Origin of the sequence: Nocardioides sp. S-1144, assembly GCF_005954645.2 — a bacterium.
Lineage (GTDB): Bacteria > Actinomycetota > Actinomycetes > Propionibacteriales > Nocardioidaceae > Nocardioides > Nocardioides dongxiaopingii.
Genome location: NZ_CP040695.2, coordinates 2,790,459 through 2,904,040 on the forward strand (window position 1 = coordinate 2,790,459; position 113,582 = coordinate 2,904,040).

115 protein-coding genes and 1 other RNA gene (2 of these 116 cut by a window edge) are annotated in these 113,582 nt (G+C 74.3%); 54 read left to right on the plus strand and 62 right to left on the minus strand.

The genetic code is table 11. From position 1 onward, the window contains the following. Positions 1-81, plus strand: partial view of an alpha/beta fold hydrolase gene (locus FE634_RS12975; RefSeq protein WP_138876128.1) — the 3' portion only. 876 nt of this gene lie to the left of the window's left edge; the window shows 81 of its 957 coding nt (coding positions 877-957); the start codon falls outside the window, past its left edge; its stop codon occupies positions 79-81. On the opposite strand, the gene FE634_RS12980 is transcribed toward FE634_RS12975, so the two are convergent. Beyond that, complete coding sequence (locus FE634_RS12980; RefSeq protein WP_138876129.1) at positions 78-2,120, minus strand: NAD(+) synthase; 2,043 nt, start codon at positions 2,118-2,120, stop codon at positions 78-80. The two genes, FE634_RS12975 and FE634_RS12980, sit on opposite strands and share 4 nt — an antisense overlap. A 55-nt stretch (positions 2,121-2,175) precedes the next feature. Here FE634_RS12980 and FE634_RS12985 point away from each other — a divergent pair, with 55 nt between their 5' ends. From FE634_RS12985 to panB, 3 genes are all read left to right on the plus strand, one after another. After that, positions 2,176-2,721 carry a VOC family protein gene (locus tag FE634_RS12985; RefSeq protein WP_137292681.1) on the plus strand — a complete coding sequence of 182 codons (546 nt, stop codon included), beginning with the start codon at positions 2,176-2,178 and terminating at the stop codon, positions 2,719-2,721. Further along, positions 2,718-3,131, plus strand: coding sequence for a VOC family protein (locus FE634_RS12990; RefSeq protein WP_138876130.1), 414 nt, complete (start codon positions 2,718-2,720; stop codon positions 3,129-3,131). Before FE634_RS12985 ends, FE634_RS12990 begins: the two co-directional genes overlap by 4 nt. Positions 3,132-3,291: 160 nt before the next feature. Beyond that, complete coding sequence (gene panB, locus FE634_RS12995; protein ID WP_137292683.1) at positions 3,292-4,161, plus strand: 3-methyl-2-oxobutanoate hydroxymethyltransferase; 870 nt, start codon at positions 3,292-3,294, stop codon at positions 4,159-4,161. 50 nt (positions 4,162-4,211) lie between these two features. Here the strand turns inward: panB and FE634_RS13000 are convergent, their stop codons facing one another. Further along, positions 4,212-4,679 carry a GreA/GreB family elongation factor gene (locus tag FE634_RS13000; protein WP_170981469.1) on the minus strand — a complete coding sequence of 156 codons (468 nt, stop codon included), beginning with the start codon at positions 4,677-4,679 and terminating at the stop codon, positions 4,212-4,214. Between the two features lie 180 nt (positions 4,680-4,859). On the opposite strand from FE634_RS13000, the gene FE634_RS13005 reads away from it, so the two are divergent. Continuing rightward, positions 4,860-6,071, plus strand: coding sequence for a PQQ-dependent sugar dehydrogenase (locus FE634_RS13005; RefSeq protein WP_138876132.1), 1,212 nt, complete (start codon positions 4,860-4,862; stop codon positions 6,069-6,071). 13 nt (positions 6,072-6,084) lie between these two features. On the opposite strand, the gene FE634_RS13010 is transcribed toward FE634_RS13005, so the two are convergent. Then, positions 6,085-6,369, minus strand: coding sequence for a hypothetical protein (locus FE634_RS13010; protein ID WP_137292686.1), 285 nt, complete (start codon positions 6,367-6,369; stop codon positions 6,085-6,087). A 5-nt stretch (positions 6,370-6,374) separates the two neighbouring features. Continuing rightward, entirely contained in the window at positions 6,375-6,572 is a 198-nt protein-coding gene (locus tag FE634_RS13015) for a hypothetical protein (protein ID WP_137292687.1), read from the minus strand. 51 nt (positions 6,573-6,623) lie between these two features. Between FE634_RS13015 and FE634_RS13020 the strand changes: the two genes are divergently transcribed. The 11 genes from FE634_RS13020 to FE634_RS13070 all read left to right on the plus strand — a co-directional run bounded on the left by FE634_RS13020 (position 6,624) and on the right by FE634_RS13070 (position 17,646). Further along, entirely contained in the window at positions 6,624-7,976 is a 1,353-nt protein-coding gene (locus tag FE634_RS13020; protein ID WP_148240665.1) for a metallophosphoesterase family protein, read from the plus strand. A 46-nt stretch (positions 7,977-8,022) separates the two neighbouring features. Continuing rightward, positions 8,023-9,663 carry a circularly permuted type 2 ATP-grasp protein gene (locus FE634_RS13025; protein ID WP_148240666.1) on the plus strand — a complete coding sequence of 547 codons (1,641 nt, stop codon included), beginning with the start codon at positions 8,023-8,025 and terminating at the stop codon, positions 9,661-9,663. Beyond that, entirely contained in the window at positions 9,657-10,598 is a 942-nt protein-coding gene (locus tag FE634_RS13030) for an alpha-E domain-containing protein (RefSeq protein WP_137292690.1), read from the plus strand. The genes FE634_RS13025 and FE634_RS13030 overlap by 7 nt, the downstream gene beginning before the upstream one ends. Before the next feature lie 3 nt (positions 10,599-10,601). Further along, positions 10,602-11,447 carry a transglutaminase family protein gene (locus FE634_RS13035; protein ID WP_222847579.1) on the plus strand — a complete coding sequence of 282 codons (846 nt, stop codon included), beginning with the start codon at positions 10,602-10,604 and terminating at the stop codon, positions 11,445-11,447. Between the two features lies 1 nt (position 11,448). Then, on the plus strand, positions 11,449-12,657 hold the full coding sequence (locus FE634_RS13040; RefSeq protein WP_148240667.1) for a YibE/F family protein: 1,209 nt from the start codon (positions 11,449-11,451) through the stop codon (positions 12,655-12,657). A gap of 93 nt (positions 12,658-12,750) precedes the next feature. Beyond that, a complete protein-coding gene (locus tag FE634_RS13045) occupies positions 12,751-13,095 on the plus strand; it encodes a cupin domain-containing protein (protein ID WP_138876137.1) in 345 nt (114 codons plus the stop codon). Between the two features lie 57 nt (positions 13,096-13,152). Further along, an RNA gene (gene rnpB / locus FE634_RS13050) (RNase P RNA component class A) lies at positions 13,153-13,517 on the plus strand. Positions 13,518-13,692: 175 nt separating this feature from the next. Beyond that, positions 13,693-14,919 (plus strand): HNH endonuclease signature motif containing protein, encoded by a 1,227-nt coding sequence (locus tag FE634_RS13055; protein WP_148240668.1) that lies wholly within the window; start codon positions 13,693-13,695, stop codon positions 14,917-14,919. A 144-nt stretch (positions 14,920-15,063) separates the two neighbouring features. Further along, a complete protein-coding gene (locus FE634_RS13060; RefSeq protein WP_138876138.1) occupies positions 15,064-16,179 on the plus strand; it encodes an ice-binding family protein in 1,116 nt (371 codons plus the stop codon). 74 nt (positions 16,180-16,253) lie between these two features. Next, the gene (locus FE634_RS13065; protein ID WP_148240669.1) at positions 16,254-16,904 is read left to right on the plus strand and encodes a class F sortase; all 651 of its coding nucleotides are present in this window, start codon (positions 16,254-16,256) and stop codon (positions 16,902-16,904) included. Positions 16,905-17,004: 100 nt separating this feature from the next. Further along, entirely contained in the window at positions 17,005-17,646 is a 642-nt protein-coding gene (locus FE634_RS13070) for a dihydrofolate reductase family protein (protein ID WP_138876140.1), read from the plus strand. A 25-nt stretch (positions 17,647-17,671) separates the two neighbouring features. On the opposite strand, the gene FE634_RS13075 is transcribed toward FE634_RS13070, so the two are convergent. Then, positions 17,672-18,115 carry an SRPBCC family protein gene (locus FE634_RS13075; RefSeq protein ID WP_137292700.1) on the minus strand — a complete coding sequence of 148 codons (444 nt, stop codon included), beginning with the start codon at positions 18,113-18,115 and terminating at the stop codon, positions 17,672-17,674. 142 nt (positions 18,116-18,257) lie between these two features. Between FE634_RS13075 and FE634_RS13080 the strand changes: the two genes are divergently transcribed. Continuing rightward, entirely contained in the window at positions 18,258-18,557 is a 300-nt protein-coding gene (locus FE634_RS13080) for a helix-turn-helix domain-containing protein (protein ID WP_137292701.1), read from the plus strand. A gap of 91 nt (positions 18,558-18,648) precedes the next feature. Further along, entirely contained in the window at positions 18,649-19,290 is a 642-nt protein-coding gene (locus FE634_RS13085; protein ID WP_138876141.1) for a class I SAM-dependent methyltransferase, read from the plus strand. Between the two features lie 48 nt (positions 19,291-19,338). Here the strand turns inward: FE634_RS13085 and FE634_RS13090 are convergent, their stop codons facing one another. The 5 genes from FE634_RS13090 to FE634_RS13110 form a co-directional block, all read right to left on the minus strand. Next, complete coding sequence (locus tag FE634_RS13090) at positions 19,339-19,548, minus strand: CDGSH iron-sulfur domain-containing protein (RefSeq protein ID WP_246060560.1); 210 nt, start codon at positions 19,546-19,548, stop codon at positions 19,339-19,341. Continuing rightward, positions 19,545-20,522 carry an iron-containing redox enzyme family protein gene (locus tag FE634_RS13095; RefSeq protein ID WP_148240670.1) on the minus strand — a complete coding sequence of 326 codons (978 nt, stop codon included), beginning with the start codon at positions 20,520-20,522 and terminating at the stop codon, positions 19,545-19,547. Before FE634_RS13095 ends, FE634_RS13090 begins: the two co-directional genes overlap by 4 nt. A gap of 100 nt (positions 20,523-20,622) precedes the next feature. Continuing rightward, positions 20,623-21,657 (minus strand): hemolysin family protein, encoded by a 1,035-nt coding sequence (locus FE634_RS13100; protein WP_138876143.1) that lies wholly within the window; start codon positions 21,655-21,657, stop codon positions 20,623-20,625. Then, entirely contained in the window at positions 21,654-23,018 is a 1,365-nt protein-coding gene (locus FE634_RS13105) for a hemolysin family protein (RefSeq protein WP_138876144.1), read from the minus strand. The genes FE634_RS13100 and FE634_RS13105 overlap by 4 nt, the downstream gene beginning before the upstream one ends. Before the next feature lie 126 nt (positions 23,019-23,144). Then, entirely contained in the window at positions 23,145-23,561 is a 417-nt protein-coding gene (locus FE634_RS13110; protein ID WP_138876145.1) for an NUDIX hydrolase, read from the minus strand. A gap of 36 nt (positions 23,562-23,597) precedes the next feature. On the opposite strand from FE634_RS13110, the gene FE634_RS13115 reads away from it, so the two are divergent. After that, on the plus strand, positions 23,598-24,176 hold the full coding sequence (locus FE634_RS13115) for a sugar O-acetyltransferase (protein ID WP_262347414.1): 579 nt from the start codon (positions 23,598-23,600) through the stop codon (positions 24,174-24,176). A gap of 11 nt (positions 24,177-24,187) precedes the next feature. Here FE634_RS13115 and FE634_RS13120 read toward each other — a convergent pair whose 3' ends face one another. After that, on the minus strand, positions 24,188-25,645 hold the full coding sequence (locus FE634_RS13120; RefSeq protein WP_138876146.1) for an RNB domain-containing ribonuclease: 1,458 nt from the start codon (positions 25,643-25,645) through the stop codon (positions 24,188-24,190). Between the two features lie 51 nt (positions 25,646-25,696). Between FE634_RS13120 and yaaA the strand changes: the two genes are divergently transcribed. Further along, on the plus strand, positions 25,697-26,476 hold the full coding sequence (gene yaaA / locus FE634_RS13125; RefSeq protein ID WP_138876147.1) for a peroxide stress protein YaaA: 780 nt from the start codon (positions 25,697-25,699) through the stop codon (positions 26,474-26,476). Between the two features lie 36 nt (positions 26,477-26,512). Here yaaA and FE634_RS13130 read toward each other — a convergent pair whose 3' ends face one another. From FE634_RS13130 to mraZ, 22 genes are all read right to left on the minus strand, one after another. Then, positions 26,513-26,977 (minus strand): GNAT family N-acetyltransferase, encoded by a 465-nt coding sequence (locus tag FE634_RS13130; protein WP_212721482.1) that lies wholly within the window; start codon positions 26,975-26,977, stop codon positions 26,513-26,515. Further along, positions 26,964-27,830, minus strand: a complete 867-nt coding sequence (locus FE634_RS13135; RefSeq protein WP_137292856.1) for an RluA family pseudouridine synthase — start codon at positions 27,828-27,830, stop codon at positions 26,964-26,966. The genes FE634_RS13130 and FE634_RS13135 overlap by 14 nt, the downstream gene beginning before the upstream one ends. Positions 27,831-27,895: 65 nt before the next feature. Further along, positions 27,896-28,492 carry a signal peptidase II gene (gene lspA / locus FE634_RS13140; RefSeq protein ID WP_262347415.1) on the minus strand — a complete coding sequence of 199 codons (597 nt, stop codon included), beginning with the start codon at positions 28,490-28,492 and terminating at the stop codon, positions 27,896-27,898. A gap of 148 nt (positions 28,493-28,640) precedes the next feature. Then, positions 28,641-29,411, minus strand: a complete 771-nt coding sequence (locus FE634_RS13145) for a DivIVA domain-containing protein (protein WP_137292710.1) — start codon at positions 29,409-29,411, stop codon at positions 28,641-28,643. 170 nt (positions 29,412-29,581) lie between these two features. Beyond that, a complete protein-coding gene (locus FE634_RS13150) occupies positions 29,582-29,872 on the minus strand; it encodes a YggT family protein (protein ID WP_137292711.1) in 291 nt (96 codons plus the stop codon). Positions 29,873-29,879: 7 nt separating this feature from the next. After that, positions 29,880-30,413 (minus strand): cell division protein SepF, encoded by a 534-nt coding sequence (locus FE634_RS21930; protein ID WP_137292712.1) that lies wholly within the window; start codon positions 30,411-30,413, stop codon positions 29,880-29,882. A gap of 85 nt (positions 30,414-30,498) precedes the next feature. Further along, positions 30,499-31,224 (minus strand): YggS family pyridoxal phosphate-dependent enzyme, encoded by a 726-nt coding sequence (locus FE634_RS13160; RefSeq protein WP_148240672.1) that lies wholly within the window; start codon positions 31,222-31,224, stop codon positions 30,499-30,501. 10 nt (positions 31,225-31,234) lie between these two features. Further along, positions 31,235-31,993, minus strand: coding sequence for a peptidoglycan editing factor PgeF (pgeF, locus tag FE634_RS13165; RefSeq protein WP_396954644.1), 759 nt, complete (start codon positions 31,991-31,993; stop codon positions 31,235-31,237). 14 nt (positions 31,994-32,007) lie between these two features. Next, complete coding sequence (ftsZ, locus tag FE634_RS13170; RefSeq protein ID WP_137292715.1) at positions 32,008-33,198, minus strand: cell division protein FtsZ; 1,191 nt, start codon at positions 33,196-33,198, stop codon at positions 32,008-32,010. 180 nt (positions 33,199-33,378) lie between these two features. Further along, positions 33,379-34,140 (minus strand): cell division protein FtsQ/DivIB, encoded by a 762-nt coding sequence (locus FE634_RS13175; protein ID WP_262347416.1) that lies wholly within the window; start codon positions 34,138-34,140, stop codon positions 33,379-33,381. Continuing rightward, complete coding sequence (gene murC, locus FE634_RS13180) at positions 34,133-35,518, minus strand: UDP-N-acetylmuramate--L-alanine ligase (protein ID WP_138876151.1); 1,386 nt, start codon at positions 35,516-35,518, stop codon at positions 34,133-34,135. The genes FE634_RS13175 and murC overlap by 8 nt, the downstream gene beginning before the upstream one ends. Before the next feature lie 7 nt (positions 35,519-35,525). Then, the gene (murG, locus tag FE634_RS13185; RefSeq protein WP_138876152.1) at positions 35,526-36,599 is read right to left on the minus strand and encodes an undecaprenyldiphospho-muramoylpentapeptide beta-N-acetylglucosaminyltransferase; all 1,074 of its coding nucleotides are present in this window, start codon (positions 36,597-36,599) and stop codon (positions 35,526-35,528) included. A gap of 23 nt (positions 36,600-36,622) precedes the next feature. Further along, a complete protein-coding gene (gene ftsW, locus FE634_RS13190) occupies positions 36,623-37,861 on the minus strand; it encodes a putative lipid II flippase FtsW (RefSeq protein ID WP_138876153.1) in 1,239 nt (412 codons plus the stop codon). A 19-nt stretch (positions 37,862-37,880) separates the two neighbouring features. Beyond that, positions 37,881-39,404 carry a UDP-N-acetylmuramoyl-L-alanine--D-glutamate ligase gene (gene murD, locus FE634_RS13195; RefSeq protein WP_138876154.1) on the minus strand — a complete coding sequence of 508 codons (1,524 nt, stop codon included), beginning with the start codon at positions 39,402-39,404 and terminating at the stop codon, positions 37,881-37,883. Further along, positions 39,401-40,510 carry a phospho-N-acetylmuramoyl-pentapeptide-transferase gene (mraY, locus tag FE634_RS13200; RefSeq protein WP_137292721.1) on the minus strand — a complete coding sequence of 370 codons (1,110 nt, stop codon included), beginning with the start codon at positions 40,508-40,510 and terminating at the stop codon, positions 39,401-39,403. The genes murD and mraY overlap by 4 nt, the downstream gene beginning before the upstream one ends. Next, positions 40,507-41,883 (minus strand): UDP-N-acetylmuramoyl-tripeptide--D-alanyl-D-alanine ligase, encoded by a 1,377-nt coding sequence (locus FE634_RS13205; protein WP_137292722.1) that lies wholly within the window; start codon positions 41,881-41,883, stop codon positions 40,507-40,509. The genes mraY and FE634_RS13205 overlap by 4 nt, the downstream gene beginning before the upstream one ends. Continuing rightward, positions 41,880-43,430: a UDP-N-acetylmuramoyl-L-alanyl-D-glutamate--2,6-diaminopimelate ligase gene (locus FE634_RS13210; RefSeq protein ID WP_138876156.1), complete on the minus strand. Its 1,551-nt coding sequence runs from the start codon at positions 43,428-43,430 to the stop codon at positions 41,880-41,882. Before FE634_RS13210 ends, FE634_RS13205 begins: the two co-directional genes overlap by 4 nt. A gap of 20 nt (positions 43,431-43,450) precedes the next feature. Next, positions 43,451-45,232 carry a peptidoglycan D,D-transpeptidase FtsI family protein gene (locus FE634_RS13215; RefSeq protein WP_246060563.1) on the minus strand — a complete coding sequence of 594 codons (1,782 nt, stop codon included), beginning with the start codon at positions 45,230-45,232 and terminating at the stop codon, positions 43,451-43,453. 62 nt (positions 45,233-45,294) lie between these two features. Further along, positions 45,295-45,762 carry a cell division protein FtsL gene (locus FE634_RS13220; RefSeq protein WP_137292724.1) on the minus strand — a complete coding sequence of 156 codons (468 nt, stop codon included), beginning with the start codon at positions 45,760-45,762 and terminating at the stop codon, positions 45,295-45,297. A gap of 8 nt (positions 45,763-45,770) precedes the next feature. Next, positions 45,771-46,817 carry a 16S rRNA (cytosine(1402)-N(4))-methyltransferase RsmH gene (rsmH, locus tag FE634_RS13225; RefSeq protein WP_138876157.1) on the minus strand — a complete coding sequence of 349 codons (1,047 nt, stop codon included), beginning with the start codon at positions 46,815-46,817 and terminating at the stop codon, positions 45,771-45,773. 1 nt (position 46,818) lies between these two features. Further along, complete coding sequence (locus FE634_RS21095; protein ID WP_170981470.1) at positions 46,819-46,956, minus strand: hypothetical protein; 138 nt, start codon at positions 46,954-46,956, stop codon at positions 46,819-46,821. Positions 46,957-47,244: 288 nt separating this feature from the next. Continuing rightward, complete coding sequence (gene mraZ, locus FE634_RS13230; RefSeq protein ID WP_137292726.1) at positions 47,245-47,667, minus strand: division/cell wall cluster transcriptional repressor MraZ; 423 nt, start codon at positions 47,665-47,667, stop codon at positions 47,245-47,247. A 398-nt stretch (positions 47,668-48,065) separates the two neighbouring features. Between mraZ and FE634_RS13235 the strand changes: the two genes are divergently transcribed. Genes FE634_RS13235 through FE634_RS13245 form a run of 3 tightly spaced genes read left to right on the plus strand, consistent with a single transcriptional unit; the run spans position 48,066 to position 52,784 of the window. Then, positions 48,066-49,016 carry an AAA family ATPase gene (locus FE634_RS13235; protein WP_396954645.1) on the plus strand — a complete coding sequence of 317 codons (951 nt, stop codon included), beginning with the start codon at positions 48,066-48,068 and terminating at the stop codon, positions 49,014-49,016. Next, the gene (locus FE634_RS13240; protein ID WP_137292728.1) at positions 49,009-50,292 is read left to right on the plus strand and encodes a DUF58 domain-containing protein; all 1,284 of its coding nucleotides are present in this window, start codon (positions 49,009-49,011) and stop codon (positions 50,290-50,292) included. Before FE634_RS13235 ends, FE634_RS13240 begins: the two co-directional genes overlap by 8 nt. Beyond that, positions 50,289-52,784, plus strand: coding sequence for a transglutaminase family protein (locus FE634_RS13245; protein WP_148240673.1), 2,496 nt, complete (start codon positions 50,289-50,291; stop codon positions 52,782-52,784). The genes FE634_RS13240 and FE634_RS13245 overlap by 4 nt, the downstream gene beginning before the upstream one ends. 657 nt (positions 52,785-53,441) lie before the next feature. Here the strand turns inward: FE634_RS13245 and FE634_RS13250 are convergent. The 6 genes from FE634_RS13250 to FE634_RS13275 all read right to left on the minus strand — a co-directional run bounded on the left by FE634_RS13250 (position 53,442) and on the right by FE634_RS13275 (position 57,967). Then, the gene (locus FE634_RS13250; protein WP_137292730.1) at positions 53,442-53,873 is read right to left on the minus strand and encodes a DUF3040 domain-containing protein; all 432 of its coding nucleotides are present in this window, start codon (positions 53,871-53,873) and stop codon (positions 53,442-53,444) included. 113 nt (positions 53,874-53,986) lie between these two features. Beyond that, on the minus strand, positions 53,987-55,189 hold the full coding sequence (gene dinB / locus FE634_RS13255; RefSeq protein ID WP_262347417.1) for a DNA polymerase IV: 1,203 nt from the start codon (positions 55,187-55,189) through the stop codon (positions 53,987-53,989). 18 nt (positions 55,190-55,207) lie between these two features. Then, complete coding sequence (locus FE634_RS13260; protein WP_148240674.1) at positions 55,208-55,948, minus strand: methyltransferase domain-containing protein; 741 nt, start codon at positions 55,946-55,948, stop codon at positions 55,208-55,210. An 84-nt stretch (positions 55,949-56,032) separates the two neighbouring features. Beyond that, a complete protein-coding gene (locus FE634_RS13265) occupies positions 56,033-56,893 on the minus strand; it encodes an endonuclease I family protein (RefSeq protein ID WP_148240675.1) in 861 nt (286 codons plus the stop codon). A 58-nt stretch (positions 56,894-56,951) separates the two neighbouring features. After that, positions 56,952-57,374 (minus strand): SAV_6107 family HEPN domain-containing protein, encoded by a 423-nt coding sequence (locus FE634_RS13270; RefSeq protein WP_137292733.1) that lies wholly within the window; start codon positions 57,372-57,374, stop codon positions 56,952-56,954. 119 nt (positions 57,375-57,493) lie between these two features. Next, on the minus strand, positions 57,494-57,967 hold the full coding sequence (locus tag FE634_RS13275; RefSeq protein WP_148240676.1) for a hypothetical protein: 474 nt from the start codon (positions 57,965-57,967) through the stop codon (positions 57,494-57,496). Between the two features lie 107 nt (positions 57,968-58,074). On the opposite strand from FE634_RS13275, the gene FE634_RS13280 reads away from it, so the two are divergent. The 3 genes from FE634_RS13280 to FE634_RS13290 are packed head-to-tail and all read left to right on the plus strand — an operon-like array spanning position 58,075 to position 60,621. Beyond that, positions 58,075-58,578, plus strand: coding sequence for a YbaK/EbsC family protein (locus FE634_RS13280; protein WP_137292735.1), 504 nt, complete (start codon positions 58,075-58,077; stop codon positions 58,576-58,578). Between the two features lie 16 nt (positions 58,579-58,594). Continuing rightward, positions 58,595-59,221 (plus strand): DUF4126 domain-containing protein, encoded by a 627-nt coding sequence (locus tag FE634_RS13285; RefSeq protein ID WP_148240677.1) that lies wholly within the window; start codon positions 58,595-58,597, stop codon positions 59,219-59,221. After that, positions 59,212-60,621, plus strand: a complete 1,410-nt coding sequence (locus tag FE634_RS13290; protein ID WP_148240678.1) for a hypothetical protein — start codon at positions 59,212-59,214, stop codon at positions 60,619-60,621. The genes FE634_RS13285 and FE634_RS13290 overlap by 10 nt, the downstream gene beginning before the upstream one ends. On the opposite strand, the gene FE634_RS13295 is transcribed toward FE634_RS13290, so the two are convergent. Continuing rightward, complete coding sequence (locus FE634_RS13295) at positions 60,561-61,061, minus strand: AAA family ATPase (RefSeq protein ID WP_137292738.1); 501 nt, start codon at positions 61,059-61,061, stop codon at positions 60,561-60,563. The genes FE634_RS13290 and FE634_RS13295 overlap by 61 nt on opposite strands. Positions 61,062-61,084: 23 nt before the next feature. Here FE634_RS13295 and FE634_RS13300 point away from each other — a divergent pair, with 23 nt between their 5' ends. Then, positions 61,085-62,407 carry a phytoene desaturase family protein gene (locus tag FE634_RS13300; protein WP_137292739.1) on the plus strand — a complete coding sequence of 441 codons (1,323 nt, stop codon included), beginning with the start codon at positions 61,085-61,087 and terminating at the stop codon, positions 62,405-62,407. A 15-nt stretch (positions 62,408-62,422) separates the two neighbouring features. Here the strand turns inward: FE634_RS13300 and FE634_RS13305 are convergent, their stop codons facing one another. Continuing rightward, a complete protein-coding gene (locus tag FE634_RS13305) occupies positions 62,423-63,052 on the minus strand; it encodes an SIMPL domain-containing protein (RefSeq protein ID WP_138876163.1) in 630 nt (209 codons plus the stop codon). Between the two features lie 16 nt (positions 63,053-63,068). Beyond that, positions 63,069-63,956, minus strand: a complete 888-nt coding sequence (gene metF / locus FE634_RS13310; protein ID WP_137292741.1) for a methylenetetrahydrofolate reductase [NAD(P)H] — start codon at positions 63,954-63,956, stop codon at positions 63,069-63,071. Positions 63,957-63,987: 31 nt separating this feature from the next. On the opposite strand from metF, the gene FE634_RS13315 reads away from it, so the two are divergent. Beyond that, the gene (locus FE634_RS13315; protein WP_137292742.1) at positions 63,988-65,064 is read left to right on the plus strand and encodes a polyprenyl synthetase family protein; all 1,077 of its coding nucleotides are present in this window, start codon (positions 63,988-63,990) and stop codon (positions 65,062-65,064) included. Positions 65,065-65,110: 46 nt separating this feature from the next. Here the strand turns inward: FE634_RS13315 and FE634_RS13320 are convergent, their stop codons facing one another. The 3 genes from FE634_RS13320 to FE634_RS13330 are packed head-to-tail and all read right to left on the minus strand — an operon-like array spanning position 65,111 to position 66,343. Further along, a complete protein-coding gene (locus tag FE634_RS13320; RefSeq protein WP_170981471.1) occupies positions 65,111-65,506 on the minus strand; it encodes a barstar family protein in 396 nt (131 codons plus the stop codon). Further along, a complete protein-coding gene (locus FE634_RS13325) occupies positions 65,503-65,958 on the minus strand; it encodes a guanyl-specific ribonuclease (RefSeq protein ID WP_137292744.1) in 456 nt (151 codons plus the stop codon). The genes FE634_RS13320 and FE634_RS13325 overlap by 4 nt, the downstream gene beginning before the upstream one ends. A gap of 13 nt (positions 65,959-65,971) precedes the next feature. Next, entirely contained in the window at positions 65,972-66,343 is a 372-nt protein-coding gene (locus FE634_RS13330; RefSeq protein ID WP_137292745.1) for an Rv2175c family DNA-binding protein, read from the minus strand. Positions 66,344-66,481: 138 nt separating this feature from the next. Here FE634_RS13330 and FE634_RS13335 point away from each other — a divergent pair, with 138 nt between their 5' ends. The 10 genes from FE634_RS13335 to FE634_RS13380 all read left to right on the plus strand — a co-directional run bounded on the left by FE634_RS13335 (position 66,482) and on the right by FE634_RS13380 (position 81,188). Beyond that, entirely contained in the window at positions 66,482-68,569 is a 2,088-nt protein-coding gene (locus tag FE634_RS13335; protein ID WP_246060565.1) for a PASTA domain-containing protein, read from the plus strand. A 109-nt stretch (positions 68,570-68,678) separates the two neighbouring features. After that, complete coding sequence (locus FE634_RS13340) at positions 68,679-69,620, plus strand: ABC transporter ATP-binding protein (protein WP_137292746.1); 942 nt, start codon at positions 68,679-68,681, stop codon at positions 69,618-69,620. Further along, positions 69,617-70,270 carry an ABC transporter ATP-binding protein gene (locus tag FE634_RS13345; protein ID WP_138876165.1) on the plus strand — a complete coding sequence of 218 codons (654 nt, stop codon included), beginning with the start codon at positions 69,617-69,619 and terminating at the stop codon, positions 70,268-70,270. The genes FE634_RS13340 and FE634_RS13345 overlap by 4 nt, the downstream gene beginning before the upstream one ends. A 5-nt stretch (positions 70,271-70,275) precedes the next feature. Next, positions 70,276-72,492 carry a hypothetical protein gene (locus FE634_RS13350; protein ID WP_138876166.1) on the plus strand — a complete coding sequence of 739 codons (2,217 nt, stop codon included), beginning with the start codon at positions 70,276-70,278 and terminating at the stop codon, positions 72,490-72,492. Further along, complete coding sequence (locus tag FE634_RS13355; protein ID WP_138876167.1) at positions 72,489-75,437, plus strand: FtsX-like permease family protein; 2,949 nt, start codon at positions 72,489-72,491, stop codon at positions 75,435-75,437. Before FE634_RS13350 ends, FE634_RS13355 begins: the two co-directional genes overlap by 4 nt. Before the next feature lie 57 nt (positions 75,438-75,494). After that, a complete protein-coding gene (locus tag FE634_RS13360) occupies positions 75,495-76,784 on the plus strand; it encodes an MFS transporter (protein WP_137292750.1) in 1,290 nt (429 codons plus the stop codon). A gap of 4 nt (positions 76,785-76,788) precedes the next feature. Continuing rightward, complete coding sequence (locus FE634_RS13365; protein ID WP_138876168.1) at positions 76,789-77,667, plus strand: deoxyribonuclease IV; 879 nt, start codon at positions 76,789-76,791, stop codon at positions 77,665-77,667. A 22-nt stretch (positions 77,668-77,689) separates the two neighbouring features. Continuing rightward, positions 77,690-78,580, plus strand: coding sequence for a DMT family transporter (locus FE634_RS13370; protein ID WP_262347418.1), 891 nt, complete (start codon positions 77,690-77,692; stop codon positions 78,578-78,580). Positions 78,581-78,874: 294 nt separating this feature from the next. After that, positions 78,875-79,924, plus strand: coding sequence for a 3-deoxy-7-phosphoheptulonate synthase (gene aroF / locus FE634_RS13375; protein WP_137292752.1), 1,050 nt, complete (start codon positions 78,875-78,877; stop codon positions 79,922-79,924). Positions 79,925-80,249: 325 nt separating this feature from the next. After that, complete coding sequence (locus tag FE634_RS13380; protein WP_138876169.1) at positions 80,250-81,188, plus strand: NADase-type glycan-binding domain-containing protein; 939 nt, start codon at positions 80,250-80,252, stop codon at positions 81,186-81,188. A 7-nt stretch (positions 81,189-81,195) separates the two neighbouring features. Here the strand turns inward: FE634_RS13380 and FE634_RS13385 are convergent, their stop codons facing one another. From FE634_RS13385 to FE634_RS13395, 3 genes are all read right to left on the minus strand, one after another. Then, complete coding sequence (locus FE634_RS13385; protein WP_138876170.1) at positions 81,196-82,191, minus strand: threonine aldolase family protein; 996 nt, start codon at positions 82,189-82,191, stop codon at positions 81,196-81,198. 137 nt (positions 82,192-82,328) lie between these two features. Further along, positions 82,329-83,681, minus strand: coding sequence for a class II 3-deoxy-7-phosphoheptulonate synthase (locus FE634_RS13390; protein WP_138876171.1), 1,353 nt, complete (start codon positions 83,679-83,681; stop codon positions 82,329-82,331). A gap of 64 nt (positions 83,682-83,745) precedes the next feature. Next, positions 83,746-85,251 (minus strand): APC family permease, encoded by a 1,506-nt coding sequence (locus FE634_RS13395; RefSeq protein ID WP_138876172.1) that lies wholly within the window; start codon positions 85,249-85,251, stop codon positions 83,746-83,748. Between the two features lie 167 nt (positions 85,252-85,418). Between FE634_RS13395 and FE634_RS13400 the strand changes: the two genes are divergently transcribed. Then, entirely contained in the window at positions 85,419-85,976 is a 558-nt protein-coding gene (locus tag FE634_RS13400) for a TetR/AcrR family transcriptional regulator (protein ID WP_137292757.1), read from the plus strand. Further along, positions 85,973-87,466 carry an MFS transporter gene (locus tag FE634_RS13405; protein ID WP_138876173.1) on the plus strand — a complete coding sequence of 498 codons (1,494 nt, stop codon included), beginning with the start codon at positions 85,973-85,975 and terminating at the stop codon, positions 87,464-87,466. Before FE634_RS13400 ends, FE634_RS13405 begins: the two co-directional genes overlap by 4 nt. A gap of 142 nt (positions 87,467-87,608) precedes the next feature. On the opposite strand, the gene FE634_RS13410 is transcribed toward FE634_RS13405, so the two are convergent. Continuing rightward, the gene (locus FE634_RS13410; protein WP_138876174.1) at positions 87,609-88,637 is read right to left on the minus strand and encodes a 6-phosphofructokinase; all 1,029 of its coding nucleotides are present in this window, start codon (positions 88,635-88,637) and stop codon (positions 87,609-87,611) included. Between the two features lie 73 nt (positions 88,638-88,710). Then, positions 88,711-89,376: a hypothetical protein gene (locus FE634_RS13415; protein WP_138876175.1), complete on the minus strand. Its 666-nt coding sequence runs from the start codon at positions 89,374-89,376 to the stop codon at positions 88,711-88,713. Positions 89,377-89,419: 43 nt separating this feature from the next. Here FE634_RS13415 and FE634_RS13420 point away from each other — a divergent pair, with 43 nt between their 5' ends. Beyond that, positions 89,420-90,244, plus strand: coding sequence for a DUF1028 domain-containing protein (locus FE634_RS13420; RefSeq protein ID WP_138876176.1), 825 nt, complete (start codon positions 89,420-89,422; stop codon positions 90,242-90,244). An 11-nt stretch (positions 90,245-90,255) separates the two neighbouring features. Continuing rightward, positions 90,256-90,864, plus strand: coding sequence for an acetate and sugar kinases/Hsc70/actin family protein (locus FE634_RS13425; RefSeq protein WP_138876177.1), 609 nt, complete (start codon positions 90,256-90,258; stop codon positions 90,862-90,864). 7 nt (positions 90,865-90,871) lie between these two features. Here the strand turns inward: FE634_RS13425 and FE634_RS13430 are convergent, their stop codons facing one another. The 5 genes from FE634_RS13430 to FE634_RS13450 all read right to left on the minus strand — a co-directional run bounded on the left by FE634_RS13430 (position 90,872) and on the right by FE634_RS13450 (position 94,923). Beyond that, positions 90,872-91,792: a hypothetical protein gene (locus FE634_RS13430; RefSeq protein WP_262347419.1), complete on the minus strand. Its 921-nt coding sequence runs from the start codon at positions 91,790-91,792 to the stop codon at positions 90,872-90,874. Between the two features lie 5 nt (positions 91,793-91,797). Then, positions 91,798-92,436: a response regulator gene (locus tag FE634_RS13435; protein ID WP_137292861.1), complete on the minus strand. Its 639-nt coding sequence runs from the start codon at positions 92,434-92,436 to the stop codon at positions 91,798-91,800. 98 nt (positions 92,437-92,534) lie between these two features. After that, entirely contained in the window at positions 92,535-93,053 is a 519-nt protein-coding gene (locus tag FE634_RS13440) for a flavin reductase family protein (protein WP_137292763.1), read from the minus strand. Further along, the gene (gene macS / locus FE634_RS13445; protein WP_262347420.1) at positions 93,050-94,144 is read right to left on the minus strand and encodes a MacS family sensor histidine kinase; all 1,095 of its coding nucleotides are present in this window, start codon (positions 94,142-94,144) and stop codon (positions 93,050-93,052) included. Before macS ends, FE634_RS13440 begins: the two co-directional genes overlap by 4 nt. 47 nt (positions 94,145-94,191) lie before the next feature. Further along, positions 94,192-94,923 (minus strand): lysophospholipid acyltransferase family protein, encoded by a 732-nt coding sequence (locus FE634_RS13450; RefSeq protein WP_137292765.1) that lies wholly within the window; start codon positions 94,921-94,923, stop codon positions 94,192-94,194. A gap of 118 nt (positions 94,924-95,041) precedes the next feature. Between FE634_RS13450 and FE634_RS13455 the strand changes: the two genes are divergently transcribed. Together FE634_RS13455 and FE634_RS13460 are read left to right on the plus strand one after the other, a co-directional pair. Beyond that, the gene (locus tag FE634_RS13455; protein ID WP_137292766.1) at positions 95,042-95,824 is read left to right on the plus strand and encodes an alpha/beta hydrolase; all 783 of its coding nucleotides are present in this window, start codon (positions 95,042-95,044) and stop codon (positions 95,822-95,824) included. Positions 95,825-95,833: 9 nt separating this feature from the next. After that, the gene (locus FE634_RS13460; protein WP_137292767.1) at positions 95,834-96,259 is read left to right on the plus strand and encodes a hypothetical protein; all 426 of its coding nucleotides are present in this window, start codon (positions 95,834-95,836) and stop codon (positions 96,257-96,259) included. Here the strand turns inward: FE634_RS13460 and FE634_RS13465 are convergent. The 5 genes from FE634_RS13465 to FE634_RS13485 all read right to left on the minus strand — a co-directional run bounded on the left by FE634_RS13465 (position 96,207) and on the right by FE634_RS13485 (position 100,468). After that, positions 96,207-97,286, minus strand: a complete 1,080-nt coding sequence (locus tag FE634_RS13465) for an ROK family protein (protein ID WP_137292768.1) — start codon at positions 97,284-97,286, stop codon at positions 96,207-96,209. The two genes, FE634_RS13460 and FE634_RS13465, sit on opposite strands and share 53 nt — an antisense overlap. Before the next feature lie 20 nt (positions 97,287-97,306). Continuing rightward, on the minus strand, positions 97,307-98,218 hold the full coding sequence (locus FE634_RS13470) for an ROK family glucokinase (protein WP_246060568.1): 912 nt from the start codon (positions 98,216-98,218) through the stop codon (positions 97,307-97,309). Between the two features lie 76 nt (positions 98,219-98,294). Continuing rightward, the gene (locus FE634_RS13475) at positions 98,295-98,783 is read right to left on the minus strand and encodes a hypothetical protein (protein WP_138876178.1); all 489 of its coding nucleotides are present in this window, start codon (positions 98,781-98,783) and stop codon (positions 98,295-98,297) included. Beyond that, entirely contained in the window at positions 98,780-99,994 is a 1,215-nt protein-coding gene (locus FE634_RS13480; protein ID WP_138876179.1) for an ArsA family ATPase, read from the minus strand. The genes FE634_RS13475 and FE634_RS13480 overlap by 4 nt, the downstream gene beginning before the upstream one ends. A 24-nt stretch (positions 99,995-100,018) precedes the next feature. Then, the gene (locus FE634_RS13485) at positions 100,019-100,468 is read right to left on the minus strand and encodes an SRPBCC family protein (RefSeq protein ID WP_137292772.1); all 450 of its coding nucleotides are present in this window, start codon (positions 100,466-100,468) and stop codon (positions 100,019-100,021) included. Positions 100,469-100,571: 103 nt separating this feature from the next. Here FE634_RS13485 and FE634_RS13490 point away from each other — a divergent pair, with 103 nt between their 5' ends. The 10 genes from FE634_RS13490 to FE634_RS13535 all read left to right on the plus strand — a co-directional run bounded on the left by FE634_RS13490 (position 100,572) and on the right by FE634_RS13535 (position 111,710). Continuing rightward, positions 100,572-102,401 (plus strand): AMP-dependent synthetase/ligase, encoded by a 1,830-nt coding sequence (locus FE634_RS13490; RefSeq protein ID WP_138876180.1) that lies wholly within the window; start codon positions 100,572-100,574, stop codon positions 102,399-102,401. Between the two features lie 140 nt (positions 102,402-102,541). Then, positions 102,542-103,282 carry a Flp pilus assembly protein CpaB gene (cpaB, locus tag FE634_RS13495; RefSeq protein ID WP_138876181.1) on the plus strand — a complete coding sequence of 247 codons (741 nt, stop codon included), beginning with the start codon at positions 102,542-102,544 and terminating at the stop codon, positions 103,280-103,282. Positions 103,283-103,284: 2 nt separating this feature from the next. Next, positions 103,285-104,484: an AAA family ATPase gene (locus FE634_RS13500; protein WP_138876182.1), complete on the plus strand. Its 1,200-nt coding sequence runs from the start codon at positions 103,285-103,287 to the stop codon at positions 104,482-104,484. Then, positions 104,481-105,977: a CpaF family protein gene (locus tag FE634_RS13505; protein ID WP_148240680.1), complete on the plus strand. Its 1,497-nt coding sequence runs from the start codon at positions 104,481-104,483 to the stop codon at positions 105,975-105,977. The genes FE634_RS13500 and FE634_RS13505 overlap by 4 nt, the downstream gene beginning before the upstream one ends. Beyond that, on the plus strand, positions 105,974-107,905 hold the full coding sequence (locus FE634_RS13510) for a type II secretion system F family protein (protein ID WP_138876184.1): 1,932 nt from the start codon (positions 105,974-105,976) through the stop codon (positions 107,903-107,905). Before FE634_RS13505 ends, FE634_RS13510 begins: the two co-directional genes overlap by 4 nt. Before the next feature lies 1 nt (position 107,906). Further along, entirely contained in the window at positions 107,907-108,824 is a 918-nt protein-coding gene (locus FE634_RS13515; protein WP_138876185.1) for a type II secretion system F family protein, read from the plus strand. 14 nt (positions 108,825-108,838) lie between these two features. After that, a complete protein-coding gene (locus tag FE634_RS13520) occupies positions 108,839-110,371 on the plus strand; it encodes a sensor histidine kinase (protein ID WP_138876186.1) in 1,533 nt (510 codons plus the stop codon). 90 nt (positions 110,372-110,461) lie between these two features. After that, positions 110,462-111,115, plus strand: a complete 654-nt coding sequence (locus FE634_RS13525) for a response regulator transcription factor (protein WP_137292780.1) — start codon at positions 110,462-110,464, stop codon at positions 111,113-111,115. A gap of 167 nt (positions 111,116-111,282) precedes the next feature. Continuing rightward, positions 111,283-111,501, plus strand: coding sequence for a Flp family type IVb pilin (locus FE634_RS13530; RefSeq protein WP_138876187.1), 219 nt, complete (start codon positions 111,283-111,285; stop codon positions 111,499-111,501). A 2-nt stretch (positions 111,502-111,503) separates the two neighbouring features. Next, complete coding sequence (locus tag FE634_RS13535) at positions 111,504-111,710, plus strand: Flp family type IVb pilin (RefSeq protein ID WP_138876188.1); 207 nt, start codon at positions 111,504-111,506, stop codon at positions 111,708-111,710. A gap of 3 nt (positions 111,711-111,713) precedes the next feature. Here the strand turns inward: FE634_RS13535 and FE634_RS13540 are convergent, their stop codons facing one another. Next, the gene (locus FE634_RS13540) at positions 111,714-112,943 is read right to left on the minus strand and encodes a M48 family metallopeptidase (protein WP_138876189.1); all 1,230 of its coding nucleotides are present in this window, start codon (positions 112,941-112,943) and stop codon (positions 111,714-111,716) included. A 4-nt stretch (positions 112,944-112,947) separates the two neighbouring features. Then, positions 112,948-113,582 carry the 3' end of a hypothetical protein gene (locus FE634_RS13545; protein WP_138876190.1) on the minus strand. 652 nt of this gene lie beyond the right edge of the window, so only the last 635 of its 1,287 coding nucleotides appear in the window; the start codon falls outside the window, past its right edge; it ends in the stop codon at positions 112,948-112,950.

Here is a 113,582-nt window from a genome sequence, read left to right on the forward strand (position 1 = left end):
GCCCTCTCGGCCCACCTCGACGCCGTCGACGGGGCCGACGCCGGGTCGGTGCCCGGCCGCACGGGTGGAGCCGGGCGCTAGGCCTGCGGGACGTTCTCCAGCTCGGCGAGCCAGGCGGTCGGGGCGGCGTCGGAGGGCATCCGCCAGTCGCCGCGCGGTGACATGGTGCCGCCCGGGGTGACCTTGGGGCCGTTGGGCAGGGCCGAGCGCTTGAACTGGCTGGCGAAGAAGCGCCGGCAGAAGACCTCCAGCCACCGCCGGATCGTGGCGAGGTCGTACTCGCCGCGCCGGTCGGCGGGGAACCCGGCCGGCCACTCCCCCGCCTCGACGTCGTGCCAGGTGTGCCAGGCGAGGAAGGCGATCTTGCTGGGCCGGTAGCCGCGGCGCAGCACGTGGTACAGCGTGAAGTCCTGCAGCGCGTAGGGGCCCACGGAGTCCTCGGTGCGCTGCTCGGGCTGGTCGACCGTGGCCGGGATCAGCTCGGGGGTGATCTCCTGCTCGAGGATCTCGCGGAGCACCTCGTCGGTGTCGGCCTCGAACTGGCTGGACTCGATGACGTAGCGGATCAGGTGCTGGATCAGGGTCTTCGGGACGCCGGCGTTGACGTTGTAGTGCGACATCTGGTCACCGACGCCGTAGGTGCACCAGCCCAGCGCGAGCTCGGAGAGGTCCCCGGTGCCGAGCACGATCCCGCCGCGGTGGTTGGCCAGGCGGAACAGGTAGTCGGTGCGCAAGCCGGCCTGCACGTTCTCGAAGGTGATGTCGTAGACCTCGCGCCCCTCGGAGAAGGGGTGGTCGAGGTCGTCGAGCATCTGCCGGGCCGCGGCGGTGATGTCCAGGGTCGCGAAGCTGACCCCGAGGCTCTCCGAGAGCCGGGTCGCGTAGCCCCGCGTCGCCTCGCCGGTCGCGAACCCCGGCATCGTGAAGGCGAGGATGTCGGTGCGCGGCCGGCCGAGGCGGTCCATCGCCTTGGCGGCCACGATCAGCGCGTGGGTCGAGTCGAGGCCGCCGCTGACGCCGATGACGACCTTGGGCTGCCAGGTGTCGGTCGACATCGCACGCAGCCGCTGCTCGAGGCCGGAGACCTGGATGTTGTAGGCCTCGTAGCAGTCCTGCGCGAGCCGGGCCGGGTCGTCGGGCACGAACGGGAAGCGGCGCTGCGGACGGCGCAGCCCGACGTCGCCGACCGGCGGGTCGAGCCGGAACCGGACCGGGGTGGCGTGCACGTCGTGGTTGCGGCGGTTGTCGTCGAAGGTGCCCTGGCGCTGGCGCTCCTGCCGGATCCGGTCGAGGTCGACGTCGGCGACGGTGCGGCGGGCCCCCTCGGGGAACCGCTCGCCCTCGGCGAGCAGGTCGCCGCACTCGTAGACCATCGTCTGGCCGTCCCAGCTCAGGTCGGTCGTCGACTCGCCCTGGCCGGCGGCGGCGTAGACGTAGGCGGCCTGGCAGCGCGCGCTGGCGCTCTTGACCAGCAGCCGGCGCTCCTCGGCGCGGGCGATGGTGATCGGGCTGCCGGAGAGGTTGAGCAGCACGTGCGCCCCGGCCAGCGCGGCCGTCGCGCTCGGCGGCACCGGCACCCACATGTCCTCGCAGACCTCGACGTGGAAGGTGAGGTCGGGCAGGTCGGTGGCCGTGTAGACCAGGTCGGTCCCGAACGGCGCCTCGTGGGAGCCCACCGTGACCTGGTCGGTCACCTGCTCGTCGCCGGCGGCGAACCAGCGGCGCTCGTAGAACTCGCGGTAGTTCGGCAGGTGCGCCTTCGGGGCCACGCCGAGGAGCTCGCCGTCCTTGATGACCAGGGCGCAGTTGTAGACGCGGTCGTCGTGGCGCAACGGCGCGCCGACCACGATCACCGGCAGCAGCCCCACGGACGCCGCCACGATCTCCTCGACCGCGACGACGACGGCGTCCAGCAGGGTGTCCTGGAGGAAGAGGTCGTCGACGGCGTACCCGGTCAGACCGAGCTCGGGGAACAGCGCGATCGCCACGCCCTCGGCGTCGCACTCGCGCGCCTGCTCGATGGTGCGGGCCGCGTTGGCGGCCGGGTCGGCGATGGCGACCGGCAGCGTGCAGGCCGCGACGCGGGCGAACCCGTGGGCGTAGGCCGAGTAGAAGTCCACGCGTGGAGTCTAGGGAGGGCGATGAGTTCCCGACCGGACGGCGGTCAGTCCGGCCATGACCAGCATCAGTCCGTGCCTCTGGTTCGACGACCGGCTCGAGGAGGCGGCGCGGTTCTACACCGCGATCTTCCCCCGCTCGTCGATCGGCAGGCTCTCGCGCTACCCCGCGACGACGCCCGGCGAGCCCGGACGGGTGATGGCCGGAGAGTTCACGATCGACGGCACCCGGTTCCAGGGCATCAACGGCGGTCCGGAGCACGCCCACTTCACCGAGGCGGTCTCCTTCACCATCACCTGCCGGGACCAGTCGGAGGTCGACTACTACTGGCACTCCCTCGCCGACGGCGGGCGGGAGTCGGTCTGCGGCTGGCTCAAGGACCGCTTCGGGCTGTCGTGGCAGGTCGTGCCGGCGCGGCTGTACGAGCTGGTCTCCGACCCCGACCCGGCCCGCGCGGGCGCCGCGACGCAGGCGATGCTCGCGATGACCCGGATCGTCGTGGCCGACCTCGAGGCGGCGGCCGACGCCGCCGGACCCCCGACGCCCCACCCCACGCAGCACCCGCCCCAGCACCCCAGCACCAGCGACCAGGAGAACCGATGAGCACCCGACTGAACCCGTACCTCATGTTCCGCGGCCAGGCCGAGGAGGCGATGACGTTCTACCAGTCCGTCCTCGGCGGCGTCCTCGACGTCAACACCTACGCCCAGTTCGGGGGCGGGGGCGTGCCCGAGGCCGAGCAGGGCCAGGTCATGCACTCCCAGCTCACCACGAACGACACCGTCGTGCTGATGGGCTCCGACGCCCCCAGCACCATGCCGGGCCAGGTCACCAACGGCACGGTGTCGATCAGCGGCGACGACCTCGAGACCATCCGCGGCTGGTTCGAGGCGCTCGCCGAGGGCGGCTCGGTCGACCTGCCGTTCGAGGAGGCGCCCTGGGGCGACCACTTCGGCCAGGTCACCGACCGGTTCGGCGTGCAGTGGATGTTCAACTCCCCCCCCGGCCGCTGACCCACCGCCGACCCACCGCTGACCCGTCGCTGATCAGCGACGGGTCGGCGGTGACGACCGCCACAGGGCGCGACGGTGGGCTCGAGCAGGCGTGCGGCCTAGCCTGGGACCGGTCCGTGGACTCCACCCGAGGAGCCGCGAGACGACGATCGGAGACACGATGAGCACGCCCTCCCAGCCCGAGGAGACCGCGCCGTACGGCACCGGCCCCGCGACGGCGTCCGCGGCCGCCCCCACGAAGCGGGTCCGCACCCACCACCTGCGCGAGATGAAGGAGCGCGGCGAGCGCTTCTCCATGCTCACCGCCTACGAGCAGTACGCCGCCGCCACGTTCGACGAGGCCGGCATCGAGGTGCTGCTGGTCGGCGACAGCGCGAGCAACAACGTCTACGGCAACGAGACCTCCCTCCCGGTGACCGTCGAGGAGCTGCTGCCGCTCACCCGCGCCGTGTCGCGCTCGGTGCGCCGGGCCCTCGTGGTCGGCGACCTGCCGTTCGGCAGCTACCAGGCCTCCGCCGAGCAGGCCTACCTGACCGCCGTCCGGTTCATGAAGGAGGCCGGCGCCCACGCCGTCAAGCTCGAGGGCGGCGTGGAGATGGCCCCACAGATCGAGAGGCTGACGCAGGGCGGCATCCCCGTGATGGCCCACATCGGCTTCACCCCGCAGTCCGAGCACACGCTCGGCGGCTACCGCGTCCAGGGCCGCGGCGAGACCGGTGCGCGGGTCCTCGCCGACGCGCTCGCGGTCCAGGAGGCCGGCGCCTTCGCCGTCGTGATGGAGATGGTGCCCGGCGACATCGCCGGCGAGATCACCCGCCGGCTCCGCATCCCCACCATCGGGATCGGCGCCGGCGCCGGGTGCGACGGGCAGGTCCTCGTCTGGCAGGACGCCTTCGGCCTGCGCCAGGGCCGGATGGCCCGGTTCGTGAAGCAGTACGCCGACGTCCACGCCGTGCTGCTGCAGGCCGCGCGCGACTACGACGCCGACGTCAAGGCCGGCACCTTCCCCGGGCCCGAGCACACCTTCTGACCCGCTGACCCGTCGCTGATCAGCGACGGGTCAGCGCGGGTTCGGTGCCGTCAGCTGGTGGAGACGATGGTCGCGGACAACGACAGGCCCTTGCGCGGGGCGTAGGAGACGGTGCTGCCGACGGCGGTGCCGAGGATGGCCTGGCCGAGCGGGCTGCTGGGCGTGACCGTCTCGATGCCCGCGACCGCCTGCTCGACGGAGCCGACGACGAACGACTCGGGGCCGTCGCCGAGGTCGAGCACGACGGTGTCGCCGAGCGAGACGACGCCGTCGACGTGCTCGGCGGCCTCGACCTCGGCGATGTCGAGCTCGAGGGCGGCGATCCGCTCGTCGAGCAGCGACAGCCGGATGCTGGCCTCGACGTTGGTGGCACGGTCGACGATGTCGCCGACGGCCTCGGCACGGGTCTCGGCCTGGGCCTGGTCGCGCTCGGCCTGGAGGGCGGTGAGCCGCTCGTGCAGGACGGCGAGCGCGGCGCTCGACGAGGCGGTGGGGGCGGTGGAAGCGCTCGGCGTCATGGGGATCGATCCTTCACGGGAGGTGGTCTGCGATGGTATGGCCTGCGGTCTGCTGTTCAACCCACCCGCAGGGCTTCTCATGCCCGTCTTCAGCACTTTCTTACCCACCATCTTTGCGGGGACCCACCGGCGGCCCGGAATCGACCCGGACGGCGGGATCCGGACGGTTACGGTGACCTCATGCGTCCCGTCGTCGCGACCGCCCTCCTCGCCCTCGCCGCCCCCCTCCTCGCGGCCCTCCCGGCCGGCGCCGGCGGGGCCACGGCACCCTCCGCACCGGCAGCGGTCGAGGCGCCGGCCGTCACCGCGCCGGCCGTCACCGCGCCGGCCGCGGCCCGCGCGCCGTCGCTGCGCGTGACCACCCGCGTCGGCGGCCTCGACCACCCGTGGGACGTCCGCCGGCTGCCGAGCGGCTCGCTGCTGGTGACCGAGCGCGAGCGGGCACGGCTGACGCTGAGCACCGCGGCCGGTCGCAAGCGCACGGTGCGCTTCCCCTCGGCACGGATCTGGACGTCGGGCGAGACCGGGCTGATGGGCCTCGAGGTCGACCCGCGGTTCGCGAAGAACCGCCGCTTCTACACGTGCAGCGGCTGGCGCACCGGCGGCGGGCACGACATCCGCGTCAACGCCTGGAAGCTCAACCGCCGCGAGACCCGGGCCCGGCTCGTCCGCCCCCTCGTCACCGGCCTGCCCACCACCTCCGGGCGGCACGGCGGCTGCCGGCTGCTCGCCACGTCCGACGGCGCCCTGCTCGTGGGCACCGGCGACGCGGCCGTCGGCACCAACCCGCGCGACCTCGACTCCCTGGGCGGCAAGACGCTGCGCCTCAACCGGTTCACCGGCCGGCCGTGGCCGCAGAACCCGTACGCCGGCGCCGAGAGCCGCAACCGCCGCTACGTGTTCACCTACGGCCACCGCAACGTGCAGGGTCTCGCGGAGCGCCGCGACGGCACCCTCTGGTCCGCCGAGCAGGGCTCCTCCCGCGACGACGAGGTGAACCTGCTGGTCCCCGGCGGCGACTACGGCTGGAACCCGGTGCCCGGCTACGACGAGTCGGTGCCGATGACCGACCAGGGCCTCCCCGGCACCCAGCAGGAGGCGCGCTGGAGCTCGGGTCCGACGACGGTCGCGACCTCCGGGGCCACCTTCGTCCGGGGCAAGCGGTGGGGCAGCCTCAACGGGGCGCTCGCGGTCGGCGTCCTCAAGGACCAGGAGCTGCTGTTCATCCGCTTCGACGCCGACGGGTCGAACCCCCGGGTCAGCACGCCGGCCGCGCTCGACGGGCGCTGGGGCCGGCTGCGCTCCCCCGTCCTGCTCGCCAACGGCAACCTGCTCGTCACCACCGACAACGGCGACGGCCGCGACCGGGTGCTCCTGGTCCGCCCCCGCTGACGCCGGGCGCGGCTCAGGCCGACCAGCCGAGCAGGCTCGCCCCGGCGACCAGGCTCGCGAACCAGAGGGCCAGCGCGCCCAGCGCCAGGACCGTGATCCGGCGCGGGTGGCTCGACCACCACGAGCAGGCCAGCACGAACAGCGCGAGCCAGAGCACGAGCAGCACCACGACGGCCCACCACGGCGCGACCAGCCCGCTGGCGCCGTACAGGAACAGCGTCGCGGCCATCAGGATCATCCCGCCGAACGGCCAGAAGTCGGTGGCCCGGGGCGGCGCCGCGACCCGGCGCCGGCGCACCGGCGTCAGTCCTCGAGCTCGTCGTCGTTCCAGGCCGGGTCGCGGTCCCAGGCCTCGCTCTTCTCGTGGGCCGTCTCGATCGCGCGCGACGCCTCGGCCGCGCTGGCGTAGGGCCCGAGCCGGTCCTTGTTGGGGCAGCCGTCGCGGCCCTCGACCGTGCTGTGCTTGAGGCAGTACCAGAACTCCGGAGCGTCATCGGCCATGCGCCGAAAGTACACGTCACGGGCCCGGGCCGGGGCTAGGATCGGTCGACCATGGGACTTCTCGAGCGCCGGCGCCGCGGCCCACTCCTCGCCGCGGTCGCGGCCCTCGCGCTCGCCGCCACCGTGGTGGCGGGGCTGACGCTGACCGGCTCCGACGACCGCGCAGCGCCCGACCGCGGTGTCCGGCCGCAGCGCCCCGCGGTCGCGGACCCGCCGACCTCCGGCCCGCCCTCGAGCCCGGTCGAGCCGCTGCCGGTCGACCCCGCCGACCCGATGTTCACGTTCGTGTCGTCGCCGGACATGTTCAACGCCGACATCGGCGACCTCCGCACCGCCGGGATCCGGGTCCGGGACGGCCGGAACTCGTGGAACCCCTCCTACGCCCGCGCCGTCGACCGGGTCTTCGGCACCCTCGCCTCCTACGACGCCGACGCCTACCTCGTCGCCGGCGACCTCGTCGAGGGGCACTGGGGCCAGGACGCCGACCGCACCGGCTACTTCGGCCCGACCCGCACCGAGTCGCAGAAGCTCCGGGCGGTCACCCGCGCCGGCGACTTCTACTACGGCCGCTACCGGCAGTACTTCCGCGACGTCGGCATCGCGCCGTCCAGCCTCTACGCGGCCGTCGGCGACCACGAGATCGGCGACAACCCGTGGCGGCGCGGGGGCTTCAAGGCGCGCGCCGTGGACACCTACAAGGACGTGTGGGCGCGCAACTTCACCACGACCGCGAGCGGCGGCCACCGCTTCCCCGACCGGCCGGTCGGCACGCCGTACGAGGACACCTCCTACGCCACCTGGCTCACCCCTCCCGGCCCCGACGGCGTCCTGCTCGTCACCGTCGACGTCTTCCGGCACGGCTCCGACGACAACGGCGTCTCGGCCCGGGTCGACGGCCGCCACCTCGCCTGGTTCCGCGGCGTGCTCGACGCCGCGCCGGCCGAGGCGACCGTGATCGTCCAGGGCCACACGCCCGCGCTGGGCCCGGTGCGGTTCTCCGGCTCGTCGCGGCTGATGGTCGAGGACGGCGCCAGGAGCCCGTTCTGGCGGGCGATGGACGGCTCCGGCAAGGTCGACCTCTACCTCGCCGGCGAGGTGCACGCGCAGACCGCGCGCCAGGTCCGCGGCACGGTCCAGGTCTCCCACGGCGGGCTGTTCGCCTTCCGCGGCACCGCCTACGTCGTGGGCCGGGTCTACCCCGACCGGGTCGAGCTCGAGAGCCACTGGTTCGACAACACCTACAGCACCCGGAACCGGCTGTGGGCCACCTCGAGCAAGCGGCCGCCGGGCGCCGTCTCCTACGCGCCGGAGGTGCTCACCGGCACGCTCGTGCTGCACGACGACGGCACCGTCACCTCCTCCGGCGAGCTCGGACTGAACCCGGACCTGCCCGCCCAGCCGTGACCTGCGCGTCACCTGGGGGCGATCCACGCCCACTAGGGTCGTCGCCATGAACGCGATGTTCGAGGGCTACGGGGGCAACGGCCAGGCCTACGACGAGATGTTCGACGGCGACGAGCTGCGCTCGCCGTACCTGCGGCTGCGCGAGTCGCTGGCGACCCTGACCACGCCCGAGCTGGTCAGCCGGGTCGAGGCGCTGCAGGCCGGCTACCTGGCCCAGGGCGTCACCTTCGACATCGGTGGCGAGGAGCGGGCGTTCCCGCTCGACATCCTGCCGCGCGTCATCGAGCAGGACACCTGGTCGCAGATCGACGCCGGCGTCCAGCAGCGGGTGCGCGCGCTCGAGATGTTCCTCGCCGACGTCTACGACGCCGGCACCGTCTTCGACGACGGGGTGATCCCCCGCCGCGTGATCACCACCTCCAGCCACTACCACCGCGCCTCGGCCGGGGTGCGGCCCCCGAACGGCGTCCGCGTGCACGTCTCGGGCATCGACCTGATCCGCGACAACGCCGGCGAGTTCCGCGTGCTCGAGGACAACGTGCGGGTCCCCTCGGGGGTGTCCTACGTGATGACCAACCGGCGCGCGATCAGCTCGGCGCTGCCCGAGACCATCGCCCAGCACCGGATCCGGCCGGTCGCGGCCTACCCGCAACGGCTGCTCGCGGCCCTCCGCGCCGCCGCACCCGCCGGCGTCACCGACCCGAACGTCGTCGTGCTCACCCCCGGCGTCTACAACGGCGCCTACTTCGAGCACGCGCTGCTGGCTCGCACGATGGGCGTCGAGCTCGTCGAGGGCCGCGACCTGGAGTGCCGCCGCGGGCGCGTGATGATGCGCACCACGCAGGGCCTGGCGCCGGTGCACGTCATCTACCGGCGCATCGACGACGAGTTCCTCGACCCGATGCACTTCCGCGCCGACTCCACCCTGGGCTGCCCGGGCATGGTCGACGCCGCGCGCGCCGGCAACGTGACCCTCGCCAACGCCGTCGGCAACGGCGTCGCCGACGACAAGCTCGTCTACACCTACCTGCCCGACATCATCCGCTACTACCTGTCGGAGGAGCCGGTGCTCAAGAACGTCGACACGTGGCGGGTCGGCGACGCCGAGGCCCGCGAGGAGGTGCTCGACCGGCTCGACGAGCTCGTCCTCAAGCCGGTCGACGGCTCGGGTGGCAAGGGCATCGTCATCGGCCCGCGCGCCAGCCGCGCCGAGCTCGACGAGCTGCGCACCAAGATCCTCGCCGCCCCGCGCGACTGGATCGCCCAGCCCGTCGTGCAGCTGTCGACGGTGCCGACGTTCGTCGACGGCGAGCTCGGGCCCCGGCACGTCGACCTGCGCCCGTTCGCCGTCAACGACGGCAACCGGGTGTGGGTGCTGCCGGGCGGGCTGACCCGCGTCGCGCTCGCGCGGGGCGAGCTCATCGTGAACTCCTCGCGCGGCGGCGGCTCCAAGGACACGTGGGTGCTGGCCGGCCCCCGGGTCGCGGTCGCCGACCTGGCCGACGAGGTCGGGGAGGGCGACGCCGTCGCCGAGGTGCCCGAGGTGCGGGAGGCCACCGAGCCGCCGTCGCCTCCCCCGCCCCCGGCGACGCAGCCGGAGACACCGGGACCCGCCCTCACCGCCCTGCAGGAGCAGACCGAGCAGCAGCAGCAGGCCGGCCCGACCACGAGGAGCCCGCGGTGCTGAGCCGGATCGCGGAGTCGATGTTCTGGATCGGTCGCTACGTCGAGCGCGCCGAGGACACCGCGCGGATCCTCGACGTGCAGACCTCCCTGCTCATCGAGGACGCCACCCTCGACGTCGACGAGACCTGCCACGGGCTGCTGTCGATCATGGGCGTCGAGGACGCCCCCGACCACGTCGACCTCTCCCACGTGCTCAGCACGCTCGCCTACGACCTCGCCTCGCCGGTCTCGATCGCGGCGGCCATCGCGGCCGCCCGGGAGAGCGCCCGGCGGGCCCGCGAGACGCTGTCGGTGCCGCTGTGGGAGGCGATCAACACCACCTACCGCGACATCCTCTCCGGGCAGTTCGGCGCCCGGCGCACCCCGCACGTCTTCCAGTGGGTGCGCGAGCGCGCGGCGCTGATCAACGGCACCGCCGACGCGACGATGACGCGCGACGAGGGCTGGCAGTTCCTCATGCTCGGCCGGTGCATCGAGCGCGCCGACATGACCTCGCGCCTGGTCGCGACGGCGTCGGTCACCAGCGGCACCAGCGACCAGTGGACGAGCACGCTGCGCGCGTGCGGCGCCTACGAGGCCTTCCTGCGCACCTACCGCGGGCTCTCGACCGAGCGGGCGGCGGCGGAGTTCCTGCTGCTCGACCGGCTGTTCCCGCGGTCGGTGGTGTTCTCGCTCAACCGCGCCGAGCAGTGCCTCGACAACCTGGAGGCCTCCGGCTCCTCGGGCCAGCGGGCCGGGTTCCAGAACGAGGCGCAGCGGCTGCTCGGGCGCACCCGGGCCGAGCTCGAGTACCGTTCGCTCTCCGACGTCGTCGCCGACCTCCCGACCGAGATGGAGCGGCTGCAGCGCACCTGCGCCCTGGCCACCGAGGCGGTCACCCGCCGGTTCTTCGCGGGCGCCGAGGCGCTCGCCTGGCACGGGATGGGAGGGGCCTGACCCATGTCGATGCAGCTGCGGATCACGCACACCACGACGTTCGAGTACGACGGCCGCTCGGTCGCGTCCTACAACCAGGCGCGGCTGACGCCGGTCACCACGCCCGAGCAGATCGTCGTCCACCACCGCCTCGAGGTCTCGCCGAAGCCGTGGACCTACGAGTACCGCGACTACTTCGGCGCGGCGGTGACGGCGTTCGAGGTCGTCGACCCGCACGAGGCGATGACGGTGCGGGCGACCTCGACGGTGCAGACCAACCGACCCGCCGCACCACCGCCCTCGAGCACCTGGGAGGCGCTCGGCGCCCGCGAGGTCGCCGACCGCTGGACCGAGTTCCTGACGCTGCCCGACCTCGTCGCCCCGCCGGCCGACTTCGCCCAGCGCGCCCGGCAGGTCGCCGCCGACCACGAGCTCCCCGGCGAGGCCGCGCGCGACCTGTGCGCCCTGGTGCACGACGAGGTCGAGTTCGCGGCCGGCTCGACCGACGTCCGGGCGCCCGCGGCGGCCGCCTGGCAGCAGCGCGCCGGCGTCTGCCAGGACATGGTGCACCTCGTCGTCGGCGGGCTGCGGTCGGTGGGCATCCCCGCGCGCTACGTCTCGGGCTACGTGCACCCCGACGCCGCCCCCGTCGTCGGGGCGACCGTGTCGGGCTCCTCCCACGCCTGGGTCGAGTGGTGGGACGACGGCTGGCGCGCCTTCGACCCCTGCCACGACACGGAGCCCGACGACCGCTACGTCTCGCTGGCCCACGGGCGCGACTACGCCGACGTCCGGCCGATCAGCGGGATCTACTCGGGCGCCGCGACCCCCCGGATGACGGTGGCCGTCGACGTCACCCGTCTCGCCTGACGTGGGTGGCTCACACGCCCACCGGGCGGGGCACGACGACGCGGTCGAGGTCCAGCGCGGCCCGAAGACGGTGCTGCTCGCCTCGCTGGCCCTCGCCTTCCTGGTGACCGTGGTCGGCGTGGTGTGGCTCTGGCCCGACGGCGAGAAGGTCGACGACCTCTCGCAGGACGTGCAGTTCGCCGCGCCCGGCGTCACCTTCCCCGCGGCGGAGGTGCTGGAGGTCGAGGAGCCGTGCCCCGACAACCAGCAGGCCGAGGGGTGCGGCACGATCCGCGTCCGCGTCAGCGAGGGCGAGGACGCCGGCACCGAGACCACCGCGCGCGGCGTGCCGCCCGACGTCCTCGAGAGCGACCTGCAGGTGGGCGACTCGGTCAAGCTGATCCGGACGCCGCCGCGCGCCGACGCCCCCGACGGCGGGGCGACCCTCAACTACTTCGGCACCGTCCGGACGCAGCCGGTGGCGCTGCTGCTGCTCGTCTTCGTGGTCGTCGTGCTCGCGGTGGCCCGGCTGCGCGGGCTGATGGCGCTCCTCGGTCTGGTGTTCAGCGCGGGGGTGATCGGGGTGTTCCTGCTGCCCGCGCTGCTGTCGGGCGAGTCGCCGGTGCTGGTCGGCATGATCGGGTCGGCGGCCATCATGTTCGTCGTCCTCTACACCACCCACGGGTGGTCGCTGCGTACCAGCGCCGCGCTCGGCGGCACCCTGGCCGGCATCGGACTGACGGCGCTGCTCGGCTCGTTCGCGGTCAGCAGCACCCGGCTGACCGGCGTCTCCGACGACGGGTCGCGGGTGCTGAGCACCTTCGCCGGCGACCTGACCTTCCCGGGCCTGTTCGCCTGCGCCATCATCATCGCGGGGCTCGGCGTGCTCAACGACGTCACGATCACCCAGGCCTCCGCGGTGTGGGAGATCCGGGCCGCGGCGCCGGCGATGTCGCGCGCGCGGGTCTTCGCCAGCGGCATGCGGATCGGCCGCGACCACATCGCCTCGACGATCTACACGATCGTCTTCGCCTATGCGGGCACCGCCCTGACGGTGCTGCTCGTGCTGCGGCTCTACCAGAGCCCGTTCCTCGACCTGCTCGCCACCGAGGAGATCGGCCAGGAGGTCGTCCGCACCCTCGCCACCAGCATCGCGCTCGTGCTCGCCGTGCCGCTCACCACGGCCATCGCGGTGGCCACGCTGCCACCGGGCCGCGACCCGGACCACTGAGCCCGACGCCGCCGGCCCGGTCCGGGCTCCCCCGTCCTGGGGATCCTGGGCCACGGGCGGTCGGCCGGCGACCGGTCGGCGTAGCGTCCGACCATGTCGCCGGACCCGGTCGAGTCGCTCCCGCAGCACTACCGCGTCGTCCTCGAGAACGAGCGGGTGCGGGTCCTCGAGTACACCGACCACCCGGGCCAGCAGACGACGACCCACCGGCACCCCGACAGCGTGATGATCACGCTGTCGTCCTTCCGCCGGACGTTGCGGGCCGACGACTCCGAGCTCGACGTCGAGCTCCCGGCCGGCACGGCGCGGTGGCTCGACGCCCAGGAGCACAGCGGCCACAACACCGGCGACACCGACACCCACGTCATGTTCGTGGAGCTCAAGGAGCCCGCCGGTCACGGTCCCCGACGTCCGGCGCGGGTCGGGCCGACCGACTGACGCAGCGGCCGACGACCACGTCCGGGCGGCGGCGTACCGCTATCCTGCTCGAGCGAACGGGCCGGCCGGGCGACCGCGTTGGGGAGACCCACCGAGGAAGGTCCGGGCTCCGCAGAGCAGGGCGGTGGGTAACACCCACCCGGGGCAACCCGCGGGACAGTGCCACAGAGAACAGACCGCCTCCCGAGGGCAACCGAGGGAGGTAAGGGTGAAACGGTGGAGCAAGAGACCACCAGCACGCCGGGTGACCGGCGTGGCTCGGCAAACCCCGTCCGGAGCAAGATCAGACAGCGCACGTCCGAGGGCTGCTCGCCCGAGTGCGCGGGTAGATCGCTGGAGGCCGTCGGCAACGGCGGTCGTAGATGGATGGTCGCCCCTCGGCTCGCCGAGGACAGAACCCGGCCTACAGGCCGGCCCGTTCGCACACGTGCTGTGACCTGCGACGCGCAGGCCAGCGACCGCTCGGTGACCGCAAACGACGGTTGAGGCGCGTTTTCCGTGCAGGAGTGACCACCCAGGAGTCGGGCGGATGCTTCGTTCTCCACAGGTGAATCGAACACACTGTCGATTGTCGGTGGTGGCGCCTAGAATCAGGCCATGAGCAAGCACCCCGGCGACCGCCGCGACGGGCACCCCGTCGCCCGGTTCGTCGCGCTGCTCGAGACCGAGCTCGCGGCCCTGGTGGACGCCCCGACCTGGTCGCTGGACCCTGCGACGACGGCCGACCTGGTGCCGCGGCTGGCCGGGCTCGTGGCCGGGGTGCAGGAGCTCGAGGCCCGGGTGGTCGGGCACGCCGGGGTGCTGGACCTGCCGGCTTCGATCGGGGCGCGGTCGCTCGCGGTGTGGCTCGCGCGGACCACCCGCGTCACGGGCGCGGAGGCGTCGCGGAAGGCTCGCCTGGCCGGGGATCTGGCCGCTCACGAATCCTTGCGGGTGGCGATGGCCGAGGGACGGGTGCACGGCGAGCAGGCCAAGGTCATTGCCGCTGCGGTCGGGGACCTCGACGGCGAACACTTCTCGTGGCGCGAGAAGGCCGAGGCGCACCTGCTCGACGAGGCGGCGCACCACGACGCGCACGACCTCAAGACCCTCGGCCGGCGGATCCTGGAGACCCTGGACCCCGACAAGGCCGACGAGCACGAGGCGCGCCTGCTGGAGGCCGAGGAGGCGAGGGCGCGGAAGAAGGCTCGCTTCGCGATGTGGGACGACGGCGAGGGTCTCGCCCACGGCCGGTTCACCCTGCCGTCGGCGCAGGCCTCGATGCTGCGCAAGGCACTCACCGCGATCGCGGCTCCCAAGCACGTGCGCGCCGAGCACGGCGCCGGGACCTACGACCACGAGCGACCGACGCCGGAGAAGCTGGGGCTCGCGTTTGGCGAGTACGTCGAGCGCTACCCCGCCGACCAGCTGCCCGCCATGGGCGGGGTCAACGCCACCGTGGTCGTGACGATGACCCTCGACACGCTCAACGGTGGGCTCGCAGCGGCCCACCTCGACACCGGTCTCGCGCTCGCACCCGACCAGGCCCGCCGGATGGCCTGCGAAGCAGGGATCATCCCCGCCGTCCTCGACGGCGCCGGCCACGTCCTCGACCTGGGCCGGAGGCGGCGGTTCCACACCCCGGCCCAACGCCTCGCGATCACCCTCGAGCAGCAGCACTGCCAACACCCGACCTGCACCACACCCGCCGCCTACTGCCACACCCACCACACGACGCCCTGGTCCCAGGGCGGCACCACCAACACCCACGACGCCGTCCTCCTCTGCCCCTTCCACCACCACCAGACCCACGCCACCGGAGACACCCACCCGTTGCGGACGTAACCGCTCCCAGGGATCGGTCGGTCCGCGACCCGAAAATCCCGTTCGGGTCCTCGGCCGCGGGGGCGGAGGTACAATGTGTCAACACTCTGCTTTGTCACGTGTCCGGAACGTCGGCCGCCGGCTCGGCGGTCCACGTTCGACCTCGTGACCGGAGCACCCATGCCCCTCGCCCTCCCCCCGTTCCGCCGTCGTCTCGGCGCCTCGCTGGCTCTCGGAGTCGCAGGCTGGCTCGTCCTGGCGCCGGCTGCCGGTGTCGCCCACGCCGAGCCCACCGTCGTCCCGCTGGGCGTGGCCAAGGAGTTCTCGGTCCTCGCCGGCTCCACGATCACCAACACCGGCCCCTCGACGGTCAACCGCAGCATCGGCCTCTTCCCGGGTACCGACATCACCGGGGCCGGCTCGCTCGTCGTCGGCGGCACGACCCACGCCGGCGACCAGCGCGCCCGGACCGCCAAGTCCGACCTGACGACGGCCTACAACAACGCCGCCGGACAGACGCCGAGGATCGCCGCCGACAGCGAGCTGGCCGGCGAGACCCTCGTCGGTGGCATCTACCGACGTCCGGCCGCCATGGCCCTGAACGGCGCCCTCACCCTCGACGGCCAGAACGACCCCGACTCGGTGTGGGTCTTCCAGGCCGGCTCCACGCTCACCGCCGGCTCCGGCAGCTCGATCGTGCTCGTGCGGGGCGCCGACGCGTGCAACGTCTTCTGGCAGGTGGGCAGCTCGGCCACCATCGGCACCACGACCCGCTTCGTCGGCACGATCATGGCCGACCAGAGCATCACCATGCAGACCGGTGCCCGGCTCCGAGGACGCGCGCTGGCACGCATCGGGGCCGTCACGCTCGACACGAACGTGATCACCTCGCCGCAGTGCGACGACGACGACACCGACGGTGGTGGCGACGGCGGCACCGACGGCGGTGGCGACGGCGGCTCCGACGGCGGTGGCGACGGTGGTAGCGACGGCGGCGACAACGGTGGCGACGGTGGTAGCGACGGCGGCGACAACGGTGGCGACGGCGGCGGAGACAACGGCGGAAACGGCGGCGGAGACAACGGCGGAAACGGCGGCGGAGACAGCAGTGGCGGAGACGGTGGCGGCCAGATCGCCAACCCGCCGTCCGGTGGCGTCCCCACGGGCGAGGCCGCGGACGCTGCCGGCGGACAGCCGGCGACCCTCGTGCTCACGACCGCACTCGCGGGCGCGCTCGCACTGGCCGGGACGGCCGTCCTCCGGCGTCGCCGGTCCTGGTGACCCAGCACCGACGGGCACGCCGTCGGTCGGGCTTCGTCGCGGCAGCACTGGCGGCGGGAGCCACGGCCGCGGTCGTGACGGCGACGACGTTCCTCATCGCGACGGGTCCGACGTCCGGGGCGGGACCGGACGCGCGCACGTCGGCGCTGACGTCGTCGGACGCGACGTCGACGACGGCCGCGGCCCAGTCGCGTCCCGCACCGACGCGACCCGCCGGCGCGAAGGCTGACGGGAAGGCAGCCGACCGCCCGGTCGTGCCCGCCCTGCTGCCGCAGTCCCACCCCGAGCGCCTGCTCATCCCGACCATCGACGTCGACGTCGAGGTCATGGACCTCGGCCTCCTGCCGGACGGGACGCTCGAGGTGCCTCCTGGGGCGTTCCCGGCCGGCTGGTACGACGGCTCCCCCACTCCCGGCGAGCTCGGACCGGCCATCCTCGCCGGCCACGTGCACTACGACGAGACGCCCGGGGTCTTCGAGCGCCTCGGCGAGCTCGACGCGGGCGACGAGGTGGAGGTGCTCCGCGCGGACGGGAGCACGGCGTCCTTCACCGTCACGCGCACCGAGGACTACGCCAAGAGCGCCTTCCCGACCGACACCGTCTACGGCGACATCGACCACGCCGGGCTGCGCCTGATCACCTGCGGCGGCCTCGACGCGGAGACCGGCGCCTACGAGGACAACGTCGTCGTCTTCGCCGAGCTCACGGGCACCGCCTCGCCGTGACGGCGGGCGCGTCCCCGGCCGGGCCGATGAGTCCGGCACCGGCGGACGGTCCATGCTGGTGCGGCCAACGACGGCCGCCGCACCGCCACGAGGAGCACCGATGACCCAGCAGGTCCGCGTCCACAACTTCGCCGTGTCCAGCGACGGGTACGCCGCCGGCGAGGGGCAGAGCCTCGAGCGCCCCTTCGGCCACGCCGACCCGATGCGGATGATGAGCTGGGCGGGCGCGACGGCGAGCTGGCCGAACCGGACCGACCCCGGCGGCAGCCGCGGCCTGGAGGACTACCTGGTTCGCGAGTTCCACCGCAACATCGGCGCCGAGATCATGGGGCGCAACAAGTTCGGTCCCCACCGCGGCCCCTGGACCGACCACGAGTGGCAGGGCTGGTGGGGCGCCGAGCCGCCCTTCCACACCCCGGTCCTCGTGATGACCCACCACGAGCGGCCGTCGTTCACGCTGTCGGACACGACCTTCCACTTCGTCGGCGGCAGCCCGGCCGAGGTCCTGGAGCGGGCCCTCGCGGCCGCCGACGGCAAGGACGTCCGGCTCGGCGGTGGGGCCGACACCGTGCGGCAGTTCCTGGACGCCGGCCTGGTCGACACCCTGCACGTCGCCGTCGCACCGGTCGAGCTCGGCGTCGGCTCCCGGCTGTGGGAGTCCCCCGACGAGCTCGACGACCGCTACCACCACGACGTCGTCCCGCGCCCGGACGGCACGGTGCACCACCTGTACTGGCGCTGACCGCGCACCGGCCACCCGGCCGGGATCAGCCGAGCCGGTTGAGCGCCTCGCTCATCTGGTCCTCGGTGTCGTTGCCCACCTTCTCGAAGACGAGCTTGACGACGGGGCTCGCCAGCTTGGCGGCGCCGTGCATCTCGATGGTGGCCTCGTAGGTGATCTCGCTGCCGGCGCCGTCCGGTCCCGGCACGACGGTGATCGTGTCGGTGGAGGTGGCGGTCTCGTTCTTGCCGACCAGGACGACGGTGTCGTGGGTCAGGGTCCGCAGCTCGTAGTCGAGCTCGGTGGACATCCCGGCGATCTTGGAGACGTTGTGGAACCGGGCGCCGACGCCGACCGGCCCGGAGCCGTCGGTGCGGACGCACGACTCGGTGCCGGGGTCCCACTCGGTGGCGTTCGTGAAGTCCTTGAGGTAGTCGATGACCACCGCCGGGGCGGGGTCCACGGTGAAGGTGCGGGTCACGGTCGTCATGCCGCCACGCTAGGGAGCACCGTCGTCCGCCCGGCTCACCCGCCGGGCAGAGGGCACCGGCGATCACCCGCACGGGTGGTTAGGGGTGCACGGGCCGCGGGGAGGCACTGGTCAACCCCCGCACGACACAGGAGAGATCCCCATGACGTCCCAGCTCGAAACCTTCGACCCCGCCCCCGACGCCCACGTCACCCGCCTGGCCGCCGCCGTCAGCGCCGACGACCTCTCCCCCCGCGAGCGCGACATGGTGCGCCTCATCGTGGCCGGGATGAGCAACCAGGAGATCGCCGACACCCTGTACCTCAGCATCAACTCGGTGAAGACCTACATCCGCTCGGCCTACCGCCGGATGGGCGTCGAGACGCGCACCCAGGCCGTCGTCTGGGGCGTCCGCCGTGGCTTCCTCGACGAGCTCGACGACCCGGCCCCGCTCAGCGCCTGACACGTCGCTCGCACTCCTCCGCAGGGGTGTCTGTGACCAGGCACCCCTGCGGAGGAGTGCGCGACGGCTCCGCGACGAGCAGAGTTCTCGGATGGACATGATCGAGCGTCACTCCCTGCGCTTCGCCGGCCTCACGATCGAGCACGACCGCCGCGTCCTGGAGCCGCGCCCGTGGACCGAGCTGCAGTCGCGCTGGGCCGCCGAGCTGCTCGAGGCCGCGCCCGACGGGCCCCTCGTCGAGCTGTGCAGCGGTGCCGGCCACATCGGTCTGGCCGCCGCCTCGCTGTCGGGCCGTTCGATCGTCTGTGTCGACCTCGACCCCGTCGCCTGCTACTTCACCCGCCTGAACGCCGACGGCGCCGACCTCGGCCACCGGGTCGAGGTCCGCGAGGGCTCCCTGGAGACCAGCCTGGCCGACGACGAGGTGTTCGCCCTGGCGATCGCCGACCCGCCGTGGGTGGTCACCACCGAGGTGACCCGCTTCCCCGACGACCCGATCCTCGCCATCGACGGCGGCCCGGGCGGCCTGGACGTGGCCCACGCCTGCGTCCGCGCGTGCCAGGGCCACCTCGAGCCCGGCGGGAGCCTGCTGCTCCAACTCGGGGACGACGACCAGGTCGACCAGGTCGCCGCGACCGCGGCCGAGGCCGGGTGGCAGGAGCAGGGACGACGCCACGCCGGTGCCGGGATCGGCACGAGTGGCGGCGTCGTGGTGCGCCTCCTGCACCCCTGACCCGACGACGTCAGCCCGGGCTCCGGTCAGACCGGGGCCGGGGCCACGTCAGGGCCGCGACTTCTCCGGCAGCAGCCGGTGCGTGCCGTCGCACCACGGCGCCCGGCTCGTGGCGCCGCAACGGCACACGGCGCTGACCGGGCGGGTGCTCTCGTGGACGACGCCGTCCTCGCTCTCGATGCTGATCGGGCCGTGCACCAGCATCGGTCCCCCGGCGCACATCCGGACCCGCGGTGCGGGGCGCTCGCGGCCGCTCACGCGACCTCCCAGTCGTCGAGCAGCGCCTCGGCCGTGCGGGCCTCCAGGTCGAGGCAGGACCACGCGCCGAACAGCACCTCGTCGTGCTGGTCGGGCTCGGCGGCGACCAGGGCCGCGCAGACGTCGTGCAGCACCAGCTGCTCGTGGACGGCGTCGGCCTCGACGTGCTCGTCGTAGTACTCGACCATCGCGTCGGGGAACTCCAGCCGGGCCAGGCCCTGGGCCAGCTGGCGCGAGGGCACCGAGCTGGTCGCCTCGAACACGGCGAGGTGCCCGAGCGCGGCGCCGCGCAGGCGGCGGTGGAGGCCGAAGAGGCTCAGCGCGTTGTTCTGCTCCAGGACCGGCAGCAGGGTCTCGTCGATGTAGGCGCCGTAGTCGCGGTCGAGACCCGAGGCGGCCAGCCCCCGGGCGAACAGCTCGTGGTGCAGGCGGGCGGGGTCGCCGACGCCGTACTCGTCGTACTGCACCTGCACGAGCGCGGCCTTGGTCGTGGCCTCGAGCCGCGGCACCACCCAGGTCGTGGGGTCCGCCTCCTTGAGGTGGTAGATCGAGCGCTGCCGGAGCAGGTGCAGGGTCTCCTCGCGCGAGGCGTGCCGCTGCACGTGCCGGGCCAGGGACCGGCCCTCGGACGCCGTGATCACGGCCTCGATGTCGGCCACGACGTCGGACGCGCCGTCGGCGGCGGGGCCGCGGCGCAGGGGACGGCCGGCGGCGAAGCGCCGGCGCAGGGACAGCTCGAGGTTCCGCTCGAGGCGGTGTCGCAACGGCATCAGCACGGGCGCCCACTCCCACGCCTCGTCGACGTCGTCGAAGCCCCGGTAGTGCAGCTCGTGCAGCATCCACAGGGTGATCGCCTCGTCGTCGGGGCGGGTCTCGTCCGGGACGGGGAAGTCCACCGTCTGGGTCGTGACCGGGCGCTTCAGGAGGCCGGCCACGACGTCGCTGAGCGGGCCGCGGGAGGTCGGAAGTCGCATGACTCCATTCTCCCCGGCCCGGCGTCGCGCGACCGCCCCCCGGCGGGTGACGGCCGCACGACCCGCCGGCCCGAGGGCCCCGACGACCGGGTCGGCGCCGTCAGGCCGCCGTGGCGTCGTGGATCTCCCCGACCAGCACCTCGACGGCGTCCTCGAGGAAGAGGAGCCCGCGGGTGACCCCGTCGGCGTCGACCGAGCGGGCCACGTGCGAGCCGTGCTGCCGCATCCGCGCCAGCGCGTCCTCCAGCTCGGCGTCGCGGGAGATCGAGATCAGCCGGCGCAGCCGCTTGGGCGGTACCGGCAGGTCGAACTCGGCCGCGCCGATCTCCATGACGTCCTTCATGTGCACGTAGCCGACCGGCTCGCCGGCCTCGTCGGCGACGACGTAGCGGGAGTAGCCGTGCTCGACGACGGCCCGCTGGACGTCGGCCGGGGTCGCCGACGGGGGCAGCAGGACGAGGTCGGCCAGCGGCACCTCGATGTCGCCGGCCGACTTGTCGGTGAACTCGAACGCGCCCGCGAGCGGCCCCTCCGCCGCGAGGGTGCCCTCCCGGTGCGACTGCTCGACGATGCCGGCGACCTCCTCGAGCGTGAAGCTGCTGGTGGCCTCGTCCTTCGGCTGGACGCCGAAGGAGCGCAGCACCAGGTTGGCGATGCCGTTGAGCACCGAGATCACGGGCCGCACGACCCGCGAGACCAGCACGAGCGCGGGCGCCAGCAGCAGCGCGGCGCGGTCGGGCACCGAGAACGCGAGGTTCTTCGGCACCATCTCGCCGAGCACGACGTGCAGGTAGGTCACCAGCAGCAGCGCCACGACGAAGGCGATGACGCTCACGGCGTCCGCGGACAGCGACGAGAGGCCGAGGGGGTACTCGAGCAGGTGGTGGATGGCCGGCTCGGAGACGTTGAGGATCAGCAGCGAGCAGACGGTGATGCCGAGCTGGCTGGTGGCCAGCATCAGCGTGGCGTGCTCCATCGCCCACAAGGTGGTCCGGGCGGCCTTGCTGCCCTCGGCGGCGCGCGGCTCGATCTGGGAGCGGCGCGCGGAGATCACGGCGAACTCGGCGCCGACGAAGAACGCGTTGCCGGCCAGCAGGACGACGAGCCAGACCAGGCCGGGCAGGTACTCGCTCATCGGGCCTCCTCCGTGGTGGGGACGGCCGCCGGGGCGGGACCGCCGGGGTGGCCGGCGAGGTCGCCGTCGGGGTCGGCCGGGACGAACAGGATGCGGGTGACGCGTTGCTCGTCGGCGCGCTCGACGCGGAGCAGCCCGCCGTCGACCTCGACCTCGTCGCCGGGCTCGGGGATCCGCTCCAGGCGCGCGGCCAGGAAGCCGCCGACGGTGTCCCAGTCGTCGTCCTCGGGCACGTGGACGCCGGCACGGGCGGCCAGCTCGTCGGGTCGCCAGGTGGCGTCGAAGGTCACCGACCGACCGCGACGCGTCAGCATCGAGTGGTACCGGTCGTGCTCGTCCTCGAGCTCGCCGATCAGCTCCTCGACGAGGTCCTCGACGGTGACGACGCCGGCCGTGCCGCCGTACTCGTCGGTGACGACGGCCAGCTGCAGGCCCTCGCCGCGGAGCCGCTCGAGGAGCGCGAGCGCGCCGAGGCTCTCGGGCACACGGACGGGCTCGACCATCAGGTCGGCGGCCGGGGTGGTGTCACGGGCCTTCAGCGCGACGGCGAAGGCCTGCTTGACGTGCACGACGCCGACGATGTCGTCGGGGCCGCCGTGCGTCACCGGCAGGCGCGAGTGCCCGCTCGCGGCCGCGGCGGCGATCACCTGCGCGGCGGTCGCGCCGAGGCCGACCGAGGTCATCTGGGTGCGCGGCGTCATCACGTCGGAGGCGTCGCGCTCGGCGATCCGCAGGCTCCGGTCGAGCAGGGTGGCGTCGTCCTTCTCGAGCAGCCCCTGCGACGCGGAGTGCCGGATCAGGTAGGTGAGCTCGTCGGCGGTGCGGGCGCCGGTCAGCTCCTCCTTGGGCTCGATGCCCATCGCGCGGATGAGCCCGTTGGCGGTGTTGTTGAGCAGCACGATCACCGGCTTGAGGACCGTGGTGAAAGCCACCTGCAGCGGCACGACCAGCTTGGCCGTGGCCAGCGGCACGGCGAGCGCGAAGTTCTTGGGGACCAGCTCGCCGACGACCATCGAGAACAGGGTCGCGAGCAGCACGCCGACCACGGCGCCCACACCCGGCACGGCGCCCTCGGGGACGCCGGCGCCGGTCAGCGGCTCGCGCAACAGCGAGGACACGGCCGGCTCGAAGGTGTAGCCGGTGAGCAGCGTCGTCAGCGTGATGCCCAGCTGCGCGCTCGAGAGGTGCGTCGAGGTGATCCGCAGCGCGCCGATCGTCGGACCGAGCCGCTTCTCACCGGCGTCGCGGCGCTTCTCGAGGTCGTGCCGGTCGAGGTTGACCAGCGCGAACTCCGAGGCGACGAAGATCCCCGTCCCGACGGTGAGCAGCAGACCGATGCCCAGCATGACCCACTCGTTCATGCCCACCACCTCCTGACGTCCTCGGTGCCGCCCCACGGGCTCGGGGCGCGGTCGTCAGGAGGGCTCGGACTTCGAGGGGTGTCATCCATGGTCGGGACAGGCTATCGAGGCCCTCAAGGCGGCCGGTCAGCCGCGTGCCGACCCCACACCCAGCGCCGGGAGCACGTGGTCGCGCAGCAGCGGCGCGAGCCGGACGTCGCCGACGTCGCCGGGGTCGGCGGGGTCGACCCACCGCAGCTCGGCGATCTCGCCGGCCGCGGCCGGGACGCCGGGGAGGTCGGCGGTGAAGACGGTCGAGTCGACCAGGTGGCCGGGCTCGTTGGCGGCGTCGGCGAGGAAGTGCCCGAGCAGGACGACGCCCGCGAGGTCGACGCCGACCTCCTCGCGGACCTCCCGGAGCCCGGCCTCGGCCGGCGTCTCGCCGGGCTCGATCTTGCCGCCGGGCAGCATGAACGACCGGGTCCCGCGCTTGCGGACGGTGAGCAGCCGGCCGGCGTCGTCGCGCAGGCATACGGCGGCGACGACGAAGGTGGGCCGGCTCATGGCCGAACCCTAGATCCGGTCCCTAGGCTGAGGATCGTGACCTCCCCCTACGAGCCCGACGGCCGGACCATGCGCGAGCGGATGCTGGCCGGCGACCAGTACCTCGCCGACGACCCCGAGCTGGCCGAGCTGAGCCTGGTCGCGCGCGACCTCGCCGACGCCTACAACGCGACGACGTCGCGCCAGGCCCCGCTGCGCCGCGAGCTGCTCGAGCGGCTGCTCGGCTCGGTCGGTGACGGTACCGAGGTCCGGCCCCCGTTCCTCGTCGACTACGGGACCAACATCACCCTCGGCGCGCGCTGCTTCGCCAACTACGGCCTCGTCGCGCTCGACGTCGCCCCGATCACCATCGGCGACGACGTCCAGATCGGGCCGCACGTGCAGCTGCTGACGCCGACGCACCCGGTCGAGCCGGAGCCCCGCCGCGACAAGTGGGAGGCCGCGAAGCCGATCACGATCGGCGACAACGTGTGGCTCGGCGGTGGTGTCGTCGTCTGCCCGGGCGTCACGATCGGCGCCGACACCGTCGTGGGCGCCGGCTCGGTCGTCACCCGCGACCTGCCGGCCCGCGTGGTCGCCGTGGGCAACCCCGCGCGCGTGGTCCGTGAGGTCTGAGCAGCAGCCGGCTACACGAGCGAGAAGCGGACCGTCCGGGTCTCGACGTCGGCCTGCTCGAGGCGAACCCGGACGTCCTTGCCGAGCGGGACCGGGCCGTCACCGTCGACCGGCGCCTCGACGCCGATCGCGCTGACGACGACCTTGCCGCGGCGCTCGTCCTTCTCCTCGACGGCGACCACGACGCCGTCGAACTCCTCGCCGACCCGGGCCACGAGCAGCCCGGCCTCCACGAGGTCGACGACGGCGCGCTCGTAGCTGCTGGCCCGGCGTCCCGACGCCTGCATCTCCTGCGGCAGGGCCGGCAGCGCGGCCAGCACCCAGGCGGGCACCGGTTCGCCGGCGCACAGGGCGACGCACACCTCGGCGGCGTAGCGGTCGGCCAGGCGGCGCAGCGGCGCGGTCACGTGGGCGTACTCCGAGACCAGGGCGGCGTGCTGCGGCTCGGCCGGCACCTCGCCGTCGAAGGCGACGTAGCCGCTGCCGCGCAACAGCCGGGCGCTGGCCAGGACGACGGCGGCGTGGTCGGGTCGGCCCGGGTCGAGGGAGCGGATGAAGTCGGGGTAGAGCATCTCGGCCGGCCAGTCGACGCCGAGGGCGCGGGCGGTGCGGTGCAGCCGCTGGACGTCGCGGGGATCGGGCAGCGGGAGCGTGCGGAGCAGGCCGACGCGGGCGTAGACCATCAGCGAGGCCGCGCCGAACCCGGTGAGCAGGGAGATCTGGGCGTTCCAGTCCTCGATCGGCAGCAGCGTGCGGAACTCCAGGCGCCAGGCGCCGCCCTCGCCGTCGGCGGTGTCGATCTCCTGCTCCGGGAGCGGGAGTGAGACGCCGCCACGCGCGGCGTCGCGGGCCAGCCGCTTCTCGCCGATCTCCTTGACCAGCTGGAGCGTCTCCACCGCGGTGCCGTCGTCGATCGCGGCCTGGGCCTCGGTGTAGGAGAGCTTCGCGGTCGAGCGAACCCGGGCCCGGACGACGTCGATGTCGGTGCCCTCGCCGGTGTCGTCGACCCGGATGGTCCACAGCAGGGCCGGGCGGACCTGCTCGGGGAGCAGCGAGGCGGCGTCCTCGCTGAGGACGGTGGGGTGCAGCGGCACCTTGGAGTCGGCGCCGTAGAGCGTCTGGCCGCGGCGGTGCGCCTCGAGGTCGACCGGGTCCCCGGGCGTGATGAACGCCGCGAGGTCGGCGATCGCGTAGTGGACGACGTAGCCCCCCTCGCCGTCGCGCTCGACGTGGACCGCCTGGTCGAGGTCCTGCGAGGACGCGGGGTCGATCGTGACGAACGGCAGCTCGGTGCGGTCGAGGTCGGGCAGCCGCGGCGCGGCGGCCGCCCGGGCGGCGGCCTCCTCGACCTCGGGTGGGAACTCCGCCGTCACCTCGAGCTCCGTGCGGATCCTCTCGATCCCCTGGCGGAGCGTGGCGACGACGGCGCTGTCGTCGGTCCGGACGTGGACCACGCGGCTGCTGGGCATGGTCCGAACCCTAGTCACTACTCCCGGGTTCGTGGGCCCTAGCCTGGGCGCGTGCTGATCCTGCTGCCGCCCAGCGAGGGCAAGGCCGCTCCGCGCCGGGGCAAGCCGCTGGACCTGGCGGCGCTGTCGGCGCCGTCGCTGACGCCGGCCCGGGAGCGGGTGCTCGCCGCGCTCGTCGAGCTGTGCTCGGGCGACGCCGAGGTGGCGGCCAGGACCCTCGACGTGCCTCGCTCGCGGCTCGACCTCGTGGAGCTCAACGCGGCCCTGGCCTCGGCCCCGACCGCGCGGGCCGACGCCATCTACACCGGCGTCCTCTACGACGCCCTTGGCTTCGCGACCCTGTCGCCCGCGGCCCGGCGCCGCGCGACAGCGCGGGTGGCGGTGACGTCCTCGCTGTTCGGGGTGGTGCGCCCGAGCGACCGGATCCCGTCGTACCGGCTCTCCGGCGACGCCTCGCTCCCCCACCTCGGCGGCGTCGCGGCCCACTGGCGCGACGCGCTCGGCCCGGCGGTGCTCGAGGGCCTCGGGACCGGGCTGCTCGTCGACCTGCGCTCCGGCACCTACGCCGCGTTCTGGCGGCCACCGGCCGAGCTCGCCGCCCGGGTGGCCACCGTCCGCGTCCTGCACGAGGTCGACGGGGCCCGCTCGGTCGTCAGCCACTTCAACAAGGCCACCAAGGGCCGCATCGTCCGGGCCCTCCTCGAGGACGGTCGCGCCCCCCGCACGCCGGCCCGGCTGGCCGGCGTCCTCACCGACCTGGGTTGGACCGTCGAGGTCGGCGAGCCGACCCCGAGGGGCACCCAGCTCGACGTGGTCGTCCGGCAGGTCTGAGCCACGGAAGCCGGCACACCGGGAGCCGTCCCCGGCTCAGGCTGCCGGTTCCCAGGCCATGCGGAGGTCGGGGGCGCGCTCCTCGTTCTCGCTGCCGTCGGTGTGCTCGCGCTCGACGAGGCCGTGGCGCCGGTAGAAGGCCCGCGCCGGGGTGTTCGACTCGAAGACCCACAGCGAGAATCCGTCGGGGCGGCGCGCCTTGGCGAGGTCGAGGAGCACCGAGCCGACGCCCTGCCCGGCGTGGGAGGGCGCGACGTACAGGTCGTCGAGCCAGGTGGCGGTCATCCGCAGGTAGGCGACGACGTCGCCGGCGTCCTCGGCGACCCAGACCTCGTCGTCGCTGTCGAGCCGGGCGGCGAGCCAGGCACGGACGCCGTCGGGCGGGTGGGCGGCGGGCGGCATCGGGGCCGCGGCGCGCGAGGCCAGGTGGACCTCGGCGAGCGCGGCGGCGTCGTCCGGGCCGGCCGGGCGGATCAGCAGGTCGGTCTCAGTCGGCGGCACGGATCGTCTCGAGGGACGCCGCGAGGTCGGCGGGGTACGGCGACTCGAACTCGACGTAGGACCCGGTCTCGGGGTGCTCGAACCCGAGCTTGACCGCGTGCAGCCACTGCCGCGTGACCTTGAACCGCTTCGCGAGGGTCGGGTCGGCGCCGTAGGTCAGGTCGCCGACGCACGGGTGCTTCAGGGCCGACATGTGCACCCGGATCTGGTGGGTGCGGCCGGTCTCGAGGTGCACCTCCAGCAGGCTCGCGAACCGGTGCGCCTCGAGGGTCGAGTAGTGCGTGACGCTCGGCCGGCCGCCGTCGAGGACGGCGAACTTGTAGTCGGCGCCGGGGTGCCGCGCGATCGGGGCGTCGATGGTGCCCTCGAGCGGGTCGGGGTGCCCCTGGACGACGGCGTGGTAAGTCTTGTCGACGGTGCGGTGCCGGAAGGCGTTCTTCAGCACCGAGTAGGCGTACTCCGACTTGCAGATCACCATCACGCCGGAGGTGCCGACGTCGAGGCGCTGCACGATGCCCTGGCGCTCGGAGGCGCCCGACGTGGCGATCCGGAACCCGGCACCGGCGAGGTGGCCCACCACGGTGGGACCCGACCAGCCGGGCGAGGGGTGCACGGCCACGCCCACCGGCTTGTCGATCACCACGATCGCGTCGTCGTCGTAGATGATCCCGATGCCCTCGACGACCTCGGCGCGCACCGCCAGCGGGTCGACCTCGACCGGGATGGTCACCTCGAGCAGGGCGCCCGGCATGACCCGGTCGCTCTTGGCCGTCCCGGTGCCGTCGAGCTGCACCAGGTCGCGCGCGATCAGGTCGGCGGCGCGGGTGCGCGAGAGCCCGAACATCTGGGCCATGGCGGAGTCGACGCGCTCCCCCGCGAGGCTGTCGGGGACCGGGAGGCTCCGGTAGTCGGACTGGCTCACTCGGATCTCTCCTCGGCGCCGACCGTGTCGTCGTCGATGTCTGTGTCGGGTTCGGGGTCGGCGGCCGCGTCGGGCTCGTCGCCGTCGCGGCTCCCGTCGAGGTGCACGCCTCGGAAGGCCAGGATGATGATGAGGCCGGCGGCGACGTTGATGCAGATGTCGGCGACGTTGAAGACCGGCCAGTTCGGCAGCCGCAGGAAGTCGATGACGTGACCGTGCAGCGGGCCGGGCTCGCGGAGCAGGCGGTCGGTCAGGTTGCCGGTGATGCCGGCAAGCAGGAAGCCGAGGGCGACGGCCCACGTCGTGGTGCCCACCCGCCGGGAGTAGAACAGGACGGCGACGGTCGCGATGATCGCCACCACGCTGATGACCGGCGTGAGGCCGGTGCCGGTGCTGAACGCGGCTCCCGGGTTGCGCACCAGGTGCAGCTGGAGGACCTCGCCGACGACCTGGACGTCACGGCCGCCGTCGAGCTTCTCGACCGCGAGGACCTTGGTGGCGACGTCGACGGCGTACGCCGTCAGCGCGACCCCGGCGAAGACCCACCGCAGCCGCCGCGGAGCCCGGGGGGCCGACGTCTCGTCGTCGCCCACCGGCGTTCCTCGCACTGCTCGCATGTCGTGCCCAGTCTCTCACGGGGCGGGGCCATCGCCGATTCCCGCCGCGCTGCGGCCCGGCCGGGAACGCCGACGGCGGCCACCCCGGGAGGGTGGCCGCCGTCGTGACGTGGTGGGGCTGGGGTCAGCCCTCCTCCTCGCCGAGGATCGAGCGCAGACGCTTCGGCGCGGGCGCCTCGTCCTGCGGGACCTGCGACTCGTTGCCGGCGAGGGCCTCGAGCTGCTGGGTGAAGTAGCTCTTGAGACGCGAGCGGTACTCGCGCTCGAACGACCGGAGGTTCTCGACCTCGACGCTGAGCTTGTCGCGCTCCTTCTCGAGGTCGCCGAAGAGCTGCGTGCGGCGCTCGGCGGTCTCGGAGTCGAGCATCTGCGAGCGGGTGCGGGCGTCGGACTCGAGCCGGTCGGCCTTGCTCTTCGACTCGTGCTCGAGGCGCTCGGCCTTGGTGCGGGCCTCGCCGATGATCTTGTCGGCGTCGTTCTTGGCCTCCTCGACCAGCTCGTCGGCGTTGCGCGTGGCGATCTCGAGCAGGCGGGCCGCGGCGTTGGACGCCTGGGGCACGGTCTCGACACGGATCGTCTCGGCCGGGACCGGAGCGGCGACGGGGGCCGGGGCGGGAGGCTGCACGGGGGCGGGCTCGGGCTCGGGGGCCTTCTCGAACACGACGGGCGCGGGCTCGGCGGCCTGCGGCACGGCGATCGGGGCCGTCTGCGGGGCCGGGGAACCGGACTGGGCCGCGGACAGCTTGGCCCGCAGGTCGTCGTTCTCCTTGGTGAGTCGGGCGAGCTCCGCCTCCACCTCGTCGAGGAACTGGTCGACCTCACCCATGTCGTAGCCCTCACGGAGCCGGACGGGAGTGAACCGCTTGTTACTCACGTCCTCAGGCGTCAGAGGCATGACTTCACTCAATTCTTCGTCGGTTGAACTTGCGATGGAGGCACCCGGAGTTGCCTTGGGAGCAGTGCTGCGCGTGGTGCTGGAGGTGCGGGAGCATCTCCTCGGAGCACCTTAGCGCCTGCGGTGGGACAGACGTGATCCGACGCGTGCCCGACCGGGCCAGACCGGGCTCAGAGCAGGGCGCGAGTGGCCACGTTCAGCAGCACGTAGGCCGCGATGAAGACGATCAGGAAGCTGAGGTCGAGCGCGAAGTTGCCGATCCGCAGCGGCGGCACGAGCCGGCGCAGCGCCTTGATCGGGGGGTCGGTCACGGAGTACACCGCCTCGAGCACGACGAGGAGGATCCCCCGCGGGCTCCAGGAGCGGGCGAAGACCTGCACCCAGTCGGTGATGAACCGGATCCACATGCACCCGACGAAGACCCACAGGAGGCCGACGACGATCTGGCCGAAGACGTTCAACGATGCCCTAGCTCTGGTTGAAGAAGCCGCCCTCGGCGATCCGCTGCTTGTCCTCGGCGGCTACCGATACGTTGGGCGGGGAGAGCAGGAACACCTTGTTGGTGATGCGCTCGATCGTGCCACGGGTGGCAAAGACCAGGCCGGCGGCGAAGTCGACGAGGCGCTTGGCGTCGTTGTCGTCCATCTCGGTGAGGTTCATGATCACCGGGGTGCCGTCGCGGAAGTTCTCGCCGACGACGCGTGCCTCGTTGTAGGTGCTGGGGTGCAGCGTGATGATCTTGGAGAGCTCGGCGACCGACGGCGAGGGCACGGCGGTCGGCCCGACCGGGGCCGTGCGGCGGCGCTCGGCGAGGTCGGCGACGGGGGCCGGACGCACCTCGGTGCGCTCGGCACGCTCGGGCCGGTCCTGGCGACGCTCGGCGCGGGTCGGGGCCGCGCTCTGGTGGACCTCGGTCTCCTGCTGGTCGTCGTACTCGTCGTACCGGCCGGTGTCCTCGAGCAGGCCGAGGTACTCACCGATCCTGCGCATCGCACCGCTCATGACACTCCACTCATCTCGACTCGACGTCCTGCTTCGGGGTTGGGCATGGGCTGGGGGGACCTGGGAATCGGGTCCATTTCGGACACTACTTCACCGCCGGCCTCGAACCGAGGACCGCGGACCCGACGCGCACGTGTGTCGCGCCGAGGCCGATCGCGGCCTCCAGGTCGCCGCTCATCCCGGCCGAGAGAAGGACGGCGTCCGGGTGCGTCGCGAGGAGCTCGCGGCGGATCCCGGCCAGGCGCTCGAAGGCGGTGGCGGGGTCCTCCCCCAGCGGCGCGACGGCCATCAGGCCGCGCAGCCGGAGGCCGTCGGTCTCCTCGACCCGGGTCGCGAGCGCGTCGAGATCGGCGGGGTCGGCGCCGGCGCGACCGGCGGCCCCGGGCGGGTCGAGGCTGACCTGCAGGAGGACGTCGAGCGGCCGGGTCCCGTCGGCGTCGGGGCGTCCCTGCGCGCCGCGGGCCAGGCCGGCGAGCAGCTTGGCGCGGTCGACGGACTCGACGACGTCGGCGTAGGCGCCCACCGCGGCGGCCTTGTTGCTCTGCAGGCCGCCGATGAAGTGCCAGGTGAGGCCGGAGACGCCCAGGTCGGCACACTCGGCGACCTTCGCCTCGGCCTCCTGGTGCCGGTTCTCGCCCACGTCGGTGACGCCGAGGTCGGCGAGGATGCGCACGTCGGAGGCCGGGAAGAACTTCGTGACCGCCACCAGGGTCACCTCGTCGGGGTCGCGCCCGGCGGCCTCGCAGGCGGTCGCGACGCGCCGCCGCACCTCGGCGAGCCGGCCGGTGACCTCGTCGCGTCGCTCGCTCATCGCCGGGCCCTCACGATCGCACCCGGATCACGCCGGCCAGGCGACCGGAGCCGGCGCCGTCGCGACGGTAGGAGTAGAGGTCGGGCGTCTCGCGGGTGCACGCGGCCGCGTCGTCGACGACGGTGACGCCGGCGGCGGCGAGCTGGGCCCGGACCCCGGCCCCGATGTCGAGCGCGGGCGTGCCCCACGAGGTCGTGGCGCGGGTCTCCGGCACCAGGGCGGCGACCTCGTCCTGGAGGGCGGCGGGCACCTCGTAGCAGGCGCCGCACACGTGCGGGCCGACCCAGGCGGTGAGCTCGCGCGCACCGAGGTCGCGCATCGCGGCGACGGTTCGCGGCACGACGCCGGCCGCCACCCCGGGCCGTCCGGCGTGGGCGGCGCCGACCACGCCGGCGGCGGGGTCGGCCAGCAGCACCGGCACGCAGTCGGCGGCCCGCACCAGCAGCACGACGCCGGGGCGGTCGGTCACGATGCCGTCGGCCGAGGGGCGAGCCGGAACCCCGACACCGGACGTCGCACCGGACGTCGCACCGGACGTCGGACCGGGAGCCGGGTCGGCGACCACGACGTGGTTGCCGTGCACCTGGCTCAGGTCGGCCACCGGCAGGCCGGGGGCGAAGTCGTCGAGCAGGAGGGCGAGGTTGCGGCGGGTGGCCGCGCGCTCGCCGTCCTCGTGGAAGGCCAGGTTGAGGGAGTCGAACGGCGCGCCGCTGACCCCGCCGTGCCGGTCGGTGAAGGCCAGCTCGACGGGGCCGAGGGACGTGCGCAGGTGGTACAGGGCGACTACTTCAGGAAGTCGGGGATGTCGAGCTCGTCGTCGTCGAAGACGACCTGGGTCGCCGGACGCGCCGGCTGCTGCGACACCGCGGGACGCTCCTCGGCCACCGGCGCCGTCTGGCGCGGGTGCTCGGCGGTCGGGGTCGGACGGGGCTCCTGGCGGGCGGAGACCGCGGCCCGCACCTCGGCCTGGGTGACCTGCGGCGGCGCCTGCTGGCGCAGCGTGGAGCCCTCGGCACGGCGCTTGGGCGTGCCGCCGTCGAAGCCGGCGGCGATCACGGTGACCCGGACCTCGTCGCCGAGGGCGTCGTCGATCGTGGCGCCGAAGATGATGTTGGCCTCGGGGTGCACGGCGTCGGCGACCAGCGCGGCGGCGGTGTTGATCTCGAACAGGCCGAGGTCGGAGCCACCGGCGATCGAGAGCAGGACGCCGTGGGCGCCGTCGATCGAGGCCTCGAGCAGGGGCGAGGAGACCGCCATCTCGGCGGCCGCGACCGCGCGGTCCTCGCCGCGGGCCGAGCCGATGCCCATCAGGGCCGAGCCGGCGTTGGCCATGACCGACTTGACGTCGGCGAAGTCGAGGTTGATCAGGCCCGGGGTGGTGATCAGGTCGGTGATGCCGGAGACGCCCTGCAGCAGCACCTGGTCGGCCTGCTTGAACGCGTCGAGCACCGAGACGTTGCGGTCGCTGATCGACAGCAGCCGGTCGTTGGGGATGACGATGAGGGTGTCGACCTCCTCGCGCAGCTGAGCGATGCCCTCGTCGGCCGAGCCCATCCGGCGCCGCCCCTCGAAGGCGAACGGGCGGGTCACCACACCGATGGTCAACGCACCGAGCGAGCGGGCGATCCGGGCCACGACGGGGGCGCCGCCGGTACCGGTGCCGCCGCCCTCGCCGGCGGTCACGAACACCATGTCGGCGCCCTTGATGACCTCCTCGATCTCCTCGGCGTGGTCCTCGGCCGCCTGGCCGCCGACCTCCGGGTTGGCCCCGGCGCCGAGGCCGCGGGTCAGCTCGCGGCCGATGTCGAGCTTCACGTCGGCGTCGCTCATGAGCAGCGCCTGGGCGTCGGTGTTGATCGCGATGAACTCGACGCCCTTGAGGCCGACCTCGATCATCCGGTTGACGGCGTTCACGCCGCCGCCGCCGATGCCGACGACCTTGATGATGGCCAGGTAGTTCTGTGCTGCAGCCACGACGGCTTCACCCCTCTGGGGTCGGGTTCTGGGTACTGATCGGTCTGGGTCCTGCGTGCTTCGCCGGCGTGTCCCTGAACTGTGACCCTCAACCTGAGGGTTATAGTTATGTCAACCTCGCCGTGACCACGACAGTAGGCAACCCCGGACCCGGAAGCCGGGAGGACACGCCGCGTGTCGTCAGGGACGGTCGCTGACGGTGGGCTGCCCCGGGACGCTGACGTCGAAGACCTGGCCGTCCTGCTGCAGGAGGGGGACCACGATCTCGGCCTTCTCCGTCGAGGCGTCCGCGTTGCCCCACCGCACGAGCCGTCCGTCGCCCAGCACCAGGTCGACCTGGTCGATGCCGCTGAGCTCGACGTGGTCGAGGAGGTCGGCGACCTCGTCGGGCAGGGCGGCGACGACGGTGACCGCCTCGCGCAGCGCGTCGGGGTCGGCGGCGAGGTCGACGTCGGCGTCGGCACCGGTCTCGATGCGCGGCAGGTCGGCGGGCGCGCGCTGGTAGGAGCCGAAGAGCACGCCCTCGACGTCGACGGCGCGCAGCAGGTCGCCCCGCTTCACGATCGCGACCGGCTCCCGCTCCTGGATCGTGATCAGGACGTCGTGCGGCCACTTGCGCGTGACCTCGACGCTGCGCACCACCGCGATGGAGGCGACGCGGCGCTCGATCGCGACCAGGTCGGCGGTCGCGAGGGGCCCACCGGTCGGGACGTCGGCCGCGGCGAGCACGTCCTTCGTCGCGATGGTCTCCTCCCCCACGACGTCGACGCCCTGCACCGACAGCGCGGTGGAGAAGTAGACCGCGTAGATGCCGCCGCCGACCAGGGCCACCACGACCACGAACGCCAGGACGTAGCGCCAGGTCAGCCAGCGTCGCGCCCACTGGCGGCGCACGAACCGGCGCCGCGTGCGCTCCTCGGCGGTCCGGCGCCGCCTAGCCACCCGACGGGCCATCGGTCGGGCCGTCCGTGGGGCCGTCCGCGAGGAGGTCGAGCACCTCCGGGCCCACCCGGGTCACGGTGCCGGCGCCCAGGGTCAGCACGAGGTCGCCGGGTCGCGCGCGGGCGACGAGCTCGGCGGCGGCCGAGGCGAGCGTGGCCGACGCGACCCGCCCGGGAGGCAGGGGGACGGCGTCCGCGACGAGGCGCGAGGTGACGGCCGGGTCGGGCTCCTCGCGCGCGAGGTACAGGTCGAGGACGACGACCTCGTCGGCCGCGCCGAGCGCGCGGCCCATGGCGGCACCGAAGATGCGGGTGCGCGAGACCAGGTGCGGCTGGAAGGCCACGACCAGCCGGCCCTCGCCCGCGAGCAGCCGGGCCGACTGGAGGTCGCCCTCGATCTCGGTCGGGTGGTGGGCGTAGCTGTCGTAGACGCGGACGCCGCCGGCCTCGCCCTTGCGCTCCATCCGGCGGCGGGTGCCGGTGTAGGCGGCCAGGCCGCGCAGCAGGTCCGCCCGGGGCAGCCCGAGAGCCTCCCCCGCCGCGAGGGCCGCCAGGGCGTCGGCGACGTAGTGGTCGCCCGGCGCCCACAGCGTGGTGTCGCCGAGGGCGGAGCGGTCGGCGGCGGTGACGCGCACGACCCGGCGCCCGGCGGCCTCCTGCCGGTCGGCCAGCCGGGCCGCGCCGGCGTCGTCGACGCAGCAGACGAGGAAGCCCTCGGGGTCGAGCCCGTCGGCGAACTGGTCGAACGCGGCGGCGTAGGCCTCCGGGGTGCCCCACTGGTCGAGGTGGTCGGCGTCGACGTTGGTCACGATGGCGGCGTATGGCTCGTAGACGAGGAAGGCGCCGTCGCTCTCGTCGGCCTCGGCGACGAAGACCTCGCCGGACCCGACCGCGGCGTTGACGCCGGTGGCCGCGAGGTCGCCGCCGATGGCGTAGGTCGGGTCGGCGCCGGCCGCCTGGAGGGCGACCGTCAGCAGCGAGGTCGTGGTGGTCTTGCCGTGCGTGCCGGCGACCGCGAGGACCCGGCGCCCGGCCATCACCGAGGCGAGCGCGGCCGAGCGCGGCAGGACCCGCAGGCCGCGGCGCACCGCCTCGGCGTACTCGGGGTTGGTCTCGTTGACGGCGGTCGACACGACCAGCGTGTCGCCGGCCTCGAGGTGCTGCAGGTGCGCGGCGTCGTGGCCGACCTCGACCCGGGCCCCGAGCGCGCGGAGCGCGTCCAGGGTGGGCGAGTCGGTGCCGTCGCTGCCGCTGACCTCGACGCCCCGGGCGAGCATGATCCGGGCGATGCCGGACAGGCCGGCGCCGCCGATGCCGACGAGGTGGACGCGCCCGAGCCGTTCGACCGGCTCGAGGACGTCGGGGACGGGCACCCTCACGACGGCATCACCGGCGCGCCTCCTGCGCCACGATCGCGGCGAGCCGGTCGTCGGCGTCGCGCGGGACCAGGCCCGCGGCGGCCGCGCCCATCCGGGCGAGCCGGTCCGCGTCGGTGGCGAGGGCGGGCACCGTGGCCGCGACCCAGTCGGCGGTGAGGTCGGCGTCGTCGACCAGCAGCGCTCCCCCGGCCTCCACGACCGGCTCGGCGTTGCGGCGCTGCTCGCCGTTGCCGATCGGCAGCGGGACGAAGATCGACGGGACGGCGCTGGCCGCGGCCTCGACGACGCTCGAGGCGCCGCCGCGGCAGACCATCAGGTCGGCGGCGGCCAGGGCCAGGTCCATCCGGTCGACGAAGGGCACCACGACGTAGGGCACGCCGGTCGGCTCGGGGGACGCCTCGCCCTTCGGGCCGACGACGTGCAGCACCTGCACGCCGGCGTCGCCGAGGGCGCGGGCCGCGCCCGCGACGGCCTGGTTGAGCCGGCGCGCCCCCTGGGAGCCACCGGTCACCACCAGCGTCGGACGGTCGGGGTCGAGGCCGAAGAACGCCCGCGCCTCGGCGCGCAGCGCGGGACGGTCGAGCTGGGAGATCATCCGCCGGATCGGCAGGCCGACGTACTCGGCGTTCCTGAGCGGGGTGTCGGGGAAGCTGACCGCGACCCGCCTCGCGACCCGGGCGCCGGCCTTGTTGGCCAGCCCCGGGACGGCGTTCTGCTCGTGGACGACGACCGGGATCCTCCGGCGTCGCGCCGCCAGGTAGGCCGGCATCGAGACGTAGCCGCCGTAGCCGACGACGACGTCGGGCTGGAGCCGGTCGAGGATCGCCAGGGTCTCGCGGACCGCGCCGCGCAGCCGGCCCGGGACCCGGAGCAGGTCGGCGTTGGGACGGCGCGGCATCGGCACCGGCGCGATCAGCTCGAGGGGGTAGCCCGCCTCGGGCACCACGCGGTTCTCGAGGCCGCGCGGCGTGCCGAGGCAGGTCACCTCGACGTCGGGGTCGAGCCGGCGCAGGGCGTCGGCGGTCGCGAGCAGGGGCGAGGTGTGGCCGGCGGTGCCACCACCAGCGAGAAGGACGCGCATCACGGGAGCCAAAACTAGTCAGGTCACCGTCGCGCCGAGACCCCGGCCGAGCGGATCTTCCTGCGCTGGGCGAGGGCCCGGGCCGCGGCGGGCTCGCGGCGGGCGAAACCGACCAGGAGCCCGAGCGCGGTCAGGGTGGGCAGCAGGCTGGAGCCGCCGTAGGAGACGAGCGGGAGCGGGATGCCGATGACCGGCAGCAGCGCGAGCACCATGCCCACGTTGATCGTCGCCTGGCCGATCAGCCACACCACGATCCCGAAGGAGGCGTAGCGCACGAACGGGTCGGCGGTGTGCCGGGCGATGCGCAGCGCGGCGAAGGCGATGGTGACGAAGAGCCCGACGACCAGCAGGGTCCCGACCAGGCCGAGCTCCTCACCGAGGACGGCGAAGATGTAGTCGGTGTGGGCCTCGGGCAGCGAGCCCCACTTCTGCTGGCTGGCCCCGATCCCCTGGCCGAACAGGCCGCCGGAGGAGATGGCGTACAGCCCGTGGGCCGGCTGCCACCCGGAGCCGTGGAAGTCCTGGAACGGGTCGACGAAGTTGGTGATCCGGCCGAGCCGCTCGGCGTCGGTCGCGGCCATCGCGAGCGCACCCACGGCGATCGGCATGGTGGCCAGCAGGAACAGCCGCATCGGCGCGCCGACGACCCACAGCATGCCGGCGAGGATCGAGACGAACACGAGCGCCGTCCCGAGGTCGCGGCCGACGACGACGAGCAGGGTCGCCAGCAGCATCCCGGGCACCACCGGCACGAGGATCTCGTGGACCCGGCCGAGGCGGCGCTCCTTGTTGGCGTAGATGTGGGCGGCCCAGATGATGAGGGAGAGCTTGGCGATCTCGGACGGCTGGATCTGCAGCGGACCGAGGGCGAGCCAGTTCTTGTTGCCGTTGATCTCCTCGCCGAAGATCGCGGTGGCCACGAGCAGCACCAGCGAGAGCGAGAACGCCGGGTAGGTCAGGCGCCGCACCCACTGGTTCGGCACCCGGCTGGCCAGGAACGCCGCGGGCACGCCCACCACGACCCAGGTGAGCTGGCGCAGCACGACGGTGTAGGAGTTGCCGGTGCTGCGGTAGGAGGCGACGCTCGAGGCGCTGAGCACCATGATCAGGCCGATGGTGAGCAGCAGCGCCGCGGCCCCGAGCAGCAGGTAGTAGGTCGTGAGCGGCCGGTCGAGGGCGTCGCGCAGCGCGCCGGTCCAGGCGCGCGGTCGCGGACGGGGGACGGCGAACCTGCGGGAGCGCTCGGGGGTCGCGGTGGTCACCCGGTCGTCTCCTGTCCTGCTACGGGGAAGTCTGCTCTCGGACCGCTGCGGCGAACAGGTCGCCCCGGGCCGCGTAGTCGGTGAACTGGTCCTGCGAGGCGCACCCCGGTGCCAGGAGCACCGTGTCGCCCGGGACGGCCAGGTCGGCCGCCGCCTCGACGACGCGCCGCATCAGCTCCGGTCCGCCCTCTACGGAGCCAGTGTCACCGCCGTCGACGACGATCACCCGCACATCGGGTGCGTGTCGCGAAAGCGCGGCGGCGATGACGTCGCGGTCGCGTCCGATGAGGACGACGGCGCGCAGCCGCGAGGCGACCGAGCGCACCAGCTCGTCGAAGGCCGCCCCCTTGGCGAGGCCGCCGGCCACCCAGACCACGGGGTCGTAGGCCTGGAGCGAGGACTGGGCGGCGTGCGGGTTGGTGGCCTTCGAGTCGTCGACCCAGGTGATGCCCCCGTGCGTGGCGACGACGGCGATCCGGTGCCCGTCGAGCCGGAAGGACCGCAGCCCCTCGCCGACGTCGGCGCGGCTCACGCCGTGGGCGCGGGCCAGTGCGGCCGCGGCCAGCGCGTTCGCGACCACGTGGGGCGCGGGGTCACCGCCGGCCGGAGCGAGGTCCGCGAGGGTGCACAGCTCCGCGGCGCTGGTCGCGCGCTCGGCGATGAAGGCGCGGTCGACCAGGATGTCCTCGACCAGGCCGAGCATCCCGACCGCCGGCATGCCGAGGGTGAAGCCGATGGCCCGGGCGCCGTCGACGACGTCGGCCTCGCGCACCAGCGCCTCGGTGGCGGGGTCGTTGACGTTGTAGACGCAGGCCCGCTGCACGTGCTGGAAGATCCGGCCCTTGTCGGCGGCGTACCGGTCCATCCCGGCCGCTCCCCCGGGCCCCGCCGCGTCGTACCAGTCGAGGTGGTCCTCGGCGAGGTTGAGCACGGCGGCCGCCTGGGCGCTCATCGTCCGGGTGTAGTGCAGCTGGAAGCTGGACAGCTCGACGGCGAAGACGTCGTAGGGCGCGGGGTCCATCACCGCCTCGACGATCGGCAGCCCGACGTTGCCGGCCGCGACGCTGCGCAGGCCCGCTGCCCGCAGGATGCTGTCGAGCATCTGGGTGGTCGTCGTCTTGCCGTTGGTGCCGGTGACGCAGAGCCACGGGGCCGGCTCGCCGGTCGGGCCGGGAGCGCGCAGCCGCCAGGCCAGCTCGACCTCGCCCCACACCGGGACGCCGCGCGCGGCGGCCTGGGCGAGCAGGGCGGAGTCGGGGCGGAAGCCCGGCGAGGTGACGACGAGGTCGACGTCCTCGGGCAGGGTCGCGGTGGCCCCGGCGTGGATGTCGACGCGGGCACCGAGCACCTCGAGGAGCTCGGCCTTCTCCAGCTGGGCGGCGGTCGCGCGCTCGGCCAGCGCCGTCACGCTCGCCCCGAGGTGGGTGAGGTTGTCGGCGGCGGCGAAGCCGGACACGCCGAAGCCCGCGACCACGGCCCGGACGCCGTCCCAGGGGGTGTCGCGACCCAGGCTGTCGAGCCGGTCGGCTGCTCCCGCGCTCACAGTCGCGCGACCCACTCGGCGTAGAAGATGCCGAGCCCGGTGGCGACGAAGAGGCCGGTGATGATCCAGAACCGGACCACCACGGTGACCTGCTCCCAGCCGAGCATCTCGAAGTGGTGGTGCAGCGGCGCCATCCGGAAGACGCGGTGCTGGGCCTCGACGCGGAACACCTTGCGGAACAGGGCGCTCCTGCGGCTGGCCTTGAAGACCGTGGTCTGGATCATCGAGGAGAGCGTGATCAGCACGAACAGGCCGCCGAGGATCACCAGCAGCAGCTCGGTGCGGGTGAGGATCGCGAAGCCGGCCAGCGCGCCGCCCAGGCCGAGCGAGCCGGTGTCGCCCATGAAGATGGCGGCCGGGGACGCGTTCCACCACAGGAAGCCGAAGCAGGCGCCGGTGATGGCGGCGGCGATGATGGCGAGGTCGAGCGGGTCTCGCACGTCGTAGCACTGCCCGCCGGGGCTGTTCTCGCACGACTGGCTGCTCTGCCAGATGTTCACCAGCATGTAGGCGCCGAAGACCATCACGCACGCGCCGGTGGCGAGCCCGTCGAGGCCGTCGGTGAGGTTCACCGCGTTGCTCGTGCCGGTGACGATGACCCAGATGAGCAGGACGGCGAGGATCGGCGGCAGCACCAGCCAGTCGATCTCGCGCAGGAAGGAGATCTTCTCCGAGGCCGGCGAGTTGGCCCGGTCGTCCTCGAGCCACGGCGAGAGCGCGAGCGCCCCGAAGACCACCGCGACGAGGGTCTGGCCGACGATCTTGGCCTTGCTGCGCAGCCCGAGGCTGCGCTGCTTGTAGATCTTGATGAAGTCGTCGAGGAACCCGACCAGCCCGCAGCCGACGAAGAGGAAGATCAGCAGCAGCCCGGACGCCGAGGGCGTCGTCAGGGTGATCAGGTTGGCGGCGAAGTAGGCGACGACGGTGGCGCCGATGATGACGACGCCGCCCATCGTCGGGGTGCCGCGCTTGGTGTGGTGGGAGGTCGGCCCGTCGTCGCGGATCTCCTGGCCGTAGCCGAGCTTGGTGAACTGGCGGATCGCGACCCGCGTGCCGAGCAACGAGATCAGCAGCGCGAGGCCACCGCCGAGGAGGATCGCTCTCATCGGGGCGTGTCTCCTCCGTTCTGGGGGGTCGAGCCGGCCAGCAGGTCGGACGCGATGTGCTCCAGGGCGGCTGCCCGGGAGGCCTTGACGAGGACGACGTCGTCGGCCACCGCATTCTTCCGCACCCAGGCCGCGGCGTCGTCACGCCCCGCCGTGAGGACCACCTCGGGCACCCCGACGGCGCGCGCCGCCTCGGCGATCGCGCCGGCGGCCTCCCCCACGACGACCACGACGTCGACGCCCGCGGCGGCCTCGCCCACCTCGCGGTGGCCGCGGTCGTGCTCGGGGCCGAGCTCCTTCATCTCCCCCAGGACGGCGATCGTGCGGCCCCCCGCGGCCCGGCGGTCGCGGCCGAGCGCCCGGACGGCGTCCAGCGCGGCGCGCATCGAGGCCGGGTTGGCGTTGTAGGCGTCGTTGAGCACGAGCAGCCCGTCGGCGCGCTCGGTGAGCTCCATCCGCCAGCGGGAGGCGGCCTCGGCCGAGCCGAGCCGGTCGGCGACGTCCTCGAGCCGGCGGCCGGCCGCCAGCGCCATCGCGGCGGCGGCGGCGGCGTTCGCGACCTGGTGGGCGCCGGTCTGGCGCAGCGCGACCGGGACCCACTCCCCGTCGTGGCCCAGCTCGAACCGGGCCCGGCCCCGCCCGTCGAAGGTGACGTCGCGCCAGCGCACGTCGGCGTCCTGGCCGAAGGTCAGCACCGCGGCGCGGGTGCGCGACGCCATCGCCGCGACCCGCGGGTCGTCGGCGTTGAGGACGGCGACCCCGGTCGGCTCGAGGGCCTCGACCAGCTCGCCCTTCGCCGCGGCGATCGCCTCGACCCCGCCGAACTCACCGACGTGGGCGGTGCCGACGTTCAGCACGGCGGCGATGGTGGGCGGGGCGACCTCGGCCAGGTAGGCGAGGTGGCCGATCCCCCGCGCACCCATCTCGAGCACCAGGAACTCGGTCGACTCGTCGGCCCGCAGCACGGTGAGGGGCACGCCGAGCTCGTTGTTGTTGTTGGCCCGGGTCGCGACCGCGCGGTCGCCGAGCACGTGGGCGAGGTAGTCCTTGGTGCCGGTCTTGCCCTGCGACCCGGTCAGCGCGAGCACCGGCACCTCGAGGGTGCCGACCGTCAGCGCGGCCAGCCGCCCGAGCGCGACCGTCACGTCGTCGACGACCACGGTGGGGGCGTCGGTCGGCCGGCTGCCGAGCACGGCGTGGGCGCCGCCGGCGTACTCGTGGCCGTCGACGTGCTCACCGGCGATCGCGACGAACAGGCCCCCGGGCACCGTCTCGCGGCTGTCGAGGTAGGCGGCGCCGGTGACGAGGACGTCGGCGCCGTGCAGCTCGCCGCGGACGACGGCGGCGACCTCGCGCAGGGGGAGGGTGATCACGGACGCGCCTCCAGGACCTGGCGGGCCACCACCCGGTCGTCGAAGTCGTGCACCACGCCGTCGACCTCCTGACCGGTCTCGTGCCCCTTGCCCGCGACCAGGACGACGTCGCCGGGGCGCGCGAGCCCGAGCGCGTGCTCGATGGCGGCGCGCCGGTCGCCCACCTCGACGACCCGCCCCGGCTGCGCACGGTGCTCGGCGGCGACGCCGGCGAGCACGGCGGCCCGGATCGCGGCGGGGTCCTCGCTGCGCGGGTTGTCGTCGGTGACCACGAGGACGTCGGCCAGCCGCGCGGCGATCTCGCCCATGATCGGCCGCTTGCCGGGGTCGCGGTCGCCGCCGGCACCGAGCACGACGACGACCCGGCCGCCCCCGGCCTCGGCGAGCGGGCGCAGGGTCGCGACGGCGGCCTCGACGGCGTCCGGCTTGTGGGCGTAGTCGACGACGACGAGGAAGTCCTGGCCGGCCTCGACCCGCTCGAGCCGGCCGGGCACGCCCCCGGAGCGCCGGATCGCCGTGGCGACGGCGCCGGGGTCGAAGCCGGCCTCCGCGGCGGCCGCGACGGCGGCGAGGGTGTTGGCGACGTTGAAGCCACCGGGCAGCGGGACGCCGGCCTCGACGCGGACGCCGTCGGGCCCGACCACCGTGAACGTCGACCCCTCGCGCTCCAGCGCGACGTCGACGGCGCGCCAGTCGGCGTCGGGGTCACGCACCGAGAACGTGCGGACCGGCACCCGCACCTCGCCGAGGAGCCGCCGGCCGTGCTCGTCGTCGAGGTTGACCAGCGCGAGCCGGGCCCGCTCCGGGGTGAAGAGGGAGGCCTTGGCGCGGTAGTAGTCCTCGACGTCGGTGTGGAAGTCGAGGTGGTCGCGACCGAGGTTGAGGAAGACGGCGACGTCGAAGACGACGCCGTCGACGCGGCCCATCACCAGCGCGTGGCTCGACACCTCCATCGCGCAGACCTCGACGCCGCGCTCGCGCATCACCGCGAAGAGTCCGTGCAGGTCGGGGGCCTCGGGCGTGGTGAGGCTCGTCGGCACGTCGACGCCGTCGATGCGGGTGCCGACGGTGCCGACCACGGCGGCGCGGGTGCCCGAGCCCTGCAGCCCGGCCTCGGCGAGGCGGGTCGTCGTCGTCTTGCCCTGGGTGCCGGTGACGCCGATCATCCGCATCGCCGTGGCCGGTTCGCCGTGGAGCCGCGCGGCGAGGCCGCCGAGCACGGCGCGGGGGTCGTCGACGACGAGCACCGGGACGCCGGTCCCGGTCGCCGCGGCGACCGTGGCGCCGGCCGGGTCGGTGAGGACGGCGACCGCGCCGGCACCCACGGCGGCGCCCGCGAAGTCGATCCCGTGCACCCGGGCGCCGGGCAGGGCGGCGTAGAGGTCGCCGGGCACGACGCGCTGCGACGACAGCGTCAGGCCGGTCACCGCGACACCCGCGGCGCCGTCGGGAACCGGCGCACCCAGCCAGGCTGCGACGTCGTCGAGCGGCGTCGTGGCGGGGGTGCGGGGGCGGGTGGGCGGGGGCCCGGACTCGTCGGTGGACATCGGTCCACCATCCTCACCCATCACCACTCGACGGGCAGCCGCGAGGGTGGTGTGCCGGTGGGCGCCACCGCGTAGCGACGCAGTGCGTAGCCCATGATCTGGGAGAACGCCGGGCCGGCGACCGAGCCGCCGCCCTGACCGTTGCGGGGGTTCTGGACGACGACGTAGATGGTGAAGCGCGGGTCGTCGGCCGGGGCGAAGCCGCCGAAGGAGACGGTGAAGGTGCCGTCGTAGCCGTCCTTGCCGGCGCGCTGGGCCGTGCCGGTCTTGCCGGCCACCCGGTAGCCGGGGACAGCGGCCCCCGGCGCGACGCCGACGTCGGGGTCGACGACGCGCTCCATCATGAGCGCGGTCTGGCGCGCGGCCTCCTCGCTGACCACGCGCTGCTTGGTGGCCACGCCGGTGCCGACCTTCGTGCCGTCGTCGAGGGTGGCGGTGCCGCGCACCAGGCTGGGGTCGACGTGCATCCCCCCGTTGGCGATCGTGTTGACCGCGCTGGCCATCTGCAGGGCATTGACCGAGTAGGACTGCCCGAACGCGATCCGGTCGCCGGTCTGGCTCGTCCAGTCGGTGCCGCCGGGCAGGATGCCCTTGGTCTCGCCCCGGAGGCCGACGTTGGTGCGCTTGCCGAGGCCGAACGCCGACAGGTAGCGACGCAGCTGGCCGGGCTCGAACTCGTCGGCGGCCATCACGGTGCCGATGTTGGAGGACTTGGCGATGATCCCGGCCAGGGTGAGCTTGATCCACCCGTGGTCGAAGTAGTCGCCGATCGGGCGGTCCTGGCGCATCAGCTGCGGCGGGACGTTGAACTTGGTGCGCGGGGTGACCTTGCCGGCGTCGATCAGGCCGGCGGCGGTGAGCACCTTCGACACCGACCCGGGCTCGTAGACGTCGGTGAGGGCGCGGGAGTTGTAGTTGGCCTCCGGCGACAGCTCGGGGTGCTCGGCGTCGTAGGTCGGGTAGTCGGCGAGCGCCAGGACCTCGTTGGTCTTGGTGTCGAGGACGATCGCGGAGCCCGAGTCGCCCCGCGCCCCGGTCACCGTCCTGGCCAGCACCTCCTGGGCGTACCACTGGAGGTCGCGGTCGATCGTCGTCGTCAGGTCGGCGCCGTCGCGGGCCTCGTCGACGGTGTTGTCGCCCAGCGGGATCCGGGCACCACCACTGCCCGTCTGGTAGCGGGCCTCGCCGTCGTGGCCGGACAGCCAGGTGTTGAAGGAGTTCTCGAGGCCGGCGAGCGGCTGGGCGGCGCCGTCCTTGTCGGGCGTGCCGAGGAAGCCGACCATGTTGGCCCCGACGTCGCCCGACGGGTAGACCCGCACCGGGTCGTCGCGCAGCTCGAGGCCGAGGAAGCCCTCCTCCTTCGCCGCGGCGACCACGTCGCGGGCCTCGGCGGCCGGCACCTGGCGCGCGAGGTACTGGAAGCGGCTGTCGCGGGCCTGGAGCCGCTCGAGGGTCACGAAGTAGTCGAGGTCGAGCCGCTTCGACAGGAACGTCGCGAGCTCGGGTGCGTCCTGGGCGGTCAGGGACGGATCGGCGACGACCATGAGTCCGTCGATCGAGCCGGCCAGCGGCACGCCGTCGCGGTCGAGGATGTCGCCGCGCTGGGCCGGCAGCACGACGCTGACCTGGCCCTCGGCGGCCGCCATGGCGGCGTACTGCTGCGGGTCGATGCCCTGCAGCTGGACCAGGCGGGCGGCGAAGACCGACATCACCATCGCGATCACCACGAAGCCGATGCGCAGCCGGACCGTGGACGACCCGCGCCCGCTGCCGCGCGGACGGCTCCGGGGACGAGACGACACGGGCGTCCTCCTGGTGCTGGTCCGCTTGCGGGGCCCGGTGCCGGGCCGGCTGCTCGTGCCCACTATCGGACGCCGCCCTGCCCGCGCCCGGACGCCGCGCCGGGACACGGTCCGGGGACCGCGGCGGTCGGCTTGCCGGTGACGGCGCCGGTCTCGACGTCGAGGAAGGTCGCCGACGGCGCGGCGACCATGCCGAGCGCGCAGGCCTGGGCGGCGAGGTTCGTCGGGTTGCGGAGCTCGTCGATCTGGGTGGTCAGCGCCTGCTGGCGCGCGGAGAGCACGCTGGCCTCGTCCTCGAGCCGTGCCGCCGTGAACGACGCCTGCTGCATCGAGGTGTTGAAGAGGAGCAGGCCCACCACGCCGGCGAGGAGCAGCACGCTCACGAGCGTCACGAACGGCACCTTCGGGGCCCGGCTGCGCAGCCGCGGCACCACGGCGAGGCGGGCACGGTCGGCCGCGCCGCCGCGGGCGAGGGCGCGCGGCAGGGGCCGCACGCTCCGCCGGGCTGTCGGGCTCGTCAGGCTGCTCATCGGGCTGCTCATCGGTGTGCCTTTCCGTTCCGCGGGTCGCGCGGGTTGCTCGGGCGGGTGCGCTCGACGGCCCGCAGGCGGACCGAGGCGGCGCGGGGGTTGGCGTCGACCTCGCCGGCGTGGGCCTTCTCGGCGCCGCGGGTGACCAGGCGGAAGGCGGGCTCGCTGCCCTCCGGCACGAAGGGGAGGTCCGGCGGCAGCTCGCTGCGGGTGACCGCCACGAAGGCCTGCTTGACCAGGCGGTCCTCGAGGGAGTGGTAGGCCTCCACGACGACGCGGCCGCCGACCGTCAGCGCCTCGATCGCGGCGGGCAGCGCGCGGCGGAGCACGGCCAGCTCGTCGTTGACCTCCATCCGCAGGGCCTGGAAGGTCCGCTTGGCGGGGTGGCCGCCGGTGCGCCGGGCCGGGGCGGGGATCTCGGCGTAGAGCAGCTCGACGAGGGCGGCGCTGGTGACGAACGGCGCGGTCTCGCGCCGGCGCACGATGGCGCCGGCGATCTTGCGCGCGAACTTCTCCTCGCCGTAGTCGCGCAGCACCCGGGTCAGCTCCGCGGCGCTGTAGGTGTTGAGGACGTCGGCCGCGGTCGGCCCACCGCTGCTGCCGGTGCCGTCCATCCGCATGTCGAGCGGGGCGTCGACGGCGTAGGCGAAGCCACGCTCGGCGACGTCGAGCTGCATGGAGGAGACCCCGAGGTCGAAGAGCACGCCGTCGACCCCGCCGTCGGCCCCGCCACCGGTCCCGGAACCGCGGCGGTCCAGGCCGAGGTCGGCGACGACGTCGGGGATCTCGTCGTAGGTGGCGTGCACGCCGGTGAAGCGGTCGCCGTAGGGCGCCAGGCGCCGGCCGGCCAGGGCCAGGGCGTCCGGGTCGCGGTCGATCCCGACGACCCGGGCGTTCGGGCAGCGGGCCAGCACGGCCTCGGTGTGACCACCGAGGCCGAGGGTGGCGTCGACGAGCACCGTCGCGCCGCCGCCGGCTCGCTCGCGGTCGAGGGCGGGTCGCAGCAGGTCCACGACCCGGTCGAGGAGCACCGGGTCGTGCTGGGGGCGGTCCACCTCAGCGTCCCAGCCCGGCCAGGAGGAGGAGGGCCACGGCGCAGGCCAGCGACATCGCCAGCGAGAACGCCATCAGGACCGCGGCGTCGCGGGCCTGCTGACGGACCCGCGGCGGCGCGGATGCGGGTGTGACGCTCATCGGTTCGACCCCGGAGACGTTGGTGGGTTGCTGGGTGGTGCCTGGAGGTGGTGCTGGGTGGAGCGTGGTGGTGCCGTGGAGCGTGGTGGAGCCGCAGGGCCAGGTCCCGAGCCCGCCTCCTCCCGCCTCGCGCAGCGCGCGAGGTCAAGGGGAAGGTGTGCCTTCTGGAACCGGGGAAGGTGCCCCAGATGGCAGCGCGGAGGGAGCGGGCCAGAGACCTCGTCCTGCGGATCCGCTGTGCAGTTGTGTCGAGCCGGGTGGTGCGGTGGGGCGGGGTGGGGCGGGTGCCTAGTCGCCGCCCTCGTCGAGGTCGGAGAACTTCTGGATCTCGGCGGCCTGGTAGTCCTCCCAGGTGGTCGGGTTCCAGATCTCGAGGCGGTTGCGGACGCCGATGACGACCACGTCCTTCTCGAGCCCGGCGTACTCGCGCAGCCCGGCGGAGATGGAGACGCGGCCCTGCTTGTCGGGCACCACCTCGTCGCCACCGGAGAAGAACATCCGCTGGTAGCCGCGGGCGGCCTTGTCGGTCATCGAGCGCTCGGCGGCCCGGTCGGCCTCCACGTCGAAGACGTCGGGGGGCCAGACGACGAGGCAGTGCTCCTGACCCTGCGTCACCACGACCCCCTCGGCCAGTCGGTCCCTGAACTTGGCGGGGAGGAAGAGGCGTCCCTTCTCGTCCAGCTTCGGCCGGTACGTGCCCATGAATCGCATCGGGCACCTCCTGCCTCAGCCACGAGACACCACCGGCATCCCCGCTTGCTCCACTTTCCCCCACCCTACGCCACTTTCCCCCACCGTCAACCACATCCGCCCCCTTTCCCCCACCGCGCTCCCCCGCGCTCCCCCGCGCCGCCCCGCCGCTCCCCGCGACTCGCCGGAGCCCGGCTCGGGCGGGTCGCCGGGCGGGAGGAGCAGCGGCGTAAGTTGCGCCCACGCCCTACGGTGGTGAGCAGCGCGCGTCCGGGACGCGTGGGCACTGCCCGGACACGGAAGGACCTGGACAGGTGGAGCACGGGGATCAGAGGCACACGGTCACGACCGGCACCGGCGACGCGGGTGGCAGGGTCGGCACCGGGTCGGCGGGCGACCTCGACACGCTGGCGCGGGTCGTGGGGCGGATCCGCGACAACATCGAGCGGGTCATCGAGGGCAAGCCGGACGTCGTCAACTCGGCCCTGGTCGTGCTGCTCGCCGAGGGCCACCTCCTGATCGAGGACGTGCCCGGCGTCGGCAAGACGATGCTGAGCAAGGCGCTGGCGCGCAGCATCGACTGCTCGGTGCGCCGCATCCAGTTCACGCCCGACCTGCTGCCGTCCGACGTCACCGGCGTCTCGGTGTTCAACCAGAACACCCGCGAGTTCGAGTTCCGCCCCGGTGGCGTGTTCGCCAACATCGTGGTCGGCGACGAGATCAACCGCGCCTCGCCCAAGACCCAGTCCGCGCTCCTCGAGTGCATGGAGGAGCGGCAGGTCACCGTCGACAACAACACCTACCAGCTCGAGACGCCGTTCATGGTCATCGCGACCCAGAACCCCATCGAGATGGAGGGCACCTACGCCCTGCCCGAGGCCCAGCGCGACCGCTTCATGGCGCGGGTCTCGATCGGCTACCCCGTCGAGGCCGCGGAGATCGCGATGCTCGACAGCCACACCTTCGCCCGCCCGCTCGACGACCTCGAGCCGGTCGCGGACGCCGGCGAGATCCGCAAGCTCGCCGCCGTCGTCGGCCAGGTCTACGTCGCCCCGGCCGTCCAGCAGTACGTCGTCTCGATCACCGGCGCGACCCGGCGCAGCGACGACCTCGTCCTCGGCGCGTCACCGCGCGCCACGCTCCACCTCGTGCGCGCCGCCAAGGCCCACGCCGCCATCGAGGGCCGCGACTACGTGCTGCCCGACGACATCCAGCGCCTGGCGCAGCCCGTGCTCGCCCACCGCCTGCTGCCGAGCGTGGAGGCCGCCATGGGCGGTCGCACCACGCCGGCCATCCTCGACGGCATCCTCGCCGGCGTCCCGGTCCCGAGTCCGCAGGGCGGCGCGGCACCCGTCCCCCACCGTGCGTGAGGCGTTCGCCGGCCTGACCGTCCGCGGACGGGCGTTCCTGGCCGCCGGGATCACCGCGATCGTGTGCGCCGTGCTCCTCGGGCAGCCGGCGCTGACCCGGGTCGGCGTCCTGGTGGTCGCGCTGCCCGTCGTCACCGCCGTGGTGATCGGGCGCTCGCGCTACCGCCTCGCCCTGGTCCGCACCGTGACCCCCCAGCTGGTCTCGGCCGGCCAGCCGGCGCGCGTGCACCTCGCGCTGACCAACGAGGGCCGGACCCCGAGCGGCGTCCTCATGCTCGAGGACCACGTGCCCTACGTCCTGGGCACGCGGCCGCGCTTCGTGCTCGACGGGATCGGCCACGGCTGGCGCCGGCAGGTCACCTACCAGGTCCGCTCCGACGTGCGCGGGCGCTTCGAGATCGGCCCGATGACGGTCCGGGTCGGCGACGGCTTCGGCCTCGTCGAGCTCGGCCGGGCGTTCCGGATGACGGTCCCGCTCGTCGTCACCCCCCGCACCGTGCCGCTGCCGGCCATCCCGCTCGGCGGCGGCTGGACCGGCTCGGGCGACAACCGCCCGCGCGCCTTCGCGATCGGCTCCGCCGAGGACGTCACCGTCCGCGACTACCGCCAGGGCGACGACCTGCGGCGGGTCCACTGGCGCAGCTCGGCCAAGACCGGCGAGCTGATGGTGCGCCGCGAGGAGCAGCCCTGGCAGTCGCGGGCCACGATCCTGCTCGACAACCGGCTCGTCGCCCACCGTGGCCAGGGCGTCGCGTCGTCCCTCGAGGCCGCGGTGTCGGCGGCGGCGTCCATCGCGCTGCACCTGAGCCACCGGGGCTTCCAGGTCCGCCTGGTGACCGCGGGCGGCGAGGACTCCGGCGGGCCGTCGCTGTCGCAGTGGCACTCCCGCGACGCCGACCTCAACGTCCGCCCGCTCCTCGAGGCCCTGGCGGTCGTCGAGCTCGACTCGCGCGACCACCTCGACACGTCCTGGATGGGCGAGGCCGCGCACGGCGGGCTCACCGTCGCCGTCCTCGGTTCCCTCGACCAGCGCGACGGCCCGGCGCTGCGCCGCATCGTGCACCACACCGCCTCCGCCCTGGCCGTCGCGCTCGACGTCGACGCCTGGTCCGGGCCCCACGTCGTCACCGGCAGCGCCGCGCCGTTCCTCACCGGCTCCGGCTGGCGGGCGGTCACCCTGGGACCGCGGGACCGGCTCGAGACGGTCTGGGAGGACCTGGGCCGCAGCTCGGCGCGCGGCGCCTCCCGGGCACGCACCGCGGCGGTGCCGTCGTGACCAGCGCCCCGGTCCAGGACCGCCTGGAGACCGCTCCCCCGGCGCCGCGCCGCGCGTGGGGTCGCGAGCGGGCCGCGCTCGGCGTCCACCTGCGCTTCGCCGCGGTCACGGTCGCGACCACGTGGATCGCGATGTGGTCGTGGCGCGGGTTCAGCGACGTCCCCGCCCAGTTCATCGGACCACTCCTCCTCGTGGCGCTGACCGTCGGCGCCACCGGGGCCCTCGCGCGGTGGCGCCGGCTCCCGGCGCCCCTCGTGGTGTTCCTCCAGGCCCTCCTCGGCCTCGCCGTGGTCTGCCTGCACGTCGGCGGCCGGCCCTACCCCGGCACCGCGTTCTGGGACGGCCTGGCGCGGGCCGTCGACGACGCCAACACCTACGCACCGCCGGTCCCGGTCACCGGCACGATCGACGTCACCCCGCTGCTCCTGGTCTCGGGCCTGGTCGCCCTGGTGCTCGTCGACCTGTGCGCCGCGACCCTGCACCGGGCGCCGCTGGCCGGGTTGCCGCTGCTCACCGTCTACAGCGTGCCGGTGAGCCTGCTCGGCGGCGGGCTGTCGTGGTGGATCTTCGTCCTCACCGCGGCCGGCTTCCTCTTCATGCTGTTCCTCCAGGAGGAGGAGCACCTGAGTCGCTGGGGCCGCTCCCTCGACGGGTCCGGCGCACCCGTGCGCCGGCTCAGCGACTCGATGCGCGCCAGCGCCCTCGCGGTCGGGGCCGCGGCCACCGCGGCGGCGGTGCTGGTGCCGCTGGCGGTGCCCACGTTCGACTTCTCGATCTTCGACACCGGACCGGGTGGTGACCGTGACGGCGACATCCAGATCACCAACCCGATGGCCGACCTGCGTCGCGACCTCGTGCGCGGTGACGACATCGACCTCATCACCGTCCGCACCGACGACCCGAGCCCCGACCACCTGCGGATCTCGGTGCTCAACCGCTTCACCGACAACGAGTGGAGCGCCGGCGACCGAGACGTCCCGACCTCCAACCTGGCCCAGGGCGAGCTCCCGCTGCTCGAGGGCGTCGAGGGCTCGGTCGCGACCGAGGTGGCCAGCTACGACTACGACGTCGAGATCGCCGACGAGCTGGAGTCGAGGTGGCTGCCGACCCAGGCCCCGATCAACCGGATCGTGGCCGACGGTGACTGGCGCTGGGACCCCTCGACGATGGACTTCCTCGCCAGCGACGAGGACCTCGACACCTCCGGGATGAGCTACGACATGACGGCCGTCGAGCTCGCCTACGACGAGAACCGGCTGCTGTCGCTCGACGCCAACGCCGAGGCCGTCTCCGACGAGCTCACCGAGCTGCCCGACGACTTCTCCTCGGTGGAGGTCGTCGACGAGGGAGGCACCACCTCCGTCGCCACCCTGGCCCGGCGGGTCACCACCAACAGCACCAGCGACTTCGAGGCCGCCGTCCTGCTCCAGCAGTGGTTCCGGCGCGACGGCGGCTTCACCTACGACGACTCCCCCGACACCACCCGGGTCGGCAGCGACGAGCTCGCCTCGTTCCTCTCGGTCGGCGAGGGCGGCCGGACCGGCTACTGCGAGCAGTACTCCGCTGCGATGGGCGTGATGGCCCGCACCCTCGGGATCCCCGCCCGCGTGGCCGTCGGCTTCCTGCAGCCCGACGGCCCCGAGCAGACGGGCGAGGAGAACACCTACGTCTACAGCGCCCACGACCTGCACGCCTGGGTCGAGCTCTACTTCCCCGGCGCCGGCTGGGTGCTGTTCGACCCCACCCCGCCGCAGCGGGTCAGCCAGTCCACGTTGCCCGACTACACCGACGCCGCGATCGAGCCGGCCCCGGTCCCGTCGGTGACCCAGGTGCCCGAGGAGACCCGGCCCACCGCGACGCGCCCGCCCGAGCCGCCGGTGCCCAGCACCGACCAGCCCGACCAGCAGACGGCCGACGACGACGCCGCGGCCGACGGCTCCGGCGTCCCTTGGGGCTGGCTGCTCACCGGCCTCGCCGTGGTCGTCGTCCTCGTGCTGCTGGTGCGCCTGCCCCGGCTGCTGCGGGGCCGCCAGCGCGCCCGCCGGCTCGCCGCGGGGCCCGAGGCCGCCTGGGCCGAGCTGCGGGCCACCGCCCTCGACCTCGGCCGCCGCTGGCCGGAGGGACGCTCCCCGCGCGAGACCGCAGCCGTCCTCACCGGGTGGTTCGGTGCCCCGGTCGCGCCCGACGCCGCCGGCACCGACGAGCGCCCGCCCCACGGTCCCGGGGTCGCCCCGGAGGCCGAGGCCGCCCTGGCGCGGATCGTCGCGCAGGTCGAGCGGTCGCGCTACGCACGCCACCACGACACCGAGGCCGGCTCGTACGACGACGACGTGCAGACCTGCGCCACCGCCCTCACCCTCGGCGCAACCCCCCGCGCCCGCCGCCGCGCCGCCTGGCTCCCCGTCTCGGCGTTCCAGCGCCACGACAGCCCCGGCACCACCGCGGCCCCCGACAGCAGCGACGAGCGCGGCCGCCGCGTCGAGCACATCTGACCCACCCCCGGCACGTCGACGAACCGCAGGACCCCGACGCCGGAGGTTGAGCAAGCGAGCGCCAGCGAGCGCCGACGAAACCCCAGGACCCCGACACCGGAGGTTGAGCAAGCGAGCCCCAGCGAGCGCCGACCAAACCAGCCACCGCCCGGAGGTTGAGCAAGCGAGCCCCAGCGAGCGCCGACGAAACCGCAGGACCCCGACACCGGAGGTCGAGCAAGCGAGCCCCAGCAGCCGCCGACCAAACCGGCCACCGCCCGGAGGTTGAGCAAGCGAGCGCCAGCGAGCGCCGACGAAACCGCAGGACGCCGACGCCGGAGGTTGAGCAAGCGAGCCCCAGCGAGCGCCGACCAAACCGGCCACCGCCCGGAGGTTGAGCAAGCGAGCCCCAGCGAGCGCCGACGAAACCAGCCACCGCCCGGAGGTTGAGCAAGCGAGCCCCAGCGAGCGCCGACGAAACCGGCCACCGCCCGGAGGTTGAGCAAGCGAGCCCCAGCGAGCGCCGACGAAACCGCAGGACGCCGACGCCGGAGGTTGAGCAAGCGAGCCCCAGCGAGCGCCGACGAAACCGCCGGGTCACGAGGAACGACGCGCTACCAACCACCCCGCCCAACGACGACGGGACCAACCGAACCGAGCAGCGCTCGGACGGTCAACTCACATCCCGCCGTTCTCCCGGCGGGTGCGCCAGCGGTTCTCCATGCGCTCCATGAACGAGCCCCGGTTGGCCGAGCGGCCGCGCGAGCGGCGGGTACGACGTCCGCCGTCGATGGAGGTGAAGCCCGAGGGGTGCGAGGCCATGCGGGGGTCGGCCGCGGCGGCCTGACGGCCGCGGACGGCGCCGAGCCCGACGACGGCCGAGCCGAGCATCAGCACGAAGCCGGCGATGCCGACGTACCACTGGGTCAGGACGCCGACGAAGAGCAACGCGATCCCGAGTGCGAACACGAAGCCGGCGACGACTGCGCGGCGCCGCGCGCTGTGCCGCAGAGCGGTACCGCGCAGCGTCGAGGCGAACTTGGGGTCCTCTTCGAGGAGGGCGCGCTCCATCTGCTCGAGAAGTCGCAGCTCCTGTTCGGAGAGTGCCACCGGAACCTCCCTGCGGGACGATGAAACCAACGCACGGGTCGTGCTTGTGGTCAGTCTAGGCAGGTGTCCCACAGACCGGTAGGACGGATCCGAAAATTCGTGGCCCGATCGGGTCAGGGCAGCAGGCTGGCCGGCCGGACCACCCCGGAGCCGAACCGGCGGGCCGCCCGGTCGACGGCCTGGTCGGCGTCGGACCAGCCGTGCTCGCGCTCCCCCAGCACGCCCTGACGCTCGACCCGCGCGCGCGGGACCAGGCCCTCCACCCGCACGCCGACCAGCCGGACGCCGACCCCGCGCAGCCTGAGGGCGTCGTGGAGGACGACGGCCGCGGCGTAGATCTCCTGGGTCACGTCGGTCGGCTCGGCCAGGGTCCGGCTGCGGGTGATCGTGCGGAAGTCGGAGAACCGGACCGTCAGGGTGACCGTGCGGCCGGCGACCTCGGCGGTGCGGAGCCGGCGCGCGACCTTCGCGGTGAGCCGGAGCACCTCGCGCAGCACGGTCTCCCGGTCGGCGCTGTCGCGCGCGAAGGTCTCCTGCGCACCCATGGAGCGGTCGGGCTCCCCGGCTCCCGAGCGGGCGCCGTAGCCGAAGACGCCGGTGGCGCGCGTGGTGAGCTCGCTGCGGTCGGTGCCGTGGGCCAGGGCGTGGAGGTGGGCCCCGAGGTGGCGCCCGACGCGCTGCTGGAGGACGGCGACGGGCAGCTCGGTGACGTCGGCGACGGTGACCAGGCCGAGTTCGTGCAGCCGGGCCCGGGTCTTCTCCCCGATGCCGTGGAGCTCGCCGACGTCGAGCGGCGCGAGGTAGCCGGCCACCTGGTCGGGTGGCAGCACCAGGACGCCGTCGGGCTTGGCCCGCCGGCTGGCGAGCTTGGCGACCGAGATCGTGGCCGCGATGCCGACCGAGCAGGTGATCCCCTGCTCGTCGCGGACCACGGCACGGACCCGCTCGGCGATCTCGACCGGCGTGCCCAGCCGGCGGGCCGCGCCGCGGACGTCGAGGAAGGCCTCGTCGGGCGAGACCGCCTCGACGAGCGGCGTGACGCGACGAAAGACCTCGAGCACCGCGGCCGACACCGTCGAGAAGGCGTCGTAGTCGGGCGCCAGGCGCACGGCCTGCGGGCACAGCCGCCTCGCCTGCGTGCCGCTCATGCCGGATCGCACCCCGTGGGCACGCGCCGGGTAGTTCGCCGCCAGGACGACGCCCCGGTGCCCGCCCCCCACGACGACCGGCTGGTCGCGCAGCTCGGGGCGCTCGCGCAGCATCACCGAGGCGTAGAACGCATCCATGTCGACGTGCAGGAGGGGGGTCGCCGTCACCGGACGGCACCTCGCGGCTCAGTGGGCGAGCAGGTGCAGCTGGGTCGCGAGGGGCAAGTACTCCGCGCGGCCGGCGACGGCGCGCTCGAGGTCGACCAGGGCGGCGCCGGCACCGGGCTCCAGGTCGAGCAGGGACCCGGGCACCAGGTCGGCGAAGACCCGCACCCCGTGGACGGAGTCGACGGTGATGCCGGCACCGTCGAGCAGCGCGGTGACCTCCTCCACCGTGAACCGTCGCCCGGTGCGGCCCCGCACCGCCGGCGTGCCGGCCACGGGGGGCTCCACGGCGTCGAGGAGCGCGGCGGCCTGGGCGAAGTGCCCGGCCATCGCTCGCGCGATGACGGCGGCGTGCCGCTGGGCGACCAGCAGCGAGAGCCGACCGCCCGGCCGCAGGACCTCGCGGATCGCCCCGAGCGCCGCGGCCGGACCCGGCACGACCTCGAGGACGCCGTGGCACAGCACCAGGTCGGCGCTGCCGGTCCCGACGGCGGCAGGCAGGTCGGAGAGGTCACCCTGGCGGCCGTCCACCTCCACACCGCGCTCCCGCGCCCGCCGGCCGAGCGCGGCGAGCGCGTCGGGGCTGGGGTCGACGACGGTGACGCGGTGGCCGAGCCCGGCGATGCGGACGGCCGAGCCGCCGGTGCCGCCGCCGATGTCGAGCACGTCGAGCGGCCCGCCGTCCAGGAGGGGCTCGAGGTCGTCCCAGACCACCGCGGTGCGAGGCGCGACGGTGGGGGTACGACGTTCGCTCGCGGACATGCCCCGAACCCTAGCGGGCTGGCGGGGTCGGACTGGGCTGGCACGACGACCTCGGTTCCTCGAACACCTGTTCGAACCAACCTATCACGCAGCCCAGATGTCCTGCGCCCACTCGGGGTGGTCGATGAAGGGGTTCCGGTTGCCCTGGAAGTCGGCCTGGATCAGGTCGTTGCGGCGCAGCTCGGACGCGCTGGGCGGGTCCTCGGCGTTCCACTCGAGCAGGACCGACAGCCGGCCGTGGTTCGGGGCCGAGCCGTTGCCGACCTCGTCGTTGACCTCGAGGTCGGGGTGGCCGTCGCCACCCTCGTAGCGCACCGACATGTAGAGGATCATCCGCGCCACGTCGCCCTTGTCCTCGTCGCGCGGCTCCCAGGAGTCGGAGTCGGAGAAGTTGCCGGGCGCCTCGTCGTTCTCGGTGCCGCCCTCGTCGAAGTCGAGGTTGCCGCGGTCGGAGTTGACCGTGACGTCGGTGGGCCGCAGGTGGTGGATGTCGGTGCCGGGACCAGTGGCGGTGCCGAAGTCGCCGTGCGACTTGGCCCAGACGTGCTCGCGGTTCCACTGGTCGACGCCACCGCCGTTGTCGGAGGCCGGGACGGAGGTGCCCTGGTAGAGCAGGACGACGCGGGCGGGGTCGGCCGGGTCCTGGTCGGTGACCTTGAGGGCGTCCCACACCTGGCTGTAGCTCAGCCGGGTGACGTCGGTCGAGATGATCTCGTGCAGGGCCGCCTCGAGCGCGGGGCCGGTCCTGCCGAGCGCGGGCTCCCAGTAGGTGTCGTCGTAGGCGTCGGTGCCGCCGCTCGCGGCGACGGCCGGTGCGGCCTGGGCCGGGGGTCCGCCCGGGTCGGCGGGGACGGCCTGCGCCGGGACGACGACGACGAGCGGGAGGGCCAGGGGCAGGGCGAGCAGGGCGGTGGCCGCGGTGCGGCGGAGGGAGCCGAGGGTCATGCCACGACCCTGACGAGTCGGCGCGGCCCGGTCGACCAGGGAAACCCTTGCAGCAGGTTCAGGAGACGTGGCGGACGAGCTGCTCGTGCAGCGGCGCGTGCGGGACCAGCCCGAGGGCCTGCTCGACGACGGCGAGGAACCGGTCGGCGTCGCGGACGAGGTCGTCGGCCTCGCGCTCGCTGACCGCCCGGGTGGAGCCGGCCTCGGCGGCCGCACGCTTGGAGGCGCCGGCGGCGAAGAACGAGGCCCACTCCCCCAGCTCGGGGGCGACGTCGGCGAGCAGGACCCACGCGTTCTTCTGCGGACGCCGCCGGGTCGTCGCCACCGGCCGGGCCCGGGCGGCGAGCAGCGCCGCGGCGGCCCGCAGTGCCGCGACGTGCGCGCAGGCGTAGCGCGTGGGGACCTCGGTGGTCGCGATGGCCTCGCTGAGCGACTCGGCGGCGCGGATGAGGTACGAGTGCGTGGTGGCCGGGAGCATCATCGGGCGCTCTCCTGGGTCGAGGGGTGCCCCGGCGGGACCGGGGGTCGAGGTCGGCCCCGCCGGAGGATCGAACACGTGTTCGAACAGGAGGAACGCTACACCCGCCCACCGACAAGCGATCAGGATCGGAGCGGCGACCCGTCCTCCGCGCTCCCGCGCCGGCCCGCCGGCACGACGTTCGCCGCCGTCCCCGGGCGGTAGAGGTTGACCACGACCAGGGCCTCGAGCACCAGGCCCAGCACGCCGCCGACGACCGCGGCGAGCGGCGGGGAGGACGAGGTCAGCGCCGAGACCGTGCCCAGCCCGACCAGGCCGACGGTGACCGCGAGCGAGTGCCGCGCCCAGGGGTGCCCGCCCACCACGAGGGCCAGCTGGACCAGCAGCAGGCAGGACACGGTGCCGGCCAGCACCACCGCGACCGGTGCGAACGACGGCGGCACGCGGGTGTCGTCGGCGGAGGTGCCCGCGGCGCCGAGGGCCCGCACCAGGTCGTCCTCGAAGACGACGGTCAACGCGGCCAGCACCGTCGCGAGCGCGACGAGGGCCCAGACCAGCTGCACCACCCGGGTGACCGAGGTCGGTCGCTGCGTCATGCTCCCTCGTCTCCTGTCGGACTCGTGCCGGTCTCGGTCTCGGTGCCGGTCTCGGTGCCGGACGTGGTCTCGTCGTGGTGTCGGTCGGTGCGTTTACAGTCGGGCCCGTGTCCAGCGACCCGACCTCCGAGCCGTCCCGGGCCGGCGAGCACCCCTCCGTGAGCCGCTTCCGCGCCGAGCACGCGCGGCTCGGGGGCACCGGTGAGATCGTCATTCTGCCCGACTCCGTGCACACCGCCGTACTGGCGGCCCAGGCGCTCGGCTGCGAGCCCGGGGCGATCGCCAACAGCCTCCTCTTCGACGCCGGCGGCGCGCCGGTCCTGATCCTGACCTCGGGGGCCCACCGGGTCGACCAGGCGCTGGTGGCCGAGCGGATCGGCGTGGAGCGGCTGCGGCGCGCCACACCGGAGTTCGTCCGCGCGCACACCGGCCAGGTCATCGGCGGCGTCTCGCCGCTGGCCCACCCGGCCCCGGTGCCCACCTACCTCGACCCCTGGCTCGCGCGGCACTCCGTCGTGTGGGCGGCGGCCGGGCACCCCGCGGCGGTCTTCTCCACGACCCACGACGAGCTGCTGGCCCTGACCGGGGCCACCCTCGTCGAGGTCGAGTGAGCGGGGACCGGTCGTCGTGGACTCCCTGGCACTGACCTTCTCGAGCGGGTGGGCGAGCGGGGTGAACGCCTACCTCGTCGTCCTGGTGCTCGGCATCGGCCACCGGGTCGGCGGCGTCGACGACGGGCCCGACGCGCTCGCCCGGTGGGACGTCCTGGCGGTCGCGGGCTTCCTCTACGCCTTCGAGTTCGTCGCCGACAAGATCCCCTACATCGACTCCACGTGGGACGCGATCTCCACCGTCATCCGCCCCACGGCCGGCGCCGTGATCGGCCTGCTCCTCGCCGGAGACGCCGACTCGGTGACCCAGGCGGTCAACGCCACGGTCGGCGGCGGCGCCGCCCTGGCCTCGCACGTCGTCAAGGCCGGCAGCCGGCTCGCCATCAACTCCTCGCCGGAGCCGGTCACCAACGTGACCGCCAGCGTCACCGAGGACGTCGTCGTGCTCGTCCTGGTCGCCCTCGCGATCCAGCACCCGGTGGCGGCCGCCTCGATCGCCGCCGTCCTGCTGGTGCTCGGGCTGGGCGTGCTGGTCCTGGCGATCAAGGTCGTGCGCCGCGGGTGGCGACGCATGCGCGCGCGGCGCGCCCGCACGTCCGCCTCCCCCGGGGCGCCGCCGGGCCCGCCGTCCCCGTGGACCTGAGCGACGCCGCCGTCCGGGCGGCGGTGACCGCGCGCCTGCAGCGCCACCACGCCGGCCGGCCCGTCGTCCTCGGCCCCGGCGTCCTCGCCGCCCACACGCCGGCGGTCGCCCGTCACGCCGCCCTCGGCTCGCCGGTCCTGGTGCTCTCGACCGGCCGGGGCGCCGGCCCGGTGCCCGACGACGGCACCTGCCGCGTCGTCGACGTCCGGCTCCCACCGACCTGCTCGGTGACCGAGGAGGTCCGGCTCCTCGACCGGGTCAGCCACCACCTGCCGGCCGACGTCGTCGCGGAGGTCGAGGCGTTCGACCCGGAGCGGCGCGCGGTCTGGTTCACCTCACCGTTCGTGACCAGCGACGAGCCGCTGCTGGGACGCACCACGCTCGGCGGCCGGCCGGCGTCGTTCCTCGCCCTCGAGGACAAGCTGCGCGCCGACGCCGTCTGGGACGCCGCCGGCGTCGCCCGGGCGCCGCACCGGGTGGTGGCGCTCGACGCGGGGCCGGCCGCGCTCGACGCGGCAGCCGGTGCCCTGGCCGGGCCGCTCGGCACGGTGTGGAGCGGCGATGCCCGCGACGGACCCAACGGCGCCGGCAACTTCGTCCGCTGGGTCGTCGACGAGCGCGACCGCGCTGCGACGTTCGCGTTCTTCGCGCCGCGCTGCGACCGGGTGCGGGTGGCGCCCTTCCTCGACGGCGTGCCGTGCTCGATCCACGCGATGGTGCTGCCCGACGGCACGGCCGCCTTCCGCCCGGTCGAGCTGGCGACCCTGCGCGACCCGGTGCGACGCCGCTTCGTCCACGGCGGCCTGTCGAGCTGGTGGGACCCACCGGAGGCCGACCGCGAGGAGATGCGCGACGCCGTGCGCCGGGTCGGGGCGCACCTGGCCGAGGCCCACGGCTACCGCGGCGCCTTCGGCGTCGACGGCGTGCTGACCGCCGACGGGTTCCGCCCCACCGAGCTCAACCCGAGGATGTCGGCCGGGCTCACCACGCTCGCCCGGGTCGACCGCGACCTCCTCGCCGCCCTCCAGGAGCACCTCCTCGCCGGCCTCGACACCGGACTCACCGTCGCCGACGTCGAGACGCTGGTGCCCCTGATGGACGCCGGCCGCACCGGCCGCGCGGGCGCCGTCGGCGAGGGCGTCCGGGTCGGCGGCACGCTCTCCACCCCCGTCACGGTGCGCGGGGGCCGGTTGGTGGCCGACCCGGCCGGCACCGCGACCCTCGAGGCGGCCGACACCCCCGCCGGCCTCCTCGCCCGGCTCGACGCGGGAGACCTCCTCGCGGTCGGGCAGCGCCTGGCGCCGCTCGCCGCCGCGCTGCTGGCCCACCTCGACGAGACCTACGGCACGGCGTTCGGTCCGCTCGTCCCCGCACCCGACCTCCGCACCGGCGCGTCGTAGGCGGCGCGCTCGGCGGCGTCCGGCGGCTGCCACCACCGCTCGTAGTCGACGAGCTGCTCGCGGCTGATCACGACGGCGCCCGGCTCGGCGTTGCGCGCCGCCACCCGGCGCCAGCGCTCGGCGAGCGGGACGTCGAGCACGCGCAGCTCGACGTCCGCACCGATCGCCCGCGCCTGCTCGCGGAGCCGGCGACGCTCGACGCGGCTCCACAGCCCGAAGTCGACGACGACGGTGAGACCCAGCTCGGCCAGGCGCAGCCCGTGGCGCCACTGCAGCCGCTCGAACCGGTCACGGCGCCGCGCGTCGTGCGGGTCGATGCCGAGCGGGACGAGCCACTCGTCCGGGCAGAGGTGGACGGCGTCGAGCTCGGCGACGAGGGCGCGCGCCAGCGTCGTCTTGCCGGCGCCGGGCATGCCGCAGACCAGCACGATGCGTCCCATCGCCCCACCGTAGGGTTCGGCGCATGCGGGTGGTGGTGGTCGGGGGCGGGTACGGCGGCCTGGCCGTCTCGGTCCGCCTCGCCAAGCTCGGTCACGACGTGACCCTGGTCGAGGCCGCCGACCGGCTCGGCGGCGCGCTGACCACGGTCGAGTCCGACGGCTTCACGTGGGACGCCGGCCCGTGGGCGTTGCAGGTGCCCGCCGTGGTGCGCGACCTGTTCCGCAAGAGCGGCCGGGCGCTGGAGCGCGAGCTCGGCTCGGACCTGACGCCGCTCGAGGTGGTGCGCGAGCACCGGTTCGCCGACCACAGCGTGCTGCGGCTGCCCAGCGGCGCCCGGCGCCAGGCCGACGCGTTCGAGGCCCTCGGTCCGGGGCTCGGCGCCGACTGGGACGCCTACGTGTCCCCGTACGCGGAGGTGTGGGACGTGCTGCGCCGCCACTACTTCGAGGAGCCGTGGACGCCGGCGGCCCTGCCCCGGGAGGTCGCCGCCCTCCTCGACAGCCGCACCCACCTGCACAAGCGGCTGCGCAAGGCCTTCCGCGACGACCGGCCCGCGATGGTGGCCGGGCACCCGTTCGTCGCCGACGGCCACGACCTGCGCAACGTGCCGGCCTGGGCCGGCGTCGTCACCCACCTGGAGCAGCTCTTCGGCACCTGGACGGTGCCGGCGCGCGACGGTGGCCTGGCGCGGCTGCGCGACCTGCTCGTCGCGCGGCTGGCGACCCGCGGGGTGACGGTGCTGCTCGACACCCCGGTGACGGACCTGGTCGTGCGCGGGGGACGGGTCGCGGGCGTGGCCACCGCCACCCCCAGCGCCACCGGCGAGCTCGCCGCCGACGCCGTGGTGTGCGCGGTCGACCCGCGGCGGCTGCCCGCCCTGGCGCCGCACGTCGCCCGCACGATGCCGGCGATGCCACCGGTCATCGCCCACGTCGGGGTCGAGGGCGACCTCGACGACCTCCCCCACGAGACCGTGCTGCACGGCGACCCGATGGTCGTCGTCCGGCCCGGCGGCCGCGCCCCGGAGGGCCACGCCGCGCTGACCGTGCACGGCCGCGGCCGCCTCGCCGAGGACCTCCTCACCGTGCTGGCGCGCCACGGCACCGACCTGCGGCAGCGGGTCGTCGCCCGCGTCGACCGGACGCCGTACGAGACCGTGCAGGCGTGGGGCGGCTCGCCGCACGGCGTGCTCTGGCAGGGCCGCGGCACCGTCCGGCGGCGCCTCGGCCCGACGACCCCGGTGCCCGGCGTCTACGCCGTCGGCGCCCACGCGACACCCGGCTCGGGACTGGCCTACGTCGGGCTGGGCGCGGCGCTGGTCGCGACCGTCATCGGTCCCGCCTGAGCGCGGGGACGGGTCTCAGCCCAGCTCCCAGACGACCGTGACGGCGGCGGTGAGGTCCTCCTCGCCGCCCTCGAGGCCCACGGGGGTCTTCGCGCTCGCCAGCCGGGCGTCGGCGGCACCGCCCCGGGCGCCACCGCGCGCGGCACCTTCGGCGACGGAGACCACGCTGCCGAGGCCGGCCCCGGCCAGCTCGGCGAGGTGCTCGGCGGTGGCCCGGGCGTCGGCGAAGGCGCGCTCACGGGCGGTGCGGTGGTCCTCCTCGCTCGGCACGGCGGCCGGCGAGACGCCGTCGAGGCTGATCCGGTCGCCGACCTCGTCGGCCAGCGCCTGGACGAGCGCGGCGGCCGCGTCGAGGCTGGCGGCGCGGATGCTGAGCGCGTGCCGCGCCTCGTGGCCGACGCGGCGCCCCTGGTCGTCGGTGGTCTGCCAGATGTCGAGGCTCTGGGTCGCGACGGCGCCGGCGTCGGCGGGGTCGACGTGGCGGCGGGCCACCTCGACGACGGCGGCGCGCGCCGACTCGGCACCGGCCAGGGCCCCCACCAGCGTCGCGGCGCGGTGCGTGGCGGTCACCCGGACGACGGCGACCGAGCGCGGGAGGGCGACCCGACCGGAGCCGGTGGTGGTGGTGGTGCGGGCGGCGAGCATGCCCCCGACCGTACCGTCAGACGGTGATCTGGAGCCGCTCGAAGATCTCCAGCGTGGCCCGCGAGAAGTTCAGCGTGTAGAAGTGCAGTCCCGGCGCCCCGCCGGCGAGGAGCTCGTCGCAGAGCTCGGCGGCGATGGCGATGCCCTCGGCGCGGACGGCGGCCGGGTCGTCGTGGGCGGCGATGCGGGCGACGAGGTCGGCCGGCACCTCGGCACCGATCAGCTCGCCCTGGCGGCGGATCGCGGCGACGTTGAGGATCGGCATGATGCCCGGCAGGATCGGGATGTCGACGCCACGGGCGCGGACCCGGTCGACCAGGTCGAAGTAGTCCTGGGCGCGGAAGAACATCTGGGTCACCGCGAACTCCGCACCGGCCTCGGCCTTGGCCACCAGCACGTCGGCGTCGGCGTCGCGGGACGCGGCGTTCGGGTGGCCCTCGGGGAAGGCCGCCACGCCGACCCGGAAGTCGCCGCGCGAGCGCGCCAGCTCGACCAGGTCGCGGGCGTAGTCGAGACCGCCCTCGGTCGGGGTCCAGTCCGCGCGGGGGCCGTCGGGCGGGTCGCCGCGCAGCGCCATCAGGTGGTGCACGCCCGCCTCGGCGTAGGTGTCGAGGATCGACTCGAGCTCGTCGCGGGTGTGGCCGACGCAGGTGAGGTGCGCGACCGGCGTCAACGACGTCTCGCGGGCGATCCGGCCGGTGATCTCCACCGTCGTGTCGCGGGTGGCACCGCCGGCGCCGTAGGTGACCGAGACGAAGGTCGGCCGGTAGGGCTCCAGTGCCTGGATCGCGCGCCACAGGCGCTCGGTCCCGGCCTCGTCGCGCGGCGGGAAGAACTCGAAGGAGATCGACCGCTCGCCGTCGCGCAGGAGCTCGCCGATGCTGCGTCCGCGACCCGTTGCCATGCCGGGAATCGTAGAGCTCTAGTGTCGTGGCGTGGTCATCGGCGACGGTTCCTGGGACGACGCACGGTTCCGTTCCGGGCTCGACGCGAGCCTCTCGGCGTTCCTCGACGCGCAGGCCGAGCGGCTGGTGCCGCTGGGTGCCGACGCCGAGCGCCTGGTCGCGGAGGCCCGCACCGCGGTGGCCGGCGGGAAGAAGTTCCGGGCGGCGTTCTGCCACTGGGGGTTCCGGGCCGTGGAGCCCGACGTGTCCGACGAGGCCGCGCTGCTGCGCGCCTGCGGCTCGCTCGAGCTGCTGCACGCGAGCGCCCTGGCCCACGACGACCTGATGGACGCCTCCGACACCCGCCGCGGCCGGCCCGCCACCCACCGTGCGTTCGAGGGGCAGCACCGCGGGGCCGGGTGGCGTGGCGACGCCGAGCAGTACGGCGCCGCCGCGGCGATCCTGCTCGGCGACCTGCTCCTGGGCTGGTCCGACGAGCTGCTGCGCCGCTGCGGCTTCGGCTGGGACCGCGTCGGGCCCGCGCTCGAGGTGTTCGACCTGTGCCGCACCGAGGTCATCGCCGGGCAGTTCCTCGACGTGTCGGTGCAGGCCCGCGGCCGCGCCGACGTCCAGGCCGCCATGACCGTGCTGCGCTACAAGTCGGCCAAGTACTCGATCGAGCGGCCGCTGCACGTCGGGGCCGCGCTCGCCGGCGCCGGTCCCGAGACCCTGACCGCGCTGTCGGCGTTCGGCCTCCCGCTCGGCGAGGCGTTCCAGCTGCGCGACGACCTGCTCGGCGTCTTCGGCGACCCGGCGACCACCGGCAAGCCGGCCGGCGACGACCTCGTCGAGGGCAAGCGCACCGTGCTGGTCGCACTCGCCCTCGACGCCGCTCCCCCGGCCGACGCCGCGCTGCTCGACCGGTCGCTGGGCTCGCCCCTGACACCGGCCGAGGTCCAGCGCCTGCGCGAGATCATCGCCGCCAGCGGCGCGCACGCCCAGGTCGAGGACGTGATCACCGAGCTCGCCACGATCGCCGTCACCGGCCTCGACGCCGCGGCCCTCGATCCCGGCGCCACCGAGGTCCTGCGCGGCCTGGCCGAGGCCGTCACCCAACGGGTGCTCTGAGCCGCCGGCGCAGCACGCGGCACCGACCGGTGCCGTCCGGGGCCGGTCAGTCGAGGGTCGGGAGCCCGGTCTCGGGGCCGGGACCGCGCAGCAGCACGGTCAGCGACGAGCCGAGCAGGTCGACGGCGATCGAGAAGACCCGAGGCTCGGCGCGGGCCAGGACCGACCAGGTGTCCCACAGGAGCACCTGGTGGGCGGGCAGGTCGGTGAGGCAGTCGGCGAGGGCGTCGAGGTTGCGGCCGTAGTGGTCGGGCAGGTCGAGGGCCTCGGCCAGGGCGTCGTGCAGCTCGGGCACCGACTCGATCCGGGCGCCCTCGAGGTGCGCGAAGCGCCACCCGGCCTCCTCGACCGGCTCGCGGACCCGGCCCGGCGGCCAGTTCGAGACCCAGTGGTAGGCCCCGGACGGCGTCCGGCCGGCCAGGATCGCGGCGAGTCCGCTCACCGGCTGATCCGCTCGAACGAGGCGTAGTGGTCGGCGGTCCAGTACAGCTCGCCGTCGGCGCCGGCGACGATCCGGCGCGCCCCCCGGTCGTCCTCGCCGGGCGTGGGCACCGTGAACTCCTCGTAGTAGCCGCGCTCGCGGTCGGGCAGCAGGCCCTCGAAGTTGCCGAAGGTGCCGCCGTCCTGGTCGTAGGGGTAGGGCCCGCCGGCGTCGATCAGCCCGACCACCTCGGCCGCCTCGGGCGGCAGGTCGGCCAGCGCCACGGTGCCGTCGTCTCGCGCCGGGGCGGCCGGGGCGGCCGGGTCGGTCGCGATCGGGGTGGCACCGGAGTTGCCGGTCGGCGTGCCGGGGTCGCCGCCGTTGATCGCCCAGATCCCGACGGCCACCACGAGGACGACCACGAGGGACAGCAGGCTCGACCGGGCGGGCCCGCCGGATCGTGACGTGGCCACTACGTCGTCACGTCTAGAAGGCCAGTGCCTGGGCGCGACGCTTGACCTCGGTGCCCCGGTTCTCGCGCAGCGCGTCGATCGCGCGGCCCGGGAAGTCCTGGTCGAGGAAGAGCCACGCGATGCACTCGCGGTCGTCGTAGCGGTTGTCGTGCATGACCGTCAGCAGGCCGGAGAGCCCCTTGACGGGCAGCCCGTCCTGGATCAGGTCGGCCGGCAGCTTGACGCCGCCGCCGGCCACCGGGACCGCCGCGGCCAGCTGGTGCTCGCGGACCATGGTCCGCACCTTGGCGGGCGTCACGTCGAGGCGACGGGCCGCCTCGGCCCAGTCGATCCAGTCGTCGACGAGCGCGGCCAGGTCGGCCTCGGCCAGGGAGGGGGTGCTCATCGCACCATGTTCCCACGTCGCCCCCACCCGGACGGTGCCGACCGCGCCACGCCGGTCCTCGGGTGACGGGCCACCCGGACCCGTCAACCGTAGGATGGCGGCCTCCGGCACCTTCCCCTGCCGGACAGGAGGGTCGACGTGGCGACTGACGCGAACGGCGCCGGCACGCCGTCGGCGAGCCCGCGCGGGCGCCTGCTCGACGGCCGCTACCTCATCGGCCCGCGGATCGCCCGGGGCGGGATGGCCAGCGTCCACGAGGCGCACGACGTCCGCCTCGACCGCACCGTGGCGGTCAAGATCATGCACGCGGGGCTCTCGGACTCCGACAGCGACCACGACTTCGCCGACCGCTTCGTGCGCGAGGCCCGCGCCGCCGCCCGGCTCTCGCACCCGAACGTCGTCGCGGTCTACGACCAGGGCGACGACGACGGCACGGTGTTCCTCGCGATGGAGCTGGTCAGCGGCCACACCCTGCGCGACACGATCGCCAAGGAGAGCCCGATGCCGCCGGCGCGGGCGCTGGCGCTCATCGAGCCGGTGCTCTCCGCGCTCGCCGCCGCCCACCGCGCCGGGCTGATCCACCGCGACGTGAAGCCCGAGAACGTCCTGATCTCCGACGAGCAGTCCGGCGGCCAGGTCAAGGTCGCCGACTTCGGTCTCGCGAAGGCGATCAGCGCCGACACCCAGCACACCGCCACGCAGGGCGTGCTCATCGGCACCGTGTCCTACCTGGCGCCCGAGCTGGTCGTCGAGGGCCGCGCCGACGCGCGCGCCGACGTCTACGCCGCCGGCGTGATGCTCTACGAGCTGCTCACCGGCGAGAAGCCGCACGAGGGCGAGACCCCGATCGCGGTGGCCTACAAGCACGTGCACCACGACGTGCCGCCGCCGTCGGCCCTGGTGCCCGGGATCCCGCCGTACGTCGACGCGCTGGTCGCCCGGGCCACCGCCCGCGACCGGGCGCTGCGGCCCGCGGACGCCGGCGTCCTGCTGCACCAGGTGCACCGGGTCTCCCACGCCCTGGACCGCGGCGTCCGCGACGACCCCGAGCTCACCCTCGACCTGGCCCCGCACCTGCTGACCCGCGAGCGCGACGACCTCGACAGCGACGCCGCGCTGTTCGCCGACCAGCGGCTGCCCCGCGACCACCCCGAGCCGACGACCACGCTGCCGGTCCTCGGCGCGCCGACGACGCGGCCCGTGCCGCTCCCCCCGCGGATCGACCAGCGCGTCGACCAGCGCGTCGACCAGCGGCCGCCGCAGGCGCAGCCGTCCGGCCCGCCCCCGCGGCACCAGCCCCCGCGGGTCGGTCCCACGGGGTCCGGCCCGGCCGGCCGGTCCCGCCGCTCGCGCCGGGGCCCGGTGCTGCTCGTCGTGGCCCTCGTGCTGGCGCTCGCGGTCGGTGGCGGCGCGTTCTGGTACGGCTGGGCGCGCTACACCGCCGCCCCCACCGTCGTCGGGGAGTCCCGGGCGGTCGCGATCGCGGCCGTCGAGGACGCCGACCTCCAGATCGCCTTCGCCGAGCCCGTCTACGACTCCGACGTCCCGGAGGGCGCCGTCGTCTCCGCCGACCCGGCGGGCGGCGCCCAGGTGCTGCCCGGCGACGTCGTCACCGTCACCCTCTCGCTCGGCAAGCTGATCGTCCCTGAGGTCCGCGACCTCACCGAGGACGCCGCCCAGGACGAGCTGATGGCCGTGCAGCTCGAGGTGGGCGAGAGCATCGGCCGGTACTCCGAGACGGTCGCGGCCGACTCCGTGCTCGGCACCGTCCCGAAGGCCGGGGCCGAGCTCTCCAGCGGCGACACCGTGCAGATCGTGGTGAGCCTCGGCCGGCGTCCGATCAAGGTCGGCAGCTGGGTCGGCAAGACGCTCGAGGAGGCCACCGCGGCCCTCGAACGCCGCAACCTCGTCCTCCAGACCACCGAGGCGTTCGACGCCGAGGTCCCCCAGGGCACGATCATCTCCCAGGACCCGGCGCCGGGCAGCACGCGGTTCCGCGACGAGGTCGTCTCCCTCGTGGTCTCGAAGGGCCCGGAGATGGTCGAGGTCCCGCGGGTGAACCTGTTCGGCGTCGAGGCGGCCGAGCAGGCGCTGCGCGACGCCGGCCTGGTGCCGCAGCGCTCCGAGGAGGACGACTACTACGGCCTCGGGTTCGTCGTGCGCACCGACCCGGAGGCCGGCACCTCGGTCCCCAAGGGCAGCACGGTCACGATCTACGTCGTCTGAGTCTTCGCCGTCCGGGCGCCGTCCCGGACGGCGGCGCCGAGGTCACGGCCGGGTAACGCTCCGCCCCCACGGGTTGCCGCGGCACCCGTGCCGGTTGTCAGATGTGCCGATGCCCACCAGCGACCTCGACGAGTCGTGGTCGCCGGACCACACCGGCCGCGGCACCGCGGCCGACCCGGGCCGGGCGGCGGCCGCCGGCGTCGAGGTCCGGTGCGAGGGCGTCGTCCACCTCTACCGCACCTTCGCCGGTCACGACGTCGTCGCCCTGCGCGGGATCGACCTGAGGATCGGGGCCGGGGAGCGGGTCGCGTTCCTCGGGCCGTCCGGCTGCGGCAAGTCGACGCTGCTGACCCTGCTCGGCGGCATCCAGCGCCCGAGCGCCGGACGGATCTTCCTCGACGACGAGGAGATCTCCCGGCTCGGTGAGCGGCGCCTGACCCGGGTCCGTTCGCGGCTCGTCAGCACCGTGCTCCAGGGAGCCACGCGCAACCTGCTGCCCTACGCGACCGCGCGGCAGAACCTCGCCTTCGCCCGGCTGGGCACCGGCGCCCGCGACGACCGGCGCGACCTCCCCCGCCCCGAGGAGCTGCTCGACGTCGTCGGGCTGGCCGACCAGCGCGACCAGACGGTGCGGACCATGTCGGGCGGACAGCGGCAGCGTCTCGCCCTGGCCTGCGCGGTCGCGACCGGGCCGCGTCTGTTGCTCGCCGACGAGCCGACCAGCGCGCTCGGGCACGACGACCGCGACGCGGTCGTCGCGCTGCTGCACCGGATCGGCGCCGACCTGGGCACCACCGTGGTCGTGGTCACCCACGAGGCCGAGGTCGCGGCGACCTTCCCGCGCACCGTCACCATGAAGGGCGGGCGGATCGGGGCCGAGGGTCACGCCGGGTCGGAGTACGTCGTGATCGGCGACGAGGGGCTGGTGCACCTCCCGGCCGAGCTGGTCGACCTGTGGCCGGCCGGCACCCTGGTGCGGATCGAGCAGCACGCCGACGAGCGCTCCCTGGTCATCACCCGCGAGGACCGGACCGGCGAGGTCACCCCGTGATCGACCTCTCGGGCGTCGGCTACGAGGCCGGCGGCGCCGTCGTCCTCGCCGACGTCGACCTCCGGTTCGAGGCCGGGCGGATGACCGCCCTGTCCGGGTCGAGCGGCTCGGGCAAGACCACGCTGCTCTCCGTCGCCGGCGGCCTGCTCGAGCCCACGGTCGGTACCGCGACCCTCGACGGCGAGCCGACCTGGCGCGGCACCGGTGACCCGCGGCCCGACGTCGCCCTCGTCCTGCAGGTCTACGGGCTGGTGCCGGTGCTGTCGGCCCGGGAGAACGTCTCGGTGGCGCTGCGGGCCCGGGGAACCACCCCCGCGGAGGCCGACGAGCGGGCCGACGCGGCACTGGCCGCGCTGCACGTCGCCGACCTCGGCAACCGTCAGGTCGAGGAGCTGTCGGGCGGCCAGCTCCAGCGGGTGGCGATCGCGCGCGCCCTGGTCGTGCACGCGCGCGTGCTCCTGGCCGACGAGCCCACCAGCGAGCTCGACGCGACGACCCGGGGCCGGGTGATGGCGCTGCTGCGCGCCGAGGCGGACGCCGGGGCGGTCGTGGTCGTCGCGAGCCACGACCCCGACGTCGTCGAGCTCTGCGACGCGCACCACCGGATGGCCGAGGGCAGGCTCGTCCGCCCTCGGCACCGGGCCGGCTGAGGCCGGTGGTCCGTGCCCTGCGCGCCGTCCGGGCCCACGGCGGCGCCCTGACCCTGCTCGCCGTCACGTCCGCGGCGCTCGTGGCCGCGGTGGTCCTCGCCGTCCTGGCCACCGGGCCCGACGGGCGACCCGCCACCGTTCTCCCGCTGCTGCTGCTCGGCCTGGTCGTCGTGCCCGTGCCGACCGTCGAGCTGGCTCGGAGCCGCCGGGCCGAGGTGACGCTCGTGCGGGTGCGCGGCGCAGCACCCGGCCGCGTCCTCGGTGCGGTGGCCGGGCCGGCCGCCGCCGCCGTCGTCGTCGGCGCGGTCACCGGAACCGTCGGCGCCCTCGCCGGTGCCGCCGTGGTCCGGGAGCGGTGGGACCTCCCTGCCTCCCCGGGCGCGACGCCGTGGGCCTGGGGCGGCGTGGCCGCCGGCGTGGCCCTGCTCACCGCCGTGGCCTGCAGTGCGGCCGTGGCTCGGGAACCGCTGGCCACGGCCCTGGTCCGGCCGGGCTGGCGGCGTGCCGCGGGGGTCGTCGACGTCGTCGCCGGGGTCGCGCTGCTCGTGGCGGTCGGCGTCGTCGTCCAGCAGTCCCTGGCCGGGGCACCCGGGGCCGGCGACGCGCCCCCCGGCGGCGCCGTGGTGCTCGCGGGCTCCGCCGTGCTGGGTGTCGCGGCCGGGCACGCGCTCGTGGTCGGTCTGAGCACGCTCGTGCCGGCCCTCGCGGCCGGCGGCCGGTCGAGCGCCGTCCTGCTCGCCCTGCGCCGGGTCGTGTCGGGCGACCAGCGGGCGCGGACCCGGGCGGTCGTGGCCGCCGGCGTGGTCGCGGTGGCGGCCCTCACCGCGACCACCGCCGCCGGCGGCTGGGCCGACCGGACGGCGCGGCTCGACCTCGGTGGCCCGGTCCGGGTCGCCCTCGACGACACCGACGCGCTCTCGGCGCTGCTGCTCACCCGCGACCTCGACCCGGAGGGCCGCTGGCTGATGGCCGCCGCCTTCGACGACTCGCGCACCGAGGCCGAGCTCCGGATCGCCTGGCTCGACCTGGCCCGCTACGAGCGGGTCTCCGGCGACTTCCTCGCCGGTGCCGGGGCCGACGTCGGCCCGGGGACCGGGGCGCTGCGGGCCGCACCCGCGGTCGTGCCCGTCACCGGGGACGCCGTGACCGTCGCGCGCGTCGACCCCGCGCGCGCGGTCACCGTCTCGCTGACGCTCCTCACCGCCGACGCCGGTCTCGACACCGCCACCGTCGCCCTCGGGGCCGGGGAGGCCGTCGGCACCGTCGCGGTGTCCTCGTGCGCGCGGGCCTGCGTCGTCGTCGGCCTCGCCGCGACCGCCCCGGTGGAGGTGAGCGGCCTGGGTCTCGGCACGACCGACCTCCTCGCCGCTGCCTGGACCAGGGCCGAGCCGAGCGGCGGGCCGACCGACGGGACCGTCGACGGGCCGGCCGGGAGCAGCCTCACCCTCGACCCCAGCGCTCCCCTGGCCCCCTCCGCTGCCACCGCGCCGATCCCGGTCCTGACCGCCGGACGCCCCGCCTGGCCCGACGCCGGACCCGCCGTGCCCGGGATCGGCGGCGGTTCCCGGCCGGCCACCGCCACCGGCGACCGCACCGCACTGCCGCTGGTGGGCGCGGCCGGTCTGCTCGCCGACCTCCCGACCGCGCTCGCCGGGGCCGTCGACTCGGTCTCCGGCGTCCAGGTGCTCGTGCTCGCGCGGGCCGACACCCCCGCCGACGTCCTGGCCGGCCTGCGCGACGCCGGCGGCGTGCCGGTGGGCTTCGGCGGCGGCGACGCCGCGCTGGAGGGGCCGTGGGCCGCCGAGCGGCACGCCCGGTCGGTCGTGGCGGTCGGCGCCGGGGCCCTCGGCCTGCTGGTGCTCCTGGCCGGTCGGCGCCGCCGGAGCCTCGCCACCCGCCGCGACGAGGCCGTCCTCCGGCTGGTCGGCGTCCCCCGGCACGAGCGCCGCCGCGCCGACGTCCTCGAGACCGGCGTCCTCGCGGGGACGACGCTCCTCGCCACCGCCGCAGCGGGCTGCCTCGCGGCGGTGACCGTCGTCGCCGCGACCGAGCTGGTCCCGACGGGCGTGACCCGGCCGCCGCTCGGCCCCACCGTCGAGCCGTGGGTCCTCCTCCTCGGTGCCCTCGGCACGGCGGCCGCCGCCGCGCTCGGCGGCGTGCTCGTCCGGGTCGGCACGGCCCGGCACAGCGATCCCGCCCGCCTGCTCGAGGAGGGGTCGTGACGATCCTCGCGACCGTGCTGCGCGGGCTGCGCTCGCGGGCCCTGCTGTCGGTGACGAGCCTGGCGATGATGGTGCTCGGCGTGGCCGGAGCGGTGCTCGGCCCCGCCTTCCAGCAGGCCTCGACGACGTCGTACACGCTCACCCGGCTCGCCGACGCGGCGCCGCCGCTGACCGGGCTGACCTTCGAGGTGGGCGCCGGACGGACCGGCGACCTCGACGAGCTGGTCGCCGCCGGCGTGGCCGCGGTCGAGCGCGAGCTGCCCGACCTCTACGAGTCGCCGGTCGTGATCGTGATGTCCCGGCCGATCGCCGGGCCCGCCGACGTCACCTACCTGGCGCGGGACGACGTCTGCTCCGTCCTCGACGTCCAGGGTCGGTGCCCGCAGCAGCCCGACGAGGTGCTGGTCAACGAGGACGACCTCGGCTCGCTGGCCGTCGGCGACCGCATCGAGGCGCCGCTCCTCGGCCGCCCCCGCGTCGTCGGGACCTACACGACCCCCGACGACTCGGAGCACTGGCTGCTCCCGACCCTGTTGTCCTCGCGTCCCGAGTCCAGCAGCGGCGCGCCGGCGCCGGGGCCGTTCATCGTCACCGACGACGTGCTCGCCGGGCTCCCCCGCCGGCTGTGGGCGCCCCGGCTCGAGAGCCGGCTCCGGGTGCCCGACTCCCTCACCGACGACGAGCTCGACTCGCTGGTCGCGACCACCGAGCGGCTCCGGGCCGTCGAGGTGGACCTGGACGGCGGCGGCACCGTGGTCGGCACGTCGACGGTCAACGACCTGCGGTCGGTCCTCGTCGACGTCCGCTCCCAGCGTGCCGCGGCCCGGTCCGCGGTCGCCCCCGCCGCGGTCTCGCTGGTGCTGGTCGCGCTGGCGATCATCCTGCGCCTGCAGACCGCTGCCGCCGAGCGACGCGGCCACGAGCTCGCCCTGGCAGCGTTGCGCGGGGTCGGCCGACGACGGTCCTGGCTGCTCGGCCTGGCCGAACCGTGGCTCCTGGTCCTGCTCAGCGCTCCGTTCGGCGTCCTCGTCGGCCACGCCGCCACGGTGGCGCTGGCCCGGTCGTCGTTGCGCGACGGCCTGGTCGTGAGCCTGCCGACCGCGTCGGTCGTGAACGCGGTCGCCGTCACCCTCGTCGTCGCGACCGTCACCGCGGCCGCCGTGGGGCAGGGGATGCAGGAGACGCTCGGCGCCCGCCTGGCGGGGGTACGACGCCCGGGTGGCGGGCGTGGGTGGGCCGGGCTCGTGGTGGAGGCGGTCGTCGTCGCGCTGGCCGCCGCGCTGGTCCTCGCCCGCCTCGGCGCCGGCAGCGACGGCCTCGGCGCCACCGACCTGCTGCTGCCGGTGGTCCTCGCGGTCGCCGCGGGGCTGCTGGCCACCCGCGGCACCGTCGCGGTCGCCCGCTGGTGGACCGAGCGGTTCGGCGACCGGCCGCTGTCGGCCTTCGTCGCGGGCCGGGCGATCGCCCGCCGCTCCCAGGGCACCCTGGTGATCCTCCCGGTGACGGCCGCCATCGCGATCTCGGTCTTCGCGATCGGGGTCGACTCGGCCGCCGGGCGCTGGCGCGACAGCGTGGCCAGCACCCGCTCGCCCGCCGGCGAGGTCTGGGCCTCGCCCCTCGACGCCGTCGCGACCCTGCGGCTGACCCGCGCGATCGACGCCGACGGCCGGTGGACCATGACCGCCGCCGCCGTGAGCATCCCCGAGACCGGCCCGATCGTCCTGGTCGACTCCGAGCGGCTGGGCCGGGTCGGCCGCTGGTCGCCGCAGTGGCTCGCCGACGGCGGCGACGCGGCCGAGGCCGCCGACCTGGTGCGCCCGCCGGCCCCGCTACCCGTCCTCACCGGACGGCGCGTGGAGCTCACGGTCGAGACCGCCGCACCGGTGACGCTCAAGCTCGACGTCCGCACCGCGACCGGCACGGAGTTCCTGCGGGTGGGCCCCTTCGAGCCCGGCACGTCGTCCGTCGCGGCGGCCGCGGCAGGGTGTGCGGCGGGCTGCGAGCTGCGCGCGGTCTCCCTGGAGGGCGGCACCGGCCCGGCCCGGGTCTCCGCCCTGGCCACGGACGTCGGCGACCCCCGGTTCCTCGATGCCGGCTGGACCCGCGTCGAGGGCGGCGGCTCCGCGATCGAGGACGGCGTCCTGGTGCTGGAGCCGGGCGCCCCGGTGGTGCCCGCCGCGGTCGGGTCCCCGATGCGCGCGGTCCTGGGCCGCGACGCCGACGCCACCGTCGTCGACGGCTCCGGGGACGGGCCCTCGATCGCGGTCGCCTCCGGCACCATCCCGGTCGAGGTCACCGCGCGGGCCGAGAGCCTTCCCCTGACCGGTCCGGCCGGCATCATGCTCGACCTCACGACGTTCCTCGCCCACGAGGAGCCGGCCACGGCCCTGGTGGAGCCGGTCGTGCTCGCCCGGGCCGACGCGCCCGCGTCGGTGACCGACGCCCTCGGGGCGGCCGGGCTGACCCGCGCGGGCGGCGTGGGCGACACGCGGCGCGCGCTCGACGAGACGGCGTACGCCCAGGCCCTCCGCCTCTACGTCGTGGTCGGGGCGTCGGTGCTGCTGATGGCCCTCGGCGGCCTCCTCGTCTCCACGCTGGTCCAGCTGCCCGACCGGCGCCGCGACGCCGCGGCGCTGCGCGTGGTCGGGGTGCGCCGCCGCACCGTCGTGCTCGCCGCGTGGTGGGAGTCGTCCGTCGTCCTGGGAGCGGCGACGCTCGCGGGGCTCGCCGCGGGACTGCTGGCGCAGGTGGTCCTGCTGCGCTCGATCACCCTCGGGCTCGTCGAGGACCGCGCGACGCCGCGGGTCCTGGCCGACACCGACGGGCACCGTCTCGTGCTGCTCGCCGGCGGCGTCGTCGTGGTGCTGACGCTGGTGGCCGTGCTCGCCTCGGTCGCCGTCGTGCGCCGCGCCCGGGCCGCGACCCTGCGCGAGGACGCCCGGTAGCGTCCGGCCCGAAAACCGCGCGACCGGTGTCGGCGCCGGGTGGGAGGATCTTCGGCGATGACCACGCTCCTCGCCCGTTTCGCGGCGCCGACGCCCCTCGCCGGACGGTTGGCCCGGCAGTCCCTGCTGTTCGCCCTCGGCGAGGGCACCTTCATGACCGGCTCCGCGGTGTTCTTCACCCAGGTCGTGGGGCTCAGCGCCGCCCAGGTCGGGCTCGGCCTGACCCTGGCCGGGGTCGCCGCCTTCGTGGCCGCCTGGCCGATGGGCCGGCTCGTCGACCGCTACGGCCCGAAGCGGTGCTGGGCGGTGAGCGCCGCCCTCCAGGCCAGCCTCTTCGGGGTCTGGCCGTTCATCGACGGGTTCGGCGGCTACCTCGCGATGGCGGTCGCGATGGAGGTCGTCGGCGCGCTCGGCGGAGCCGCGCACGGGTCGTACACGATCGACGTCCTGCCGGCCGGCGAGCGGGTGCGCTCGCGCGCCTACATGTACTCCGCGCTCAACCTCGGGTTCACCATCGGCTCGATGCTCGGCGGCATCGCGCTGGCCTTCGAGTCCAACCAGGTGCTCCAGGTGCTGCCCTGGTTCACCGCCGCGGTCTTCCTCGGCAACGCCGCCGCCATCACCCGGCTCCCGAACGCCTCGCACGACGACCGCACCCCCGAGGAGCGCAAGGTCCGCGTGCCCGGGCCGGGCCCGCTGCGCAACGTGGGCTGGCTGGCGACGACCTTCTTCACCGGCGTCCTGTGGACCAACCAGGTCGTGCTCAACCTGGTCATCCCGCTGTGGCTGGTGGAGAAGACCGACGCGCCCCAGGTGCTGCTGGCGTTCCTGTTCGGCACCAACACGGTGATGTGCATCTTCCTGCCGATGGCCGCGGCCCGCACCGTCAAGGACGTCTCGACCGCTCTGCGCGCGATCCGCATCTCGACGGTCTTCTTCGTCCTGTCCTGCCTGATCACCCTCGTCACCCACGAGACCATCGGCTGGACGACGATCGCCCTGGTCTGGCTGGGCCACGTCACGGTCACCGGCGCCGAGCTCTACCTCTCCGCGGCCAGCTGGTCCTTCGAGGCCGAGCTGATGGACCCGCGGCGGCGCGGTGAGTACCAGGGCGCGGCCGAGCTCAGCGGCACCGCGGGCCGGGTGTGGGCGCCGGCGCTGTTCACCTTCCTCGCCATCGGGTGGGGCGAGGCGGGGTGGCTGGTCATCGCGGCGATCATCGTGGTCGCCGCGGTCGGGCTGCACCCGGCGACCCGGAGCGCCCAGCGCTTCCTCGACCAGCACGGGCCGCCCGCCGAGGAGCAGCCACCCGCCCCCTCCTCGGCCGCTCGGGGTGCGGTCGAATAGGGCCATGCGCAACCCGGTCGGCACCCACGTCCTCGTCGGGGCCGGCCTGGTGAGGGGCGCGCTCGCCTCGGCGCTCGAGCTGGGCTGCGAGGCGATGCAGGTCTTCGTCGGCAACCCGCGCGGCTGGGCGCTCAGTCCCGGTCGCCCTGCCGAGGACGCGGCGTTCCGGGAGGCGTGCGCCGAGTCGGGCATGCGGGTCCTCATCCACGCGCCGTACCTGGTGAACCCCGGGTCCCCGACGCCGGCCACCCACGAGCGCTCGGTCGCCCTGGTCGCGCACAACCTGCGCCGGGCCGTCGAGATCGGAGCCGAGGGCGTCGTGGTCCACACCGGCTCGTACGTCGACGCGACCGGCGGCGTCGCCGAGCACGAGGCGGCCCTCCGCCGGGTGCGTGAGGGTCTCCTGCCGGTGCTGGAGGCGCTCGAGGACGACGGCGACCGCACCGCGCCGTGGCTGCTGCTGGAGCCGACCGCCGGTCAGGGCCGGTCGCTGTGCGCCGGCGTCGAGGACCTCGCGCCGTACCTCGCCGCGCTCGACGACCACCCGCGGGCCGGGATCTGTCTCGACACCTGCCACGTCTTCGCGGCCGGCGCCCCGCTCGACGAGCCCGGCGGCGCGACCGCCACCCTCGACCGGGTGGTCGAGATCGGCGGTCCGGGCCGGCTCCGGCTGGTCCACGCCAACGACTCGATGGACGTCCGCGGCGCCTTCAGGGACCGCCACCAGCGCCTCGGCGAGGGCCACATCGGCGTGGGCGCCTTCGAGGAGCTGCTCGCCCACCCCGCGACCGCCGGCGTCCCGTTCATCCTGGAGACGCCCGGGTCCCGCGACGCCGGGGACCCCGGCATCGCGCTGCTGAAGGACCTTCGCAGCACGGCCTGAGACCGGCTGGCAGACTTCCGTGGTGCAGCGCCGCAACACCACCCTCCTGGCCATGCTCGCGCTGTTGGCGACGGCCGCGGTGTGGGGCTCGACGTTCGTGCTCATCAAGGACCTCCTCGACCGGGTCCCGGTCCTGGACTTCCTGGCCGTGCGCTTCCTCGTCGCCGGCGTCGTCATGGCCCTGGTGGCCCCGAGGGCGCTGGGCCGGCTCTCGCCGACCTCACGGAGCCGGGCGGTGCTGCTCGGCGGGGTCTACGGCGTCGCCCAGATCCTCCAGACCGCCGGTCTGGCCCACACCGCGGCCAGCGTCTCCGGCTTCGTGACCGGGCTGTACGTCGTCGCGACCCCGCTCCTGGCCGCCGTGCTGCTGCGCACGCGGCTGACGGGCTACACCTGGGCGGCGGTGGCCCTGGCGGCCGCCGGGCTCGGCGTCCTCACCCTCGACGGGCTCGCGATCGGCTACGGCGAGGCGATCACCCTGGTGTCGGCGGTGCTCTACGGCCTCCACATCGTCGGCCTGGGCGCCTGGGCCAACGCCGAGGAGGCGCTCGGGCTGTCGATCCTGCAGCTCCTGGTGATCGCGGTCATCTGCCTGGTCGCCACCGCCCCCGACGGCCTGGTGCTTCCCGACCGCACCGCCGACTGGATCTCGGTCGGCTACATGGCCCTCGCCGCCGGCGCCGTCGCCCTGGTCGCCCAGACGTGGGCCCAGTCCCACCTCGCGCCCACCCGCGCGGCGATCGTGATGAGCATGGAGCCGGTCTTCGCCGCCTCCTTCGCCGTCGGCCTCGGCGGCGAGTCCCCCACCTGGCGGTTGCTCCTGGGCGGTGCGATGGTCCTCACCGCGATGCTCGTCGTCGAGGCCGGCCCCCGCCGTCCGATCGAGGGCGAGGTCCAGCACCTCGCCGTCTGAGGTGGGGCCGGGGTCCGGGGTTTCCCCGGTCGACCGGGGAAACCTGAACTTGTGCACCGGGATCCCGGTGCACAAGTTCAGGGATGGGCCGCCCAGTACGGCCTCGGCCCGGCCCTGGGCTACAGTCGGGGGCGTGGCGCACACCTATTTCTTTGGACACCTGCCGGGAGCACCCGTGCAGGCTCGTCCCTAGACGCGCCTCCACCACCAACGCCCCGGCCGACGGCTCGGGGCGTTTGTCATGCCAGGGGCCGGGACGCCAGAGCACCGACCCACAGAAACCGAGGAATCACCATGGTCGTCGTCATGTCGCCGGACGCCACCGACGAGGACGTCGCGCACGTCGTCGAGAAGGTCCAGGAAGTCGGCGGTGAGGCCTTCGTCAGCAAGGGCGTCGTCCGCACCATCATCGGGCTGGTCGGGGACCTCGAGTCCTTCCACCACCTGAACCTGCGCACCCTGCGCGGCGTCGCGGACGTGCACCGCATCTCCGACCCGTACAAGCTCGTCAGCCGCCAGCACCACGCCGAGCGGTCGACGGTCTGGGTCGGCCCGACCGGGCGCCGGGTGCCGATCGGCCCCGACACCTTCACCTTCATGGCCGGTCCGTGCGCCGTCGAGTCCGCCGACCAGACGCTGGAGGCGGCGCGGATGGCGCAGTCGGCCGGCGCCACGATCCTGCGCGGCGGGGCCTACAAGCCCCGCACGTCGCCGTACGCCTTCCAGGGCCTGGGCGTGAAGGGCCTCGAGATCCTGGCCGACGTCCGCGAGGCGACCGGCATGCCGGTGGTCACCGAGGTCGTCGACGCCCGCGACGTCCCGGTCGTGGCCGAGCACGCCGACATGCTGCAGATCGGTACCCGCAACATGGCGAACTTCGGTCTCCTCCAGGCCGCCGGTGAGTCCGGCAAGCCGGTTCTGCTCAAGCGCGGCATGACCGCGACCATCGAGGAGTGGCTGATGGCGGCCGAGTACATCGCCCAGCGCGGCAACCTCGACGTCGTCCTGTGCGAGCGGGGCATCCGAACCTTCGAGCCGTCGACGCGCAACACCCTCGACATCTCGGCGGTGCCGGTCGTGCAGGCCACCAGCCACCTGCCGATCATCGTCGATCCCTCGCACGCCGCCGGCCGCAAGGACCTCGTCGTGCCGCTGTCGCGCGCCGGCATCGCGGTCGGCGCCGACGGGATCATCGTCGACGTCCACCCCACCCCGGAGACCGCGCTGTGCGACGGCCCGCAGGCCCTGCTCGGCAACGACCTGCGCGACCTCGCCCAGGCCGTGCGCAAGCTCCCGCCCGCCGTCGGGCGGGTCGACTCCTCGGAGCGCGCCGAGCGACCGTGACGACGGCGGCGGGCCGGGCCGGTGGTGCCGGGGCGATCGCGGCGCGGGTCGCCCCGGAACCGGTCGTCTAGGGTTGACGCCGGACCGAACCCCGACACCGCAGGACCGACCGCAGGAGGGCCAGCCGATGGACCAGTGCCCGCACTGCGCCCACCCCGCGGGCACGGGTCGGTTCTGCACCTCCTGCGGACGCCCGCGCGCGGAGGCCGGTGCGCCGCCCGAGGAGTGGCGCACCGACACCGCCGAGCGGCCCGCCGTCCGAACCGACGAGCCGGCCGGGCCGCCCCCGGCGTCCCCGCCGACGACACCGCAAGCGTCCCCACCGGTGGCCCCACCCGTGGCGCCGTTGCCGGCCTGGGAGCGGCCGCCCGAGCCGCGGTACCCGCTGTTCGCCGACGAGGCCCCGCGCCCGGTGCCGGCCGCCGCCCCCGTCGACCGAGACGCCGCTGACGCCGCTGACGACGAGCCGGCCGACTCGGTCCTGCCGTTCACGGACGACGAGCCGGTCGCGTGGTCGGTCGCGGCGGAGGATCCGCCCGGGCGCGCCCGCCGCGGACTGCTGCCGTGGCTGGTCGGCGCCGCCGCGCTGCTGCTCGTCGCCGGCCTCGGGGGCTACCTCCTGCTCACCGGCGACGCCGACGACACCGCCGCCGACCCGGCGCCGACGGCGCCCGCGGCGGGCAGCGACCCGTCGTCCCCGGGCGGGTCCGACTCCCCCGACGCCGACCCCTCGCCGCCGGCCGAGCCCTCCACCCCACCGACCACGAAGTCGGGTCCGAACGCCGGCGGCAAGCCCCGCGACGTCGCCGCGGCGGCCTCGGCGACCGCGCCGCAGACGGCCCGGCCCTCGCGCGACGTCGGCGGCGACGTCGTCCGCTACGGCGCCGGCAACCTGCTCGACGGCCGCGCCGACACCGCCTGGCGGATGCCCGGCGACGGCACCGGGACGACGCTGTCGATCTCGTTGGCCGAGGCGACCCGGCTGACGGAGGTCGGCCTGGTCAACGGCTACGCCAAGAAGGTCGCCGGCTACGACGGCTACACCGCGAACCGGCGGGTGACCTCGGTCGAGTGGGTCTTCGCCGACGGCACCGTCGTGCCGCAGACCCTCGTCGAGGGCCGGGGGCTGCAGGGGATCCCGGTCGACGTCGTCTCCGACACCGTCGAGCTGCGGCTCCTCGGCGTCACCCGGCCCGGCCGCGGGCCGAGCGGGCGCGACTACACCGCGATCAGCGAGATCGGCCTGGTCGGCGTCCCGATCTGATCCGCGCTCAGGAGAGCTCGGACAGCACCGCCGCGGCCCGCTCGGCGTCCGCGCGGGTGACGTCGAGGTGGGTCACCATCCGCACCGTCGTGGGTCCGACGGTCGCCACCCGAACGCCCGCGGCGGTCGCCCGCTCGACGAAGGCGGCGGCGTCGGGTCGCTGGACGACGACGATGTTGGTCTCCACCGTCGCGGGGTCGACGCCGCAGGCCTCGGCGAGCAGCCGGGCGTGGGCGTGGTCGTCGGCGAGCCGCTCGACGTGGTGGTCGAGGGCGTGCAGGCCGGCGGCGGCCAGGATGCCGACCTGGCGCATCCCGCCGCCCATCCGCTTGCGCCAGATCCGGGCCTCGGCGACGGTGTCGGCCGACCCGACGAGCAGCGAGCCGACCGGCGCCCCGAGCCCCTTCGACAGGCAGACCGAGAGGACGTCGGCCGTGGCGCCGTACTCGGCGAGCGGGGTGCCCGTCGCGACGTGGGCGTTCCAGAGCCGGGCGCCGTCGAGGTGGACCGCCGCCCCGAGCCCGGTGGCGAGCTCCTTGAGGTCGCGCAGCAGCTGCAGCGGCAGCACGGTGCCCCCGGCGAAGTTGTGGGTGTTCTCGACCGAGATCGCCGCGGTGCGCACGAAGAACGGCCCCATGTCGGGCGCGAACAGGCCGCGGACGGCGTCCAGGTCGACGTGGCCGCGGGGGTGGGTCCAGGTGCGCATCGTGACGCCGCTGTAGGCGCCGTGGGCGCCGAGCTCGGCCCGCGCGATGTGGGCCGAGGAGTCGCACAGCACCTCCTGGCCGGGCTGCACGACCGACCGGACGGCGAGCACGTTCGACATCGACCCGGTCGGCATGAACAGCGCCGCCTCGTGGCCGAGCAGCTCGGCCACCCGCTCCTCGAGGCGCGCGACGGTCGGGTCCTCGCCGTAGACGTCGTCACCGACGTCGGCACCGGCCATGGCGGCCCGCATCGACTCGGTGGGTCGGGTGAGGGTGTCGGAGCGCAGGTCGATCACGCCCCCATCTTGCCGACCCGTCGCTGATCACTGACGGGTCACCCCCGGTTCCACGCCGACCCGTCGCTGATCACTGACGGGTCACCCCCAGTTCCACGCCGACCCGTCGCTGATCACTGACGGGTCAGCGGGGGTTGTCAGGCGCGGCGGAGCATCTCCGCGACGAGGAAGGCCAGCTCGAGGGACTGCACCCGGTTGAGGCGCGGGTCGCAGACGGACTCGTAGCGGTCGCCGAGGTCGGCCTCGAGGAGCTCCTCGCCGCCGCCGACGCACTCGGTGACGTCGTCGCCGGTCAGCTCGACGTGGACGCCGCCGGGCCAGGTGCCGAGCTCGTGGTGGACGTCGAAGAAGCCCTGGACCTCCTCGATCACGTCCTCGAAGCGCCGGGTCTTGTAGCCCGAGCTGGCCTCGAAGGTGTTGCCGTGCATCGGGTCGCACACCCACGCGACCTCGAGCCCGGCGGCGGTGACCTTCTCCACGACCTGCGGCAGCCCGTCGCGGATCCTGCCGGCGCCGAAGCGGGTGATGAAGGTGAGCCGGCCCTGGGTGTTGTCGGGGTTGAGGCGCGAGGCGAGCGCGATGGCGTCGTCGGCGCTCGTGGTGGGGCCGAGCTTGACGCCGATCGGGTTGCGCACGTGGCTGAGCAGCTCGACGTGCGCGCCGTCGAGCTGGCGGGTGCGCTCGCCGATCCAGACGAAGTGGCCCGAGAGGTCGTACGGCGCCCGGGTGCGCGAGTCGATCCGGGTCATCGCGTGCTCGTACTCGAGCACGAGCGCCTCGTGGGAGATGTGGAAGTCGACGCGGTGAAACTCGTCGGGGTCGGCGCCGATGGCCTCCATGAACGCCATCGCCCGGTCGATCTCGTGAGCCATCGCCTCGTAGCGCTGGCCGGCGACGGAGTCGGCGACGAAGTCGGTGTTCCAGGTGTGCACCTTGCGCAGGTCGGCGTAGCCGCCGTCGACGAAGGCCCGGATCATGCTCAGCGTGGCCGCGGAGGTGCGGTGCACCTCGAGCAGCCGGCGCGGGTCGGGGATGCGCGACTCGGGCGTGAAGTCGTAGCCGTTGACGGCGTCGCCGCGGTACGCCGGCAGGGTGACCGGCCGGCCGTCGACCTGGCGGGTCTCGTCGTCGGAGCTGCGCGGCTTGGCGTACTGCCCGGCGAGCCGGCCGAGCTTCACGACCGGCACGGACGCGGCGTAGGTGAGGACGACGGCCATCTGGAGCAGCACGCGCAGCTTGTTGCGGGTGTTGTCGGCGGTGACGCCGGCGAAGGTCTCGGCGCAGTCACCGCCCTGCAGCAGGAACGCCTCGCCGCGGGTCACGGCGGCGAGCTTGTCGGTGAGCTCGTCGCACTCCGCGGCGAACACGAGCGGGCGGGCCGCGCGCAGCCGCTCGACGGTGGCGTCGACCGCGCCGCGGTCGGGGTACGACGGCTGCTGGGCGGGCCGGAGGGCGTGCAGGCGTGCGAGGTCGGGAAGGGTGCTGCTCACCGGCCAAGACTACGGCGTCGCGCCCGTCCCGCCCGACTCGGCGGGACGGGCGAGACGGCCGGGCTCAGTCCTCGAGCGACTCGACGTCGCGGAAGCCGGTCTTCTGGCCCCGGGCGCCGCGGTTGACCATCCAGGTGATCGCCCACAGCACGACGCCGATGGCCAGGAGCGCGCCGCCGATGCGGTACTGGATCCAGTCCTCGCGGTCGCGGGCCCACGGGCCGACGAGGAACGCGCACACGACCGCCCCGACCCACGGCGTCCAGACCGGCGCCCGGAAGGAGCCCTCGCCGCCCCTGCGGCGCAGCACCAGGCACGAGACGTGGACGACGCTGAACACGCCGAGGAGCAGCAGGCCGGTGGTGCCGGCCAGCGAGCCGACGACGTCGCTCTCCGGGTCGCTGCGCACGTAGGTGATGAGGCCGAAGGCCATCGCGGTGGTGAAGAGGATCGCGATCCACGGGGAGCGGCGTCCGGGCAGGACCCGCGCCAGCGGCCGCGGCAGCACGTCCTGCTTCGCCATGCCGTAGAGGAGCCGGCTGGCCATCAGCATGTTGATGAGCGCGGTGTTGGCGACGGCGAAGACCGTCAGGAACGGGAAGATGTCGTCGATCGGCAGCCCGGGGGCGCCGATGCGCACGACGTCGAGCAGGATGCCGGCGTCCTTGTTGACCGGCTCGAGGACGTCGTCGGGCGGGATCACCACGACCACCGCCACGGCCACGAGCACGTAGAGCAGGGCGCAGATGCCGAGGCCGGTGAGCATGACCCGCGGGAAGATCTTGTCGGGCTCGCGCACCTCCTCGACCATGTTGATGGAGTCCTCGAAGCCCACCATGGCGAAGAACGCGATCGTGGTGCCGACGGTGACGGCGGCGAACAGCGAGCGGTCGGTGTTCGACTCGAAGACCACCACCCGGCCCGCGTCACCGTTGCCGTTGACCATCGCCCACGCGCCGATCCCGATGATGACGACGAGCGCGGCGATGACGACGAGCGTCAGCACGACGTTGAACTTCACGCTCTCGCCGACGCCGCGCAGGTTGATCAGGGCCAGCACGGCGATGAAGACCAGCGCCGTGACCAGCGTCGCGCCACGACCGGTCGGCATGCCGTCGAAGATCTTCTCCAGCCCGATGAGCAGGTTCTCGGCCACCAGCCCCGACGACGTCGAGGCGCTGGTGATGCCGGAGCAGACCACCGCGAAGGCCACGATGAAGGTCACGAAGTGGACCCCGAAGGCCTTGTGCACGAAGAGCGCGGCACCGGCGGCCTGGGCGTGCTTGCTGACGAGCTCGAGGTAGGACATCGCGGTGAGGGCGGCCACGGCGAACGCGACCAGGAACGGCAGCCAGGCGACCCCGCCGACCTGCGCGGCGACGTCGCCGGTGATGGCGAAGATCCCCGCGCCGATGATGTCGCCGACGATGAACAGCAGGAGCAGCTTGGGCCCCATCACCCGCTTCAGCTCGGTGGGCTCTCCCCCGTCGGTGCCCGCATCGGTGCCCCCGCCGGTGCCGTCGGCGCCGGGTCGTGGGCCGTCGTCGGCCTTGCTCTGGTCGGTGGACATACCCGGGATACCTCCGGCTCGCGTGGCGTGTGCTCAGCCAACACCGGTCGACCCCGCCTTGTCTGCCCCTGGTCTCGGGTGTCGTCCACCAGTTTGAGGCAATGACGTCTCACGTGAGACAGTTGTGTCTCACACCCCGCCCCCGACCGACGAGGAACGAGCACCCCATGACCACCCGCGACGACGTCCTGGCCGCCGCCCAGCGCCACCTCAACGTCGATGCCCGGGCCTCGATGGCCGACCTGGCCGGTGCCGCCGGCATCAGCCGGGCCACGCTGCACCGCCACTTCGCCTCCCGCGAGGAGCTCCTGCACGAGCTCGGCACCCGCTCGATCGACCGCTGGGAGGCCAGCCTCGACGCCGCCGACGCACGCGGCGCGGCCGCCTCCGAGGACGCCGTCCGGATCCGGGCCTGCCTCGACGACCTCGTCGCCCGCTACCTCGCCGACTCCGACGACTTCGGCTTCGCCCTCACCGACACCTACCTCCTCTCCGCCGCCGACCTCGTCGAGCGCAGCGACGCCCTCGTCGAGCGCGAGGTCGCGCTGTGCGCCGCGGCCCAGGCGGCCGGCGTCCTGCGTGCGGACCTGCCGGCGCGGTGGATCTCCCACGCCCTCTACGGGCTCCTCGTCGCCGCGCGCGACGCCCTCCGCGTCGGCGATCTGCCCCGACGCGACCTCGACGCCCTCGTCCTCTCCACCTTCCTGACCGGAGCCCAGCGATGAGCACCCCCGTGAGCACCAACCTCGGCACCACGACCGGGGCCGACCCGCGCCGCTGGGCCGGGCTCGCGGTCCTGGCCGCCAGCCTCCTGGTCGTCGTGATGGACATGACGATCCTCAACGTCGCCCTGCCCGAGCTGACCGCCGACCTGCGCCCCGACGCCGTCGCCCAGCTGTGGATCGTCGACGTCTACGCGCTCGTCCTGGCCGGACTGCTGGTACCGGTCTCCGCGCTCGGCGACCGGTGGGGACGCCGCCGGATGCTGCTGGCCGGCTTCACGGTCTTCGGCGCCGCCTCGCTGCTCGTGCTGGTCGCCGACTCCGCCGGCGAGGTCATCGCCGTCCGGGCGCTGCTCGGCGTCGGCGGCGCGATGATCATGCCGACCACGCTGTCGCTCATCCGCACGCTCTTCCCCGACGCCCGCGAGCGGGCCACCGCGCTGGGCATCTGGGGTGCGATGGCCGCCGTCGGCGGCGCGATCGGGCCGATCGTCGGCGGTGCGCTCCTGGAGGCGTTCAGCTGGCACGCGGCGTTCCTGTTCAACGTGCCCGTCATGGTCGTGGCCGTCGTGGCCGGCGTGCTCCTGCTGCCCGAGAGCCGGTCGGAGCGGCCGGGCCGTCTCGACGCCGCGGGCGTCGTGGCGTCCTTCGGCGGCATGGCGTCGTTCGTCTACGGCGTCAAGCACCTCGGCAAGGAGGGGCTCGACCCGACGACCCTGGCCACCCTGGGCCTCGGCGCGGCGCTGCTGACCGGGTTCGTGCTGCGGTGCCTGCGCCAGGACGACCCGATGCTCGAGGTCCGGCTGTTCCGGCACCGGCCGTTCACCGCCGGCGTCCTCGCTGCGCTGACCAGCAGCATCGCGATGGTCGCGCTGCTGCTCCTGGGCTCGCAGTGGCTGCAGCTGGTGCACGGCTGGTCACCGCTGCAGACCGGGGCCGCCCTGCTGCCGATGGCCGTCGGCGGCATCGTCGGCTCGCCGCTGGCGCCGTCGCTGGCCGAGCGGGTCGGCGTGCGGACCGTCGTCGCCGGCGGGCTGGCCGTTGCCGGCGTCGGCCTGCTGCTGCTGTTCGTGCTCCCGCAGCCGCTGGGCTACCCCTCGGTCGCGGCCGCCCTCACCCTGGTCGGCATCGGCACGGCGTCCCTCGCGGTCGGCTCCGCGATGATCATGGGCTCCGCCCCGGCCGACCAGGCCGGCAGCGCCGCGGCGATCGAGGAGTCCTCCTTCGAGATCGGCGGCGTGCTCGGGGTCGCCGTCCTCGGCAGCCTCGCCGCCTGGACCTACCGCGACGGGCTCCCCGCCGACGCCACCGACCTGGCCCGCGAGTCCCTCGCCGGCGCCCTGGGCACCCCCGCCGCCAGCGCCGCGGTCGAGTCGTTCGAGCACTCCTTCGCCGTCTTCGGCCTGGCCGCCGGCGCCCTCCTGATCGCGGTCTCGGCGCTCATCTGGTGGCTCACCCCCGCCGACCTCGACCTGGCCGACGTCGAGCACTGACCGACGCGACCCGGACGCAGCGCCGAGTCGGCGCTGAGGTGAACTCAAATGACGCCGAGTCGGCGTCGAGTTGAACCGAAATGACGTCGAGTCGGCGTTCGCGTTCGACGCGAACGCCGACTCGGCGTGGTGGTGGGTCGGCTCAGCCGAAGAAGACCTGCGCCTCGGCGTACTCCTCGGGGCTGACGAGCTTGAGGTGGGCGGTGCCGTCGCTCAGCGGGACCCGCACGATGCGGGTGCCGCGCAGCGCCATCATGGTGCCGAAGTCGCCGTCGGCGACCGCGTCGATGGCCTGGAGGCCGAAGCGGGTGGCCAACCAGCGGTCGAACGCCGTGGGCGTGCCGCCGCGCTGCACGTGCCCGAGGACGACGGCGCGCGCCTCCTTGCCGGTGCGGTGCTCGATCTCGGAGGCGATCCGGTCGCCGATGCCGCCGAGGCGCACGTGACCGAAGGCGTCCTTCTCGCCGGAGACGAGCGTCATGTCGCCGCCCTCGGCGGGGACGGCGCCCTCGGAGACGACGATGATCGGGGCGTACTCGCTCTGGAAGCGGGTCTCGACGTGGGCGCAGATGGCCGCGATGTCGAAGGGCTGCTCGGGGATCAGGACGGCGCTCGCGCCGCCGGCGATGCCGGCGTGCAGGGCGATCCAGCCGGCGTGGCGGCCCATCACCTCCACGACGAGCACCCGGTGGTGCGACTCCGCGGTCGTGTGCAGGCGGTCGATCGCCTCGGTGGCGATGTTGACCGCGGTGTCGAAGCCGAAGGTGAAGTCGGTGCCGGAGAGGTCGTTGTCGATCGTCTTCGGGACGCCGACGACCTTGACGTCGAGCTCGGCGAGCTTGGTGGCCACGCCGAGCGTGTCCTCGCCGCCGATCGCCACGAGCGCGTCGACGCCCGCGGCCGCCATGTTCTCCTTGATCCGCTCGACGCCGCCGTCGATCTTGAACGGGTTCGTGCGGCTCGAGCCCAGGATGGTGCCGCCGCGCGGCAGGATGCCGCGGCACTGGTCGACGCCGAGCGGCATCGTGAGGCCCTCGAGCGGGCCCTGCCACCCGTTGCGGTAGCCCACGAACTCGAACCCGTGCTGCTTCACGCCCTTGCGGACGACGGCACGGATGACCGCGTTCAGACCTGGGCAGTCGCCCCCACCGGTGAGTACTCCGACCCGCATCGCACGTCCTCCTTGGATCGTTCAAAGACTTGGCCGTCCCACCTAACCACGTCGGTCGCTCGCGTGGCGACCGTCACCACACCGTGAGCACGAGCGCGGCCAGCCCGAACCCGGCGGCGACGCCGGCCGCGGCCGCCGCGACCAGGGCGAGGTAGCCGCCGACGACCGTGCGGTCGGTGGGCAGCCGCTGCGTCGTCCACCGGGGGTCGGCGTCGACGGCGACCAGCGCGTCGGGCGTGACCCGGTCGTCGAGGACGGCGACGTCGCGCCGCACGGGGTGGACGAGGAGCAGCGCCGGACCACCGTGTCCCAGGTCGAGGTCGGGCGGCACCAGCGCCGCCACCCGTCGGGCCCGGACGCCGTCCGCACCGTCGGCCAGGGCGACCAGCACCGTCAGGCTGGACGGCGCCGGACCCGCCCCGCGCACCGGCAGGAACCAGCCGTGGCGGCGGTCGGCGCGGGCCCGGACGACCCGGCCGGCCGCCGGCACCGGGACCACCTCGCCGCGCGCGATCTCGCCGGTGCCGGCGTCCACGGCGACGCGGAAGCGCCTCTCGGCCCGGCCGAGCAGCGCCGGGAAGGCTCCGATCACCACGACCTCCACGAGCAGGCCGCCGAACAGGAGCACCCACGACGCCCCGGACCCCTCACCCATGCCGGGGCCGCCGATCATCAGGCCGAGCGCGAGCCCGAACCCGGCGACCAGCAGCCGGGTGGGCCGGGACAGGTCGTTGAGCACGGGCACGATCCTGCCCCGTGACCGGCCGCGTACCCTCGCCGCCATGACGTTCTCGATCGTGGCCCGCTCCGACGACGGCGACTCGTGGGGCGTCGCGGTGGCCTCCAAGTTCCTGGCGGTCGGGTCGGTCGTGCCGGCCGCCGTCGCCCAGGTCGGCGCCCTCGCGACCCAGGCCCACGCCAACGTCGCCTACAAGGGGCTGGCCCTGTCCCACCTCGACGAGGGCGCCACCGCGCCGATCGCGCTCGACCGCCTCCTCGAGGAGGACGACGGGCGCGACCACCGCCAGGTCGGGATCGTCGACGTCGACGGCGGTGCCGCCTCCCACACCGGGTCGGCCTGCATCGACTGGGCCGGCGGCGTGACCGGCGCCGGCTTCGCGATCCAGGGCAACTGCCTGGCCGGCGAGGAGGTCGTCGAGGCGATGCGGGCCACCTGGGAGGCCGGCGCCGGGACGCCGTTCGACCGCCGGCTGCTCGAGGCGCTGGCCGCGGGCGACGCCGCCGGCGGCGACAAGCGCGGGCGGCAGTCGGCCGCGCTCCTCGTCGTGCGCGACGAGGCCGGCTACGACGGCGGCGACGACATCGCGGTCGACCTGCGCGTCGACGACCACGCCACCCCGGTCGACGAGCTCGCCCGGCTGCTCGACCTCAACGAGATCTACCTCGTCGCCTCCACCGAGGAGGAGAAGGTGCCGGTCGACGAGGCGCTGCGCGGGGAGCTGGAGGCGTTCGCCCGCGACCAGGGCCACCCCGACTTCACGACCTGGGTCGGCACCGAGAACTACGAGATGCGCGTCGACGCCGGGCTCGCCTGGGTCGACCAGCGGGTGCTCGCCATCGTCCGCGCGGTGGGGTCGCTGTCCTGAGCGAGCCCGGCGTGCCCGCCGCGTCCCCCGGGTCCGTGTTCCCCGGGTCCGGCGACCCCGGGGTCCTGGTCGTCCGCGTCGGGGCCGGCGCGGTCGCCGCGAGCCTCGGTGCCGCGACGGCCCGCCGCACGGTCCCGGACGCCGACCGGCCCGAGCCCGGCGCGCTGTGGCGCGCGACCCTCGCAGCGGCCCTGGAGGTGCTCGACGCCGCCGGCCCGCCCGGGCCGACGACGGTCGAGGTCGTCGGCGACGGGGGCACCGTCGTGTGGTGGGACGTCGACACGCTCGGCTCACCCCTGCCGGTCGCACGCACCGAGGACGCCGCCGCGCACCTGGCCGGCCTGGCCGCCACCGAGCCGCACACCTGGGCGCTGGCCGTCGCGGGCCGCTACGCCGCGGGCGACGTCGCGTCGTACCTGGTGGCGCGGATGACGCGCGGGCTGGAGCACCTGCTGCTCCCCGGTCCGGCCTGGGACCTCGGCCGCTGCCGGGACGCCGGCGTCCCCGCCGACATCCTGCCCGAGCCCGCGCCGCGCGGCGTCCCGGTCGCGACCACCGACCCCGCGACCTTCCTCGGCCTGGCCGTCCCGCTCACGCTCCGGGCGCCCCCGGCGGGGTAGTGCGGGGCTACGACAGCCCGGCCAGCACCGCCGCCGCGGCGTCGCGCTCGGCGGTGGCGTGCTCGAGGGTGTCGTGGGCCTCCTCGCGCACGGCCTCGGCGTCACCCAGCTCGTCGTCGACCTCGTCGTAGGTCTCCTCGAGCTCGGCGATCCTGCGCTTGAGCTCGTCGATCTCGGCCTCGATCTGCAGCTGGCGGGCGCGGAGCTGCTCGACGTCGGCGGCCGCCTCGTCGTGCGCCGCGCGGGCCTGCTCGACGGCCTCCTCGGCCTCGTCGACGGCGTCCTGGGCGGCCTCGCGGGCCTTCTCGCCGGCGTCGGGGTCCGGGACGACGCGCAGGTCGGGCCGGGCCGGCGCCGCGGCCTCGCGGGGGACGGCGACGTGGCCGAGCGCCGCGGGCACGGCGACCGCCGCGAGCGCCGTGGCCCGGTCGGCGTCCTCGTCAACGCCGGTGGTGCTCAGGGCGACGACGAGGAGCCCGCTGCTGACGGCCTCGCCGCACGCTGCCGAGACCATCGCCGCCGTCAGCGTTGCCTCGACCTGGTCGGCGACGGCCGGCGTGACCTTGACGCCCTCCTCGCGGGCCAGCGACCGCGCCTGGGTGGTGATCGCGGCCGTGAGCTGGCGGCGCTGCTTGGTCAGCTCACGCAGCTCGGGGCCCGACATCCCGGCCTGGGCCTCGCGCAGGGCGGCCCCGACCGCGAGCACCTGCTCGACCTGCTCGCCAGCCCGGCGGGCGAAGAGGTTGAGCACCCACGCCGCCAGCGACGGCTTCCTGAGCGCCTTCACCGGTCCGGCCAGCCCGGCGTGGTCGCCGCCCTTGAGTGCCTTGGCCCGCGCGTCGCGGGCCGGGGTGAACTCCCCCAGCGGCAGCGCGTAGAGCTCGTCGGCGATCTCGAGCAGGACGTCGTCGTCCTCGGCCACCGTCACCCCGCTCAGTCCTCGTCGAGCCCGCGCTCGATGGCGTAGCGGGTCAGCTCGACCCGGTTGTGCATCTGCAGCTTGCGCAGGGTGTTCTGCACGTGGTTCTGGACGGTGCGGTGCGACAGCACCAGGCGCTCGGCGATCTGCTTGTACGACATCCCCTTGGCGACCATCTTGAGCACCTCGGTCTCGCGCTCGGTCAGCTCCGGGTTGCCGGTGATCGACGGGTCGCCGGCGGGCTCGGAGAGGCGTCGGAACTCGCCCAGCACCAGCCCGGCCAGGCCGGGGGTGAAGACCGAGTCGCCGCGCGCCACGCGCCGCACGGCGTCGAGGAGCTCCTCGCGGGAGGCCGACTTCACCAGGTAGCCGGTGGCGCCGGCCTTGACCGCCTCCAGGACGTCGTCCTGCTCGCCGGAGGCCGAGAGGATCAGCACCCGTGCGCTCGGGTCCTGCTGGAGCACCTGCTGGGTGACCTCGACGCCGTTCGGCGCCGGGATCTGGAGGTCGAGGACGACGACCTGCGGCCGCGCCGCGGCGAAGCGCGCCAGCGCCTGCGTGCCGTCGGCGGCCACCGCCACCACCTGCAGGCCCGCGGCCTGGAGGTCCCGCTCGACGGCGTCGCGCCACATCGGGTGGTCGTCGACGACCATCACCCGGATCGCCTGCTCGCCCGGCTGACCGGACGGGCTCGCCTCGTCCGGACGTCTGGTCTCCCCTGCGCTCACCCGGCCGACCCTAGGCCACGCGGTCAGCCGGAGGGTTCGGTGCGGTAGCGCCCCCGCCGGTGCAGGAGCGGGGCGTCGTCGTCACCGACCACGAGGTCGTCGACGGTGCAGGTGAGCTGCAGCGACCACCCGACGGTGGCCGCGGACTCCACGCTCACCGCCGCCCACGTCGCGGCGTCGGCCAGCCGCGGGCCGGCGTCGGTCTCGTCGAAGGTCGCCATCCGGAACGGGCCGCCCGGCGCGGGCGCGACGCCGGCGAAGGCGTCGGCGAGGTCGCGGTGGTGCCACGACAGCAGGTGGACGACGGCCCGGCCGGTGCGCTCGACGACGTCGGCCAGGTCGGAGTCGGGATCGACCAGGGCCAGCAGGCGGGCCGGCTCGCCGTGGGCGACCAGCAGCGAGCTGACGGTCAGCCCCGCCCTGGCGCCCGGCGCGGATCCGGCGCCGGCGGTCCAGAGCGAGACCGCTCCCCCGACCCGGCCGCGCAGGCGCCGGACCGGGTCGTCGCCGGTCGCGAAGGGGTGTCCGGAGTGGATGGTCATCGCGGCACCACCAGCTCCCACTCGGTGCCGTAGGAGCCGGTGCTCAGCTGGGCGGTGCCGCCCAGGTCGGCGACCCGGCCCCGGATCGACTCGCTCACGCCCAGCCGCCCGGCGGCCGCGGCCTCCTCGAGGCGGCCCGCGGGGATGCCGGGACCCTCGTCGCGCACCGACACCTCGACCCGGTCGGGGAACGCCTCGAGCAGCACCCAGGCCGGCGCGCCCTCGCCGACGTGCGCGGTGACGTTGTCGAGGCAGGCGGCCACGACGGCGACCACCTCGGCGGCCGCCGCCGACGGCAGCTCCACCGGACCGCCGGGCACGGCGACGTCGACGCCGGGACGGAGGCTGAGCCGCCCCAGCCGGGAGGCCAGGTCGACGGTGCCGGCGGTGCCGGCGTCGCTGACGGCGTCCTGGGAGCGGATCAGGGTGCGCAGCGCCGACTCCTGCTCGCCCGCGAGCCGGCCCAGGTCGGCGGCCGGCCCCCCGATCTCGGCGCCCCTGCGCTGCACGAGCGCCAGCACCTGCAGGACGCCGTCGTGGACGACGCGTGCGAGCCGGGCCCGTTCGGTGGCCGCCGCCGCGGTCCGCTGGGCCTCGTCGCGCTCGGCGGCCATCTGCTGCAGCGAGCCGCACATGAATCCCACGATCGGGCCGCCGATCATCAGCAGGAAGAAGTTGCTGTAGTTGGTCTGGGTGAGCTCGTCACGCAGGAGGAGGTCGGCGCCGCCGATCAGGACGCCGGCGACGAACCCGCCCGGCGTGCGGAACCGGATCGCCCACGCGAACAGCGCCGCCATCACCCAGAACCCCGGGATGGTCGCGTTGAACCACGGCCCCTTGACCAGCGGCGTGAGCGCGATCAGCGCCAGGGTCAGGCCCAGGTCGCAGTAGAGCAGCAGCTGGCCGCGGCGGGCGCGGTCGGCGTAGGCCCAGGTGGCGAACGTCGTCCACGCGACCATCACCGCCACCAGCACGTAGCCGGCGGTCGGGTGGTCGTAGTTGTCGACGCCGCGGTAGAGCGCGAGGCCGACCGCGTTGGCCAGCACCACCCAGCGCAGCACCGCGACGGCCCGGAACAGCCGGTCCTCCACCGCGACCGCCGCGTGGACCCCGTTGCCGCTGACGGGAGCCAGCCGGGTCAGGACGCCTTCTTCTGCTCGGCCGCGCTCTCGGCCCGCGCCTCGGCGTCGGCCTTCTTCGACTCCTCCTTGGCGACGCCGGCGTACTTGTCGACGTACTCCTGGCCGGAGAGCCGCATGATCTCGTACATGATCTCGTCGGTGATCGAGCGCAGGATGTAGCGGTCGTTCTCCATGCCCTCGTAGCGCGAGAAGTCGAGCGGCTTGCCGAAGCGCACGACCGGGCGGGTGAAGGTGCCGAACTTCTTGCCCGGCGGCGCCACCACGTCGGTGCCGACGACCGCGGTCGGGACCACCGGGACACCAGTCTCGAGCGCGAGCCGCGCGACCCCGGTCTTGCCGCGGTAGAGCCTGCCGTCGTGGGAGCGGGTGCCCTCGGGGTAGATGCCGAAGAGCCCGCCGGCGTCGAGGACCTTGCGCGCCGACATCATCGCGCCGGCCGCCGCGTCGGCGCCGGAGCGGTCGATCGGCACCTGGCCGGCGCCGGAGAAGAACTGCTTCTGCAGCCAGCCCTTGAGGCCGGGGGTGGTGAAGTACTCGGCCTTGGCGACGAAGGTGACGCGCCGCGGGAGGGTCAGCGGCATGAACAACCAGTCGGCGTAGGACAGGTGGTTGCTGGCGAGGATGGCCGGGCCCTCGGCGGGCACGTGGTCATCACCCTCGACCTGCGGACGGAAGACGACGCGGAGCAGCGGCCCCAGAGCGATCCACTTCAGGAACCAGTAGAACAACGCGACACCCCTCCAACGCGACCTGCCTGACCGACCTGCGCAGCGTAGACCCTCGCGTGGCCCACCTCACCAGTCCAGCGCCGCGTCTCACCGCCGCGGCGTGCGGCATGATCGCGCCATGTCCCTCGACCGGTCCCTCGACGCCCTGCACGAGCCGCTCACCGTCGCCGCCCGGCCCGAGCTGACCGACGGCCGCCGGATCGGGGTGCTGCTCAGCCACGGCTTCACCGGATCGCCGTACTCGATCCGGCCGTGGGGCCAGCACCTCGCCGACCGCGGGTACGGCGTCACCGTGCCGCGGCTGCCGGGGCACGGCACCACCTGGCAGAACCTCAACGCGCACCGCTGGGAGGACTGGTACGGCGAGCTCACCCGGGCCTTCGACGCGCTCTGCCTCGAGAACGACGCCGTCGTGGTGGGCGGGCTGTCGATGGGCGGCGCGCTGGCGATCCGGCTCGCCGAGGAGCACCCCGACCGGGTCTCCGGGCTGCTGCTGGTCAACCCGGCCGTCGCCTCCGCGCGCCAGGACCTCAAGCTGCTGCCGGTCCTCAAGCGGGTGGTGCGCTCCTTCCCCGGCATCGCCAGCGACATCAAGAAGCCCGGCCAGGTCGAGCACGGCTACGACCGGACGCCGCTGCGGGCGATCCACTCGTTCGTGCAGGTGTGGCCGACGATCATCGCCGACCTGCCGCGGGTGACCTGCCCCCTGGTCTACTTCCGCTCGGCGGTCGACCACGTCGTCGACGACGCCTCGCAGCCGATCATCCTCGGCGGCGTCTCCTCGACCGACGTCACCGAGGTGCCGCTGCCCGAGAGCTTCCACGTCGCGACCCTCGACAACGACGCCCCGACGATCTTCGCCGGCAGCGCGGAGTTCGTGGCGCGCGTGACCGCCGCGTAAAGTCGAGGCGTGCCCACGGACGACGACGAGGCCTGGAAGGCCATCGTCGACAACTACGGCGACCGGCCGACCGTCGAGGACGACGCTCCCCCGGCCGCCCACCGGCCCGACCCGGCGCCGGAGCCGACGCCCCCGCCGCGCGAGCGGGCGAGCGCGACCTGGGACGACGAGTACCCCGACTCCGACTGGAGCACCGACCGGTTCGTCCCGCCCGTGCCGCCGCCGGTCCCGACGCCCTCACCCGACCGGCACGCGGCGTGGATCGGCGTGTTCGGCTCCCCGGCGATCCTGCTGATCTGCCTGGTCCTGCAGATCCGGGTGCCCGAGCTGGTGGCCTACCTGCTGGTGGCCGGCTTCGTGGGCGGCTTCCTCTACCTGGTCTTCACGATGACCCGCGAGCCCCGCGATCCGGACGACGACGGCGCGGTTTTATGACGCCCGAGCGGTAGTCGCCGGCGCCGATCGTCTGGACGCCGCGCACGCTGCGGGCGGTGCGGGCCGACCGGGCCGAGCCGGCCCAGCGCGCCGAGCGGGAGAGCAGCGCGGCGCCGATCAGCCCGGCCTCCGGACCGAGCCGGGCGCCGACGACCTGCGGTGGGGTGCGGTGGCCGGCCCCGACGACGGTGCGGGCCAGCGCCGCGCGGGCCGGCTCGAGGAGCCGGTCCCCCGCCGCGGACACGCCGCCGCCGACGACGACGAGCTCGGGGTCGAAGGCCGAGGTGAGTCCGCCGAGACCGACGCCGAGCCACTCACCGATCGCCGCGAACGCCTGGCCGGCGACCGGGTCGCCCTGCTCGGCCGCCGCGGTCACCATCGGGCCGGTCAGCTGCTCCGGCCGGGCGTCGCAGAGGTCGGTGAGGATCGAGGGGCCGGGGTCGAGGTGGGCGCGCGCGAAGCGCACCAGCGCGTTGCCGGAGCAGTACTGCTCCCAGCAGCCCGACATCCCGCACTCGCAGTTGCGGCCGTCGGGGACGACCTGCATGTGGCCGAACTCGCCGGCCATGCCCTGGGCGCCGCGCACCAGCTGGCCGGCCATCACGATCGCCCCGCCGATGCCGGTGCCGAGGGTGATCATCAGGGCCGAGGAGGAGCCGCGGGCGGCACCGAACGCCGTCTCGGCGACGGCGGCGCAGTTGGCGTCGTTGTCGAGCGCCACCGGGGCGCCCCACCGCCGGCTGAGGCGCTCGCGCACCCGCTCGCCGGCCCACGGCAGGTGCGGGGCGAACATGACCCGCTCCCCCGCGGCGTCGACGAAGCCGGCCGCGGCGAGGCCCACGCCGGCGATCCGGCGTCCGGCGGCGACGTCGAGGACCGCCTCGGTGAGGGCGTCCTCGACGGAGGCGACGCTGACCCGGCGACCGGGTGTGCTGCGCCGCGCCGTCCGCACGACGGTCCCGGCGCGCGTCACCTCGCCGGCGAGGACCTTCGTCCCGCCGACGTCGACGCCGATGTAGAGCACCATGTCGCCGCCTCAGCCCACGGTCATCGTCGCGCCAGGTCGGCCGCGCCGATGACGCCGGCCCGGTTGCCCAGCGACGCCGCCCGGATCTCCAGCACCGGGCGGTGCCCGCGGCCGGTGAGCTCGCCCTCGAACGCCTCGCGCACCGGGTCGAGCAGCAGGTCGCCGGCCTCGCTGACCCCGCCGCCGACGACGACGGCGCCGGGGTCGAGCACGGCGGTGAGGGACGCGATCGCCTCGCCGAGCCAGCGCCCGACCTCCGCGACCCGCTCGATGGCGAACGGGTCGCCGTCGGCGGCGGCCGCGGTGATGAGCGGCCCGTTGATCGCGGCGGCGTCACCGCCGGCACGCTCGAGGAGCGCGGCGGCCTCGGGGGTGGAGGCGAGGCCGCGGGTGACCTTGACCAGGGCCGAGCCGCTGGCGTACTGCTCGATGCAGCCGCGGTTGCCGCAGCCGCAGAGCCGGCCGCCGGGCACCACGCGCAGGTGCCCGATCTCGGCCGCGGCACCGAACCCGCCGCGGTAGAGCTCGCCGTCGATCACGATGCCGCCGCCCACGCCGGTGCCGACGGTGACCATGAGCATGTCGTCGACGTCGAAGGCGGCACCGAAGGTGAACTCGCCCCACGCGGCGGCGTTGGCGTCGTTCTCCACGACGACGGGCAGGCCGACCCGCTTCTGGATCTCGGTGCCGAGGTCCTCGTCGCGCCAGGCGACGTTGGGGGCGAACATCACCACCTTGCGGCCGGAGTCGACGTAGCCGGCCGCGCCGATGCCGACGCCGGTCAGCTCGTGGCGGCTGCCCAGCTCGGCGACGAGCTCGGCGATCGCGTCCTCGACGGCCTCGGCGTCGGTGGCCGGCGACACGACCCGGTGCTCGTCGAGCACCCGTCCGTGCGAGTCGACCACCGCGCCGGCGATCTTGGTGCCGCCCACGTCGATGCCGCAGGTGAGCCCTCCCGCGGTGCCGTGCGGAGTGCCGTCAGGGGTCTCTGGGGTGGACCCTCGGGGGTCAGTCGTCGTCGCCATCGAGGTCGATCCTCTCGAACTGCTCGTCCGGCGGCGAGTCGGGTCCGGGGTGCGGGCGCCCGGCGACCAGCCCGTTGAGCGCGAGCAGCAGCGAGGACGCCGCGCTCGCGAGGTGTTCCCGGACCTCCGGGCTGGTGCTGCGGACCGCGTGCACGGCCCGGCAGAGGGGGCAGTAGGCGCACTCGGGGGAACCGCCGGCGACGTGGTCGCCGAACCCGGCCATCGCCTCCGCGGCGAACCCGCCGAGCCCGTTGCGCCCGTTGCGCCCGGCGTGCCCGGTGTCGTGGCCGGTGTCGTGGCCGGTGTCGTGGCCGGCACCGGTGGAGTCGCGGGCCCAGCCGCCCAGCGCCCCGAGCAGCTTGGCCGCCTCCTCGCCGACGCTGCCGACATCCCCGGCGACATCGCCGGCGACGTCGCCGGCGTCGCGTCCTGCGGAGGTGGGCTCGGGCCCGCCGTCACGACTCAAGGTCATCTCTCCTGTCCTGCGGTGGCGCCTGCCCGGCCACCGGTGCGGTCCCCGGACGGTTCGCGGAAGCGCACCCGCAGCTCCCCGTCCTCGACCCGGGCACCGGCCACGCGCAGCCGCGCGAGTCCTGCCGGGAGCGTGAGGAGCCGACGATACGACCCCACGGTCACCACGAGCTCGTCGTGGTGCCTGACGAGATCGACGTCGGCGCGCTGCACGTTGGGCAGGGCGAGGTGGAGCACGGCGCCCCCCGTGTCCCGGGTGACCCGGAACGGGCCGTCACCGGTGGGGACGGCGAGGGGGTCGGCGCCGTCGTAGAGGCCGGCGGCCACCTCGGTGAGCGCGGCGACGCCGACCGGCTCGGTGGGCAGGTACTCCGAGCGCCACAGGGGCAGGCCGGCGAAGGACTCCGCCACCTCGCCGAGGACGTCGTCCTGGGCGGCCACCCAGCGCGCGCGCCACTCGTCGGCGCCACCGGCGGGGAAGACCCGGTTGGCGACGACGCCGTCGACGCGGTAGCCGAACAGCGACAGGCTCGTGTGGCTGCGCCGGGCCTCGGCCAGGACGACGTGCTCGGGCGTGAGCACGATCCGGACGCTGGCCTCCGGCCCGGACAGCAGGGCGTGGACCTCGCCGAGCTCGGCGTGCAGCCGCTCGACCGCCTCGAAGACCGAGCCGCCCGGCATCGGGACGCCGGCCGCACGGCTCAGCACCGGGCGCAGCGCCCGTACCACGCGCTGCTGGGTGGGGAAGATCCGCTGCATGTACCAGCCGAGGGCCTCGGGCAGCGCGAGCAGCCGCAGCGTCTCGGCGGTCGGGGCGCAGTCGACGACGATGACGTCCCACTCCCCCGAGAGCGCGTGCAGCCGCAGCTCGAGCAGGGCCAGCACCTCCTCGGCCCCCGGGACGACGGTCAGCTCCTCGGCCGCGACCGGGTCGACGCCGGCGACGTCGAGCACCGACATCAGGTAGCCCTGCACCTCGGCCCAGGACTGCTCGAAGCGCAGCTGCGCGTCGACCTGCTGCACGAAGAGCCGCTCGGCGACCTCGGTGGCCTCGGCGCCGAGTTCGACGCCGAAGGCGTCGCCCAGGGAGTGCGCGGCGTCGGTCGAGAGCACCAGGGTGCGGTGCCCGGCGGCGGCGGCGAGCGCGGCGGTGCCGGCGGCGACCGTCGACTTGCCGACGCCGCCCTTACCGGTGAACAGGAGGATGCGCACCTTGTCGAGGTGTCGCTCAGGAGGTCACTGGAGCGACTCGACGCGCTGCTTGAGTCCCTTCAGCGCGGTGTCGATGAGGATCTTCTCGCCCTTGCGCTTGATCATGCCGATCATCGGGATCGACACGTCGAGGGCGAGGCGGTAGGTCACCTCGGTCGAGCCGTTGCCGAGGTCGCGCAGCACGTAGGCGCCGTCGAGGGCCTTGAGCATCTTGCCCTCGGCCAGGGTCCAGGTGACCTGGCGGTCGCCGTCCCACTGGTAGGCGAGGGTGTACTCGTCCTTGACCGGCGCGACGTCGAGGGCGAAGAACACCTCGCGGGCCCGGTCCTGCTGCTCGCCGGCGTAGGACGACCGGGTCTCGGCGACCTTCACGCCCTTGGCCCACGTGGGGTAGGACTCGAAGTCGGCGATCACGTCCATCACCGCCGCCGCAGGGGCATCGACCGTGATCGAGGAGGTGGTCTGCTCGGCCATCGGGACCTCTCTCTGCTCCGAGGAGCACTGCTGGGCGGGCTGGACGGGACCGTCGGAGGCTACCGGATCGCGGGCCGCCCCGGCGCGGCGGTAGCGTGCACGCGTGCGTGAGTTCTCGACCCCTCTGACCGTCGATCTGCCCACGTCGGGCAACCTCAGCGACGACGTCGTCCGCAACGCCGTCGAGGCGCCGGACGTGGTGGTGCTGGCGCGCCGCTCCGACGACGGCACCTGGGTCGACGTCACCGCGGCGGCGTTCCGCGCCGAGGTCGCCGCGGTCGCCAAGGGGCTCGTCGCCGCCCGCATCGAGCCCGGTGACCGCGTCGCGCTGCTCTCGCGCACCCGCTACGAGTGGACGCTGCTCGACTACGCCATCTGGTTCGCCGGCGCCGTCACGGTCCCCGTCTACGAGACCTCCTCGGCCGAGCAGGTCGAGTGGATCCTGCGCGACTCCGGCGCCCGCGCCGTGGTCGCCGAGAACGCCGAGCACCTGGCGCGGATCACGTCGGTGCGCGGCTCGCTCGACGAGCTGCGCCACGTCTGGACCATCGACCCGCCGACCGACGGGGCCGGCCACGGCGCGGTCGCCGTCCTGACCCGGCTCGGCGACGACGTCACGGACGCCGACCTCGAGACCCGCCGCACGACCGCGGGACCCGACGACGTCGCGACCCTCATCTACACCTCCGGCACGACCGGGCGGCCCAAGGGCTGCATGCTCACCCACGGCAACTTCCAGACCGAGCTGGGCGTCGCCGTGCACGAGCTGGACGCGCTGTTCCAGCCCACCGACGGCAAGCAGCCCTCGACGCTGCTGTTCCTCCCCCTGGCGCACGTGTTCGCCCGGATCATCCAGGTGGGCGCGATCAAGTCCCGCGTGCGGCTCGGGCACAGCGCCGACGTCCGCAACCTGGTCCCGACGCTGCAGGAGTTCCGTCCGACATTCGTGCTCGCGGTGCCGCGCGTCTTCGAGAAGGTCTTCAACACCGCCTCGCAGCGCGCGACCGCCGACGGCCGCGGCAAGATCTTCGACCGGGCCGCCGACACCGCGATCGCCTGGTCCCGCGCCCAGGAGAAGGGCCGGGCCTCGCTGGCCGTGCGCGCGCGCCACGCGCTGTTCGAGCGGCTGGTCTACGGCAAGCTCCGCCAGGCGCTCGGCGGGTCCTGCGTGTACGCCGTCTCCGGCGGCGCGCCGCTCGGTGAGCGGCTCGGGCACTTCTTCCGCGGCATCGGCCTGACCGTCCTGGAGGGCTACGGCCTCACCGAGACCACCGCCGCGATCACCGTCAACCTCCCCGACGCGCAGAAGGTCGGCACCGTGGGCCGGCCACTGCCCGGCACCGCCGTCCGGATCGCCGACGACGGCGAGCTGCTCGCCCGCGGCGGTCAGGTCTTCCGCGGCTACTGGGGCAACGACGCCGCGACCGCCGAGGCGGTCGACGCCGACGGCTGGTTCCACACCGGCGACGTCGGCGAGGTCGACGACGAGGGCTTCGTGCGGATCACCGGGCGCAAGAAGGAGATCCTGGTGACCGCCGGCGGCAAGAACGTCGCCCCCGCCGTCCTCGAGGACCGGCTGCGCGCCCACGCCCTGGTCAGCCAGGCGCTCGTCGTCGGCGACCGGCAGCCCTTCATCGCCGCCCTGGTCACCCTCGACGAGGAGTCGGTGCCGCTGTGGGCCGAGGCCCACGGCAAGTCGGTCGGCAAGGACGCCGTCGCCGAGCTGGCCGACGACCCCGACCTGCTCGCCGCCATCCAGACCGCCGTCGACGACGCCAACACCGCCGTGTCGAGGGCCGAGGCGATCCGCAAGTTCCGCGTCCTGACCACCGACTGGACCGAGGAGGGCGGCCAGCTCACGCCGAGCCTCAAGCTGCGCCGCAACGTCGTCGTGCGCGAGTACAAGGACGAGATCGCCGCCCTCTACCTCTGAGCGGGCGACACATTCGGGCACACCGCTGCCGTCCCACGCCCCGTCGCTCCCCCGGGATGCCGGTCGGGGGCACTAGAGTGACGCGCGGTAATCCCGCCGCGACGGAGTTCGTGCTCGCGGAATGACGAGAGGCACGGGTAGTGGGCCGACGCATGGTGCTGCTGGTGGTGGCGGTCGTGATGGCGGTGCTCGGCGCGGGGTTGGTCTACGCCTACGCCCAGGGGGCCGAGGACCGAGCGGCCGACGACTACGACACGGTCGAGGTGCTCGTCGCCCGGGACGAGCTGGCGCCCGGCACGGACTTCCGGCAGGCCCTCGACGAGCAGCGCATCCGGCTCGTCGAGGTTCCGCGAGGGGTACTGATCGACGGCAGCACGGCCAGCAACACCCAGTTCGAGGGTCGGGTCAGTCTCACCACGATCTACCCCGGCGAGCAGATCATCGCCGAGAAGTTCGGGACCTCCGAGGACGTCGACGCCGTCGGCCTGCTTTCCATCCCCACCGGGAAGCTCGCCGTGACCGTCGAGCTCAGCGACACCGGGCGTGTGGGGTCCTTCACCCAACCCGGGTCGCACGTCGCGGTCTTCGTCACCTCGGCGACCCAGCCCGGCGGTCCCGACGACCTGGGCGAACCGGCGCGGCTGCTGTACGAGGACATGCAGGTGCTCGGCGTCGGGTCGCGCACGCTGCCCGCCACCGAGGCGGTCGGACCCGACGGCCTGCCGATCGACGAGACGTCGGTCACCCTGCTCACGCTCGCGGTCACCCAGCGCGAGGGCGAGCGCCTCATCGCCTTGCAGAACAATCCCGAGAAGATCCTCGCCTTCGCCCTGCGCAACGACGACAGCGACGTCGTCCCCCCGCCGGACGCGGAGGACTGACGGTGCCGGTTGTCGTCGAGCCCCACGACCAGTCGGTCGCTGCCCTGCTCCCGCTGCTCCCCGCCGGGTCCCAGGTCGTGGGCTCCCCCGCTCCCCTGGCGGGGTGGCTCGACCGCCATCCCGACGAGTACGTCGTCGTCGTCGGTCCGGGAGTCGACCTCGAGACTGCGCTGACCGTCTCGCAGGACCTGCGCACCGCCCGCCCCACCGTCAGCGTCGTCCTGGTCGTCGGTCGCGTCGACACCGCTGTCCTCGTGCGGGCGATGAAGGCCGGCGCCCGCGACGTCGTCGCGTTGGGTGACACCGCGGCGTTCACCGCTGCCGTCCGCCAGGCCTACGACACCTCGGAGGCTTTGCGCGGCCCCTCCGGGGCCCGGCACGTCGGCCGGTTGATCACGGTCTTCTCCCCGAAGGGCGGCGTCGGCAAGACCACCGTCGCCGTCAACCTGGCGCTGGCGCTCTCCGAGGGTGGGGCACGACGGGTCTGCCTGGTCGACCTCGACCTCGCCTTCGGCGACGTCGCGATCACGATGCAGCTCTCCCCCACCCACACGATCGAGCAGGCCATCGGCTCCGAGGTCTCCCTCGACCTCGCCACCGTCGAGGGTCTGCTCACCCGTCACGAGGGCTCCCTGATGGTGCTGGCCGCTCCGTTGCACCCCGACGTGAGGGAACGGGTGACGCCGGCGCTGGTCGTCACCGTCCTGCGCACGCTCAAGGAGAGCTTCGACTTCGTCGTCGTCGACACCCCTCCCTCCCTCGACGACCAGATCCTCACCGCCCTCGACGAGACCGACGAGTGCATCGTGGTGGCCGGGCTCGACGTGCCGACCCTGAAGAACGTGAAGGTCGCCCTCGAGACTCTCGACGTCCTCAACATCGCCCGCGGCCACCGCCACCTGGTGCTCAACCGTGCCGACGAGGCCGTCGGCATCGACGTCGACCGCGTCCAGACGATCCTGCAGATGCCCGTGTCCGCCCAGCTTCCGTCATCCCTTGCCGTGGCCGCGGCCACCAACAGCGGGACGCCGATCCTGGCGCGAGAGCCCGGCCACCCCGTGAGCCAGGCCGTCCGCCGCCTCGCTGCGTCGCTGTCGGGGGTCACCGTCGCGCCGCCGACCTCCACCGACCGTCGGCACGCGGCCCCTGCCCCTCGGGCGCGGAGGCGGATGTTCGGCCGGGGCCGGAGGGAGACGGCATGACCGCGGAGCCCCGCCCGCGCGGGCTGGCCGAGCGCCTTGCCGCCGCGCGCGCGGGTACCGAACCCGCGGCGCCCGACGCCGCCCGCGATGCGGGCCAACCCGGGCCGCCCGAACCGGCGGTCGACCCCCTGTCGGCCGCCCTGGCGGCGGTCGAGGCGCCGGCGAGGAGCCGACCGGTCACCGGACCGAGCAACCGTCGCGTCGCCGCAGCCACGGCGGGCGACCGTCTCGAGACCCTCAAGAGCACGGTGCACGTCGCGCTGCTCCGCGAGCTCGGTCCGCACCTCTACGACGCCGACATGGCCCAGGAGGACCTGGAGCAGCGTGTGCGGGTCGTGCTCTCGGAGGTGCTGGGCTCCCAGGACCGTCCGCTGAGCAACGCCGAGCGCAGCCGGGTGACCGAGGAGATCACCGACGACATCCTGGGCTTCGGGCCGATCGAGCCCTACCTCCGCGATCCCGAGGTCTCGGAGGTGATGGTCAACGGGGCCGACTCGATCTGGCTCGAGCGCGCCGGTCGGCTGGTGCGGGCCGACACCCGCTTCGCGGACGAGTCGCACCTGCGCCGGATCATCGACAAGATCGTCTCGCGCATCGGCCGCCGCGTCGACGAGTCGAGCCCGATGGTCGATGCCCGCCTCCCCGACGGCAGCCGGGTCAACGCCGTCGTCCCGCCGCTGGCCATCGACGGCTCGGCCCTGACCATCCGCAAGTTCGCTGCGGAGGCCCTGGACATCTCCACCCTCATCAACATCGGGACCCTCACCCCGCAGTCGGCCGACTTCCTCGAGGCGTGTGTGCGGGGACGGCTCAACATCGTCGTCTCCGGCGGCACCGGCGCCGGGAAGACGACGACCCTGAACGTGCTGTCGTCCTTCATCCCCGACGACGAACGGATCGTCACCATCGAGGACGCCGCCGAGCTGCAGCTGCGCCAGGCCCACGTCGTCCGTCTCGAGTCACGTCCCGCCAACATCGAGGGCCGCGGGGAGGTCAGCATCCGGGACCTGGTCCGCAACAGCCTGCGCATGCGGCCCGACCGGATCATCGTCGGCGAGGTCCGTGACGCCTCGGCGCTCGACATGCTGCAGGCCATGAACACCGGGCACGACGGGTCGATCTGCACCCTGCACGCCAACAGCGCCCGTGACGCAATGTCGCGCCTCGAGACGATGGTCCTGATGGCCGGCATGGAGCTGCCGATCCGGGCCGTGCGCGAGCAGGTGTCGGCAGCCGTCGACCTGGTCGTGCACCAGACCCGCTTCAAGGACGGGTCGCGGCGAGTCACCCACATCACCGAGGTCGGCCGGTTGCAGGGCGACTCGGTCGAGCTGCAGGACCTCTTCGTGTTCGACAACACCGCCGGCTTCGACGGCGACGGGCGCACCCTCGGCCGGATGCGCTCGACCGGACGTCGACCGGCGTTCCTCGAGAAGCTGGCCTACGCCAACGTCGTCCTGGGACCGAACCTGTTCGCGGAGGAGCACGAGTGACCTTCGCCCGCCGGCGCCGCGCCACGGTCGTAGGCCTCCTGATCGGCCTGGCCGTGCTGGGGGGCGGGTCGGCCGTTGCCGCCGACGACGACCCGGTCGCGCTCGTCCAGCGCTCCGAGTCCGGCATCCAGATCGTGGTCGACGTGCCGCGCGGCGTCCGACCCGACTTCGATGCGGTCACGGTGACGCTCGCCGGCACGACGTACCCGGTGAGCGAGGCCGGGCGCATCCGGCCCGAAGCGGTGCAACGCACCGTGGTGCTGGCCATCGACACCAGCAGGTCGATGCGGGACGACGAGAAGTTCGAGCGGGCGAAGGAGGCCGCGATCGAGTTCCTCGACGTCGTGCCCGCCGACGTCGAGGTGGGCGTCGTCACCTTCGACTCGTCGGTCGAGCTGGTGCTCCCACCGACGCTCGACCACGACCGAGCCAAGGACGCGGTCGAGTCCCTCGTCGATCTCGAGCGGGAGACGCTGCTCTACGACGCCGTCCTCGAGGCCACCGAGCTCACCGGCGCCGACGGACTTCGGAGTGTCCTCGTCCTGTCCGACGGGGAGAACTTCGTCGACCCACCCACCGAGGGCGACACCGCACTGGCTGACGTCGTCGCTGCCGTCGCCGAGTCCGAGGTGACCATCGACGTGGTCGCCCTCGACCTGGCCGCTGAGCCTGATGCCGTCCGCGCGCTGCAGGAGATCGCCCAGGCCAGCCGCGGCAGTGTGGTGGCCGCCGACCCTGACTCCCTGCGGCAGCGCTTCGTGGCCGAGGCCGCTGACTACCAACGCCAGGTCCAAGTGACCGTCGAGGTGCCCGACGACGTCCTCACCCGGTCCTCGCCGGGAAGAATCACCGTGCCCACCAGCGCGAGCACGATCGAGGGGGCCTTCGACTACTTCCCCATCGCCGACGACGACCCCGTGACCGCGCCCTCGGCGTCGCCGGACCGGGGCGCGGGCTTACCGCCCTGGGTTCTCTACCTGGCCATCGCCCTCGTCGGGGCTGCCGTCCTCGCGGGCTTCGGGGGCCTGGCCCCCGCCCCTTCCCGTTCACGGACGGTCGAGGCCCGCATCGCCGGCTACACCTCCGGGAGCGGGCACCGCGCCGACAGGGACCAGTCCGACGTCCCGGTGCTCACCCAGGCGACCGAGGCCATCGACGGCGTGCTCCAGCACAACCGCGGCTTCGAGGAACGCGTCGCGGCGCGCCTGACGTCCGCGGGCAGCGCCCTGAAGGCGTCGGAGTGGCTGCTCCTCCACGCCGGTCTCGTCGTCGGCGCGATCCTGCTCGGGCTCCTCCTCGGACGGGCGAACCCGGCCGTCGTGGTGCTGTTCGCCCTCCTCGGCCTCGTGCTGCCGTGGTTCTGGCTCGGCCTGCGCCGCGGGCGCCGACGCCAGAAGTTCGAGTCCGCCCTCCCCGAGACGCTCCAACTGATGGCCGGGTCGCTCTCGGCCGGGCTCTCGATGCTGCAGGCCGTCGACACGATCGTCCGTGAGGGCACCGATCCGGTCGCCTCGGAGTTCCGCCGGGTGCTCGTCGAGATCCGGCTCGGCGTGCCGCTCGACGACGCGCTCGAGGGCGTGGCCGAGCGGTTCAACAGCAGCGACTTCCGGTGGGTCGTCATGGCGATCCGGATCCAGCGCCAGGTCGGCGGCAACCTGGCCGAGCTGCTCACCACGGTGGCTGGCACCATCCGGGAGCGAGAGTTCATCCGTCGCCAGGTCGACGCCCTCGCTGCGGAGGGCAAGCTCTCGGCCGTCGTCCTGGGCGGCCTGCCGCCGGCGTTCCTGCTCTACCTGGTCGTCGCCCAGCCTTCCTACGTCGAGCCGCTGTTCACCGACCTACGCGGCCTGATCATGCTGGTCTTCTCCGCCGTCTGGCTCGGTATCGGCATCGCGTGGATGAGTCGACTCGTGAAGGTCGAGGTCTGACGTGCTGCTCCTCCTCGGCACCCTGCTCGTCGTCGGCGCCCTCGTGCTCTTCCTCGCGAGCGCCGGTCGCTCCACGACCAGACGCGGCGTCGAACGCTCGCTCGAGCTGCTCGACACGATGTCGACCACGCCACCCAAGCCCCGACCGGGTCAGGACGACCGACCCTTCGCCGAGCGCGTCCTAGCGCCGCTCCAGCACCGTGCCCTCGTCGTCGGCCGCCGACTGTCGGGCTCCGGCTCCGCCGAGCGACTGCGCCGTCGACTCGACCTCGCGGGCAACCCGCGCGACTGGGACGCCGACCGGGTGGTGTCGGTCAAGGTGCTGGGCGCCACCGCCCTCCTCGCCGTGGGCGCCGCCCTCGCCCTCACCCTCGGCACCGGTCTCGTCGGGACGGTGCTGCTCGTCGTCGGCGGGCCCGTGCTCGGCTTCTTCCTGCCGGAGCTGTACCTGTACCAGGCCGCCTACGAGCGCACCGAGCAGCTCCAGCGCGAGCTGCCCGACGCGATCGACCTCCTCACCATCAGCGTCGAGTCCGGGCTCGGCTTCGACGCCGCCTGCCAGCAGGTGGCACGGCACACGGAGGGTCCGCTGTCGGCGGAGTTCTCGCGGATGCTCCGCGAGATGCAGATCGGCCAGAGCCGCACGGCCGCGCTCCGGGCGCTCGCCGAGCGCACCAACGTGCCGGACGTCCGCACGTTCGTCACCGCCATGGTGCAGGCGGACGCGTTCGGGATCCCGACGGCGCAGGTGCTGCGGGTCCAGGCCAACGAGATGCGGGTCCGACGTCGGCAGCGGGCCGAGGAGAAGGCCCAGCAGGTCCCGGTCAAGATCACCTTCCCCCTCGTGTTCTTCATCCTCCCGTGCTTGTTCGTCGCCGTCCTCGGGCCGGCGGCGATCACGCTCATGGACAACTTCTGACAGGCGGCTCCCCCGTGTCCCCCCAGCAGTCCCTCCGCATCGCGCTCGTCGCGCGCTGCTTCATGCTCGTCGTCCTGGGCGCCAACGTCGTCGTCACGTCCGAGGAGGGCTTCGACCGGAGCGACGGCTTCCTCGCCCTCGCGGCCCTGGCCACGGTCTGGGCACTGGCGACCCTGGCCGAACAGCGCTCGGAGCTCCGGGTGTTCAGTCCCGTCGTGGAGGGCGCCGCCGTCGGTGTGATCTGCGGGGTGTCCGTCACCCCGTTCACCGCCATCCTGCTCGCCCTCGTCCTGCCGCCGTTCGTCGCCGCGCTCCTCGGCGGACCACGGACCGGCGCCCTGGCGCTGGCCGCCACGCTCGCCGCGGTGGTCTTCGGTGCCTTGACCGTCGTCGGTCCCCTCACCGAGGCCCAGGGCCTGGCGATCTTCACCTGGGGTCTCGCCGGGCTGGGCTTCGGGCTCATCGGCGCCTTCGTGCACGTCAACGCCCGCGCCAACCCCGACCCCCTCGCGCCGTACCGCGACGCGCAGCGGTTGCTGCGCCAGCTGATCGACCTCTCCGACGACCTCAGCTCCGGCCTGGAGGTCACCACCCTCGCCGGCACCGTGCTCGAGGAGGTCGGCGACGCCGTCCCGACCGAGAGCCTGGCTGTGTACGCACCTCGGGGCGACGTGCTCGTGCCGCTCGCCGCGCGCCACCACGGCGCGGACCGCACCGACACCGAGAGCGTCTCGGCCCTCGCCTGGGCCGGCCGCGAGACGGTGATCCGCGACCGTGCCTTCGCCCTCCCGGTCGGCGACTCCACCGTCCTCGGCGGCGTCGTGCCGCCCGGGACGGCACGCGAGCAGGACGAGCTGCGGCGCACGCTCGACGCACTGCGCGAGCGGCTCGCACCCACCGCGCTCCAGCTCGACACCGCGGTGCTGTTCGCCGACTTCCGCGACGCCGCCTCGGCCGACGTCCGCAAGCGGCTGGCCCGTGAGATGCACGACGGGGTCGCCCAGGACATCGCCTCGCTGGGCTACCTGGTCGACGCCCTCGCCGCCGCGCCGGCGAACGAGAAGCAGGGCCGGCAGCTCGCCGTGCTCCGCGACCGGATCACGGCGGTGGTCGCCGAGGTGCGCCAGTCGGTGCTCACGCTGCGCACCAGCATCGGCGAGGCGGAGAGCCTCGGCACCGCGATCGGCAGTGTGGCGCGCCACCTCAGCGACGCCTCCCAGATCCCGATCCAGGTCACCCTCGACGAGCAGGCGGCCCGGCTGCGTCCGGAGGTCGAGGCCGAGCTGTTCCGCATCGCCCAGGAGGCGATGAACAACGCCGTCAAGCACGCACGGTGCACGGTGATCGAGGTGCACTGCGAGGTCCACGCGCCGGACGCGGTGATCACCGTCTCCGACGACGGTCGTGGTCTCCAGCCCGGCCGGGCCGACTCGCACGGGCTCGCGATCATGCGCGAACGGGCCCGTCTGGTCGGGGCGGAGCTGACGATCGACAACCGCCCCGAGGGTGGCCTGTGCGTCGCCGTGCGCGTCGGACCGGCGCGGTGAGACGTCGGTCCCCGGGTGGGTGCTTTCCCCCCGGCCCAACTGTTGACAGAGTGCTCCCATGACCCCGACGCCCTCCGCCAGGTGGACCGCATGAGCGACGCGCCGATCCGGCTCCTCCTCGTCGACGACCACGAGCTCATCCGCGAGGGACTGGGCTCGGTCATCGACCTCGAGGCCGACATGGACGTCGTCGCCACCGCCGGGACGGTGGGCGAGGCGCTCTCGGTCTACGAGGAGCTGAAGCCCGACGTCGTCGTCGCCGACCTCCAGCTCCCCGACGGCACCGGCCTCGACATCGTGCGCACGATCCGCAAGGCCAGCCAGACGACCGGCCTGATCGTCTTGACCATGCACTCCGGCGACGACCAGATCTTCGCGGCGATGCAGGCCGGCGCGTCCGGGTTCGTGGGCAAGGACGCCCCCTCCTCCGAGGTGGTCAAGGCCGCGCGGCACGCCGCGGTCTCGCCCCGGGCCTTCGTGTGCGCCGGTCTGGCCGGCGCCATGATGCGGCGGGTGTCGGGCGAGTCGGCCAGCCTCACCGAGCGTGAGCACGACGTGCTGCTGCTGCTCGCCGACGGCCTGGGTGCGGCCGCCATCGGCGAGCGGCTCTACCTGAGCGAGTCGACCGCGAAGTCACACATCGCGCGGATCTACCAGAAGCTCGGCGCGGCGAACCGGGCCCAGGCCCTCGTCACGGCCATGCGGGTCGGGCTGCTGTCCAGCGTCCAGCCGACCGAGCGCTGACCGAACACCTGGCCCGTTCGGGCCATGCCGACTAGTCATTCGTAACTAGGCGCAATTGCACGATCCGCCGATCAAACGCCTGCTCGTTCCGACGACACTGGTCGAGAACGGGTCTGTCGTGAACTCTCGGGCAGGCCAACCCGTCCCACCTTCCAAGGAGCTCGTCGATGGTTACCTACCTGCGCATCATCCTGACCGCCCACCGGGCGCGCATGGACGAGCGCGGCGCCTCGGCCGTCGAGTACGGCCTGCTCGTCGCGGGGATTGCGGCAATCATCGTCGCGGTGGTGTTCCTCCTGGGCGACCAGATCACCGATGCGTTCCAGGACACCTGCGACGAGATCGCCAACCGCGGTGAGGACGGCGGCCCCTGCGTCGCCGACTGATCATGAGACTTTCATCCACACCGCCCCGCACCGAGCGCGGCGCATCTGCAGTCGAGTACGGGCTCATCCTCATCGGCATCGCCGCATTGATCGTCGTGGTCGTCGTTCTGCTCGGCGGCCAGGTCAACGACATGTTCAATGGCGCCTGCGAGAACATCCAGGCCGAGACCGGTACCGGCGAGTGCACCGGTGACGGCGAGGGCGACTAGCCCCTACGGCTCCCCCACCCGCTGCGCGATCGCGACGCGGGTGAGCAGACCCGGGTGGCTGGCGAACCACAGCTGGCCGAACGCCGGCGGCGTCGGGTCGGCCAGCGACCGCAGCGCGAGCCGGCGGTGCACAGCCACGAACCCCGGCACGTCGTCGGTGGCCCGGACCGCGTCGACGTCGGCGCGGGCCTCGAGCTGACGACTGACCCCGTTCGTCACCGGTGACACGAGGAGCATCGCGACCGCGACCAGCGCCAGCACCAGCGGCACGGACGTCGGCTCGCCCGCCCCGGGCGCACCGCGACGCCGGGCCGCCCCGAGCACCGTCGCGAGCAGGCCCACGCCGGCCAGGGCGCCCGCGGCACCGAGCACGGTGCCCGTCACGACGTCGTCGTGACGGGCGTGCGCGAGCTCGTGGGCCACCACCGACAGGGTCTCCTCCCGGCTCGCCGAGGCGACCAGGGTGTCGTAGAGGACCACGCGGCGGGTGCTCCCGAACCCCGACACGTAGGCGTTCAGGGTCGTCGTGCGACGTGAGGCGTCGGCGACGAGCACCTCGTCGACCGCGACACCCTCCTCGTCGGCCAGGCGCAGGACCTCGGCCCGCAGGGGGCCGTCGGCCAGCGGCTCGACGTCGTTGAAGAGCGGCTCGACCAGTAGCGGGTACAGGAAGGACCCCGCCACCACCAGTGCCGCGAGCAGGCCGCCGACGACGGCCGGCCAGGCACTGGACCAGCGCCGGGCGCAGCCGACCAGCACCAGCACGGCGAGCGAGGTGGACACGATCGTGACGGCCTCGGTGCGCACGACGTCGCCCGCGAACGCGGTCCACGACTGGCGCGTGAGGCCCTCGTCGAGGCGCAGGCGGCGCAGCGCGACCGCGCACGGGAAGGTCACCAGCCGCCCGACCAGGGTCAGCGCGGCCACCGCCAGCGGGACCTGCACCCACCACGGTCCCGGGAGTCGTTCGACGAGACGTCGTCCGCGAGCGGTCAGGCCGAACCAGCAGGCCACGGCGACCGAGACTCCCAGCGACGACCACGACCACAGCCGGGCCCACCGCGAGAACGCCTCGGCGCGGGCCACCTCCTCGGGGGTCAGCACGCTCGCGACCGGCACCGGCGTGACGCGGCCACCGGGGACGGCGTCCCACGGCACCAGCACGGCGCCGGCGACGACCAGCACGACGGCCCCGAGCGCGAACGTCGCGAGGGCGACGCGCCGCTCGGTCACCCGCTCAACCACGCGCCGCCCCCGGGAGGCCGGCGAGCCGGTCGCGCCAGGCCCGCACCAGGTCGGCCTCGTCCCAGTCGAAGCCGCTGCGGAGGGCGACGTCGAGCGCGTCGCCCTCGCTGACGCGGGTGTAGAGGTCGACCAGGGCGTCCTGCCCGCCGCGCTCGGCGAGCATGACGCAGACCAGCCAGGCGGCCTCGTAGGCGGCACCGAGGTGTGGTCCGCGCGTGTCGAACTCGGCCCCGTCCGGGAGCGCGGCGGGCAGCCCGTCGGCGCGGACGAGGTCGGCGACCTGGCCCGCCGTCCTGGTCAGCGGCAGCGTCGTGTCGCGCAGCGCGACGTAGTCGGCGAAGCCCTCGACCAGCCAGGTGGGCGCGCCGCTCGCGGGCGCGGCCGTCGCGACGTGGGTGGCCTCGTGGGTCAGCACCACCTGCTGGCCGACGCGGCCGAGGCCGTCGAAGACGTCGGGGTTCACGTAGACGTGGACGGCGCCCCCGTCGGTCGTCGCGCCGGTGGCCGTCCCGCCGGTGCCGGTCACGGCGGCGATCTGCTCGTAGTAGCCCGCCTCGACCCCGAGCGCCTGCTCGAGGCCCGCGGTGTCGGCGGGGACCTCCACGACGAGCCGCGGCCGCCAGCCGC

Coding starts and splice junctions, on each gene's coding strand:
- FE634_RS13210 (WP_138876156.1), bottom strand. CDS start 43,430: ATGTCCACCGACGAGTCCGGGCCCCCGCCCACCCGCCCCCGCACCCCC.
- FE634_RS13025 (WP_148240666.1), top strand. CDS start 8,023: ATGAACGCGATGTTCGAGGGCTACGGGGGCAACGGCCAGGCCTACGAC.
- FE634_RS13105 (WP_138876144.1), bottom strand. CDS start 23,018: ATGAACGAGTGGGTCATGCTGGGCATCGGTCTGCTGCTCACCGTCGGG.
- FE634_RS13035 (WP_222847579.1), top strand. CDS start 10,602: ATGTCGATGCAGCTGCGGATCACGCACACCACGACGTTCGAGTACGAC.
- aroF (WP_137292752.1), top strand. CDS start 78,875: ATGGTCGTCGTCATGTCGCCGGACGCCACCGACGAGGACGTCGCGCAC.
- FE634_RS13505 (WP_148240680.1), top strand. CDS start 104,481: ATGACCGCGGAGCCCCGCCCGCGCGGGCTGGCCGAGCGCCTTGCCGCC.
- murG (WP_138876152.1), bottom strand. CDS start 36,599: ATGCGCGTCCTTCTCGCTGGTGGTGGCACCGCCGGCCACACCTCGCCC.
- FE634_RS13110 (WP_138876145.1), bottom strand. CDS start 23,561: ATGAGCCGGCCCACCTTCGTCGTCGCCGCCGTATGCCTGCGCGACGAC.
- FE634_RS13070 (WP_138876140.1), top strand. CDS start 17,005: ATGACCCAGCAGGTCCGCGTCCACAACTTCGCCGTGTCCAGCGACGGG.
- FE634_RS13055 (WP_148240668.1), top strand. CDS start 13,693: ATGAGCAAGCACCCCGGCGACCGCCGCGACGGGCACCCCGTCGCCCGG.
- FE634_RS13160 (WP_148240672.1), bottom strand. CDS start 31,224: ATGAGCGAGCGACGCGACGAGGTCACCGGCCGGCTCGCCGAGGTGCGG.
- FE634_RS13305 (WP_138876163.1), bottom strand. CDS start 63,052: ATGCTCGCCGCCCGCACCACCACCACCACCGGCTCCGGTCGGGTCGCC.
- FE634_RS13045 (WP_138876137.1), top strand. CDS start 12,751: ATGTCGCCGGACCCGGTCGAGTCGCTCCCGCAGCACTACCGCGTCGTC.
- FE634_RS13340 (WP_137292746.1), top strand. CDS start 68,679: ATGCCCACCAGCGACCTCGACGAGTCGTGGTCGCCGGACCACACCGGC.
- FE634_RS13080 (WP_137292701.1), top strand. CDS start 18,258: ATGACGTCCCAGCTCGAAACCTTCGACCCCGCCCCCGACGCCCACGTC.
- FE634_RS13400 (WP_137292757.1), top strand. CDS start 85,419: ATGACCACCCGCGACGACGTCCTGGCCGCCGCCCAGCGCCACCTCAAC.
- FE634_RS13005 (WP_138876132.1), top strand. CDS start 4,860: ATGCGTCCCGTCGTCGCGACCGCCCTCCTCGCCCTCGCCGCCCCCCTC.
- FE634_RS21930 (WP_137292712.1), bottom strand. CDS start 30,413: ATGAGCGGTGCGATGCGCAGGATCGGTGAGTACCTCGGCCTGCTCGAG.
- FE634_RS13420 (WP_138876176.1), top strand. CDS start 89,420: ATGACGTTCTCGATCGTGGCCCGCTCCGACGACGGCGACTCGTGGGGC.
- FE634_RS13220 (WP_137292724.1), bottom strand. CDS start 45,762: ATGAGCAGCCTGACGAGCCCGACAGCCCGGCGGAGCGTGCGGCCCCTG.
- FE634_RS12985 (WP_137292681.1), top strand. CDS start 2,176: ATGACCAGCATCAGTCCGTGCCTCTGGTTCGACGACCGGCTCGAGGAG.
- FE634_RS13300 (WP_137292739.1), top strand. CDS start 61,085: ATGCGGGTGGTGGTGGTCGGGGGCGGGTACGGCGGCCTGGCCGTCTCG.
- FE634_RS13360 (WP_137292750.1), top strand. CDS start 75,495: ATGACCACGCTCCTCGCCCGTTTCGCGGCGCCGACGCCCCTCGCCGGA.
- FE634_RS13465 (WP_137292768.1), bottom strand. CDS start 97,286: ATGGTGCTCTACATCGGCGTCGACGTCGGCGGGACGAAGGTCCTCGCC.
- FE634_RS13135 (WP_137292856.1), bottom strand. CDS start 27,830: ATGGCCCAGATGTTCGGGCTCTCGCGCACCCGCGCCGCCGACCTGATC.
- FE634_RS13365 (WP_138876168.1), top strand. CDS start 76,789: ATGCGCAACCCGGTCGGCACCCACGTCCTCGTCGGGGCCGGCCTGGTG.
- FE634_RS13530 (WP_138876187.1), top strand. CDS start 111,283: ATGGTTACCTACCTGCGCATCATCCTGACCGCCCACCGGGCGCGCATG.
- FE634_RS13440 (WP_137292763.1), bottom strand. CDS start 93,053: ATGACCATCCACTCCGGACACCCCTTCGCGACCGGCGACGACCCGGTC.
- FE634_RS13410 (WP_138876174.1), bottom strand. CDS start 88,637: ATGCGGGTCGGAGTACTCACCGGTGGGGGCGACTGCCCAGGTCTGAAC.
- FE634_RS13095 (WP_148240670.1), bottom strand. CDS start 20,522: ATGCGACTTCCGACCTCCCGCGGCCCGCTCAGCGACGTCGTGGCCGGC.
- mraZ (WP_137292726.1), bottom strand. CDS start 47,667: ATGCGATTCATGGGCACGTACCGGCCGAAGCTGGACGAGAAGGGACGC.
- FE634_RS13275 (WP_148240676.1), bottom strand. CDS start 57,967: ATGACGCAGCGACCGACCTCGGTCACCCGGGTGGTGCAGCTGGTCTGG.
- FE634_RS21095 (WP_170981470.1), bottom strand. CDS start 46,956: ATGAGCGTCACACCCGCATCCGCGCCGCCGCGGGTCCGTCAGCAGGCC.
- FE634_RS13075 (WP_137292700.1), bottom strand. CDS start 18,115: ATGACGACCGTGACCCGCACCTTCACCGTGGACCCCGCCCCGGCGGTG.
- FE634_RS13265 (WP_148240675.1), bottom strand. CDS start 56,893: ATGACCCTCGGCTCCCTCCGCCGCACCGCGGCCACCGCCCTGCTCGCC.
- metF (WP_137292741.1), bottom strand. CDS start 63,956: ATGGCAACGGGTCGCGGACGCAGCATCGGCGAGCTCCTGCGCGACGGC.
- FE634_RS13395 (WP_138876172.1), bottom strand. CDS start 85,251: ATGTCCACCGACCAGAGCAAGGCCGACGACGGCCCACGACCCGGCGCC.
- FE634_RS13405 (WP_138876173.1), top strand. CDS start 85,973: ATGAGCACCCCCGTGAGCACCAACCTCGGCACCACGACCGGGGCCGAC.
- FE634_RS13535 (WP_138876188.1), top strand. CDS start 111,504: ATGAGACTTTCATCCACACCGCCCCGCACCGAGCGCGGCGCATCTGCA.
- FE634_RS13435 (WP_137292861.1), bottom strand. CDS start 92,436: ATGGTCGTCGACGACCACCCGATGTGGCGCGACGCCGTCGAGCGGGAC.
- FE634_RS13120 (WP_138876146.1), bottom strand. CDS start 25,645: ATGCCCAGCAGCCGCGTGGTCCACGTCCGGACCGACGACAGCGCCGTC.
- FE634_RS13015 (WP_137292687.1), bottom strand. CDS start 6,572: ATGGCCGATGACGCTCCGGAGTTCTGGTACTGCCTCAAGCACAGCACG.
- FE634_RS13145 (WP_137292710.1), bottom strand. CDS start 29,411: ATGCCTCTGACGCCTGAGGACGTGAGTAACAAGCGGTTCACTCCCGTC.
- FE634_RS13000 (WP_170981469.1), bottom strand. CDS start 4,679: ATGACGCCGAGCGCTTCCACCGCCCCCACCGCCTCGTCGAGCGCCGCG.
- FE634_RS13100 (WP_138876143.1), bottom strand. CDS start 21,657: ATGAGCGAGTACCTGCCCGGCCTGGTCTGGCTCGTCGTCCTGCTGGCC.
- FE634_RS13475 (WP_138876178.1), bottom strand. CDS start 98,783: ATGACCTTGAGTCGTGACGGCGGGCCCGAGCCCACCTCCGCAGGACGC.
- FE634_RS13260 (WP_148240674.1), bottom strand. CDS start 55,948: ATGTCCGCGAGCGAACGTCGTACCCCCACCGTCGCGCCTCGCACCGCG.
- FE634_RS12990 (WP_138876130.1), top strand. CDS start 2,718: ATGAGCACCCGACTGAACCCGTACCTCATGTTCCGCGGCCAGGCCGAG.
- FE634_RS13020 (WP_148240665.1), top strand. CDS start 6,624: ATGGGACTTCTCGAGCGCCGGCGCCGCGGCCCACTCCTCGCCGCGGTC.
- FE634_RS13330 (WP_137292745.1), bottom strand. CDS start 66,343: ATGAGCACCCCCTCCCTGGCCGAGGCCGACCTGGCCGCGCTCGTCGAC.
- FE634_RS13295 (WP_137292738.1), bottom strand. CDS start 61,061: ATGGGACGCATCGTGCTGGTCTGCGGCATGCCCGGCGCCGGCAAGACG.
- panB (WP_137292683.1), top strand. CDS start 3,292: ATGAGCACGCCCTCCCAGCCCGAGGAGACCGCGCCGTACGGCACCGGC.
- mraY (WP_137292721.1), bottom strand. CDS start 40,510: ATGAGAGCGATCCTCCTCGGCGGTGGCCTCGCGCTGCTGATCTCGTTG.
- FE634_RS13270 (WP_137292733.1), bottom strand. CDS start 57,374: ATGATGCTCCCGGCCACCACGCACTCGTACCTCATCCGCGCCGCCGAG.
- FE634_RS13085 (WP_138876141.1), top strand. CDS start 18,649: ATGGACATGATCGAGCGTCACTCCCTGCGCTTCGCCGGCCTCACGATC.
- FE634_RS13525 (WP_137292780.1), top strand. CDS start 110,462: ATGAGCGACGCGCCGATCCGGCTCCTCCTCGTCGACGACCACGAGCTC.
- FE634_RS13485 (WP_137292772.1), bottom strand. CDS start 100,468: ATGGCCGAGCAGACCACCTCCTCGATCACGGTCGATGCCCCTGCGGCG.
- FE634_RS13455 (WP_137292766.1), top strand. CDS start 95,042: ATGTCCCTCGACCGGTCCCTCGACGCCCTGCACGAGCCGCTCACCGTC.